This is a genomic window from Isoptericola sp. NPDC057653 (genome assembly GCF_042799955.1).
Taxonomy (GTDB): Bacteria; Actinomycetota; Actinomycetes; order Actinomycetales; family Cellulomonadaceae; genus Isoptericola.
In genome coordinates, this window is record NZ_JBHVHP010000001.1 from 150,253 (window position 1) to 260,923 (window position 110,671).

Genomic DNA, 110,671 nt, shown 5'->3' on the forward strand with positions numbered 1-110,671 from the left:
ATCGCGAACGCCGCGCCCGCCGCCACGGGGTGGGCCAGGTACTCCAGCCAGCCCATGAGCGTCTGCGACCAGCGACGGGACCGGTCGGCCGTGGGCCTCGTGGGCCCGGTGGGCCTCGTGGGCCTCGTGGGCCTCGTGGGCGCGGCCGGCCGGGCGGCGGGGGCCGTCGTCATCGGCCGGTCCCGGCGGGCAGGACTGCGGTGACCTCGTCGTCGTCGAGGACGGCGGAGCCGAGCGCGGTGTGGTCGAACAGCGTGCGGCCGTCCCGCTCGACCCGCGTGGCCCCGACGACGGCGACCCGCTCGCCGGCCACCAGCACCGCTCGCGCCCGGGCGCGCACGCCGCCCGAGTCGATCACGCCGTCCGGCCCGGCGAGGTGGACCCGCTCGCCCCCGCCCAGGTCCACCCCCACCCCCGTGGTGGACGGGAGGAGGCGGGCGGCGGGGGGCGTGGGGCGGAAGGCGTCGAACGGCTCCACGACGGTCACGGCGAGCAGGTCGCGCGACGCGGGCGGCGTGACGCGCAGCGTGTGCAGCCGCCGGGTCACGACCAGCGACGGCGTGCTCGACGTCGGGTTCGCCTCCACGTCCGTGACGACCTGCTCCGCGCGCACGCCGCCCGCCTCGGTGGTGAACGCGTGGGTGGTCAGCCACGCGCCCGCGCGGCCGTTGCGCAGCACGCGGCGCACGGCCCCGTCGGGGGGGACGTCGAGGCCGACCGGCTCCGACGGCTGGTCGGCGTGCAGCAGCACGGTCCACTCGCGCGGCTCGGCGGCGCGGCCACGGTCGACGACGACGGTGCGCCCGGACGGCATGACGACCAGCGTGCGCTCCAGCGCCTGGACGCCCAGCTCGGCCGGGTACATCCGCCCGGTGCGGGCGCGGCCGTGCAGGAAGCCGCCGTCGGCGAGCACGTCGACCATGTCGGCGGTGCGGTCCGGCGGGGCCTCGGCGTAGACGTGGTACCGGCCCTCCCCCGCGAAGCCGTGCCCGTCCACGAGGACGAGGTTGTGGTGTCCGGCGCGCTTCTTGTTCGAGTACCCCTCGTCGACCAGCAGCCAGGCCCCGCGCGACGCGAGCACGAACGACCCGGCATCCGGGTGGTGGTGGCCCGCGCTGAGGGTGTCCCAGCCGCGCTCGGCGTCGATCCGGCGCGACGTGTCCCACGCGGTGTGGCCGCCGCCGGGCGAGGACTTGAACGACACGAGCGTGGCGTCGTCGTCCCACGACGTGCGGTGCACCAGCAGGCCGAGGTCCTCGAACGCCGCCTGCGGGGCGACCGTGCCGGCCGGGTCGACCGGCGTCACGGACGCGTCGTACCAGAGCAGCTCGGCCCACGCCTCGGGCAGCACGCCCGGCTTCACGCCGCTCTCGTACGCCTCGCGCCAGAAGAACCGGTCCGCGACGGTGTCGGCCAGCCACTGCGCCTCGCCGAGCCGGTAGCGCGCGGCGAGGATCCGGTACAGCGCCACGCTGTGCCCGCTGCGCCGGTCGTGGCAGTCCCCGTGGTCGACGATCTCCTCGTAGCCGGGCGCCGCCTGGTGCAGCCGGTAGAAGAAGGTGCGCGCCAGGAAGCGGCACCGGTCCCACCAGTCGACGCCCTCGGCGTCCTGCAGCAGGTCGAGGTACGTCGCGAGCCACGGCACGCCGTAGCGCCAGTAGACGACGCCCTCCATGTCGGAGCCGTCGGCGGGCAGCACGTCGACGACGGTGCCCATCGCCTCCTTGGCCCGCTCCGTCCACGCCCGGACGCCGAGCGCGTAGCCGACGGCGGCGAGGCCGGTGTGGCAGATCCAGTGGTGGTTCTGCCAGTACGAGCTGGACCACCAGCCGCCCTCGCTCGCGACGGCGAAGTCGTACAGCCGCTCGCCCTGCAGCTCGAGCTTGGCGCGCAGGGCCTCGCGCCGCGCCGGCTCGAGGTCGTCGCCGAGCCACGAGTACGCCAGGGACAGGCCGTGCAGGATCCAGCCGGCGTCGAGGTCGTGGTCGGGCAGGTGGGCGCGGCCCCAGTGGTCGAAGGAGACGGCCGCGGAGATCCAGCGCCACGCCTCCTCGAGGTAGTGGCGCTGGCCCGTGAGCCGGTACGCCAGGGCGAGGTTCGCGGCCGCCGGGCCCAGGTAGGTGATGCTCGCGAGCGGGTGCTCGGCCGGCGGCGCCGTGCGGCGGTACAGGTCGCACTGCTCCGCGAGCCGGCGCCACTGCGGCGCCAGGTCGCCGTCGAGCCGGGACCGCAGGTCCGCCAGCCGGTCCTCGTCGAGCAGTAGCATCCGCGCCGGCGCGATCGTCTCCGTCATGCCGTCGCCTCCTCGTCCGTCGTCCCGTCCGTCGTCCCGTCCGTCGTCGTGCCGGCCAGCTCCGCCGGCAGCGGGTGGACGTCGGCCGCGCCGTCCGCGCGGTGCACCCGCACCTCGGCACCGGCGAGCTCGACGCCCGTCACCTCCGCGCCGCCGCCGCGCGCCTCGGCGTCCGCCTGGAACACGGACACCCAGGTCGCCGACGTCGCGGCCTCGGCCGCCCAGTCCACGTGCGCGCGCTCGCGCTGCGGGTCGTCCGCCGGGCCGGGGCCGGGCCGCACCACCGCCCGGACGGGCACGGGCCCGGCGGGCCCGGTCGCCCGCGCCGTGTGCACGCCGTCGAGCGCCTCCGCCCCGCGCCACGCGGTGCGCACGACGTCGGCGCCGTCCCCGCGGACGCCGAGGGGCACGTCGGGGCGCAGCCCCAGCGTCAGGCGGCGCGGCCGGTCGGCGCGGGCGTGCGCGACGTCGAGCAGGTAGCCGTCGCCGAGCACCACGTGCCGCACGGCGCGGGCGCCGTCGTACCAGGACGTCGCGTCGCCGCGGACCTCGACGGTCAGCGACCGCTCGGTGCGGGCCAGCAGGCGGCCGGCCGCCTCGGCGGGGTCGGCGTCGTCGACGCGGACCACGGGGTGCGCGGCCGCCGACGCGTAGTGCGCCCGCCACGCCGGGTGGCCGTAGGGCACCTGGCCCGGGTCGGGCTGCCAGGGGGTGCTCCGCCCGAACAGGGCGAGGGCGAGCTTGTCGTGGTGGCCGTGCGCCGCGCCGTGCGGGCCGTGGTCGAGGACGGCGTGGAGGCCCGAGCCGCGCAGGACGGCGATCCCCACCTCCTCGTCCAGGCTCACGGTGGGCCGCGGGGCCCGCTCGACCGTCAGCGGCGGGGCCGCGAACCAGGCCGTCGCTCGCAGCTCGTCCTCGAGGCCGTCCGCGGGCTCGTCGTCGCCGTCCCCGGCGGCGGCCTCCGTGCGGGCGTGCGCCGCCACCGCGTCCAGACCGGCGTCGGCGACGAAGCCGTCCGCCAGCGCGGCCAGCTCCGTCCACTCCAGCGCGAGGGACGGGCGCACGTACGGGCCGTCGTGCACCGACGGCAGCACGCCGCCGTCGGTCGCGAGGCCCGCGAGCACGTCGATCATCGCCACGAGCCGGTCGCGGGCCTCCGCGGGCAGCGCCGCGGGGTCGGTGCCGCGCAGCGACAGCAGGTACGCCCGCACGACGAACCCGTGGTAGTACGTGCTGGCCTCCCACTCCCAGCCCCCGCGGGTGCTGGCCGCGAGCGCGTGGGCGAGCTGCCCGTGCTCCCCCGCCAGCCACTCGTCGGCGGCGACGGCGGGCGCCGCGAGGTCCCCGCGCACGAGGGCGGCGGCACGGCTGCACACCCGGCCGGCGGCGTTCAGCCACGCCGTGTAGTTCGACGTGAAACGCCCGTCGGCCACCAGCCGCGCACGGGCGGCGCGAGCGGCCTCGGCGGTCGCGTCGAGCATCCCGAGCACGGGCTCCAGGTCCGCCGCCCGGTCGGGGTCGGCCTCCGCGAGGGACCAGACCGCGTGCCCGACGGACACCGCCCAGATGGCGTCGGTGAGCGCCTGGTGGAACAGCCGGCCGCGCAGCATCCAGTCCTGCGCCCGCTCGTGCTCGCCCCCGCCCGCGACCTCGGCGTAGACGTCGGCGTAGCCCACCAGCAGGGCCACGGCCTCCGCCCGCGCCGCCTCGTCCCCGGTGCGGGCCGCGCGGTGCGCCAGCACCCGGGCCCGCCGCGCCCACGCCTGGTGGCTGAGCACCAGCCAGGCGCCGCGCACCAGCTCCGTGTCGACGACGCAGCCGTGCGGGCAGCGCACGCCGCCCGCGGGCGGCACCGGCCCGGGCACCCCCGCGTGGGAGAGCTCCGTGCCGTGCGTCGGGCAGACGAGGTCGTGCCACCAGCCGCCCCGCTCGCGCGGGAGGCCGGCCGCGACGTCGGCGTCGTCCGAGGTGGTGTCCGAGGTGGTGTCCGAGGTGACGGGGGCGAGGGAGGTCATCGGGGCCAGGTCCCCCCGTCGATGTCGAGCGTGGTGCCGGTGATGTACGACGCCTCCCGCGAGGCCAGGTACTGCACCGCGGAAGCGACGTCCTCGACGGTGCCGGCGCGCCCGATCGGGGTGCCCGCGACCATCTTCTGCTGGGCCTCGTCCGTGCTGAACGTGCCGTGGAACGCCGTGTCGGCGATGTAGCCGGGGGCCACCGCGTTGACGGTGACGCCCTGCGGCCCGAGCTCCTTGGCCAGGCCCTTCACGAAGCCGCGCACGGCCGCCTTCGACGCCGCGTACACGACCGACCCGGGGCCGCCGCCGTTGTGCGCCGCCAGCGACGACACCGCGACGATCCGCGGCCGGTCCGACTCGACCAGGTGCGGGATCGCCGCCCGGGTCGTGCGGAACGTGGCGCCGAGGTTCACGTCGACCACCTTCGCGTAGTGGTCGTCGCTCATCTCCGCGACGGGCACGCGGCCCACGAGGTGGCCCGCGTTGCACACGACCACGTCGAGCCCGCCGAGGAAGGCCACGGCGTCCGCGACGAGCCGGTCGACGTCCTCGGTCGAGGTGACGTCGGCCTGCAGCGCGACCGCCTTGCGGCCGAGCGCCTCGATGTCCGCCACCGTCGCCGCGGCCGCGTCGGCCGAGCTGCCGTAGTGCACCACGACGTCCGCACCCGCGGCGGCCAGGCCGAGCGCGACGCCGCGCCCGATGCCGTGCCCCGCGCCCGTGACGAGCACCTTCGCGTCCGTCATGTCCATCGCCATCTGCTTGCCTCTCTGTCCGACGGGCGACCGTTCGCCGCCCGTCACTTGATGCCCGCGTTCGCGAAGCCGCGGACGAAGTACTTCTGGCCGAGGAGGAAGAGCACCACCATCGGCAGGGTCGCCAGCGTGGTGCCGGCCATGAGGAACGCCCACTGGGTGTCGTTCTCCGTGCGGAACACCGACAGGCCCACCTGGATGACGCGCATCGAGTCGGAGCGCGTCACGAGCAGCGGCCACAGGAAGTTGTTCCACGAGCTCTCGAACGTCAGCAGCGCGACGGTGATGAACGCCGGCTTGACCAGGGGCGTCATGATCCGCGCCCAGATGCCCAGCTCGCTGACGCCGTCGAGCCGCGCCGCCTCCTCCAGCTCGACCGGCAGGTCCAGGTAGAACTGCCGGAACAGGAAGACCGCGAACGGCGTCACCGCGCCCGGGATGATCAGCGCCCACCAGGTGTCGAGCCAGCCGGTGCCGCCCTGGCCGAGGATGTCGTTGCCCCCGAACAGCGGCATGAACCGCACGATGAGGAACTCGGGGATGATCTTCGTGTAGGTGGGGATCATCAGCGCCGCGACGAACCCGAGGAACACGAGCTCCGAGCCGCGGAACCGCAGCCGGGCCAGCGCGTACCCCGCCATCGACGCGATCACGAGGTTGATGGTCGTGTGGCTCACCGCGATGATCAGGCTGTTGCGCGCGTAGGTGAGGAACGGCGCCGCGGCGAGCGCGTCGGCGTAGTTGTGCCACGCCCACTCGGTCGGGAGGAACGTCGGCGGCGTCGCCGCGATGTCGGCCGGCGTCTTGAGGGACGTCAGCACCATCCACACGAACGGCACCACCATCACCACGGAGATGACGGTCAGGGTCACGTAGAGCGCGGTCTTCGACAGGCGCCGGCGCGACGCCGGGGAGCGCCCGACGACGTCGAGCGTGGTGCGCGGCGAGACCGCGCCGAGGTCAGTTGCGGCCACTGTCGCCTCCGTTGAGCCGTCGGTTCGCGAGCGTCAGCAGCAGCAGGAACACGAAGAGGATGATCGACTGGGCGCAGGCGTAGCCGAGGCGGAACTCCCGGAACGCCGACTTGTAGATCTCGTACGTCATCATCGTGGTCGTGTTCGCCGGGCCGCCGTCCGTGAGGATGTAGATGAGGTCGAACGCCTGGAAGGCGGAGATGACCGAGGTGACGAAGACGAAGAACGTGGCCGGCTTCAGCAGCGGCAGCGTGATGCTGAAGAACTGGCGCGTCTTGGAGGCGCCGTCCACCGACGCGGCCTCGTAGACGTCCTTCGGCAGCGACTGCAGCGCCGCCAGGTAGATGAGCATCTTGAGACCGACGCCCTGCCAGATGCCGACGACGATGATCGCGGGCATCGCCCACGTCGTCGACGACAGCCAGTTCTGCGCGGGGATGCCGAAGAAGGCGAGCACCGCGTTGAGCAGGCCGTTGCGCGGGTCGTAGATCCACAGCCACACGAGGGCGACGGCGATGGTCGCCGTCACCTGCGGGATGAAGACGGCGGTGCGGAACAGCGCCCGGGCCCGCAGCTGCGTGTCGAGCATGAGCGCGATGAGCAGCGCGATCCCCATCGCCACCGGCACGGTGAAGAAGGCGTAGACCAGCGTGTTCAGCATGCCCCGGCGGAACACCGGGTCGGTGAGCGCGTCGACGTAGTTCTCGATCCCGTTGAACTTCGGCGGCGTGAGCACGTCGTAGTTCGTGAACGACAGCACGAGGGCCGCGATCATCGGGATGCCGATCCAGATCAGCGCGTGCAGCACCGCCGGCGCCAGCATGAGCATGCCGGCGCGGCGGCGGGCCTTCCCCGCCCGCCCGCGCTGGGACGCGGACGGGCGGGTCGGGACGGTGGGTGGTGCGCTCACGTCGCGCGGCGCGGAGACGACGGCCACGACGACCCCCTCTTCCTCGGTGGGACGGACCCGGTCACGGGACAGGACATGGGTGCGACCGGGTCATGGGACGACCAGGTCACAGGCGCGCGATCGCGTCGTTCGCGATGCCGGCGAGCTGGTCGATGGCGGCCTGCGCGGACTGCTGTCCGACGATGGCGGTCTCGAGGGTCGGCTTGATCTTCTCCCGGATCTCCATCCAGGCCGGGGTGCCGCCCTCGGAGCGCGCCTTGCCGAGGTTGTCGAGCGCGAACGCGACCATCGGGTTGCCCTTGACGTAGTCGCTGTCCTTGAGGTCCGAGATCGCCGGCACGGAGCCGCGCTGCTCGCTCGACACCAGGACGGCGTCCGGGGAACCCATGAACTCGACGAACGCCCGCGCCGCCGCGGGGTGCTTGGAGGTGGCCGACTGGGACACCATCGTGCCGCCCTGCAGCATCGCGGGGTCGGTGTTGCCGAGCACGAACGTGCCGATCTTGTCGATCAGCTCGGGCGACTGCTGCTGCAGCTGCACGTAGAGCGAGTTGTTCGTCATCATGATCGCCGACGTGCCCTGCTGGAGGGTGGTGGGCTGCCCGGCCTCGGTCTTGAGGGCGAAGTCGGCCGAGCCGTCCGCCATCATGTCGAGGAAGAGCTGCAGCGACGCGACGCCCTCGGGGCTGTCGAACAGCACCTCGCGGCCGTCCGGGGAGAAGAGCTCGCCGGAGTTGCCGAACAGGAACGTCTCCCAGCACTGGCGCAGGTCGATGGAGAACGGGTCGAAGCCGACGCGCGTGACCTTGTTGCCGTCCTTGACGGTGAGCTGCTTCGCGACCTCGCGGAGCTCGTCCCAGTTCTTCGGCGTGTCCTTGATGCCGGCCTCGTCGAAGAAGTCCTTGCGGTAGGCCACGATGCGCGTGTCCAGCACCATCGGCAGGGCGTACAGCTTGCCGTCGTACCGCGACGGCTCGAGCACCCGCTCCTCGTACGTGTACCGGGTGGCGAGCGACTCGGGCAGGGGCGCGATCGCGTTCTTGAACGCGAAGGGCGGGATCCAGCCGACGCCGAGCGTGACCACGTCCGCCATGAGGCCGCTGGCCAGGCCCGTGGTGATCTTCTCGTTCAGCGAGCCGTAGTCCGTGTAGTCGACGGTGACGTTGACGTCCGGGTACTTCTCGTTGAACTGCTTGATGAGCTTGCCCTCGAGCGTCTCCTTGCCCGTGGCGCCCTCGAAGAGCGCGCAGAGGAAGGTGATGTCGCCCTCGACCGGGCCGTCGGGGTCTGCGGCGGACGAGCTCCCCGGGCTCGTCGTGCTGCAGCCGGCCACGACGGCCGCGGTCCCGAGCCCCATGGCCGTGAGGAAGCTACGGCGGCTGAAATCCATGACTAGCCCTTTCGATCGGCGTTGATCTCACGCAGGCGGTGGGAGTCGGCGACGACTCCGGTGTAACGATGCACCGACCATAGAGTGACGGCGCACACAGGTCAAGCGCCATTCGCCTGCGAGATCACGCCCCTCGGAGGCAGGAGCCACCGCGGGCTCATGCACTATGATCGGCACCACACAGTCCATCGATGCACTGACCGGGTGGGCTGGTCCCGGAACCGGAGGAGGCCGCACGAGCGCATGGCTGGCATCACGATCCTGGACGTCGCACGCGCGGCCGGCGTGTCCACGAGCACCGTCTCGAACCTGCTGAACGGGCGCACGGGCCGGATGCTGCCCGAGACCCGCGAGCGGGTGGAGAGCACCATCAAGGAGCTCGGCTACCGCCCCAACCGCGCGGCGCGCCAGCTGCGCACCGGCAAGCCGCAGGTGATCGGCCTGGTCGTGCCCTCCGTGGGCAACCCGTACTGGGGCGCGCTCGCCCGCTACCTCGAGGCCGCCGCCCTCACCGAGGGCTACCACGTGCTGCTGTGCAACTCCGAGCGCGACCCCGCGCGCGAGCGGCAGTACGTGGACGAGCTGATCGCCGACGGCATCCGCGGCATCGTGCTGTGCTCCTCCCTGCCGTCGCTGGAGCACGTCTCCGGGCTGATCGACGACGGGCTGCGGCTCGTCGCCTTCGACCGCACCGCCCAGGCCGACGACCCCGTCGGCCTCGTGAACGTCAGCGTCGACAACACGATCGGCGCCGAGCTCATGGGCGAGCACCTCGTGGCGCTCGGGCACCGGCGCATCGCCTTCGTCTCCGGAGCCATCCGGTCCGTCAACCGCACCGAGCGGTTCGAGGGCTTCCTCCGCGCGCTCGAGCGCGCGGGCATCGCGCGGCCCGACGTCGTCACCTGGCCGGGCAGCAGCAGCGCCGACGGCACGTTCGGCGACGTCGAGGCGGCCGAGCTGGGCCGGGTCGCCGCCACCGAGCTCCTGACGGGGCCGACGCCGCCCACCGCGATCTTCGCCGTCAACGACATGACCGCCATCGGCGTCTGCCGCGCCGTCCGCGACGCGGGCATGGAGGTCGGCACGGACGTGTCCGTCGCCGGCTTCGACGACATCGTGCTCGCGGAGCTCTACTCCCCGCGCCTCACCACCGTGCGCCAGCCGATGAAGGAGATGGCCGCCGCCGCGTTCCGCGCCCTGCACGCCCCGGACGACGAGCAGCCGGCGTCGCACGGGTCGTCGCTGCTCTTCCGCCCCGAGCTCGTGGTGCGCGACTCGACCGCCGCGCCCGTGTCCTGACTCCCGACGCCCGTCACAGCGCGGCGGAGGCGAGCGTCTCGCCCCCCGCCCGCGCGATCTCGACGCGCGCGATGCGGTCCAGCGGCAGCGAGGACGCCGCGCCCAGGCCGGTGGACTCGGTCCCCGACCCCGTCCACGTCCCCGCGACCGTGCGGCCGCCGTCCTGGTCGACGAGGACCAGCGCGTAGCCCGTCGCGTCCGCCGGGTCGTAGCGGCCCGAGCGCGGCGGGTACGTGCAGCTCCACTCCAGGCTCGTGCCCCACGGCTTCGCCGTGGCGGTGAGCGACGCCCGCACGTCGACCGCGCCCACGGGCACGAGGTCCACCGCCCTCGACTGGGCGACGGGCGCCGGCGACGAGGGTGCCGGGACCGGGCCCTCCCCCGGCCCGCCGAGCGCCAGCCCGGCGCCGACCCCGCCCACCAGCAGCACGGACGCAGCGACGGCGACCAGGGAGCGCCGACGCCGCCGCGACCGCCGCGCCGCGCCCGCCAGCGCGGCGAGCGGCACGACGTCCGCCAGGTCGCCGTCGTCGTCCCCGCCCGCCACGACGCCCCGCGGGTCCGTGGCGAGCGCGTGCTCCACGGGCACGGACGCGAGCAGCCCGGGCACGCCCGCCAGCTCCGCGACCGCCGCGCGGCAGCCGTCGCAGCCGGCCAGGTGCTCCTCGAACTCGCGGCGGTCGGCCGGGCTGAGCGCCCCCAGCACGTACGCGGCGTCCCACTCGCGGTACGGGTCGGTCGTCGCGGTCATGGCGTCACTCCCTTCTCCTGCAGCGCGAGCCGCAGAGCGCGCAGGGCGTAGTGCATGCGGGACTTCACGGTGCCCTGCGGCACGTCCAGCTCGTCCGCCAGCTCGGCCACCGACCGTCCCCGGTAGTAGGCGCCCACGACGACGGCGCGGTGCTCGGCGGACAGGTCGGCGAGCGCGTCGGCGACGAGCCACGCGTCGAGCACGGCCTGCGTGCGGTCCGGCTCCGCCGGCTCCGGCAGCCGCCCGGTGGCGCGCTCCCGGCCGTGCCGCGCGCTGCGGAGCTGGTCGACGACAAGGTGGCGCGCCACGGTGAAGAGCCACGCGCGGACGGAGTCCTCCGGCCGCTCCAGCACCTCGGGGTGGCGCCACAGCCGCAGCAGGGACTCCTGCACCACGTCCTGCGCGTCGGCGCCGTCGGGCACCAGGCGGGCCACGAACCGCTGCAGGTCGGGGGCGTGCGCGGCGTGGACGGCCTCGAGGAGCTCCTCGTCGGCGCGGGAGCGCGGCCTCACGACGAGCGCTCCAGCCGCAGCGAGAACTCGACGGCCCCGTGGTCGTCCACGGAGACGAACCCGAGCGAGGGCGGGGTCACGCCGTAGTCGGCGAAGGTCACCGGGACGCTGCCGACCACCTGCACGCCGCCGTCGCCGGCCGCGACCTGCGCCGGGACCTCGAGGTCACGGGCGACGCCGTGCACGGTCAGGCGGCCGGTCAGGTCCACCTCGGTGGTGCCCGCCGTCAGGCGTGCCGGGTCGGTGACCGTGAACTCCGCGGTCGGGAACGTGCCCACCTCCATCACGCTGCCACGGAAGTAGGCGTCCCGCGGCGGCTCGTCGGTGTGGATGCTCGCGACGTCCACCCGGACCGTGCCCGCCGTCAGGCTCCCGCCCTCGACGGTGACCTGTCCGGTGACCTGGTCCGTGCGCCCGGTGACGGTCGCGTCCTCGCCCCGCAGCACCTCGTGCACGCGGTAGCCGGCGACCGAGCCGGCCGCCACCTCCCACGTGCCGTCGAGCGACGCCGGGTCGCCGAGCGGCGCGTCCGACGACGCCAGGGTGGGGACGTCGGCCGCCGCCCGGTTGACGTGGTCGGCGTACAGCCCCGGCCCGACGAGCACGGCGGCGCCACCGAGCACGACCAGCCCGGCGCCCACCCCGACCAGCACCTTCGTCCGCCTGCGCACGACCGGCCCCTTCCGTCGTGCCACGCCCGCGGCGCGGCTCCTACCCGGCACGACGAGGCGGGCGCCGCCGAGGTTCAGCCGGATCCGGTGCCGCCGCGGATGAACCTCGCGCGCCGCGGTCTCGTCGTCCCCCATAGGTGCACCGAGCCGTGCATCGGAGCGGAGGAGACATCATGCGCACCACGAGCAGGCGACTCGCGGCCCTGGCCGCGACGGCGGCGCTCGCCGGCACCCTGGCCGCGTGCAGCGGGGGCGGCGGCAGCTACGGCGGCGGGGCGAGCACCCCGGCCGACACCACGACGGGCTCGTCCACGGGGTCGTCCACGGGCTCGACGTCGGACGGGGGCGGGTCGTCGAGCACGGCCGCGCTGAGCACGGCCAAGACCAGCCTCGGCACGATCGTCGTGGACGGGAAGGGCATGACCGTCTACTACTACGAGCCGGACGATCCCGGGTCGGGCAAGAGCGCGTGCACGGACGCGTGCCTGGCCGCGTGGCCGCCGGTGCACGCCGGCAGCGGCACCCCGAAGGTGCAGGGCGTGACGGCCGAGGTCGGCACGATCACCGGCAACGACGGGAAGCCGCAGGTGACGCTCGACGGCCACCCCGTCTACCTGTACGCGGGTGACGGCGCGCCCGGGGACGTCGCCGGCCAGGGCATCCAGGACATCTGGTGGGTGGTGGCCCCGGACGGCTCCGAGATCGAGACCATGGCGTCCGGCTCCGGGGGCGGCTACTGACGCCCGTCAGGCGACGAAGGCGCCCTGCCACACGGTGTCGAACGGGGTCCGGGCGGCGACGCGTGCCTCGATGCCGCGGGTCACCATGTCCTTGGCGACGCGGACGGCCTCGGGCACGTCGGCGCCCTTGGCCAGCTCGGCGGTGATCGCCGCCGCGAACGTGCAGCCCGCGCCGGAGACGCGCTCCTCGCCCACCTTCGGCGCGGCGAAGACGGTGACGTCCTCGCCGTCGAACAGGACGTCGACGGCGTCCTCGCCGGGCAGCTCCACACCGCCCTTGGCGACGACGTAGCGGCGGCCGGTGCCGTCGCCGAGCCGGGCGTGGATGCGGCGGGCCGCCTCGACGAGCTCCTCCACGGAGGTGATGTCGTCCATGCCCGCGAGGGTCTTCGCCTCGAACAGGTTGGGCGTCACGACGGTGGCCAGCGGCAGCACGCGCTCGCGCAGCGCGGTGTCGGTGTCGAGGGCCGCGCCCGGCTCCTGGCCCTTGCAGATGAGCACGGGGTCGAGCACGACGTGGCGCCACGGCTGCGACTCGAGCGAGCGGGCCACGACGTCGATCGTCGTCGGCGTGCCGAGCATGCCGACCTTGACCACGTCGAGCGCGTGGGTCGACGTGGCGGCCTCGAACTGGTCCGCGATGACCTGCGGGTCGACGGGCACGAACCGGTGGCCCCAGTCGTGCTTCGGGTCGAACGAGACGATGCAGGTCAGCGTGCCCACCCCGTAGGCGCCGAGCTGCTGGAAGGTCTTGAGGTCGGCCTGGATCCCGGCCCCTCCCGTGGCCTCGGAGCCTGCGATGACGTACGCGAGCGGCGGCGTGGTGCTCATGGGGGGACAGCCTACGACCGCGCCCGGACGGTGGAAGAATAGGTCGGGACGCGAGGAGGTGCGGGGGCAGGTGGACGGGTCGAAGCTGTTGGGCCTGCTGGCCGACGCGCTGGCGCGCATCGACGGGGACCTGCCGCTGGCGGCACGACTCTGCATCGCGTGCGTGGAGGTGGTCGGTGCCGAGAGCGGCGCCCTGACGGTGTCCCCCTCCCCTGACGAGCGCCTGGTGGTCACGACCTCCGACGGGGTCTCCGCGCGGATCGAGGACCTGCAGGAGGTGCTCGGCGAGGGTCCGGTCCAGCTCGCGCTCGAGCAGGACCGGATGGTGGTGACGCCGATCAACGGGGACGCGGGCAGCGCGTTCCCGGTGTTCTCCCAGATGGTGCGGTCCATCAGCGGCCCGGGGACGGCGTACGCCGTGCCGATGCGGGTCCGGGGCACGGTGATGGGGGTGCTCAGCCTGTACGCCGCCGACGACCACCTCGCCCGCACGCTCGTGGACGTGCAGTTCCTCGCCGACGCGGTCGGGACCTCGCTCCTCGACGACCTGGAGCCGCTCGACTGGTCGGTCCAGGCCCGCATCCACCAGGCTGCCGGCATGGTGACGGCACAGCTGCGGATCCCGCCCGCCGACGCCCTCGCCGTGCTCCGGGCGCACGCCTTCGCCCGGTCCTCGACACTGCAGGACGTCGTCGACGACGTCCTGGACGGTCGGCTCGACTTCACATCGGACGACGAGACAGAAGGAACCATGGAGCCATGACGCTGCGCACCCCTGCCGACTCGCTCGCCGACGTGGCGGCAGAGCTCCTCCGGGAGCACGACGTCGCCGACCTGCTCCTGCGCCTGACGCGGGACGCCACCCAGTTCGCCCGCGGTGACGCGGCGGGCATCCTCGTCCGCACCCACGACGGGCCCCTCGAGCTGCTCGCCGCCACGTCGCACCGGGCCACCTACATCGAGCTCTTCCAGACGCAGCGCGACGAGGGGCCGTGCGTCGACGTGATCAGGACCGGCCGGCCCGTGGCCGCCACGGGCCGTGACGAGATCGTCGCCCGGTGGCCCGGCGTCGGCCCGGCGATCGTCGGTGCCGGCTTCGAGGCCGTGCACGCCTTCCCGCTCGACTGGCAGGGCGGCGTGCTCGGCGGGCTCAACATCTTCGGCCGCGGGGCCGAAGCCCTCGACGACGAGTCGGCACGTGCGGCGCGGGCCCTGGCGAGCATGGTGACCCTGGTCATCGTGCAGCCGGAGCGCCTGCGCCCGGACGAGGTGGACCGGCGGTTGCGGCGCGCGCTGGGCGGGCGGGTCGTCATCGAGCAGGCCAAGGGGGCCCTCGCCTACCAGATGGGGATCGACCCGGCGAACGCCTACGAGGTGCTGCTGGAGCGGTCGGTCCGCGAGGGCATCCCCCTCACGCAGACGGCCCGCCAGGTGCTGCGGGAGGCGCAGCAGCGCTGACGCACCCGCCGCGTCCTCGTCGGACGCGCGCCCTAGGGTGGGGCGCATGAGCGTGAAGATCGGGGCCCACGTCGACCTGTCGGACGCCGTCGCGCAGGCGGCGGAGATCGGGGCCGAGGTGGTGCAGGTGTTCCTCTCGGACCCCCAGGCGTGGAAGGTGCCGCCGTTCGACGACTCCGCCCACCCGGGCGGCGCGGAGGCGTTCCGCGAGGAGACGGCGGCCGCGGGGATCGACGTCTACGTGCACGCGCCGTACGTCATCAACGTGGCGTCCACCAACAACCGCATCCGCATCCCGAGCCGCAAGCTGCTGCAGCAGATCATGACCGGCGCCGGCGAGATCGGGGCGCGGGGCGTCGTCGTGCACGGCGGTCACGTCACCGCGAAGGACGACCCGGACGTCGGCTTCGACAACTGGCGCAAGGCGATCGACGCGCTCGAGACCGACGTGCCCGTCCTCATCGAGAACACGGCGGGCGGCGACTTCTCGCTGGCGCGCCGCCTCGACCGGCTGGAGCTGCTCTGGGCCGCCGTGATGCGGGCGAACGGCGCGGAGAACGTCGGCTTCACGCTCGACACCTGCCACGCCTGGGCGGGCGGCATCGACCTCGCGACCGCCGTCGACGACATCCGCGCGATCACCGGCCGCATCGACCTGGTGCACGCCAACGACTCTCGCGACACCGCCGGGTCGGGCGCCGACCGCCACGCACACTTCAGCGACGGGAACATCCCCGCGGAGCTGCTGGTCGGCGTGGTCGCGGCGGCCGGCGCCCCCGTCGTCTGCGAGACCCACGGCGACATGGGCCCGGACATCGCCTGGCTGCGGGAGCGGCTGGGCTGACCACCGGGCGGCCGCGACCGTCGGGCGACGGCCGCGCCTGTGGACGAAGGCCCCGCCTGTGGACGAAGGCCCCGCCTGTGGACGAAGGCCCCGCCTGTGGAGGACCGGAGCGGCGGGGTACGCCGGTCCGCGAGCATGCCGGGCATGACCACCGACGCGACCACCGACCCCCTCGCCGCCGAGACCGCCGAGACCGCCGAGACCGTCGAGACGGCCGAGGACGCGACGACCCGCCTCCGCCGCGCCACCGACCCCTTCTGGGTCCCCGCCACCGACCCGGACCTCGATCCCGACGTCGACGACGCCGAAGGCGGCCCCGGGGCTCCCCGACCCCGGAGGCGCGCCCGCCGGCTGCTGCCCGACGGCCTCGCCGAGGCTGCCGCGGGCGCCATCCGGTACGAGAGCGCCAGGCGGGGCATGACCCAGCAGGACCTGTCCCTGGCGCTCGGGCGCTCACGCTCCGCGGTCTCCGCCCGCTACACCGGCCAGGTGCCGTGGTCGCTCGACGACGTCGGGCGGCTCGCCTCGCTCTACGGCTGCCACGTGACCGACCTGCTCACCGAGCCACCCCGCGTCCGCTCGCCCTGGTGAGCCCTGGGGATCGTCACTTCAGGCGCCACTGCCGGTCGCCGCAGACGGCCCCGGGCGCCTCCCGCCCGTCGGTCGGCTCGTCAGCGGGTACTCCCCGCGCGGCGTCAGCCAGCCCCGGCGTGTCGCGGCCCGGGCGCGCCGTCGCCGCCAGGACGTTGTCTTCTTTCGCTCCGTCGGCAGCCCGGGAGTTCCGCGCGCCCGACCGTCACCGATGCGGCCCCGCCCGCAACGACCGCCCCGCCGGACTCCCTCCGCCCCGACGGGCACCGTTCCCGTCCCGCGAGAGATGCGTGCTGCGCAGGATCCGCGCCCGCCTGGCGGGAGGCACTCTCGGTCTGCCGGCGGAGCGAAAGAAGACAACGTCCTCGAGCCGAGGACACGCCGGCACACGCGACACGCGACACGCGCGTGCCTCTCGAGCTCGGGCGAGGCCTGCCCGGGCCCGACGGCGCGCGGGTCGCGGGGACCTCAGGCGTCCGCGAGCCCGGCGTCGTGCACGACGATCGCCGCCTGCACGCGGTTGGCGGCGTCCAGCTTGGTGAGGATGCGCGAGACGTGCGTCTTCACGGTGGGCACGCTCATGTAGAGCTCCCCGGCGATGTCGGCGTTGGACAGCCCGCGGGCGACGGCGAGCGCGACCTCCCGCTCGCGGTCGGTCAGCGCGTCGAGCCGCGCGGCCGCGGCCCGGCGGCCGTCGGGGGCGGAGCGGTCGGTGACGGCCGCGATGAGCTGCTCGGCCACGCGTGGAGACAGGGTCGGCTCCCCGGCGGCCGCGGCCCGGACGGCCTCCACCAGGCGCGCCGGGGGCGTGTCCTTGAGCAGGAACCCGGCGGCCCCGGCGCGGAGGGCCTCGACGATCATGTCGTCGGCGTCGAACGTCGTGAGCACGATGACGCGCACGTCGCGCAGGTCGCGGAGGTCGCGCAGCCGCCGCGTCGCCTCGATGCCGTCCAGGCGCGGCATGCGGATGTCCATGAGGACGACGTCCGGCCGCTCCCGGGCGACCACGGCCAGCGCCTCCATGCCGTCGGACGCCGAGGCGACCACCTCCAGGTCCGGGTCGCCGCCCAGGATGAGGGTCAGCCCCGACCGCACCAGCGGGTCGTCGTCGACCAGCACCACGCGCGTCGTCCCGTTCATGCCGTCCCCCTCGCCCTGTCCAGCTCTGCCGCGGACCACGGTAGCCAAGCCTCCAGCCGGAACTCCGCGCCGCGCCCGTCCGGCGTCGTGCCGTGCGAGAGCCGGCCCCCGACGAGGTCGACCCGCTCCGTGAGACCCACCAGCCCGAGGCCGGACTCCGGCGCGGCGGGGCCGGCGGGCGCCGGCCCCACGGTGCGCACCGGGTTGCGGACCACGATCGTCAGCCCCTCGCCCGGCGCGCCGCTCACGGCCACCGTCACCGGCGCCCACGGGGCGTGCTTGCGCGCGTTGGTCAGCCCCTCCTGCACGATCCGGTACGCGTGCCGGCTCACGACCTCGCCCAGCCCGTCCGTCCCGCCCGTGCGCGCCGCGAGGCGCACGTCCGCGCCGTTCGCCCGCGCCTCGGCGAGGAGCTCGTCGAGGTCCACGAGCGAGGGCTGCGGCGGCTCGGGGGCGGCCGGCACCCCGGGCTCCCCGGGCTCACCGGGCGAGGTCGCGCGCAGCACGCCGAGCACCTCGCGCAGCTCGGCGAGCGCCGCGTGGGCGTTGTCCTGCACCACGGCGGCCGTCTCGGCGACCTTCTCGGGCGGGAGGTCCGTGCGATAGGCCAGCGCGCCGGCGTGCATCGCGACCAGCGAGATGCGGTGCGCGAGGACGTCGTGCATCTCGCGCGCGATCCGCGTGCGCTCCGCCGTCCGCGCCTGCGCGACGCGGCTCGCCTGCTCCCGCTCCGCCGTCTCGGCCCGCTCCCGCAGCGACACCAGGTGCTCGCGGCGCAGGCCGATGTACGCGCCGATCCAGACGAACAGGGCGTACATGACCACGCCACCGACCAGCTCGATCCACCGGTCGTACGACTCCGGGGTGACGTACGGGTGCAACGAGCTGTGCACACGCCCCGCGGCCACGAACACCACCCCGGCGACGGCGATCTTCCACCACCGCCGCCCCGTGGCCAGGGAGATCACCGCGATGGTCTCCGCGCCGACCACCAGGGACGAGACCGACGCCGCCGCGCACAGCACCAGGGCGATCGTCAGGGGCGCCCGGCGGCGCAGCAGCAGGAGCCCCAGGCCGGCCAGGCCGACGAGGAAGTCGAGCGCCCACTGGCCGTCGGTCATGACCCGCTGCCCGGTGTCCGCCTCCCAGGCGACGAGCAGCATCACCGTCAGCCCCGTGAGCAGCGCCACGAGCAGCCGCCATGCCTCTCCCCAGACGCGAAGGGCGCGGGTCGGGCGGGCGGGAGCGTCGGGCACGACGTCGAGCCTAGGCACCGGCGGGCCGCCGGGCATCCGCCGGGCGGAGGGGGCGCATCCTCCGGAAGGAGGACACGAACCATCCCCTCGCCGGACGCGCGGACGCCCACGCCCGGGCAGGCTGGAGCCCATGATCACCGTGGAGCACCTCACCAAGAGATACGGGCCGGCCGCCGCCGTGGACGACGTGTCGTTCACCGTCGAGCCCGGCCACGTCACGGGCTTCCTCGGCCCGAACGGCGCCGGCAAGTCCACGACGATGCGCATGATCTGCGGGCTCACGCCCGCGACGTCGGGCTCGGCACGCGTCCTCGGCAAGCCGTTCACCGCGCTCGCCAACCCCGGCCGGCGCGTGGGCGTGCTGCTCGACGCGGGCGCCCAGCACTCCGGCCGCACCGGCCGCGAGGTGCTCACGCTCGGCGCGCTCATGACCGGCGTCGACCGCCGCCGCATCGACACCACCCTCGAGCTGGTGGGCCTCACCGACCGGGAGGCCGCCCGCCGCGTGGGCCAGTACTCCCTCGGCATGCGGCAGCGGCTCGGCCTCGCGTCCGCCCTGCTCGGCGACCCCGAGGTGCTCATCCTGGACGAGCCCGCCAACGGCCTCGACCCGGCCGGCATCCGCTGGATGCGCGACCTGCTCGACGACTTCGCCTCCCGCGGCGGCACCGTGCTGCTCTCCTCGCACCTGCTGCGCGAGATGGAGGCCGTGGCCGACCGGATCGTCGTCATCGGCCGCGGCCGCGTCGTCGCCGAGGGCCACAAGGACGACCTGCTGCGGCAGGCCGGCACGTTCGTCCGCTCCACCGACGACGCCGCGCTGGCCCGCGCCCTGCGGCAGGGCGGCGCCGGCGTCGAGGAGCTCGTCACCGGCGGGCTCTCCGTCGAGTCGGAGCCGATCGACGTCGGCCGCGCGGCCGCCGCGGCGGGCGTCGTGCTCGCCGAGCTGCGCGCCGCCGACTCCCGCGGCCTCGAGGACCTCTTCCTCGAGCTCACCGCCGACGACGCCCGCGAGCAGACCCGGACGGAGGTGCCGGCATGACCACCGCATCGACGGTCGCGCAGGACGCGACCAGGACCCGCAGCTCCCGCGCGGACGTCCGGCCCATCTCCTTCGGCACGCTCACGCTGGTCGAGTGGCGCAAGCAGCTCGACACCCGCGCCGGGCGCTGGATGCTCGCCGTCATCGCGATCGTCACGATCGCGGTCCTCGCCGTGATGGTAGGCGTGAACGGCGGCAACCACTCGTTCAGCGCCTTCGTCATCGGTACGACGACGCCGTCCGCCATGCTGCTGCCCATCGTGGGCGTGCTCGCGGCGACCTCCGAGTGGTCGCAGCGCACCGCCCTCGTGACGTTCACCCTCGAGCCGCGCCGCACCCGCGTCGGCCTGGCGAAGGTGGTCGGCGCCATCGGCTCCGGCCTCGCGCTCCTCGTGCTGACCGTCGGCCTCGCCGCCCTCGCGCACCTGCTGGTGATCGTGTTCCGCGACGCCACCCCCGCGTGGGACCTGTCGTTCCAGTCGGTCCTCCTGCTCGCGCTCACCGTGGTGCTGTTCATGGCGCAGGGCGTGGGCTTCGGCCTGCTGCTGCGCAGCACGCCCGGCGCGATCGTGACGCTGCTCCTGGTGCCGACGCTCTTCGGCCTCCTCGCCGGGCTCGTGCCCGGCATGGCCGGCGCCATCCCGTGGATCGACCTCGGCACCGCGACCGAGCCGCTGCTCTTCGGCGGTGGGCTCGACGGCGAGGGCTGGGCGCACCTCGGCACCGCGGCCCTCATCTGGGTGGTCGCCCCGCTCGTCGGCGGCCTGTGGCGCGTGGCCCGCAGCGAGATCTCGTCGTCCTGATCATGGCGGCCTGACCGACCGACGCCGGCCGGATCAGCCGTCGAGGTGCCCCCGCATCTCGACGGCGATCTGGTCGGCGTCGAGCTGTTCCAGGGCCCTGCTCAGCAGGTCCGAGTCGTACGTCCCCACGGCCCGGGCCTCGAGCAGGGCCTTGCGCTGCGCGGCGATCGTCGCGAGGCGGAGCTCGAAGAACTGCTGGGACAGCTCCTCGGGCGTGGCTTCCTCCTCGTCCTGGTCGGCCTGCTCCCGCACGACGACCGACCGCACCCGCTCGACGACGTACGGCGCGTACGGGGTGCCGTCCTTGCGGCGCAGGTCGGGGTCGTCGAGCATCTCGCTGGCGGTGCCGTCGACGATCTCGCGCAGGCCCTCCGTACCCTCCACGAACCGGGAGGAGGTGACGCCCGACAGGCCCAGCCGGCGCACCACCCATGGCAGCGTGCCGCCCTGCACCAGCAGGGTGCCGGCGGCGACGCCGAACGCGATGAGGATGAGCAGCGAGCGCTGCGGGAAGTCGTTGGGAAGCGTCTGGGCCGCGGCCAGCGTCACGACGCCGCGCATGCCCGCCCACACGATGACCACGCCCTCCTTGGGCCCGAGCGGGGCCGCGAGCAGGTAGTCGACGTCGGCGATCCGCCGCGTGAACCGGCGCCGGAACTCCGTGACCCGGTCCATGCGGCGCTTGCGCAGCCGCTCCCGCTGGCCCTCGGACAGCGACCCCGCCGCCGCCCGCTTCGCCGCCTGGACGCTGCGGCGGCGCTGCTGCTTCTGCACCTGGCGGCGCACGTTCCCGAGCTCCCAGACCCGCTGGTCCCCCGTCGACCACGACGTCGCGAGCTCGGTGGCCGCCTGCGGCGTGATGATCCCGCGGGAGTCGCTGAGCTCGTCGAGCTTCGCGGAGACGCGCCGCTCCATCTGGTCGAGCGTCTCGCGCACCTGCTCCGCGCGCCGCCGCCGGGCCGCGAGGTAGCGCAGCAGCGGCAGCACGAACATCGCGCGCAGCGCGATCACGCACACCGCCGCGAGGGTCGCGACGCCCACCGCCAGCCAGAGGGAGCCGTGGGCCTCGCGCACGTCCTCGACGAGGCCGAAGACCTCGAGGCCCATGGCCAGGAACAGCCCGCCCTCGAGCAGGGTCTCGATGGTGCGCCAGTTCATGCGTTCCGCGACCCGGTCCTGGGGGCGCAGGTGCCGCGCGGAGAGCGTGCTGGTGACGAGGCCGGCCGCGACGGCGGCGACGATGCCGGAGGCGTCGAGCTCCTCGGCCGGCAGGTAGGCCGCGAACGGCACCACGAACGACACGGCGGTGGACAGGGCGGCATGCTTCAGGTGCTCGCGGACCCACAGGCCGAGGCGGCCCACGATCAGGCCGATGACGACGGCGAGGAGCACCGCCTTGACGAAGCTGCCGACCACGCCCCACACGCTGACGCTCACGGCCGTCGCCGCGATGGCGGAGCGCAGCAGCACCAGCGACGTGGCGTCGTTGAGCAGGCCCTCGCCCTCGAGCATGACCACGACCCGCTGCGGTGCGCCCAGCTTCTTGATGATCGACGTGGCGACGGCGTCCGTCGGGCTGACGATGGCGCCCAGGGCGATGCCGGCGGCGAGGTCGATGCCCGGGATGACCGCCGAGAAGACGAACCCGAGGAGGACGGCGGAGATGACCACGAGCAGCACGGCCATGCCGCCGATCGCGGTGAAGTCGCGGCGGAAGTCCATGGACGGGAACGACGCCGCCGAGGCGTAGAGCAGGGCCGGCAGCACCCCCACGAGGATGACCTCGGGGTTGATCGGGATGGCCGGGACGACGGGCAGGAAGCTCACGGCGACGCCGACCAGCACCAGCACCAGCGGCGCGGCGACCCCGGCGCGGGGTGCCAGGGCGGTGACGGCGATGACGACGACCGCCGCGAGCACGCTGACGAGGAGGACGTCCATGCCGAACAACGTAAGCGCCCGCCCGCGCGTTCTCCCGGGGCCGTCACCGAACCGGAATCAGAGTGACTCAGGTCACACGCTGTCAGGGGTTGCGTAACGATATATCGCGTCCTATCTTAGATACGTCGCCGCCCGAGGTAGAGGTGCCGCAGGCACTCCCCGGCCGACACGAACCCTGAATCCCACACAGTGAGGACACCGCTCATGCGTACCCCCCGAGACACGACCTTCGACCCCCGATCCTTCGATCCCCGGTCCTTCGACCGGCACCCCTTCGACCGGCAGCCCGGCCCCCGTGGCGACCGCCGCCGGCGCGGGGAGTTCCCCGGCCCCGACGGCTTCGGCCCCGGGTTCCCGCCTGTCCCTCCGGGCTTCGGCCCGGGCTTCGGCCCGCGCGGGCACCGGGGCGGCGGCCGCCGCGCCGGCCGCGGCGAGATCCGCGCCGCGCTCCTCCTGCTGCTCTCCGAGCAGCCCATGCACGGCTACCAGGTGATCACCGAGCTCGCCTCGCGCACCGACGGCCGCTGGCGTCCGAGCCCGGGCGCCGTCTACCCGGCCATCTCCCAGCTCCAGGACGAGGGCCTCGTCTCCGTGGCGGACGACGGCGGACGACGCCTCGCCTCGCTCACCGACGAGGGCCGCGCCTACGTGGAGGAGCACCGCGACGAGCTCGGCAACCCGTGGCAGAAGGTGGCCGAGGACCCGCGCCGCCAGGGCCACGAGCTGCACGTCGCGATGCGCGCCCTCGGCGGCGCCGTCGAGCAGGTCGCCCGCGCGGGCAGCCGCGCCCAGGCCGAGGCCGCGGCCGCGGTGCTCGACAGGGCCCGGCGCGAGGTCTACCTCGTGCTGGCGGACGCGACCGACGTCACCGACGCCGACGCGGACGACACCGACGACCCGTCAGCCGAGGCCGACGATCTCGGTCGGTGACCACCGCACGAGCCGCCCGGCGACGGCGAGCTGGACCCCCCAGCCGTCGCCGCCGAGCTGCAGCTGCCAGAGCTGCCGTCCCGTGGCGGCGTCGAGCGCTACCCAGTGCACGACGTCGCCACGGGCGTAGTCCGGCACCACGAACGCGGCCAGCCGCCCGTCGGTGAATGCCGCCTCCACGAACCGCGGCCCGTAGGCGCCGAGCGCGTCGACCCCCTCCACGAGGTCGGGCCGCGACCACAGCACCTCGCCCGTGCCGAGGTCCAGCCCGTACACGCGGCGGCCCTCGTCCACGACCACCGCCACCTGCGCCGTCCGGACCAGCAGGTTCGAGGCGCGCAGGTCGGTGCTCCACAGCTCGTCGCCGTCGGCGTCGGTCGCCACCGTGGCGTCCCGGCGCCGTTCCAGCACCACCCCGTCGCCGCCGCCGTCCGTGCTCAGCGGCACCAGGTAGCGGCCCCGGAGCGCACGCACCTCGCTGCCGTCCGCGCGCAGCAGCCGGTCCGGGTCGTCGCCGCCCCGCAGGACGGCGTCCGCGTCGACCCCGGCCAGGTAGCCGCCCGTCGCGAGCGGCTCCACCGAGAACCCCTCGAACGTCGGCCGGTCCCCGGGCCGGTCCAGCCGCACGCCGTCCGGCGTGAACCACGCGTCGACGCCGCAGCCGCCCAGCCACAGCACGTGGTCCGTGATCGAGGTCTGCACCCCGCCGCGCAGGTCCACCCCCGACGTCGTGCCGTCCTCCGCCCAGCGCACGCACATCGCCGGGTCCACCGTGGCGTCGAACGGCATGGTCTTCTCCCAGCGGACCTTCCCGGTGGCGCCGTCCTCCAGGCGGACCCGCAGGTCGTAGCCGTCGGGGATCGCCCCCGCGCCCGCCGCGCCCGCCGCGACCTCGTCCGCCACCTCCGGGTCGACCGGCGCGGCGTCGCCCACCCACTCCGTCGTCACGAGGCCGCCGTCGGGCCCGGGGAACGCCATCGTCGACGCGAACCCCACCTCCCGCGAGCCCGCCACCGTCCCGTCGGCGTCCACCACCGTGACGGTGCTGCGGCCGCCGCCGGCGGCCGGCCGGGCCGACACGCACACGATGCGCTCCGTCGGCGACGGCTGGAAGTCGCCGGACCAGACCTGCATGCCCGGCCCGCAGGTGGTCGACCCGTCGGGCAGGGCCACGCTCCAGCGCCGGTCCCCCGTCTCCACGTCCAGACCGAGCAGGGCGGGCCCCTGCTGGGCCACCACCAGGCCGCCGAGCACCCCCACCAGGCCGCCGGGCGCGCTGCCCTCCGTCGGGACCCGCCACACCTCGCGCGGCTCGTCGGTGAGGTCCAGCACGCCGCCCGGCGCGGCACGGAGCGCCGCGAGCCGGCCACGGTCGCCCACCGTGTCCACCACGACCGCCGTCAGCGCCGCCGCGACGACCACCACCGCCGCGACCAGCCGCCGCCCCCGCAGGAACCCGCGGACACGGTCGGCCGCCTGACGCAGGGTCAGCCCGACGGGCTCCTCGGGCGGCAGCTCGTCGAGGTCGACGTCGTCCGCCGGGTCGAGGTCGATGAGGAGCGGGCCGTCCGACACGGCGGGCCGGCGCGTGGTCCGCACCTCGGCCGCAACCTCGTCCTCCTCGTCGCCGTCGGGCTCGAGGTCGAACGTGAAGGCGTCGTCGTCGGCGCCGTGCCGTCGGGCCACACCTCGAAACTAAGCCCGGCCGGCACCCCGCAGCGACCCGGGATCGCGATGCACCGTGATCCCGTCCTCGCTGACGTACGAGGCCCCGTCGCCCTCCGTCGTCCGCAGCAGGAGGATGCCGCCGAGCGCCGCCGGGCGCTCACCGAGCCGCTCCGCGCGGGAGTCCTCCTGGAGCACCCGCCCGGTGGCCAGGTCGAGCCGCACCAGCGCGTACCCGTCGTCGTCCCCCGCGACCGTCAGCAGCGCCTCGCGGCCGTCCGTCAGCGCGCCCTGGAGCCACCGGTCGTCCTGCCAGCCCGGCACCGGCTCGCCGACCGACCAGCGCTCCGCGCCCGTCCCGGCGTCCAGGCCCACGAGCACCCCGTCGGGCTGCTGGAGCAGCACCGTGCCGGCCGTCCGCACCAGCACCTCGGAGCCGTCGTCGAGCAGGCCCGGCTCCTCCTCCGGCACGGGTCCGCCCTGACGGGGCCGCACCCACAGCGGGTCGCCGCCCAGGGCGGCGGGGTCCAGCGCCGTCAGGCCGTCGGCCGTCAGGACGAGCCGCGGGCCGGCCGAGCCGTCCGTGGCCGCCGGGTCGAGCAGGACACCGGGCAGCACGACGTCCGGCCCGTCCAGCGCGGTCAGCCGCGACCGGCCGTCCTCCTGCGGCACGGCGACCCCGCCGTCGACGGACCGCAGGACCGCCTCGCCGTTCCCGGGCGCCCCGACGACCGGCGCCGTCTCCCCCGCCCCCGGGGGCGTCCACACGAGGTGCGCGCCGCACCGGCCCAGCTCGACGAGGCCCGGCGACGAGCGCAGACCGTAGCCGGCGAAGTCCAGCTCGATCGTGTCGTTCATCCACAGGAGGCACTGGTCCGTGGCCGCCGGGTCGAACGGGACGTCCACGGTGGCGCGGACGTCGCCGCTCAGCGCGTCCTCGACCCGCACCCGCAGGCCCGGCCCGTCCAGCGTCTCGAGCGCGCGGAGCGCCGCGTCCTCGTCCGCGAACCCCCGGGCCTCGGGCAGCGGCCCGTCCGGCTCGACCACGAGGACCGTCCCGCCCGCGGCGGGGGCGACCGTCACCCCGGAGACGTCGCCCAGGCCGCGCGTGCCGACGACCGTGCCGTCCGCGGCGATCACCGAGACGGCGCGGTCCGTCAGGTCCCCGCTGAGGCACACCACCTCGTCGAGGGGCATCGTCCACTCCACCGGGTCGACCGGGCCGGGGCCGCACTCGACCTGCTCGCCGAGGGGCTCCCGCCACGCCTCGTCGCCGGTCGCCGCGTCGAGGCCGACGGCGTCGGTCCCGTCCTGCGCGACGACGACGCCGCCGGCGAGCACCGCCAGCACGCCGCTGTCGGTGTCCGCGCTCCAGCCCTCGTCGGCCACGGCCGCGGCGGCGTCGCGCACCCCGCCGGGCGCGGCGACCAGGAGGTCCAGCCGGTGCCGCTCCGCGAGGGCGTTCCCGGCGGCCGTGCCGCCGACGGTGAGGACGACCGCGCCCGCGACCGCGCCCGCGACGATCCCCCACGTGCGCGGCCGCACCCGGCGGACCGCCGCGACCAGGCGCTCCCCCGCGCCGGGCGGGACGTCCTCGGGCTCCGCGGCGTCGTCGACCGTCTCCGGTTCGTCCGGCTGGAGGTCGAAGGTGGCCATCGAGCTCCGGCGACGCGACATGGACGGAGGGTAGCGGCGCGCCCACGGACCGGCGCCCCGCGTCCCGCGGCGCGCCGGTCAGATCACCCGGCCGCGCTCCACGCTGCGGGAGACCGCCAGCTCGAGCAGCGCCGTGCGGGCCCGGCGGCGCCGGTCGTCCGGGTCCACGGTGAGCCGGTCGCCGGGGTTGGCGCGACGGGCAGGGGCCTCGCCGACGGGGTGCGCCGGGCGGGCCGGCGCCGCCGCGACCGGCCGGGGCAGGCTCGGGCGGGTCGGCATCGTGAGGGGCGTCGGGACCGGCGTGGTGGACATGGACATCAGGGCCTCCTTCCGGCGGCCCGTCCGGCCGCACGCCCCCATGCTGCGCCGCACGCGTTGCGGCCGTGTTGCCCCGGCGTGACGTCCGCGTCAGGAGTGCCGCGGGCGGGCTCGGCCGGTCAGAGGAAGACGACCGTGCGCGGCCCCAGCGGGCGCAGCAGCACCCGCCAGCTCACGGCCTGCGCCACCAGCACGGCGGCGAAGGCGCCCAGCACCGGCCACGTCAGGCCGTGCAGCACGGCGGGCGGCGCGGCGAGCGCGAGGACCGCGGGCCCCACGACGGCGGCCGTCGCCACGACGGGGACGACCGCGAGGACCGGCCCCGCGCCCCGCACCGCCCCCGTGCGGTGCACGCCGCGGTCGAGGTCGAACCGGGCCGCGAGCGCCAGCCCCGCCGTGGCGACGAGCAGCACCGCCGCGACGAGCGCGGACGCCGTGCCCAGGGCGGCCACGGCCAGCGCGGCGAGCGCCGCGAGGGTGGCCAGGGCGGCGGCCGGCACCAGGGCGCGCCGCACGCGCCGCCGGGCCTCTGCCGCGAGGGCGGCGGGCGCCCGGGCCGCGACGACGAGCCCGCCGTGCACCCGCGCCGCCGCGACGCCGAGGCCCGCGGTGACGACCGGGATGCCGACGGCGAGCGCCTGCGCGGCCCCCGAGCCGCCGTCGGCCTGCGCGCCCACCACCGACAGCTGCACCCAGGCGACCCCCGCGATCGCGCCGAACGCCGCCGGGAGCGCGAGGGACGCGACCTGCGCGACGACGTCCCACCGCTCCCGCCAGCGCGACCCCGCGAGCCGGCTGCGCAGCCACAGCGCGGCGTCGCGCACCACCCAGGCCACCAGCAGGGCCACCACGAACGGGTAGCCCGCCGACCAGAGGAGCGTCTCGGCGTGCCCGAACGCCGCGACGAGGACGCCCGCGGCGGCGACCAGCCACACCTCGCCGAGCAGCAGCAGCGGCGCGACGGTCGCGAGGACCACGCGGCGGCGCGAGTCGTCCCGGCCGCCGAGGGCGCGCACCAGCGGCACGCCGCCCTGCACCGCGCCGTCCAGCGCGGCCCAGCCCCCCAGGAGGACCGTCAGGAGCAGGCCCCAGCCGAGCGCGTTCATCGTGCACCTCCGAAGGTGAGGACGTCGGCGCGGTCCGCGGCGCCGGCTCCGGGAGCACCGGCGTCGTCCGGGCCGCCGTCGACGTCGCGCAGCACCTCCGCGGGCGGGGCGCCGAGCGCGAGCCGCGTCAGGCCGCGGCGGGCCAGGCGCGCCATGACCGTCCAGTCGACGACGGCGAGGGTGACCATCACGCCGACCAGCACCACGAGGGACGTGATGACGACCGCCGCGGACGCGCCGGACACCGCGTCCTCCGTGCGCAGGACGCCCGCGATCGCCCAGGGCTGCCGGCCGATCTCGCGCGCCGCCCAGCCCAGCAGCGCGGTGAGGAACGGGACCGGCAGCAGGGCGGTGAGGGTGGCGAACAGGCCGTTGCGCAGCGGGCCCCACAGGCGGAACAGCGCCTGGCGCGGCAGCAGGAGCAGCAGCACGCACCCGACGACGAACGTCAGCAGGCCCACGCCCTGCATCACCGCGTACGCGATGCCCACCACGGGCGGGTCGCCGCCCGGCACGGCCTGCAGGTACCCGAACTGCGCGTACCCGAAGCCGACCGCCACGAACGCCCCGACCGTCCCGGTGACCAGGCCGATGCGCAACGACCGCCGCCACACGTCGTTCTCCGGCGACAGCACGGCGCCGGGGACGCCGGCCGCGACGACCCCCGGCAGCCTCGTCGTCGCGCGGCGCAGGTGCCACGCGCTCACCCCGACCAGCAGGAAGGCGCCCGCCATGAGGCAGGCGCCCACCACGTGCAGCGCGGACAGCAGCGCCGCGGGGTTGGTGATGAGCGCCGCCACGTCGGTGACGCGGGCCTCACCGCCGGTCATGGTGAAGCCGACGGGGTTGCGGAGGAACCCGTTGGCCACCATCACCGTGAACGCCGACAGGTACCCCGTCACGACGACCGCCCAGAACGCCGCCGTGTGCGCCCACCGGGGCAGCACGTGCCACCCGAACACCCACAGCCCCAGGAACGTCGACTCCAGGAAGAACGCCGCCATCGTCTCGATGACCAGCGGGGCCCCGAACACGCCGCCGGCGACGTCGAGCAGGCCGGGGAAGTGCAGGCCGAGCTGCAGCTCCATGACGATGCCGGCGGCGATGCCGAGCGCGTAGTTGACGAGGTAGAGCTGACCCCAGAAGCGGGTCGCGCTCTCGAGCGTCGCCGCCCGGGCCGCGTCGCGGCCCAGCGCCCAGCGCGTCTGAAGGATCGCCACGACGGGGCCCAGTCCCAGCGTCACCAGGACGAAGAGGAAGTGGGTCCCGGCGAGCAGCGCGAACTGCAGGCGGGCGGCGTCGACGGCGGTCATGAGGCCGACGCTAGACAGGGCGTGCCCCCCGATCCCAGGGTTTTGCCAGGGATCGGGGGACAACCCTGAGCGATTTCGGGGGACTCCCCTACCGTCGCTCCGCCGGTCGCCGGGTCGGTCGCTCGGTCACGCACGCGCGAGCGCGCGCTTCCAGGAGACCCGGCCGCCCGTCTGCAGCAGGGCCCCGCGGTAGGCCCGCTCCCCGACGAGGACGGCGAGGACGGCGAAGGCGACGAGGATCAGCAGCGACACGACCGGCTCCCACCACGCGGCCGACCCGGACAGCACGCGCACCGGCATCGCGACGACGTTCGCCACGGGGACGTACGACAGCACGGTCTGCAGGGTGCCGCTGGCGGAGAACGTCAGGAAGTAGACGCCCATGATCCCCATCGTCATCGGGGTGGTGGTGTGCTGCAGGTCCTCCATGCGCGACGCGAGGGCACCCGCCACCGCGTACAGGGCGGCCAGGCCCAGGAAGCCGACGGCGAAGAACAGCACGAACCACACCAGCGACGTCGAGAGCGCGGGCAGGATCGACGCGGCCGGCGTGAACGACAGCGCCGCCAGGCCCACCGCCGCGAAGACCACGTTCTGTGCCAGCGCCACCACCGAGCTGCCCAGGATCTTGCCCGCCAGCAGCTGACGCAGCGGCACCGCGGTGGCCATGATCTCCACCAGGCGCGACTGCTTCTCCTCGACCACGCTGCCCGCGATCATCTGCCCCGAGCCGATGACGCCGATGAAGAACAGCAGCGCCAGGCCGAACGACGCGAAGAACAGGGCCTGCGGGTCCAGCGCCCGGCCGTCGAGCCGGTCCGTGGTCACCGTGCCGCCCGCGGTGAGCTCCGCCGTGGTGGTGCCCGCCGCCTCCGCGTTGGTCTCCAGCGTCTGCGCCGCCACGCCCGCCGTGATCAGGCGGGCGAGCGTCGAGTCGGGGCTCGCCTCGCCGGTCAGGACCCAGCCGTCGTCCCCGTCGGCGGGGTGCAGCCACGCGTCCGCGTCGCCGTCCGCGAGCGCCGCGCGCGCGGCCGCGTCGTCAGGCACGTCGAGGACCGTGAGCTCGGCGCCCCCGCCCTGCTCCTCCGGGACGGCGTCCGCCGCCTCGACCGCCGCCGTCGCCGTCGTGTCCCCCGCGCCGACCGCGACGGTGAACGTGTCCGTCTTGCCGCTCTGCCACGCGAAGAACGCCGACAGCGCCGCGATGATCACCACGGAGACGAGCAGCCCCACGAGGAACGTCTTGTTCAGGGCGCGCACCACGATCTCGCGGTTCATCACCACGAGCCACGCGCCGCGCGTGCCCTCGTCGTGCGGGCGGCCGGCGTCGGGCCGGTGCGTGTCCGGGCGGGTCGGGGTCGTGGTGGTCATGCCGTCACCTCGCGGTAGATCTGGGCCAGCGTGGGCCGGAGGGGGGTGAGCTCGCGGACGCCGCCGCGCTCGAGGGCGCCGGCGAGCAGGCGCTGCAGGGCGGCGTCGTCCGCCACCTCGAGCAGCGCGACCGGGCCGTCGACGTCCACCGCGTGCACGCCGGGCACGCCGCGCACCCAGCCGGCGTCGCCGTCGACCACGAGGCGGTGCCGCAGCGTGCCGGCCTGCTGCAGGTCGCTCGGGGCGCCGTCCGCCATGACGCGCCCCGCCTTGAGGATGACGAGCCGCTCGCACAGCCGCTCCACCAGGTCGAGCTGGTGGGAGCTGAACAGCACCGGCACCCCCCGGGAGGTGTGCTCGGCGAGCAGGTCGACCATGCCGTCGACGGCCGCCGGGTCCAGGCCGCTGAACGGCTCGTCGAGCACCAGGAGCCGCGGCGCGCCCATCAGTGCGGCCACGATCTGCACCCGCTGCTGGTTGCCGAGCGACAGCTTCTCCACGTGCTCCTTCGACCGGCCCGCCAGGCCCAGCCGGTCCAGCATGTCGAGCACCTCCGCGCGCGCCCTCGGTGCCGGGATGCCCCGCAGCCGGGCCAGGTAGACGAGCTGGTCCAGCACCGGCTGCTTCGGGTACAGCCCGCGCTCCTCCGGCATGTAGCCGAACGCCCGGCGGTCCGCGCGCGTCACCGGCGCCCCGCCGAACCGCACCTCGCCGGCCGTGGGCGCCAGGACGCCCATGATCATGCGCATCGTGGTCGTCTTGCCGGCCCCGTTGCCGCCCACGAACCCGGTCAGCTGCCCCGCCGGCGCGGCGAACGACACGTCGTCCACGGCGGTCAGGTCGCCGAACGTCCTGGTCAGTCCCCGTACCTCGAGGAAGTCGTTGTCCATGACCACGAACCTACGGAGCGCGCCCGCCCGGCGGATCCGCCCGGCGGCGGAGATCGACGCTCCCCCCGACGGCGGAGCGCCCACCCCCGACCTTCGTCGCGGCACGGTGGACGACGGTCGGTACCGGGCGGCGGCGAGCCCTGGCACCGTGCGTCGGGACGCACGAGCCACCTGCACCACGAGCCACCCGGACGAAGGAGAGCACGATGACGTTCACCTCCCCGCAGGGCACCCGCGGCGCCCGCCAGCCGCGCGGCCGCTTCCTCGCCGGCCGGAACCGCCGGATGGCGCGGCGCGCGGGCCGGGCCACCGGCGACCTCCTCGCGCTGACGACGATCGGCCGGAAGACCGGTCGGGAGCGGTCCACCCCCGTCGGCGGCTTCCCGGGCGGGAACGGCAGCTGGATCGTCGTCGCGTCCGCCGCCGGCGCCGCGGCGAACCCGTCCTGGTACCTCAACCTCGCGGCCCACCCCGACCGCGCGACGGTCACGACGGGCGGTCGGACGGTGCCCGTCGTCGCCGAGGAGCTGCACGGGGCCGAGCGCGCCGCCGCCTGGCGGGCGGTCACCACCCGCTCCCCCGGGTTCGCCCGCTACCAGTCCCGCACCGACCGCGAGCTGCCCGTCATCCGGCTGACGCCCCGCGCGTGACCTCGACGTAGTACCCGGTGACACTTCTGCGCCTGAACCGTCACCGGGTACTACGTCGACAGGACGAACGGGATGTCGGCGGGCCAGGGACGCGGCATCCAGCCCACCTGGTCAAGCAGGCGACCCACCTCTCCGGCGACGACGCCGCTGGTCACGTCGCGACCCGTGTACCGCAGCATCCTGGCGCCGCGCCCGACCAGGGCGTTCTGCCGGGTCCGGTCGGTGAACACGGCCTCCGGCGTGGAGTGGACGTCCCTGCCGTCGAGCTCCACGGGCACGATCCCGCCGTCGGGCAGGATCCACGCCAGGTCCGGGCGGGCGAGGAACCGGCCCCGCTCGTCGTGGATCACCAGCTGGAGCGCGTCCGGCGGGAAGCCCGCGTCCGACGTCACGAGCCGTGCCGCCGACTCGACGGGCGACTCCGCGCGCGGGTCGGACTCGTCCCACCATGCCGCGCAGCGGGCGGCGCCTCGTCGGCCACCGGCCGCCTCGACGGCTCGTCCGAGCTCAGTATCCGTGACCAGGCGTCGGTGCCGCGCCGAGTCCATGAGCGCGACGGCGTCGCGCCGGTCGAGCTCCGGGACGGCTTGCGCCAGGGCCAGCTCCGGCAGGACGCAGGGGATGCCGTCCACCTCCAGCCAGCGGCGCAGCGGTTCCCGGCGGATCCGGACGGGCTTGCGGCTCCGCCGCGGCGACCCGTCGGGGAAGGTCACCTCCGGCAGCACCCGCACGGGTGCGCCCTGGGCGCCGTGCAGCACCAGCGCCGCCACCCCTGTCGCGACGGCACCCGGGAAGGCGATCGGCCCGATGATCGCAGCCCGACGACGCCGGCGGTCGAGCGGGTGGTCGTCCCGTCCTGAGGGGATCGCGGTGTCGAGCACGCCGAGCATGACGCGCCGCCATCGACCCTGCCTGACGAGCGCGCCCACCTGGCGGTCCGTCATCCTGTGCTCGCGGCACTGCGCGACGCCGACCAGGCCCTCCTGCCTCGCGGCGAGGCGGCGCAGGGACGGGGGGACGACGATCGCGCGGGGCATCCCCTCAGCCAACCGGAACGCGCTCGCGGCCCGCTCCCCTCGTCCACAGGGCACCGACGTAGCACCGGGTGACACCTCCGAGGACCGGTAGGTCGACAGGTGCTACGTCAGGGTGCGGTGGTAGAAGACGACCGCCTGGACGCGGTCGCGCAGGTGCAGCTTGGACAGCACGTTGGAGACGTGCGTCTTGACGGTCGCCTCGCCGAGGAACAGCTCGGCCGCGATCTCGGCGTTGGACATCCCGCGACCCACCAGCACCAGGACCTCCCTCTCCCGCGGGGTGAGGTGCTCCAGCCGCGGGTCGGACGGTCGCGGGTCGGACGGTCGGGGGTCGGACGGCGCGGCCGCGGCACCCGTGGCGACCCCCACGACCGCGGCAGGGCCCTCCCCCGCGACCATCCGCTCGATGACGCGCCGGGTGACCTCGGGCGCGAGGAGCGCGTGCCCCTGCGCGACGGTGCGGACGGCGTCGACCAGCCGGTCGGCGTCGGAGTTCTTCAGCAGGAAGCCGGACGCGCCGGCGCGCAGGGCGTCGTCCACGTAGGCGTCGTCGTCGAAGGTCGTGAGCACGAGCACCCGGGCGAGGTCGTCGGCGACGATGCGCCGGGTGGCCTCGATGCCGTCCATGACGGGCATCTGCACGTCCATGAGCACGACGTCGGGGCGCAGCGCGCGCACCTGCTCCAGCGCCTGGGCGCCGTCGGCGGCCTCGCCGACCACCTCCACGTCGGGCTCGACGGACAGGATCATCGCGAAGCCGGAGCGCACCAGGCGCTGGTCGTCGACGAGGAGCACGCGCACGGGCGCGTCGGCGGGTGTCACGGGCGGTCCTCGGGCAGGGGCAGGCGTACCCGCACACGGTATCCGCCGGTGGCGCGCGGACCGACGTCGGCCAGCCCGCCGTGCGTCGCGACGCGCTCGCGCACGCCGACGAGCCCCAGCCCCGTCCCGGCGGAGCCCGGGCGGGGGCGGCCGTCGTCGAGCACCTCGACCTCGGCGAAGCCGTGCGGGAAGCGGTGGGCGTCCGGGTCGTCGCGCCGTGCGGGGCGGCGGTCGACGCGCACGACGACGCTCGCGCGCCGCGCGGTGGAGTGCTTGCGCACGTTGCTCAGCGCCTCCTGCGCGGTGCGGTAGAGGCTGAGCCCGACGGGCCCGGGCACGCCGTCGACGGCGCCCGGCTCGGCGACCACGCGCACCTCGACGTCGAGCCCGCCGGTGGTGGCGGCGAGGCCGGTGACGTCGGCCAGGCCCGGCTCCGGCGCACGGCCCGCGCCGCCGACGCCGCCGTCACGCACGCCGTCGCGCCCGCCGTCCTCGATGCCGCGCAGGGTGCCCAGCAGGCCGCGCATCTGCGTCACCGCCTCCCGCGACTCCCCCTCGATGGTGGCCAGCGGCGCCGCGGCGGCGGCCGGGTCGCCCGCGAGCATCCGGCGTGCGGCCGCGGCCTGGATGCCGATGACGGACACGTGGTGCGCGACGACGTCGTGCAGCTCGCGCGCGATGCGCAGCCGCTCGGTGACGACGGCCTGCCGCTGCAGCTCCGCCGTCTGCCGCTCGATCGTCGCGGCCTGGTCCTCGAGCTGCTCGCGCCGCCGGGCGCCGTGCCACATGAGCTGACCGGCCACGACGGCCCCGTAGAAGTAGGCGAAGTTGACCAGCAGGTTGTAGGCCGTGACGGCCACGCCGGGGTCCACGAGGCCGGGCCGCTCGTCGGCCAGCCCCATCTGCTCGACGATGCCGTCGATGCCCGCGCCGACCGCGAACTGCCAGGCCAGCCAGCCGAACATGACGAACAGCGCGGCGCCGACCACCACGACCATCGCCTGCCGGTCGCGCGCCCACGCGACCGCGCTGAACAGGGCGACGAAGTACACGACCTGCAGCGGGGCGAGCATCGTCACCATCGGGACGGTGAGCCCCACCACGAGGAAGTGGGCGTACACCACGGAGAGGACCACCAGGGGGTACCGCCGGCGCCACACCAGCGGGGCGGCGCCCACGGCGGACAGCAGGTAGAGCACCCACGGCGGGGCCGGCTCGTCCTCGAAGTACCCGATGCTGCGGGCGAGCTCCGTGCCCACGACGGACACGACGACGAACGCCACCCCGAGCCAGAGGTCGTTCCGGTACGCGCGGGCCGGGTCGGCGGGGACCCGCTCCCACCCGGAGTCGATCCCCCACCAGGCGGCGAGGCGTCCGCTCCACCCCTGCTCGCCCGGTGCGGTCACGGGTGCACGGCCCGTCACGGTCTGCTGCGGCATCCGCCCAGCGTAGGGAGCGCGGCGCGGTGGGCGCCTCCGTCGCGAGGTGGAAGTCTGGGCCCATGACGACTCCCGGCTCGGACCGTTTCTGGATCTGCCGCACGTGCGCCGTCGAGCACGCCGACCGGCCCGACGTCTGCGCGATCTGCGCGGACGAGCGCCAGTGGGTGCCCGCGACCGGCCAGGCGTGGGCCACCCTCGAGGAGCTGGTGGCGGAGGGCTGCGCCGTCGAGGTGGCCGAGCTCGAGCCCGACCTCCTGGCCCTGCACACGACGCCCCACCTCGGCATCGGCCAGCAGGCCAAGGTGGTGCGCACGCCCGCCGGCGCACTGCTGTGGGACCCGCTCGGCTTCGTCGACGACGCGGGGGTGGCCGCGGTGGTGGACGCCGCCGCCGGAGGGGACGTGGTGATCGCCGCCAGCCACCCGCACATGTACGGCGTCCAGGTGGAGTGGAGCCGGCGCCTCGCCGCGGCGACCGGGCGGCCCGTCCCCGTGCTGGTCAGCGAGGCGGACGCCGGCTGGGTGGCGCGGCCGGACGCCGTCGTCGAGACCTGGTCCGGCGAGCGCGAGGTGCTGCCCGGCGTGGTGCTGAGCCAGCCGGGCGGCCACTTCCCCGGCTCGGCGGTGGTGCACTGGACCGGCGCGGACGGACGGGGCGTGCTGCTCTCGGGCGACACGATCTTCGCGAACCCCGACCGCGTCACGGTGAGCTTCATGCGCAGCTACCCCAACCGGATCCCGCTGTCGGGGGCGGTCGTGACGCGCGTCGCCGAGCACGTGGCGCGGCGCCCCTTCGAGCGGCTCTACAACAACTTCGAGGGCGTGATCCCCGCGGACGCCCGTGCCGTCGTCCTCCGCTCGGCCGACCGCCACGCGGCGTGGGTGCGCGGTGACTTCGACCACCTCACCTGATCCGCGTGCGGTCGCGCCGGCGTCCCCCGGCTAGGCTCCCGTGACCGTGGCAACCATCGTGACCGGGCGGCAGCGCGCCGCGGGCGTGGCGCTCGCGATCGTCGCGGGGTTCGCCGCCGCCCTGCAGAGCCGCGTCAACGGCACCCTCGCGGAGCGCACCGGGGACGCCTACGTCGTCGCCCTCCTGTCCTTCGGCTCGGGCCTCGTCGTGCTGCTGCTCGCGCTCGCGCTCTCCCGCCCGGGCCGCGCCGCCGTCGCGCGGCTCACGCACCGGCTGCGCGACGGCGGGCTGCGCTGGTGGGAGTGCCTCGGCGGCCTCGGCGGCGCGTTCTTCGTCTCGTCGCAGGGCCTCACCGTGGGGACGCTGGGCGTCGCCGTGTTCACCATCGCCCTGGTGGCCGGCCAGTCCATCAGCTCGCTCGTCATCGACCGGGCCGGCCTGGCCCCCGGCGGCGTACGGCTGATCACCGTGGGTCGGGCGCTGGGACCGGTGCTCACCGTGGTGGCCGTGGTGGTCGTCTCGGGGTCCGCGGCGTCGACGGCGGCGCTCGGGCTGGCGGTGCTCCCGCTGCTGGCGGGCGTGCTGCAGTCGTTCCAGCAGGCCCTCAACGGGCGGGTCCGCGCGGCCGTCCGACCCACGACGGCCGCCGAGCGCGACGGCGGCGTCATGGCCGCGACCCTCGGGAGCTTCGTCGTGGGGACGGCGGCGCTGCTGGTCGTCTACGCCGTCTCGCGGGCCGCCGTCGGGCACCCGGACGGCGCCTGGCCCACCGACCTGCCCCTCGACCTGCTGCTGTACTCCGGCGGCCTACTGGGCATCGTCTTCATCGCGCTGCAGGCCGCGGTGGTGCAGCGCATCGGCGTGCTGCTGCTGGGGCTCGGCATGATCGCCGGCCAGGTGGTGGGCGCCCTCGTCCTCGACGCCGTGTCGCCGGGCGCGACGCCGCCCGGGACCGCGACGTACGTGGGCGCCGCCCTCACCCTCGTCGCCGTCGCCGTGCCGCTCGTCGAGGGCGCGCTGCGCCGCCACCGCTGACGCCGCGGGCACGACGGCGGCCGGCCCACCCGAGGTGGACCGGCCGCCGTCGTCGTCCCCGGCCGCTCGTGCCGGCCGGCGCAGGATCGTGCTCAGGAGGTCAGAACTTCTCCTGCATCTGCGGGTTGAGGGACTTGAGGTGGGTCTTGGCCTTCCCGTCGATCGCGTCGTCGATCGCGAACGTGTCGAACCCGATCCCCAGGTCGTTCGAGTAGGCGTAGCCGTTGTACCAGTAGGTGGACCAGGTGCCACCGCTGGAGACGCCCGCGCCGCGGTCGAACCAGGCGACCTCGGTCGGGTTCGACGAGTCGGTGAAGTCCATCACCGAGACGCCGCCCTGGTACCAGGACTGGACCATGAGGTCCTTGCCCTTGACGGGGATGAGCGAGCCGTTGTGCGCCACGCAGTTCTCGCTGGCGTCGTTGATGCGCGGGATCTTGTAGTAGCTCTTGAGCACGAGCTCCGTGGCCTTCTTCCCGCCCTTCTTCTTCACCTTCTCGATGTCGTAGATGCCGTTGGCACCCAGCTCCGGCGCGTACTCGCCGGTGCAGGTCGCGAGGCCGCCGCCGCCGAGCTCGTCGGTGAAGACCACCTTGGTCGCGTCGTTGTTGAAGGTGGCCGAGTGCCAGAACGCGAAGTTCTCGGTGTCACGGACCGTGCTGATCACCTTCGGGTGGGCGCGGTCCTTGATGTCCATGAGGATCCCGTCGCCCATGCACGCACCGGCGGCGAGGTCGTACTTCACGTAGGTCGTGATGTCGTGGCAGCCGGAGGTCGCCGAGGCCCGGCGCGACGGGTCACCCTCGTAGCCGCCCTCGGGGAAGAGGTTCGGCGTCCCGACGAGCTTCGCCGCGGCCGGGTTCTTCACCGGGATCTTCACGACCGAGATGATGTCGTGCGGCGGCTGGCAGTCGGGGTAGGACGAGCTCGGGCTGTACGACGAGACGTAGACGAACAGGTCCTTGCCGTTCTTGGTCGGCGCCAGCGAGTGGGTGTGGGAGCCGCACGCCGTCTCGACCGACTGCACGTACTCGGGTGCCAGCGGGTCGGAGATGTCCCAGACCTTGATGCCCTCCCAGGCGTCCTTCTCCGTCGCGGGGCGGGTCGTCGAGGCGCACGAGTCGTCGCTGCGCGACGAGTCGGTGGAGAGCACCAGGATGTCGCCGTAGACGGAGACGTCGTTCTGCGAGCCGGGGCAGTACACCTGGAGCGCCTGGACCGGCTCCTCGGGGTCGGACAGGTCGTAGACGGTGAAACCGTCGTAGTTCCCCGCGAAGGCGTACTTGCCCTGGAACGCGATGTCCGAGCCGGTGCCCTGCAGGGCGCCGTTCTTCGGGCTGTTGCTCAGGTGCGTGATCTTCGACGACGCCACCTCTCCCGGGGGGACGTCGGGCTCGAGGGCGTCGGACGCGGAGGCCGGGGCCACGAGCCCCAGCGCACCGGCAGTCAGTGCCAGCGAGAGGGCGACGCCGGCGGCGCCCCTCGCCCGTGAACTTCTCATCCGTGATCTCAGGTTTGGACGACGCACAGGCGCCACACCTCCTTGGTAGGTCACACTGAGTGTTGCCTGGAAGCATGCTCCCAACCAGGTGGGCGGGCATCTTTTTACGCGAAGGCAACAATCCCCAGGAGAGGATCGTCAGGTGACCACAGGCCCCCTGCCCCACCGCCCCCGCTGCCGCCGCGCCGTCCTGACCGGCGCGGTCGCGCTCGCCGTCGGGCTCGCCGTCGCCGGGTGCACCGCCGACGAGCCCGAGGCGACCTCGACGCCGTCGTCGGCCGTGCTCGCGCCGGGGAAGCCGGGCGAGCCCGCCCGGACGATCGCGCCCGAGGAGTACGAGGGCATGGGCGACGCGGACGTGGTCACCGACGCCGACGTCGACTTCATGACCCGGATGATCGACCACCACGCCCAGGCCGTGGAGATGTCGCGGCTGGTCCCCGAACGGTCGACGTCGGGGCAGGTCGCGAGGCTCGCCGAGCGCGTCCTGCTGTCGCAGGAGGGCGAGATCCGGTACATGGGCCGCTGGCTCGAGGACCACGACCTCCCGGTGCCCGCGGTCGCCTCGCCGTCGTCGACGGCGGACGGGAGCGGGCCGCGCGCCCCGCAGACCCACGACCACGGCTCCATGCCCGGCATGCTCACCGACGCCGAGATGGCTGCCCTCGCGGCGGCCGACGGCGCCGCGTTCGACCGGCTGTTCCTGGAGGGCATGATCAAGCACCACGCCGGCGCCCTGACGATGGTCGAGGAGGTCAGCTCCGCCGGCCGCGACGAGGCGGTCCAGGAGTTCTCCTCGAACGTGGCGGCGGACCAGATCGCGGAGATCGACCGGATGTCCCGGCTGCTCGACGAGCTGTAGCCCCGCCCCGCCGGCCGCGCCGCGTCACGGCGCGGTGACGAAGACGTCGAACAGCTCGGGGTGGTGCCCGTGCACGAGGACGGCGAAGACGACGGCGTCGAACAGCAGGTGCACGGCCACCACGTAGGTGAGGCTCTTGTACCGGCTGAAGATCCAGCCCTGCACGAGGGCGAACGGCACGGTGAGCAGCGGCCCCCACTCGCGGTAGCCCAGCTCCCACAGGAACGACACGAAGATCGCCGCCTGCAGCACGTTCGACGTCCACAGGCCGAAGTGGCGGCGCAGCAGGGCGAACACGGTGCACACGAAGAACAGCTCGTCCCAGATGCCCACCGCGTTGACGCCGACGAACAGCCGCGCCACGTCCTGCCCACCCTCCAGCGGCGGCCAGTTGAGGTAGGCGCCGGAGCCGAGGAAGTACCAGGGCAGCACGAGGTAGCCGACGAGCACCACCACGGCCAGGTACGCGTACTGCCCCCGCGACCAGCGGCGCCCGGTCCCGACGGGGAAGCGCACCGCGCCCGCGCCGTCGTCGTCGCGGAACCAGAACCTCGACGCCGCCCAGGGCACCAGCACGGCCAGGGAGAGCACGACGGCGAAGCGCGCCATCCCGGCGTCGGACAGGTCCGCCTCGAGGGGGATCGTGGAGATGATGCCGAGCGCGACGGCGATGAGCGCGAGGTCGCGGCCGAGCCGCCGGTCGACGACCAGCCCCAGCGCGACGCCGGCCACCAGCGGCAGATAGGCCAGCGGGCGCACGTGCACCGCGAACAGCAGCACCGCCGACGCCGAGACGAGGCCCGCGGCGACGAACCGCCAGGGCGCGGCGCGGGCACGGCGGGCGACGTTCATCGTTCGCGAGGATATCCGGGAGACCGCGTGGAAGAATCCGGGACATGGTCGCGGGTCCCGGTGCGCACAACCGAGACGGGGGCGCGCACCGGTGACCCACGGACCCGCGATCGAGGCCCTCGTGGCCGCCGGCCTCGCCCGCCCCGTCGCGGACGAGTCGTTCGACCGCTTCGCGCGCCTCGTGCAGCGCCAGCTCGGCGTCCCCACCGCCCTCGTGACGCTCGTGCTGCCGGACGCCCAGGTCTATCCCGGCGCCCTCGGCCTCCCCGACCCGTACCAGGTCACCCGGCGCACCACCCTCACCCAGCCCCTGTGCGGCGAGACGGTCCGCGACGGGCTCCCCCTGGTGGTCGAGGACCTGCGCGCCGACCCGCGCTTCGCGAGCCGGGAGACCGTGACCGAGCTCGGCATGGGCTCGTACGCCGGCTTCCCCATCTTCGACCGGCACGGCGCGGCCGTCGGGACGGTGTGCGCGCTGGACGTCGAGCCGCACGCGTGGAGCGACACCGACCTCGCGACCCTGGCCGACCTGGCCGCCGCCTGCACCGCCGAGCTGCGGCTACGGCTGGAGCGGCAGCGGGCCCACCGCATCCAGCAGGTCGCGGTGCACGCCACGCGCCGCACCCGCATGCTGCTGGACCTCACCGACCGGTTCGCCTCGGCGACGACCCTCGACGAGATCGTGGACGCCCTGCGCGCGTCGGGGCCGGGGCTGGGCACCACCTGGGCGGCGCTCACCGTCGCCGACGGCAACGACACCGGGCTCACCCTCATCGAGCGCGAGGGCATGTACCCGTACCTGCCACGGCTGTGGAAGTACTCCGACCCGGGGGTCGCGGCCGTCGCCCGGGCCCGCCGGCCGGCGTTCTACCGCGACGGCTCGTCCGCGCTGCGCGACCTGCCGACCTTCGCGCCCTGGATCGACCCGTCGCTGGGCGGGCTGGCGCTGCTGCCGATGGTGGTGGACGACCGGCTGCTGGGCGTCGTCGTGCTCGAGTGGCGCGGCCCCCACGACCACGACGACGAGAGCCGCCGCACGGCCGCCACCCTCGCGTCGTGCGTGGCGCAGGCGCTGGTGCGGATCCGCGTGCTCGAGGACCGGCACCGCGTGGCCACGACCCTGCAGGCGGCGATGCTCACCGACCTGCCCCACGTGCCGTACCTCGAGCTCTCCTCCACGTACGCGTCGGCGACCCGCACCGACAAGGTGGGCGGGGACTGGTACGACGCCGTCGAGCTCGACCCGCGCTCCGCGGTGCTGATGATCGGCGACGTGACCGGCCACGACATGCAGGCCGCCGCCCGCATGGGCCAGCTGCGCGGCATGCTGCGCACCCTGGCGTGGTGCCAGGACGCGCCGCCGGCGCGGCTGCTGCGCGAGCTCGACCGCGCCAACCGCGGCCTCGGCCTCACGGCGACGGGCACGGCGACGGTGGCCCGCCTCGACCGCACGGGCCCCGGGGAGCCCGGCACCGGCGACGACGCCTGCCGCCTGTGGTGGTCCAGCGCCGGGCATCCGCGGCCGGTCGTCGTCCGCGCCGACGGGCACGTGGAGGAGCTGGCCGGCCGGCCCGACCTCATGCTCGGCGTGGACCCCTCCGCGTCGCGCCGCGACCACGCGGCCGAGCTGCGCCCCGGCGACACGCTGCTCCTGTACACCGACGGGCTCGTCGAGTCGCGCACCGTCAGCTACGCGGCCCGCGTGCAGCGCCTGGTCGGCGTGCTGGAGGAGCTGCACCACCACCCGACGACCGAGCTGCCGCAGGCCGTCGTCGACCGGATGGTGCACGGCACCCAGCGCGACGACGTCGCCGTGCTCGCCGCCCGCGTCCGCTGAACCGCCCGGGGCCGCTCGCCGAGCGCCCCCGGGGGGCGAGGGCCCGGGCTACGTCGCGGGGTCCCGGACTCCCTCGGCGGGCCTCCGACGACCCCGGCGGGAGCGCCGGAGCGGCCAGGCGACGGCGGCGGCCGCGACCAGGACGACGAGGGCGAGCAGGGACCACGGCACGGCCCAGGCGGTCGCGTCGGCGGTCGCGGTGGTCGCTCCCCCGCCGCCGACGCCGACGACGAGGCCGTCCGCGCGGACGTCGGCGGCGACGCGGAACGTCGGGCGCACGCCCTCGACCTCGACGGTGCGCCGCACGACCGCGCCGGGCAGCAGCTCCTCCTGGGGCAGGCCGCCGGCGCGCGCGCTCGCGCCGGGCCCGGTGAGCCGCACGGTCTCCGTGGGCACCACGCGCGCGTTGCCGGTGTTGGTGAGGGTGTACGTGACGGTCGCGCTCGTCGCGCCCACGGGGTTGAGGGCGGGGTGCACGACGACGGCGACGTCCGAGACGGCGAGGCCCGGGGCGAGGGCGCCGTCCACGCGGGCGTGCACGCGCAGCGCGAGGCGCCGGTCGACGCTCAGCGCGCCGTCGCCCACCCGCTGCCGCAGCGACGTGACGACGCCGCCGGCGTGGTCGCCGGGGGTCGCGTCGTCCGGCACGCGCAGCGTGAACGGCACCTCGACCGACGCCCCGGGGTCGATCGCGACGGTGCCGTCGTCGGAGCCCGCGTCGAGGGTGAGCCACGCGCCGAGGTCGGCCGGCTCCTGGCCGGCGGGCAGCAGGTCGAGGTGGCCGCTCGCGGTGGTCAGCGCGTCGGTCCCGTAGACGGCCAGCTCGAGCGGCGCGGCCGAGCGGTTGGTGACGACGAGGACGTCGCGCACCCGCTGACCGGGCTCGACGGCGTAGGCGAAGTTCGCGCGCCCGTCGCCGTGCTTCCCGTCCTTCGGGGCGAGGGACCAGGTGAGGTCGTCGGACGCGGCGGCGTGCGCCGTCGTGGCGGCGGGCAGGACGAGGGCGAGGGCGGCGAGGACGGCCGCCGCCGCGGCGCGCAGGTGGGGTGCGCGCCGCGACGACGGACGGTGGTGCGTGCTCACGGGAGGGTCAGCCCACCGCGGTGAGGGTCAGCACGCCGGTGTAGTCGCCCGCGGGCGTCGACAGCGGGATGGCCAGGTCGAGCCCGGCGTCCACGGAGACCGACCCGGCGGCGTGGCCCTCGGGCGCGGAGACGAGCGTCGCGCCGCCCTTGAGGCCCGAGCCGGAGCCCGGGGCGACCGCGGCGCCGGCCACGGCCCCGCCGGTGTTCGTGCCGACGGCCGGGGTCCAGCCCAGCGCGGAGCCGCTGAACGACCGGCTGCCGGCGAAGAAGTCCGTCACCGTGCCGGTGAGGCTCCACGCCGGGCTGCCGGTCCGGGTGTCGGTGACGGTGACCTGGCGCAGGTCGCCGGACGCGGTGAACGCGGCGTCGCCCTGGGTCGCGGTGCCGAGGCTGATCGCGCCGCCGGACGCGATGGTCCAGGTGAGCTCGCCCGGCTCGCCCGGGCCGCCGGGCTCGCCGCCGTCGTCGCCCTCGGGCACGGTGACCTCGACGTCCACGTCCCCTCCGCCGCCGCCGGCCGGGGTGAAGGCCACGGGCACGGCCAGCTCCTGCGCCGCGTTGGCGGCCGCGCCGCCCGCCGCGTAGGTGTACACGCCGTAGACGCCGTCGGCGTCGTCGGTCTTCACCTGGAGGTCGGCCGTGAACGTGCCGTCGTCCTTCAGCAGCACGAGCTGGTCGGCCACGCCCGGGTTGGACGCCTTGAGCTGCGAGTACGACGGCTCGGGCAGCGCCCACCTCTGGCTGACGACCGTGCGGGCCGTCGACGCGGCGCCGTCCGACGGACGCCAGTCCTGCCCGAACTTGCCGAAGACCACGTAGACGCCGGTGGGCTGGCCGGTGGTGATCGGCGGTCGGGTGGCCGTGTTGGCGGCCGGGTCGAAGCCCGAGCCCTCGACCCTGAGCGTGCTCGTGGTCGAGGGGTCGAAGCCGGAGCTCTTCGAGAGGGTCACGGCCGGGTTCCAGACCTGGGCCGGGGCCTCGAGGTCGGCGGTGACGGTGAGGTCGTCGAGCTCGGCCCCCTCCTGCAGGAAGTCCTGCACGGCGGACGCGCCGGCCTGGGTGAGGGTGACGCCGTCGGCGGTCACGGACACCTGGCCGCCCGAGACGTCGACCGTGGTGGTCGCGACGTCGCCCAGCACGACGTCGTCGCCGCCGTAGGTGCCGGCCTCGTACCCGAGGTCGTTCTCGGGGATCACGACGGACAGGTCGCCCACGACCTTCCCGACGCCGCCCGTCACCTCGATCCCGACGTTCTCGACCGTCACGGTGAACGCGTGCGACGGGAAGTGGAAGACGGCGCCGCCGGACGACGTGACGCTGAGGTCGTCGGCGTCCGTGACGCTGCCGCCGGAGACGGGCAGCAGGTAGGGCAGGGTCTCGTTCGGCGGCGTCGTGTCGACGGTCGCGGCGGGGGTGCCGTCGGTGTCGAGCTCGGCGGGGGCGACGAGGGTGATGCGCTCGCCGACGGGCACCGCGCCGACGGGCGGCAGCGCCGCCGTCTGGAGCCCGACGTAGCGGCGGAAGCTCTCGCGGAAGCCCCACGAGACGCTGCCGCTGTCCGCGACGACGTCGCGGGGGTCGGCGGCGTGCGCGGACGGCGCGGCGACGAGCGCCGCCCCGAGGCCGAGTGCGAGCGCCCCGGCTCCCGAGACCAGCCGGCCGTACCGGGCCGGGCTGTGGGTGATCGACATGTCAGTGGTCCGTTCAGTGTCGGAGGGATGACGAGGGGTGGGGGTCTGTGGGGGCGCGGCTACGGCCGGAAGGGCAGCACGAGCCAGCGCCGGCGGAAGCCGACGACGGCTCCCGAGGCGGTGAGGAGCAGGCCCGTCGTGGCGAGGGCCAGCCGGTCGGTGCCGGGGCCGCCGCCGGCCGCGAGGCCGGGCACCAGCGGGGCACCGTCACCACCGAGGGTGGCGGCCTGGACCGCCGGGAACGCGGTGGCCGCGAGCGGCGTCGCGGGCGGCGTGCCGCCCGCACCGGCCGGGCCGCCGAGCGCGCCGCCGGGGAAGGCACCGGCCGGTCCGCCGGTCCCGCCCGTCGCCCCGGCGCCCGCGCCGACCGTCCCGTCGCCGGTGCCCGACGGGGTCCCGGCGCCGGCCCCGGCGCCGCCCGTGCCACCGGGGTCGACGGGTCCGCCGCCGGAACCGACGCCCTGGGTGGGCGGCGTGCTGCCGATGCTCTGCGCGGCGTCGAAGCTCACGCCGACGACGGCGGGCGGCTTCGCCGCGTCGCGGTGCCCGGAGGAGTACCAGTACGAGGCCTGCCCGGTGCGCTGCTGGAAGTCGACGAGGCTCTGCGGGAACGCGCCCCAGCACGAGCCCGCCGGGTCCTGCCGCACCTGCGCGGCGCTGTCGTCCGCGTCGACCCGCACCCCGCAATAGGCGGGCTGCAGGAAGCCGCCCTTGCCGGCGAGCCGCTTCCCCGCGAACGTCGCGAGGGTGACCTTCGTCGCGGGCAGGCGCCGCCACCTCGTGACGTCGTCGCGGTCGGCCGCGTAGCCGCCGGCGGTCGCCGTGAGGGTGCCGTCGCCGTCGGCGTCGAGCGTGAGCACGGGGTCGCTGGCCCACCAGTACGTCATGCCGCCGTAGAAGACGACGCTGAACGAGCCGGTCCAGCGGATCGCGACGGAGCCGTCCGCCTTCCGCGTGCCGCGCCCGCCCGTGACGACCACCTCGGCGCCCGTGGTGGTGGACAGCGCCGCCTTCTCGCCCGTCGGAGTGGTGCACCGCGTCGCGAACGTGGACTGCTGCTGCCGTGCCTCCGCGCCGGTGCCGACCGTGCGCAGCACCCGGACCGCGCCGGCCCGGCCGTGGTAGAGCGCGGCGTCGGCGTCGCCCCAGATGCGGCTGCCGCCCGTGTCCCCGTCGGTGCCCGGGGTGCCGGCCATGAGGAAGTTGCAGCCCACGTAGTTGCCGGAGCCCGCCTCCGTGTTCACCGCCCAGCGCAGCTCGGCGTCCGTGAGGGTGGCGGTCCCGCCGCCGTCGCCGTCCCCGGTGCGGCCGGGCACCGTGACGGTCAGCGGGACGACGTCGTCCGGGTCGTCCGCGGCGGCGGCCGGGCCCGCGAGGGCCGGGGCCGCCAGCAGCGCCGCGGCCGCCGTGGCCGCGGCGACGAGGACGCCCGCCCGCACGCGCCGCGCCCTCACGCGCCCTCCCCCGCGGTCGCGGCGGTGGGGCTCGTCTCGGCACCCTCGACGCTCTCGGCCGGGGCCGCGCCGGCCTCCGCCCGCGCGGCCCGGCGGCGACGCGCGCCGGTGACGGCGGACGCCGCCACGAGCGCCACCAGCAGCAGGAACGCCACGCCCACGGCGAGCTCCGCGGGGCTGTAGGCGAGCCCGCCGGGTCCGGCGGGGCCCGCGCCGCCGGCGGCGCCGGCGGCCGCGACCAGGGCGTCCGAGGCCTCGGCCTCGGCGGGGTCGCGCAGCACGGTCACCTCGACCTCCGGCGTGCGCCCGGACGACGCGCCCGTCAGCTTGAGCACGTGGGTGCCGAGCCGCAGGTCCGACGGCAGCTCGAGCAGGCCCGCGACCTCGCCGTGGTTGCCCGCACCGAGGGGCCCGACGGCGAGCACGCCGCCGTCGAGCGTCGCGACCACCTGCTCCCCGGGCTCGAACCCCTGGCCCGCGAAGCTCAGCACCCGGCCGGCGACGGCGGTCGCCTTGTCGACACCCACGGTGGCCTTGCCCGGGAGCTCGGCCCTGCCCCCGCCGGCCGTGTCCTGCGCCGCGCCGTCGGTGCCGCGCTCCGCCCCGCCGGCCGTCGTGCCGGACCCGGATCCTGACCCGGATGCCGAGCCGGAGCCGGACCCGCCGGAGGAGCCGTCCCCGTCCTCGTCCGCCGCCGTGCCCGCCGCCGTGCCCGCCGTCGCGCCCGACGCCTGCCCCGAGGCCGCGGCACCCGCGCCGTCGAAGGTCACGGGCGTGAACGACTCGTTGGCGGCGTTGGCGACGCCGTGCGCGCCGATGGTGATGACGCCGCAGCGCACCTGCGTGCAGTCCACCTCCACGGTCTTGCCGGAGCGGTCGACGGTCCGGAAGCGCGCCCCGGGCACGACGAGCTTCGCCGACCACGAGCCGTCGGCCGTGATCGTGCCGCCGTTCGCCTCGGCGGCGGTGCTCGACCCGGGGAACGCCACGAACCGCTGGTAGCCCGCGTTGTCGGCGGCCTCCGAGTCGGGCACGTAGCGCAGCGTCTCGCCGGTGGCCCCGCCGGCGCTGGGCCGCCACGACCCGCCGGACGGGTCGGACACCCAGCCGAACAGCACGTAGACGCCGCCGAACGCGTTCTTCACCGACTGGAACCCGCTGCCGCGCAGGGTCAGCGTGGTCGGCTGGTCGGCGGCGGCGCGCGCGGCGCCCCCGAGGCCCGAGACGACCACGCGCGCCGCGGCCTGCGCGGCCGGGGCCGTCGCGACGAGCGCGCCCCCGGCGAGCGCCGCGGCCAGCAGCAGCACGAGCAGCGTGGCGAGCGGGCCCCCGGTCGGGCGGGCGGCGGGACGGGTCGGGTTCATGCGGGGTCCTCGGCGAGCGACGGGATTCGGGCGGTCGGGTCCTGCGCGGGCGGCTCCTGCGCGGGCGGGGCCCCGGCGCCGTGCCGGGGCAGCACCAGCAGCGCGCCGGTGACGGGGTGGGGCAGCACGTCCACGGGATGGTCGTAGACGTCGGTGAGCAGGGCGGCGGTGAGCACGTCGGCCGGGGCACCGAGCGCGGCGACGCGGCCGCCCGCGAGCACGAGGACGCGGTCGGCCCAGGCCGCGGCCAGCGCCAGGTCGTGCAGGACGACCACGACGGCGCCGCCGCCGCGGGCGTGCTCCCGGGCGCGGGCGAGCACCCGCTCCTGGTGCCGCACGTCGAGGGCGGCGGTGGGCTCGTCGAGCAGCAGCAGGCGCGGCTCCTGCGCCAGCACCCGGGCGTACGACGCGCGGGACTTCTCCCCGCCGGACAGCGTGGGGTAGCGGCGGGCGGCCAGGTGGGCGACGTCGGCCTCCTCCAGCACCGCGGCCACGACCTCCTCGTCGCGGTCCTCCGCGGCGGTGCCGCGCCAGGGCGCGCGCCCCATGCGCACGACGTCGACGACGCGGAACGGGAAGCTGACCAGGTTCTCCTGCAGCAGCACGCCGCGGTGCCGCGCGAGCTCGGCGGGCCGGACGGCGGCCACGGGCGCGCCGTCGAGCGTCACGCCGCCCTCGTCGGGCCGCCGGTCGCCGGCGAGCACCGCCAGCAGCGTGGACTTGCCGGCCCCGTTGGGCCCGACGACGACGAGCACCTCGCCGGCCCGGACGTCGAGGTCGACCCCGTCGAGCAGGACGGCGCCGTCGGCGCGGCCGTCGACGCGCACGGTGGCGGCGCGGACCTCGAGCAGCGGGCCGCTCATGCCCAGCCCCCCGCCTGCCGGCGGGTGCGCCGCACGAGCCAGAGGAAGAACGGCCCGCCGACCAGCGCGGTGAGCATGCCGATCGGGAGGTCCGCGTAGGGCACGGCGGTGCGCGCCACGAGGTCGGCGGCCAGGAGCAGGACGGCGCCGCCGAGGGCGCTGGCGGGCAGCAGGACGCGGTGCCCGGGCCCGACGGCCATGCGCACCAGGTGCGGCACCACGAGCCCGACGAACGCGATGACCCCGCAGAACGCCACGGCGGCGGCGGTGAGCAGCGCGACCACGACGATCGCCACGACACGCAGCCGCTCGACGTCCACGCCGAGGTGCCGGGCGGAGCGCTCGCCGAGGGCGAGCAGGTCGAGCCGGCGCGCCATCGCGCACGCGGCGACGAGCCCGACCAGCACCAGCGGCGCGACGATCGCGACGTAGACCCACCGGGTGCCGTTGAGCGACCCGAGCTGCCAGAACACGATCTGCTCGCGCTCCTGGGTGTCGCCGAGGAAGGTGAGCAGCGCCAGCGCCGCGCCGCACACGGCGTTGATCGCGACGCCCGTGAGGACGAGGGTCACCACTTCCGTCCGCCCGCCGGAGCGCGCGAGGGCGTAGACCGCGAACGTGGCGACGAGCCCCCCGAGGAACGCGGCGCCCGCGGTGGTCCACGGCCCCGCGACGGTGGCGCCGAGCACGATGGTCGCCGACGCGGCCACGGCCGCCCCGGAGGAGACGCCCACGACGCCGGGCTCGGCGAGCGGGTTGCCGAACACGCCCTGCATGAGGGCGCCGGCCGCGGCGAGCGCGGCGCCCACGAGGACGGCCATGACCACGCGCGGGAACCGGATGGTCCACAGGGCGGCGTACCCGTTCGGGTGCGTCGGCTCGGGCCCGAGGTCGAGGCCCAGGCCGCGCGCGAGGCCGCCGAGCACCTCGGCGGGCGGGATGTGCAGGTGCCCGGAGCCCGCGGCGACGACGGCGAGGACCAGGAGCGCCACGGTGAGGCCGCCGAACAGCACGGCCGCGCGGGCCGGGACGGACGGGGGCAGCGGCCGAGGGCCGGGAGCCGGCTCCGTGGGGCGCGCGACGGCGGGGGCCGTCACCCGACGCTCCCGGGCGCGTAGAGCGCGCGGGCGAGCGCGTCGAGCACGGCGGCGGTGTCCGGGCCGAAGGCGAGGACCTGCGAGTCGTCCATCGCGACGACGCGGCGGTGCTCGCCGGCGGGCGTCTGCGCGAGGGCCGGCAGCCGCTCCAGCAGGCCGTCGACGCCGCCGGCGGACTCGAGCCCCTTCGACATCATGAGCAGCACGTCGGGCTGCGCGGCGACGATGCCCTCGTCGTTCACGGGCCGCATGCCCTGCCACCCGATCTCGGTGGCGACGTCGACCGCCCCGAGCGACTCCACGAGCGAGTCGGCGCCCGACCCCTCGCCGAACAGGTAGTAGACGCCCGCCTGCCCGCGCACGTAGAGGAAGGCGACGCGCAGCCGGTCGCCGTCCTCCGCGGGCGCCAGGCGCGCGATCTGCGCGGTGACGTCGTCGATGGCGGCCTGGGTGCGGTCGGCGAGCGCGTCGCCCTGCGCGGGGACGCCCAGCGCGTCGGCCACGGACCGGACGAGGTCGCCCGAGGTCTCCACGCTGCGGTGCGGGTCGAGCACGACGACGGGGATGCCGGCGTCGCGCATCTGCATGAGCACGTCCCACGGCCCCAAGGTGGTGTCCGTGAGGATCACGGTGGGCGCGAGCTCGAGGACCGCCTCGCCCGTGAGCTCGTGGCCGTTCGCCGTGACGAGCGGCAGGTCGGCGATCTCGGGGAAGGTCGACGAGGTGTCGCGCCCCACGACGCGGTCGCCCAGGCCGAGCTCGAAGACGGTGCGCGAGAGCGAGCCGTAGAGGTCGAGGGCGAGGATCCGGCTCGTGTCGGTGACGGTCACCTCGGTGCCCTGCGCGTCGGTGACGGTAACGGGCAGCTGCGGCTGCGGGTCCTCCGCGACGGGGTCGACCGGCGTCGCCGCGGCGCGCGCGGTGGTCTCGCCGGTCCAGGCCCTCGGGTCGTCCAGCACGTCGAGCTCGCCCAGCGGGGTCGTGTCGACGGCGGCGGCGCCCGGCGCCGCGGCTCCCCCGTGCGCGACGGCGGTGCACCCGGTCAGCGCGAGGGCGACCAGCAGGGCGAGCGGGGCGACGACGGCGCGGCGGGCGGCGCGGGCCGGCGGGCTCGAGGGCATCGGGCGTCCTCTTCCTGGGGAGTGTCCGGCGGTCGCCGGTCGGGGTGCGGCCGCGCCGCACCGGGGTCGTGCGTCGGGCGTCAGGGCCGTCCAGCAGTAAGGCTAGGCGGGCCTAACTTAGGCCAGCCTCGCCTTATTTGTCATCCTCCGCGCAGAGGTCGGCCCGGGTGATCCGCGTCACCCGGGCCAGGGGCGCCGCCGACGACGGGCCAGGTCAGCGGCGGGCGGCGCCCAGCTCGACGAACACGGCGCGGTTGAGACGAAAGGCTTCCTGCGCCTCCGACACGGCGAGGTCCACCTCGGTGTCGTCGAGCCGGAGTCCGTCGAGGCGCTCCCGGTACAGGTCCTTGAACGGCTTCGCCTTGGGGATCTCGGGGAAGTCGTAGAACTCGAGCCCCGCCGCGGTCATGCCGTAGTGCCGCTGCATCATCCGCTGGATGACCTGGCCGCCGGAGAGGTCGCCGAGGTAGCGCGTGTAGGCGTGCGCGGCGTAGCAGGCGACGTCGCCGCCGACGGCGTCGAGGCGCGCCGCGTACCGGAGCGTCGCGGGCAGGACGCGGACGGCGTCGCGCCAGCCGGGGCCGTACAGGTGCTCGAGGTCGCGCTCGATGGCGGGCACGCGAGTGAGCTCGTCGAAGACGAGCTCACGGCCCCGCGCGTCGGCCCGCATCCGCTCGCTCGCGCGCTCCAGCGCCGTGTAGACCGCGTGCTGCTGCGCGGCGAGGTCGGCGTAGGCGGCGACGTCGAGGCGGCCCGCGAGGAGGAGCTCGACGAAGCCCTCCGACTCCGCCGCCGTGTGCTCGGCGCGCGTGCCCTCGCGCAGCCGGGTCGAGAGCGGGGCAACCTCCGCGAGCACGGTCATGGACGGACCTCCGGTCCTTCTGGCCGGGCATCCGGCAGCGTCGTCGTGACGGGTTGTCACGACCTGGCGTCACCATAACAGCATAGGTAAGGCTTGCCTACCCTCGTCCGCGGACGGGCCCCCCGCGCGCGATGTCGGAGCCCGTGGGCAGGCTGGGCCCATGACGACGACGCCCCCGGCCGATGCCAAGTCCGTGCTGCACCGCTATCTCCGCTCCACCCGGGAGGCCCTGGTCTGGAAGGTCGAGGGCCTGACCGAGCGCGAGGCGCGGCTGCCGCGCACGCCCACCGGCACCAACCTGCTCGGCCTGGTCAAGCACGCGGCGAGCGTCGAGCTCGGCTACTTCGGCGAGACGTTCGGGCGCTCCTGGCCCACGCCGCAGGAGGTGCCGTGGATGGCGCCGTGGACCGACGACTCGCTGCCCGACGACCCGCAGGCCGACTTCTACGCCACGGCCGACGAAAGCCTGGAGCAGGTGGTGGACCTCTACCGGCGGGTGTGGGCGTTCGCCGACGAGACCATCGAGAGCCTGCCGCTCGACGCGCCCGGCAGGGTGGCCTGGTGGGGCGACCGCGGCGCCACCGACCTCCGCACGATCCTGCTGCACGTCACCGTCGACCTCGCCCGGCACGCCGGCCACGCCGACATCCTGCGCGAGGGGATCGACGGGGCGGTCGGCATGCGCGGCGGCAACACCAACATCCCCGACGAGGTCGACTACCCCACCTACACGGCGATGCTGCAGGGCATCGCCGAGCAGTTCCCCGAGGAGGACCGATGACCGGCACCACCGAAGACCACGCCGTCCCCACGATCAGCCAGGTGGTGCTCGACGCCACCGACGCGCGCGGGCTGGCGGAGTTCTACCGGGCGCTGTTCGGGCTCGGCTACCGGCCTGGCGACGAACCGCCGGCGCCAGGCGAGCCGGACCCGCAGGGCGAGGACTGGCTGGTGCTGCGCAACCCGGGCGGCGTGCAGCTCGCCTTCCAGCCGGTGCCCGTGCTGCCGCCCGCCACGTGGCCGGAGGGCTCCGTGCCGCAGCAGCTGCACCTCGACGCGACCGTGCCCGACGTCGCCGCGCTGGACCGCCAGCACGCGCGCGCCCTCGAGCTCGGGGCGCGGCTGCTGAGGGACCGGTCCGACGACCCGGAGGAGCCGCTGCGGGTGTACGCCGACCCGGCGGGCCACCCGTTCTGCCTGTTCGTCGGCTGACGACGGCGGCTCTCGGCGGCCGGCGGCGCGGTGGGGGGACAATGGTCCCGTGCAGTGCCCCCACTTCGACGCCGGCCGCTGCCACTCGTGCACCCTCCTCGCGACGCCGTACCCCACGCAGGTCGCGGAGAAGGAGGCCCACGTGCGGGCCCTGCTCGCCGACGACGGCGTGGTGTGGCTGCCCGCCGTGACCGGCCCCGAGTCCGGGTTCCGCAACAAGGCCAAGATGGTGGTCAGCGGCACGGTGGAGGAGCCGGTGCTCGGCATCCTCGGCTCTGCTGCCGGGCCGTTCGCCGGGCAGGGCGTCGACCTCACGGACTGCGGGCTGTACCCGCCGGCGCTGCAGGCCGCGTTCCCCGCGCTCGCCGGGCTGGTCACGCGGGCGCGGCTGCAGCCCTACGACGCGACGTCGCCCTCCCGCGGCGCCCGCCGCCGCGAGAGCCCGCGCGAGTCGGCGTGGCGCGGCGAGCTCAAGCACGTGCTCGTCACGCTGTCCGCCGACGGCGAGCTCATGGTGCGGTTCGTGCTGCGCAGCCAGGAGCCGGTGTCGCGCCTGCGCAAACACCTGCCGTGGCTGCTCGCCGAGCTGCCCCAGGTCGCCGTGGTGAGCGTCAACGTGCAGCCGGCGCACGCGGCCGTCCTCGAGGGCGAGCAGGAGATCGTGCTCACCGAGCGGCAGGCGCTGCCGATGCGGCTCGACGGGATCACGCTGCACCTGCGCCCGCAGAGCTTCTTCCAGACCAACACCGCCGTCGCCACCGCGCTCTACGCGCAGGCCCGCGCCTGGGTCGACGAGGTCGCGCCCGCCTCGCTCTGGGACCTGTACTGCGGCGTCGGCGGGTTCGCGCTGCACTGCGCGGCGCCCGGCCGGGCCGTCACCGGCATCGAGATCTCCGCGGAGGCGATCGCCAGCGCCGCCACCACGCGCGACGAGCTCGCCCACCTGCCCGCGGACGCCGTCGTCGGAGCCCGGGACGCCGCGTGGTGGGCCGACGCCGTCCGCGACGTGTCGTTCGCCGCCGGGGACGCCACCGCGTTCGCCCGCGACGGCGGGGCGCCCGCCCCCGAGCTGGTCGTGGTCAACCCGCCGCGGCGCGGCATCGGCGCCGACCTGTCGCGATGGCTGGAGGAGTCCGCCGCCACGCACGTGCTCTACTCCAGCTGCAACGCCGTGACCCTCGCCGAGGACCTGGCCCGCATGCCGTCCCTGCGACCGCGGCGCGCGCGGTTGCTCGACATGTTCCCGCAGACCGGGCACTACGAGGTGCTCGTCCTGCTCGAGCGGGCGGCCACGCCCGCCTGACCCCGCCGGGCGGGGTCAGCAGGTCTGCAGCCAGCCCGGCCAGATTCCGGTGCGCACCAGGGAGACCGAGGGCGCGACGTCGGCCGGGGCGTCCACCGTCACGTCCACCGTGGCGGCCTTGTAGTGCCGCGACGAGACGTACCAGCTGCCGTCGCGGCACTCGCGCGCCCGGAGCCAGCCCTTCGACGTGGAGACGGAGACGACGTCCACGTCGTCCTGGCCCGGCGTCACCCGGAAGACGCCTCGCAGCCCCGGCAGGTCCGCCGCGACGGTGGACCGCACCGGGTCCGGGTCGGGCGTCGGGGTGGGCTTCGGCGTGGGGGTGGGGGTCGGCTTCGGCGTGGGGGTCGGCGTCGGCTTCGCCGTCGGCCTCGGCGTGGGCGACGGCGACGGGCGCGGCGGCGTCGGGTCGGCCGTCGGCGTGGAGGTGGGCGGCACCGTCGGCGAGGTGGTCGACGGCGCGGTGGGCGTCGTGCTGGGCGTCGTCGGCGTCGATGTGGTCGGGGTGGTCGGGGTGCTCGGCGCGGTCGGCGCGGTCGGCGTCGCCGGGGCCGGGCCGGTGGGCGTCCCGGTCGGTCCGGCGCCTCCCGGGTGCGCGGTCCCGTCGGCCGGCGGCGGGTCCTCCGGCACGGTCGTGGCGTCGGGCCCCGGCTCGGCCGGGGCCGCGGGCGACGTCCCCTCGTCGGGCGCGGGCGCCGCGACGGACGCGGTGGGAGCCGGCGCGACCGGACCCGCCACGGGGCCGCCGCCACCGCCACCCAGCGCCACGGCGACGACGGTCGCCACGACCACCCCCGCGACGGTGCCGGCGGCGATCAGGCCGCCCTTGCCGAGGTGCGCGAGGTCGAGGACGAGCGCCCGGGCCCACCCGGCCGTCGCGGCGAGGGCAGCGCCCACCGGGCCGGACCACGCGAGCACCCCGGCGCCCGTCGTACCGGCGCCGAGCGCGCCCACGACCACCGGCGCCGCACCGCCCGCGGCCACGCTCGCGGCCGTGCCCGCCAGGAGCAGCGGGCCCGCGTCGCGCACGGCCCAGCCGGCCTCGCGGACGTCGATGAAGGCCCGCATGCAGCCCTGGCAGCCGAACAGGTGCGCCTCCAGCACGGTGCGCCGCACCGGCGAGAGGCGGTGGCGCACGTAGGAGTGCAGCGACTGGCGCGTGTCGAGGCAGCCGGGCGGGCAGGCGCGGGCGTGCGCGGCCGCGAACGCCGCGGCCAGCCGTTCCTCCGCCCGGCGCAGCCGGTGCAGCACCGCACGGGCGTGCATGCCCAGCTCGGCGGCGATCGCGGCGGCCTCGTGCCCCAGCACGTGCCGGTCCCACAGCAGCCGCTGGTCGTCGACGGGCAGGGTGGCGAGCACGGTGCGCAGCACGGACGGGTCGACGCTCCCGGCCGCACCCGGCCCGTCGGCGCGGCCGGCGGCCGCCGCGGCGGCGCGCATCCGCAGGATGACGTCCTCGACGGCGCCCTGGCGCGCGGGCGCGTCGCCGTCGTGCGTCGTGGTCACGCGACGCCCCCGTCCCTGCCGTTCCGTGTGCGTTCCCGGCGCGGTCCGAGCCCGTCGCCGGGGGACATGATCGCAGCGTCGTGCGGGGCGATGGCAAATCCCCTGGCCGATGGCGGTGCCCGGCGGCGGCCTACGCCGGCGGGTCGGTGGTGGACGTCGGGTCGTCGGTGGGCGTCGGCTCGGGCGTCGTGGGCTCCGTCGTCGGCTCCGTGGTCGGCTCGGTCGCGGTCGGGTCGGGCGACGGCTCCGTGGTCGGCTCCGTGGTGCGGTCCGGCGTCGGCGTGGCCGTGCTCGGGGTCGTGCGCGTGGGCCGCGGCGTGGACGCCGGCGACGTGGGCGTGGACGTCGTCGGCTCCGGCGCCTTCGTCGTGGCGTCGTCGGTCGGGTCGGCGGACGTCTCCGCGGGGTCGGGCTCGGCGGCGTCGTCCGTCGGGGTCGGCAGGGCCGAGGGGTCGTCGGTCGAGACCTCCTGGGTCGCACCGGACGACGGCCCCGGCTCCGTCGCCCCGGGCCCGGAGGGCCCTCCGGGGGACGTCGGGAGCTCCGTCCTGGCCACGCCGGTCGTCGCGGGCGGGACGGGGGCCGGCCCCGGCTCGTCGCCCCCGCCGAGGGCGACCGCGACGGCCGCGACGGTGCCTGCGGCCAGCGTGCCGGCGGCGATGAGCCAGGCCCGGCGGCCGTGCGCCGACCGCGCACCCGCCCGCTGCACCCCGGGCCCTGCCGGCTCGGCCGGCACGGCCGGGGCGACCGGGCCCCAGCCGCTCGCGACCAGCACCGGCCCGGCGTCCCGCAGCGCCCAGGCGGGGTCGCGCACGTCCACGACGGCGCGCAGGCAGCCGGTGCACCCGACGAGGTGGTCCTCCAGGGCCGTCGCGCGGGCCGGGGCGAGCCGGCGGTGCGCGTAGTCCTCGAGGGCGAGCCGGGTGTCGCGGCAGCCCGGCGGGCACCCGTCGGCGTGGGCGGCGGCGAGCGCCGTGCCCAGGCGCTCCTCGGCCTGCGCGAGGCGGCGGGGCACGGCCCGCTGCGGGATCCCGTGCGCTCCGGCGAGGACGGCGGCCGCGTGGCGACGCAGGTACCGGTCGCGCAGCAGGCGCAGGTCGTCGGGCGCCAGGGTCGTCAGGGCCACGCGCAGCACGTCGGGGTCCGCGGACCCCGCGGCGCCGGGCCCGCCCCCACGGCCGGACGCCGCGTCGACGAGACGGATCCGGCGGATCGCGTCGTCGGCGACCCCGTGGTGCACGGGCGCGTCGTCACCGTGGCTCGCGCTCACGAGGCGCCCCCGTCCTTGGTGTCTGAGCTGCCGGCACGCCCCGGAGGACGCGCTCGCGGGTCATGATGGCAGCGAACCGCAGGCGGAAGGCAAATCCGTCCGTGACGGACGCACGGGGCCGCCCCCGGAGGGACGGGGGCGGCCCCGTGCGTGGTCGGGGACGTGCTGGGTGCGGGCGGGTCAGCCGTGGGCGTGCGCGAGCGCCTCCACGTGGCCGCGACCGGCCAGCCCCATGAGGCGGTCCAGCGCGTGCAGCTCGTCGGCGCGGTCGTCCTCCTGCGCGGCGAGGACCAGGGAGTACAGGTCCTTCGGGTCCTCGGGCTCGGCCACCAGGTCCAGGTGCTGCAGCAGGCCGGCGGGGACGTCGTCGCGCACGAACCGCAGGGCGGCCCAGTCCTCGACGGCGAAGCCGACGGAGTCGAAGACGGTGACGGTCCGGTCGTCGGGGGCGCTGCGGTCGCCCGCGTGCCGGGTGAACGCCCCGCCCGGCCCCGCCGTGGCGGGGGCGCCCCGGCGGCCGTCCCGGCGGCCGGCCACGACCTCCCACAGCTCGGTGACGGCGAGGTCCGGCGTCTGCTGGATCTCGCCCTCGACCCGCGTCTGCGGCTCGTACTCGACGTACACGTCGGCGTGCCGCAGGATCGCGGGGTCCAGCTCCGTCTTGCCGGGGCAGTCGCCGCCGATCGCGTTGACGTGCACGCCGGGCCGCGCGAGGCCGACCATCTCCTGCGTCAGCACGGTCGCGTTCGTCTTGTCCGCGGTGCAGGTGGTGATCACGTCGGCGCCGGTCACGGCGTCGGACCCGTCGGACGCCTCGTGCACGACGAAGCCCAGGGCGCGCGCGTGCCGGGCGAGCTTGGCCTGCGCGCCCGGGTCGGTGTCCCAGACGCGCAGGTGCGTGACGCCGAGCGCGGCCCGCATGCCCAGCGCCTGGAACTCCGACTGCGAGCCGGCGCCGATCAGGGCGAGGGTCCGCGAGCCGGCACGGGCCAGGTAGCGCGCCGCGAGCGCCGACGTCGCCGCCGTCCGCAGGGCCGTCAGCAGCGTCATCTCGGCGAGGAAGGTGGGGTAGCCGTTGTGCACGTCGGCGAGGACGCCGAACGCGGTGACGGTCTGGAAGCCGCGGGCAGGGTTGCGGGGGTGGCCGTTGACGAACTTGAAGCCGTAGGTGTCGTCGTCGGCGGCCGGCATCAGCTCGATGACGCCGTCGCGCGAGTGGGACGCGACGCGGGGGCGCTTGTCGAGCTCGGGCCAGCGGGCGAAGTCGACGGCGAGCGCGTCGACGAGGCGCCCGATGACGGCCTCGGGGCCGCGGTGGGCCACCCAGCGCGCCGTGGACGCGACGTCGAGGAACGGGACGGTGGTCATGCGCGGGCCTCCTGGTTCGTCGTGGTGGTCGGGGCGGGGGTGGCCGGCGCGGGCCGGAGCTCGAGCGTGCAGCACTTCACGGAGCCGCCGCCCTTGAGCAGCTCGGACAAGTCGACGCCCACGGGCTCGAAGCCGCGCTCGCGCAGCCGGGCGTGCATCCCGGTGGCGCGGTCGGTGAGGAACACGTGGCGGCCGTCGGACACGGCGTTGAGGCCGAGCACCGCGGCGTCCTCGGGCGTCGCGAGGATCGCGTCCGGGTAGCGCTCCGCGAGCACCGCCCGCGACGCGGGGGTGAACGCCTCCGGGAGGTAGGCGATCGTGGCGGGGGCGGCGCCGGCGTCGAGCACGGCCAGCGCGGTGTCGAGGTGGTAGTAGCGAGGGTCGACGAGCTCCAGGGTCACGACCTCGACGCCGAGCAGCGCGGCCACCTCGGCGTGCGCCGTCCGGGAGGTACGGAAGCCGGTGCCGGCCAGCATGACGTCGCCGGCGAGCAGGAGGTCGCCCTCGCCCTCGTTCTGCTCGGCCGCCTGCCCGAGGCTGGTGACGCCGTCGCCCGCGCCCGCGAACCACTTCTCGTACGCCACGCCCTCGGGCCGCCGCTCCGGGTAGGTGAACCGCGCCGCCAGCGCGCGGCCGCCCACCATGACGCCACCGTTGGCGGCGTACACCATGTCGGGGAGGCCGGGCACGGCCTCGATCACGTCCACCCGGTGCCCGTAGGCCTCGTAGGTGGCCCGCAGGTGCTCCCACTGGGCGAGGGCGCGGCCGGTGTCGACGGGCACGCTGAGGTCCATCCAGGGGTTGATCTCGTAGACCACGTCGAAGTAGGTGGGCGGGCACATGAGGAACTGGCGCGGCGTGGCCGTGCGCTCCGGGGTCCGCGCAGTCTGGGGCGCCGACGTCGTCGTCGGTGTGAGGGCCGTCATAGCCGGGACGCTAGGGCCGCGGACGTTGCGCCGGGCGGGCGATCCGTTGCGCGTCCCGGGCCCCGACCTGGCGAATCCTGCGCGCAGGTTGAAGAATTCGGGGCATGGAGCCGGCATGGACGCCCTGAACCGACGCATCGTCGGGCACCTGCTGCGCGACGGGCGCGCGACCTACGCCGACATCGGCGCCGAGGTGGGCCTCTCGGCGCCCGCCGTGAAGCGGCGCGTGGACGTCATGCTGGCGCGCGGCGAGATCACCGGGTTCACGGTGCGGGTGGCGCCCGAGGAGCTCGGCTGGGGCGTCGAGGCGTACGTCGAGCTGTTCTGCCGCGGCAACGTCTCCCCCGCCACGCTGCGCCGTGACCTCGCCACGATCCCGGAGATCGTGCGCGTCGACACCGTCACGGGCGAGGCCGACGCGATGGTGCAGATCATGGCGGGCGGCATGGCCGACGTGGAGCGCACCGTGGAGGCCATCCGCGCCAGCGCCCGGGTGGACAAGACGCGCACGTCGCTGGTCATGACCCGCGTCATCGACCGGCCCGCGCGGGCCGGGTCCCCGGCCGCCGAGCCCGGCTCCCCGGCGCCTGCCGCGACGACGCCCACGAGCGAGGCGTGACGTGCGGGCGGGCCGCCGCGCCGCCGGCCTGCTGGCCGCTGCCGCCGTGGCGCTCGCGACCGGCGCGGCGTGCACCGCCCCCGACGACGCCGACCGCCTGCCCGACGACGTCGCCGGGCACCTGAGCGCCGAGCTGCGCCAGGAGCGCACCCAGTACGCCGACCGCCGCGCCGTGGTGCACGTGACGAACGGGTCGGGCAGCACGGTGACGCTGGTCGGCGGCACCCTCGACGCCCCCGGCTACGGGCCGAGCAGCCCCGACGGCCACCACCGCCCCCGCACGCTCGCGCCCGGCGCGGGCCGCGACGTGCGCATCCGGCTGGGCGACGTCGACTGCGACGCCGCCGCCCCGGAGACGCTGAGCGGCGCGGACGCCCAGACGACGCCCGTCGCGACGGCGACCGTGCGGCTCGTGCCGGGCGAGGCGAGCGCCGCCCCGGGCGCCGACGGCGGCTCGGGCGACACCGGCACCGCCGTCCGGGTCGACGTCACCGACCCGCTCGCCCGCCTCGCCGCCGTGCACGCGGAGACGTGCGCCGAGCGGCTCGTCGCCTCCGGGCTCGCGGTCCGCGTCACCGACGTCCGCGCCGCGCGGGTACGCACCCCCGACGGCGTCGTCGACGGCGGGCGCGTCACCCTCGCGGTCGAGCCCGTCCCGGGCGGCCCCGACGTGCGGCTGCTGCAGGTCGCGGGCACCACCCTGCTCTCCCCCGCCGCCGGGCACGCCTGGTCGGGCGACGACCTGACCCCCGGCGCCGACGGCCGCGTGGTGCTCGACCTCGTGCCCGCCCGCTGCGACCCGCACGTGGTCGCCGAGGACAAGCGCGGCACCTTCCTGCCCGTGCACGCCGAGGTGAACGGCGCCCGGCAGCCCGAGATCTACGTGCCCATGTCCGACGAGCAGCGCGCCGCGACCTACGACCTCGTGCACGACGCCTGCGGCTGGGACTGAGCCCCGAGCACATCACGCGCCGCCGCGAGCGGGTGAAATCTGCGCGCCCGCTCCCTCTTATTGAGGCCGCATCAGTAGTCTCCCTCCAGACCCGTCGACGGCGACGGGCCACGGCGCGCACCGTGCCGTGACCGCCCGGCGTCGACGACGACGCGGACCGGAGTGAGGCCCCGATGAACCCGAATCCCCCCGTGCCGCGCCGCGCGCACGCGCCCGCCCTCTCGGCAGCCGCCGCCGTCGCAGCGCTCGCGATCGCGGCGCTCGTCGCGCTCGTGGTGCTCGTCCTGCTCGACGGCAAGGTGGCCGACGGCACCACGCGCCTCGACGCCGGCGCCGCCCAGGTCGACGACGGCGCGACGCGACTGTCGGACGGCAGCGCGCAGGTCGCCGACGGCTCCCTCGAGCTGTCCGACGGCGCCGGCACCCTGTCCGCAGGTGCCGCCCGCCTCGTCGCCGGCACCGGCGACCTCACCGCGGGCACCGCCCGCCTCGCCGACGGCACCGCCGACCTGCGCGACGGCCTCGTGGACCGGCTCCAGCCCGGCACCGTCGAGGCGCTCGCCGGGATCCAGAAGCTCCACGACGGCACCGTGAAGCTGCACGACGGCGGCACTGCGCTGAGCGACGGCGCGGCCCAGGTCGCCGGGGGCGCCGTCCGAGCGCAGGATGGGGCCGACCGTCTCGCGGCCGGCGGCGCGAAGCTCAAGGACGGCGCGGCCGTCCTCGCCGGCGGGTCCGCGACGGCAGCAGGCGGCGCCGGTGCGGTGGCGAACGGCAACGAGGCCCTCGCAGACGGCGCGACCACGCTCGCCGACGGCGCCGGCGACCTGGCTGACGGCACCGGGCAGGTCGCCGCCGGAGCGAGCTCGCTCTCGGACGGGACCGACCAGGTCGCAGGAGGCACCGAGGCCGTCGCTGAAGGGAACCGGCAGCTGGCCGACGGGATCGACCGGCTGGTCGGTTCCGGTGGCGAGCTCGCCGACGGGACGAAGAGCGTGGCGTCGGGTGCTGCCACGGTGGCGGAAGGTACGTCTGCACTCGTCGACGGGACCGGAACGCTGAAGAGCGGGAGCCGTGCGGCCGCCGACGGAGCCTCCGGCGTGGCGGCGGGCGCCGCGGGGCTGGCCCAGGGCATCACGCAGGCCGCAGGCGCGGGCCGCTCGCTCGCCGACGGGCTGGAGTCCGTCGACGGCGGTGCCGGCCAGGTCGCGGCGGGCACCGCCGGCCTCGCGTCCGCGCTCGCCGACCTCGCCGCCTCGACGGAGGACCCCAAGCTCGCCGCGACTCTGCAAGGCCTCACCGCCAAGGCCGAGGGCGTCTCCGCGGGCGCCACCCAGGTCGCCGTCGGGGCAGGTGCAGCGCGCGACGGCGCCACGCGGCTCGCCGGCGGGTTCGACGGCAAGGAGGGCCTCGTGGCCGGGGCGACGGCCCTGCAGTCCGGGGCGCAGTCGGTGGCGGACGGGACGGCAGCGGTCGCGTCCGGCGCCGAGAAGCTCGCCGGAGCCGCGACCCGCCTCGACGCGGGCGCGGAGCAGGTCAGCGCGGGCACCGTCCGGGTCCGGGACGGAGTCGTCGCCCTCCTCGACGGAGGTTCGAAGCTCCAGGCCGGCGCGGCCTCGACTCGCGACGGCGCGACCCGGGTGGCTGCCGGAGCGGCACGGGTCAACGTCGGTGCCGCGGAACTCGCGACCGGCGCGAGCAAGGTCGACACCGGAGCGGGTGCCGTGGCTCTGGGCAACAGCACGCTCTCCGACAACGCCTGGCTCCTCGCCGACGGCGCGAGCAAGGTGGCCGACGGCACGCGTCGGGTCGCGGGCGGCAACGCCGCCCTCGCCGACGGCAGCGCCAAGGCCGCCGACGGCGCGGCGGAGCTCGCCGGCAAGCTTCCCGAGCTGGTGGACGGGTCGGCGCGGGTGTCCGACGGCGCGGCGACCCTGACGACCCGGCTGGGCGACGCGCAGGCCGGCGCGCTCGAGCTCGAGGCGGGCCTCGACAAGCTGTCCGAGGGCGCGAGCGACGCCGCGATCGGCATCCGCAAGATCGACACCGGCGCCCAGGACCTGGACAAGGGCGCCGTCGAGCTGGCCGACGGCTCGACCGTGCTCGCGGACGGGGCGGGCCGCCTGGCCACCGGGGCCACCCAGCTGTCGGACGGCAGCCGGGACCTCGCGGACGGGGCGGCCGCGCTCGCGGCGGGGACCAACGAGCTCGCCGACGGGACCGGCACGATGAAGACCGAGGTGGAGGCCAGCCCTGCCGGCGGCGCGGCGCTGGGCGGCGGGATCCTCCTCGCCCTCGGGCTGCTCGCGGCGGTGGCCGCCGCGGCGCTGCACATCCGTCGTCGCGCCTGACGGCGGACGCGGGGGAAAGACCGGACGGCCCGGTCCGTCGCTCAGGGGAGCGTCGGGCCGGGCCGTCCGGGCGTCAGGCAGGTTCGGCCTCAGGTCAGAGACCGCCGAAGATGACCTCCCACAGGCTCTTCACGCGGATCGTCGTGGTGGTCGTGGCCGCCTCGGTGGCGTCGTCGCCCGAGTAGTGGAGCTCCACCTCGACGGTGCCGGGCTGGAACGGGCCCGCCCACAGCCGGGCGGCGCCCTTCTTGCTCAGCGTGTCGGCGTCCACCTTCTTGCCCTTGACGGTGGCGGTGACCTTGCCGGTCGGCGTGCCGTCCGGCGTGGTCACCTTGACGTCGATCCGTGCCGGCTGGAGCCAGGCGACCACCGTCTTGGGGGCGTCCACCGTGAGCGTCGGGGTGGCCTTGGCGGGCTTCGTCACCTCGATCGGCACCGTCACCTCGGTGCCCGTCGCGGCGCCCTTCAGGGTGAGGGCGGTCGCGCCGGCCGGGGTCCCGGCGGGGAGCCGGACGGAGACCGACGCGGTGCCGATCGTGTCCTCGGGCGTGGTGCCCGCGGCGGTCGTCACGGCGGCGGTGCCGAGCACCGTGTCGCCGAGCGACACGGTGAGCTCCGGGTCGGTGACGTCGCCCGGGGCCGACATCGACCAGGAGGAGACGTCGAAGGCGACGGCGTCACCCGGCGCGTACGCCTCGGGGGCGTCGGCCGGGAACGAGACGCCGACGGCGCGCTGGCTCGGGTCGACGGCGAGGGCGCCCTCGGCCGTGTGCGACGCCATGTAGTCGACGAACGCCGCCAGGTCGGCCTTGCCGGTGTCGCGGGCGCCGGAGCCGTCGGCGAAGGCGCGGAAGTTGTCGCCGCCCGAGGCGAGGAACGAGTTCACCGTGACGGAGTACGACGCGGCCGGGTCGAGCGCCGCGCCGTCGAGCCACATGCCGGTGATGCGGTCGCCCTCGGCGCGGTTCGCGTCGAAGGTGTAGGTGAACCCGTCGGAGACGCCGAGGCGCAGGAACGGGCGCGACGGCACGTTGCCGTCCGCGTCGCGCTGCCACTGCTGCTCGAGGACCGTCTTGATCTGCTCGCCCGTGAGGCTCATGTTGACGAGCGTGTTGGCGAACGGCTGCACGGCCGCCGCCTGCTTGTACGTGAGGGTGCGGGGGAAGGCGCCGGTGCCGGTGCCGACCATGTCGGCGCGCAGGCCGCCCGGGTTCATGAACGCGATCTGCGCCGCGCCGGACTCCTGGGCCTCCGTGGCCCACCGCTGCACCTCGGCGACGAGGTTGCCGAGCGTGGACTCGCCGCCGCGGTTCTCCGCGCCCGAGGACAGCTTGGCCCGGTTGAAGGCCCCGCCGATCTGGCCCAGCGGCTCCGCGCCGAGCACGTCGGCCTCGGCGACGGCGTCCGACACGATCGACGTGACGGCCGGGTCGGCCGGGTAGTTGCCCGCCAGCGGCAGGACGGCCGTCGTGACGCCGGCGACGTCGCCGGTCGCGGCGTCCACCGAGTACACGAGCTTGTTGAGGTTGTAGCCGTACTGGCCCGCGGAGACGACGGGACGCTCCGTCACGGCCCGGCCGGCCCACTCGGCCACGGGGAACTTGCAGTCGTACGCGAGGTGCGTGTGCCCGGAGACGATCGCGTCGACCTCGGGGCTGACGTCGTTGACGATGTCGGCGAACGCGTTGTCCGCGGTGGGCATCGCGGCGCAGTCCGTGGACTCCGCGCCCTCGTGCACCAGCATGACGACGACGTCGGCGCCCTCGGCCTTGAGGTCGTCGGTCTCCTCGTTCACCGAGTCGACGATGCCGCGGACGTCGACGTCCGCGATGCCGGCCGGGCTGACGAGCGCCGGCAGCTCCTCGGTGACGGCGCCGACGAAGCCGACCTGCACGTCGCCGAAGTCCTTGATCCAAGTGGCCGGGACGGCGTCGTCGCCGGTCGCCTTGACCTTGAGGTTGGCGGCCACGTACTGCCACTGGGCGCCGCCGTACGGGTTGGTCTCGGCGTCGTAGGGCGCCATCACGCGCTGGAGCAGGTCGTCGTAGCCCTGGTCGAGCTCGTGGTTGCCGACGGCCGACACGTCGAGGCCCGCGGCGTTGAGGGCGTCGATCGTGGGCTTGTCGTGCTGGATGAAGGACTCGAACGTCGAGGCGCCGATGAGGTCGCCCGCCGCCGCGAAGACGGTGTTCGGGTTCTCGGCGCGCAGCTGCTTCACCGCGCCGGAGAGCACGGCGGCGCCGGCCTCGGTGCCGTTCGCCTGGATGCGGCCGTGGAAGTCGTTGGTGGCGAGGATCTGGACGTCGACGATCGGGTCGGCGCTGGCGGACACGGCGCCGGCTGTGGCGATCCCCGCGAAGGCGAGGGTCACGCACGCGACGCCGGCGGTCCGCCGGCGAGCGAGAGGACGAGACACAGACATAGGTGCTCCTGGGTGTGCGGAGGTATCAGGGGCACCGTAGCGGCGGCGGGTGACGCCGGCGCGGCTCGCGGGGTAACGATCAGGAAACCGTGGCCTCCGCGGGGGCCGGGGTCGCGACCTGCTCGACGACCGGCTCGCTCAGGTGGCCCGTGCGGCGCAGCCACCACTCGGCGAGCAGCGTCGTCAGGGGCGGCACCGCGGCCGCGAGCGCCACCAGCGCGCGGAACCAGCCCCAGCGCAGCTTCACCGCGGCGACGAGCGCGACCACCACGTACGCGACGAACGCCGCGCCGTGCAGCCGGCCGAACAGCCAGACGCCCGCGTCCGTCGTCTCGGTGACGTACTTGAGGAACATCCCGACGAGCAGGCCCGCCCAGGTGAACGCCTCGATCACGGCGATCACCGCGTACACGCGGCCGGTGCGGGACAGGGGCTGACGGGCGGGCGTCGCGGGCATCGCGGGCATCGCGGGCATGGCTGACCTCTCGTGGGACGGGCGGTGGCGCCAGTCTGCCCGACGTCGGCGCCGACCCGGCGCGGGGAGGTGACAGCCCGTCCTGACCCGCGCCGGACCCGTGCGGGCTCAGCCCAGCGGACCCAGGGCGTCGCGTCGGTCGGTCCCCGCGAGCGCGGCCGCGAGCGCGGGCTCGTCGAGCGCCTCGACCAGCCGCTTCTCCTCGTACCGGAAGTGCGACTCCATCACCGCGTCGATGCCGTCGAGGTGGCGCTCCAGGGTGGCGGCGTCGGCGTCGGCGTCGACCGCGCGGGCCAGCTCGCCCAGGAGGTGGTCGAGCATCGTGTGGTCGCGCCTCAGCTCGGCGACGACGCCCGCGAGGTCGGGGCGCAGGTCGAGGAGGGCGGCGAACACGCTGGTGTCCTCGCCGCGGTGGTGGCCCTCCAGCGCCTGGCAGAAGCCGTGGCAGTACAGGCCGAGCAGGCGGCGCGGGTCGGGCGACGGGGCGGCTCCGCCGTCGTCGACGGCGACGTCGGCGGCGTCGACGGCCTCGCGGGCCACCTCCAGGGCGTCGCGCAGGCGGGCGTGGACGGAGCGCAGCTCCTGCCCCCAGGCGACGAGCCGCGTGGTGTCGGACGGCGCGGGCGCGGCGGGCGCGGTCGGCGTGGTGGGAACGGTGGACGGGGTGGGGTGCTCGGGGTGGGGAAGGGTCACGGTGCGGCCGAACCTAACAGCGGCGGCGCCCGGGGGTACGGTGACGGCCGTGCCCGACGCCCTCCCCACCGCAGACCGCCCCGCCGACCGCTCCCCGGCCCCGTCCGACGTCCCGCTGATCGGGGCGCCCGAGGCCGACCTGCTGCACGTCATGAGCCTCAACGTCCGCTGCGCCATCGACGACACGGTGCCCGGCACGCCGGACCACTGGCCCGACCGCGCGCCGCTGGTCACCGCGCTGCTGGCGCGCGAGCGCCCGACGCTCCTCGGCGTCCAGGAGGCGCACTTCGCCCAGCTCGTGACGGTCACCGGCGCGCTCGGCGACGACTACCGGTCGGTGGGGCACGGCCGTGAGGGCGGCGCCGCCGGCGAGCACTCCGCGATCGTGTACGACGCGCGCCGCCTCACGCTGCTGTGGTGGGACCAGTACTGGCTGTCGGACACGCCGCGGCTCGCGGGCTCCACCTGGGACCACCAGTGCCCGCGGGTGGTCACCTGGGCGCGGTTCCGCGACGAGCGCACGGGCCGCGAGCTGCTGCACGTGAACTCCCACCTCGACCACGAGTCCGGCGACGCGCGGGAGCGCGGCGCGCGGGTGGTGCGCGCCGAGATCGAGGCGGCCGGCCTGCCGGCCGTGTTCACCGCGGACACCAACGCCCCCGCGGGCCGGTCCGCCCCGTACGACGTCCTCGTCACCGAGGGCGGCCTGCTCGACACGTGGCTGGACGCGGCCGACCGCCACGGGCCCGAGGTCGGCACGTTCCCCGACTACGGCGCGCCGCAGCCCGGCGGCGAGCGCATCGACTGGATCCTCACGACCCCGGACAGCGAGGTGCACGCCGCGGCGATCAACACGTGGACGCGCGACGGCCGCTGGCCCAGCGACCACACGCCCGTGCAGGCCCTGCTGCGGCTCGCCTGACGTCGGGCCGACGACCGGGCGACGACCGGGCGACGAGCGGGCCGATGAGTCCGCCGGGCCCGGGACGTCCACCCGTGCATGACCCGAGGAACGGCACCTGACATCGGACCCGCCGACGGCGACGCGCTCGGCCCCGAACGGTTCGCCGCCGACGGCGACCTGCGGCTCTGCTACCAGGCCGCCGGGGACCCCGCCGACCCGACCGTGCTGCTGGTCGGCGGCGTCGCGTCGTCGATGGACTGGTGGCCGGCGGACCTGTGCGCGGCGCTCGCGGCCCGAGGGCGCCACGTCGTGCGGTACGACCACCGCGACACGGGCCGGTCCACCACCTGCCCGCCCGGCGCGCCGGGCTACACGAGCCGGGACCTCGCCGAGGACGCGCTGCGGGTGCTCGACGACCTGGGCGTGGACAGGGCGCACCTGGTGGGCCTGTCGATGGGCGGCGTGATCGTGCAGGAGCTGGCGCTCGAGCACCCCGACCGGGTCGCGTCGGCCACCCTCGTCTCCACCTCCCGCGCCGTCCGCGGGCCCGACGACGCGGACCTGCCGCCCGCCGCGCCCGAGCTCGACGGGCTGTGGGACGGCCCCTCCCCCGACCCGGCGGACAGGGCCGCGCTGGTGGACGCCGCCGTCGCGGAGGAGCGCGCGCTGACCGGGCGCGGCACCTTCGACCCGGCCCGCGCCCGCGCCGTCGCCGCCCGCGCCGTCGGGCGCGCGACCGACCCCACCGCCGGGACCAACCACTTCGCCGCCGAGCCCGGCGCCCCGTTCGCCGGCACCCTCGCCGACGTCCGCGTCCCGACGCTCGTCGTGCACGGCACCGAGGATCCCCTGTTCCCCGGCCACGGGGCCGTTCTCGCGGCCGCGATCCCCGGCGCGCGGCTGCTGCTGCTCGACGGCGTGGGCCACCAGTCGCCGCCGCCGTCGTCGTGGGACGTGCTGCTGCCGGCGCTGGTCGAGCACACGAGCCGGTAGCGGGAGCAGGATGGGCGCCATGTCCTCCCTCACCCTCACCGCCTGGGGCCACGCCGCCCTCCGCCTGGAGCGCGACGGGCGCGCGCTCGTCGTCGACCCCGGCACGTTCACCGACCCGCGCGTCCTCGACGGAGCCGACGCGGTGCTCGTCACCCACGAGCACGTCGACCACGTGGACGTGCCCCGCCTCGTCTCCGTCCTCACCGCGAGCCCCGGCCCGGAGGTGTGGGGCCCGCAGGTCGTCGTCGACCTGCTCGCCGAGGCGGGTGCGCCGGCCGCCCGGCTGCACGCCGTCGCCGGCGGGGACGCCTTCGACGCGGCCGGGTTCGCCGTCCGGGCCCTCGGCGAGCGGCACGCGACCGTCCACCCGGACATCACGCCGCCCGCCAACGTCGCGTACCTCGTGGACGGCGTGGTGCTGCACCCGGGCGACTCGTTCACCCCGCCGCCCGCGGGGACGCGCGTCGAGGTGCTGGCCCTGCCGGTGGCCGCGCCGTGGCTCAAGGTCGCGGAGTCCGTGGACTACGCGCGCCAGGTGGGGCCCCGGACCGCCGTCCCCATCCACGACGCGATCCTCAACGACGCCGGCAAGGCGCTCGTCGACCGGGTGGTCGGCGGCCTCGCCGGCGACGTCGGCTACCGCCGCCTCGCGCCCGGCGACGCCCTCGAGGTCACCGTCCCCTGATCTCCGGTCAGGCCGGGCTGAGCGGCACGACGTCGGCCAGCGGGGCCTGCAGCTCCGCCGCCCCGCCGGCGGGGCGGAAGCCGAGGGCCACGTTGATGGCGAGCATCGGCGCGTTGGTCTCGTTGTTCCAGGTGGAGATCCGCCGCGTGCCGGGTCGGACCCGCGTGTGCTCGCGCAGGTTCACCGCCTTGAGCAGCATGCCGAGCCGGTGCCCGCGGTGCTCGGGCAGCACCACGGTGCTGTCCTGCTCGGTGAGCTCGGGGCGGTCGTGCGCGAAGACCAGCAGCGTCATCCCGGCGAGGGTGCCGGTGGCGACGTGCTCCGCGACGGCGACGAGGCCGCTCTTGCCGCGCTCGGCGCGCTTCGTCTCCTCGTCGCGGATCCGCCGTCCGTCCCACTGCTCGGCCTCGAGCTCGAGGCCCCCGTGGGGCTCGTCCTCCGACAGGCTCCGCTCCAGGCCGGCGAGCTGCTCGACCCACCGCTCCGGCGCCGGGTCCTGCCAGGTGTGCACGCGGTAGGCGTCGCCGGCGTGGGCCGCGGCGGCGGCGACGAACCGGTCGACGACATCGCCGGGCAGCGGCACGTCCAGGACGGAGCGGCGGGCGACGAGCTCCAGCGCGAGCCCGGCGCGCCGGGCGAATCGCATCCCCGGGAGGTCGGCGGACACGTGGCCGTCGCCCTCCTTCGGCGCGAGCGCGTCCGGGGCGCCCTGCGCCGGCTCGGCCGCGAACTCGACCTCCGCGAAGACCGTCGTGCGGCCCTCGGTGAGCGCGACGCGACGCAGCCGGTCCGCGATGGCGGAGCCGATGCCCCGGCCGCGGTGCGAGGGCAGGACGGCGATCCGCGGCACGGCGAGGTGCCGGTTGTCCGTCACGGGCAGCATGAGCACGCCGTGCCCGACGACCCGCGGGGCGCCGTCCGCGCCGTCCTCGACGGCGACCAGCCGGTGCCGGCGCACGTGCCCGGGGTGCAGGTCGCCCACCAGCATGTCGAGGGCACGGGGCGGGAGGTCGTCGTGGCCGAGGTCGGCGAGCGCGACGGCGCGCTCCAGCGCGGCGACGCCGTGGTATGCCCAGGCCTCGGGCGCGTCGAGTCTCGCGGCGGACGGCGGCTCGAGGAGGCGCCACGTCGGCGGGGCGGCAGGGGTGCTCATCCCTCCACGGTGCTCCGCCCCGCGGGCCCGGCGCCATGCCTTTTCGACCGTCTGCCGTCGCGTGCCGGGCGCCGCGGCGCGTAGGGTGCCTGACCGTGACGACCGAGACCCCCCTGCCGGTGACCACGGGCCGCCTGGTCCTGCGCGCGCACCGCGCCGAGGACCTCGGCCCGCTGCTCGCCTACTACGCCGACCCCGCCGTGGCCCGCTACCTGCTCGAGGAGCCGTGGACGCCGGAGGTCGCCGAGGCGCAGCTCGCCAAGCGTCTCGCCCGCACCGCGATCGACGAGCCCGGCTCCGCCCTCGCCCTGGTCGTGGAGCACGACGGCGCGGTCGTCGGCGACGTCGCCCTGTGGACGACGGGCGACACGGTCTCCCGCGGCGAGATCGGCTGGGTCTTCCACCCCGACCACACCGGCCAGGGGTACGCGACCGAGGCGGTGCGCGCCGTCCTCGACCTCGCGTTCGGCTTCTACCGCATGCACCGCGTGGTCGCGCAGCTCGACGCCCGCAACGAGGCGTCCGCCCGGCTCTGCGAGCGCGTCGGCATGCGGCGCGAGGGGCACCTGCGCCAGGACTGGTGGTCCAAGGGCGAGTGGACCGACACCCTCGTCTACGGCGTGCTGAAGGGCGACCGGGCCGCCTGACCCGCCCGGGGTCCGGCCTCGTCGACAACCCCGCGCCCCCCGGCGGCGTCTATGGGACGTGACACCACGACACGGGCAGCACCCATGACGAGCGAGGGCGCGATGCCGCGCCTCCACGGCACGAGCGACGAGCGGTTCGGGATCGTGACGGCGGGCGCGTCCGCGGCGGAGCGCTTCACGGCGTTCGCCGCGGCGAGCACGCCGGCCCTCTCCCGGATCGCCTACCTCCTGTGCGGCGACGAGCACCGCGCGGGCGACCTGGTCCAGCTCGCGCTGGAACGGACCTACCGCGCCTGGGCGCGGGTCGAGGACGGCGACCCCTTCGCGTACGCACGCCGCGTGCTCGCCACGGCGCGCATCGACGGGTGGCGGCGCACGCGCCGTGACGTGCTCTCCGACCCGGCGGACCTGCGCCCCCCGCCCGTGCCCGACGGCACCCGCACGGTGCTGGACCGGGACCGGCTGGTCCGGGCCCTGCGACAGCTCCCGGAGGGGCAGCGACGCGTCGTCGTCCTGCGCCACCTGCTCGACCGCTCCGAGGCGCAGACCGCCGACGAGCTGGGGATCTCGGTCGGCTCGGTGAAGTCGAGCGGGTCCCGCGGCCTGGCCCGGCTGCGGGAGCTGCTCGGGGCCGACGGCGACCACGACGCGACACCGACGAGGAAGGGGACGGTCCGATGACCCTCCAGGACGATTTCGTGGCCGAGCTCCAGCACGCGGCAGACCAGGTCGGTCCGGTCGCCGCCCTCGACGGCGCGACGATGGGCCGCCGCGCCGTCCGGCGCGTGCGGGCCCGCCGCGCGGCCCTGAGCGGCGTCGGCGCGCTCGCCGCGGTGGGAGCGGTCGCGGGGGTGTGGCAGGTGGCGTCGCCGGACCAGGGCCTCAGCCCGGCGGGCCAGGACGTGCCCGACGGGTGGACCCCCGTCGCCGTCGGCGGGGTGGCCCTCGCGGTGCCGCCGGGCCTCGAGCCGCGCGGCGCCGGCGTCTGGGAGGAGGGCCCCGCGAACGAGGGCGGGGACTTCGTGCAGGTGCAGCCGGCGGGGCCGGACCTGCCGCTCGTCCCGCCGGGCTCCGGGCTCACGCCCGTGGACGTCCGGGTCCCCGGGGCGGAGTCGGCCCGGTACGTCGTCGAGGAGCACGCCGACGACCCGACGTCCGCCCAGGACTTCGTCGGCAGGCTGCAGGTGACCCTCGGGTCGGGCGACGTGGTGCAGGTGACCCTCGTCTGGGTGGACGGCACCGAGGGCGAGGCGACGTTCGCCGACCTCGTGGCGTCCGTGTCGACGGACGAGGACTCCGCCCCCCTGCCGTCCCCCGGGGCGGAGGCGGTGCTGGAGCCGCTCGACGGGTTCGCCCCGGGGGTCCCCCAGGGCTGGGAGAGGACGTCCTTCGCCGGGCTGGAGTACGCGGTGCCGCGGGGCTGGGCCGCCGACGAGTCCGTCGCCGACGAGTTCCCCGCCGGCGAGCGGTCGCGGTCCGCGAGCGCCGACGGGTCGGCCGCCGTGACGGTGGCGCTGTCCGACGGCTCCGCGGGATGGCCGGGCTCGATCGCGTCGTCGCCGCTCGACCCGGCGTCCACGTTCCCGCTCGACGGCGCGGACGTGGTCCAGGTGGAGACCGGGTCCGAGGACGGCACCGACGTGACCACCACGCACCTGCGGCGCGAGGGCGGGCGCGGGTACGTCGTCACGATCGAGACGCCCGGTTCCGCGGACGGGCGCGCGCTGACGCGGCAGCTGCTGGGCACGCTCGGCTTCACCGCCGCGGCGGCGCAGGTCCCGGGCGCGCAGGACCTCCCGGAGCTCACGACGTCGGCCGTCCCCGACGGCTGGCGCGCGCTGTCCGCCGGCGCGACGGGCCTGCGGCTGGCCCTGCCGGGCAGCTGGGAGGAGACGTCGCCTGCCGACGGGATCGACTGGTCGGCGGGCCGCGCCGGGGAGACGGTGACGGTCACGGCCGGGACCGGCCACGCCCCCGGCACCGTCCCGCCGGCCGGGTACCGGTACGACGTCCCCGGCGCGGACGCCGTCGTGATCCGGGTGGGCGACGACACCACGGAGGACGGGGAGCCGTGCTTCCTGGGGACGGTGCAGCTCCGACGCGGCGACGACACGGTCTCGCTGGAGTACAGCGGGCCGCGCGGCGCGGCCTCGCAGGAGCGGTTCGGCAGCATCGTGCGGTCGCTCGGGCTGTCCGGGAGCTGAGCCCTCACCCGTCGGTGGGCCGGTGCGCGTCGCGCGCCGGCCCGCCGTCGCGCGGGCGGGGCGGCCGGGCGTGGCGGCCGGGCGGGGCGACGGGGCCGGACCCGGTCACGCCGGCAGGAGCAGCTCCTCGACCTCGCGCCGGGTCGGGTACGACGACTGCGCACCGGGCCGGGTCGCGGCGCGGGCGCCCGCGGCGTTCCCGAGGCGCGCGGCGTCCGCCAGGGACAGGCCCTCCGCCAGCCCGGTCGCGAGCGCGCCGGTGAACGCGTCCCCGCTCCCCGTCGTGTCGACGGCCTCGACGCGCGGCGCGTCGAGGTGCACGACACCGTCGGCGGTGGCCACGAGGGCGCCCCGGGCGCCCAGCGTGACGACGGCGCCGGGGATCCCCAGGGTCGCGAGGAACCGCCGGACGGCCTCGCCGTCCGAGGTGTCGGACGGCGCCCCGGGCAGGCACGCCAGCTCGTGCTCGTTGACCACCAGCACGGTGGTCGCGCGCAGCAGCTCCGCCGGCACCGGCCGGTACGGGGAGAGGTTGAGCACGACGGTGGCACCCGCCGCCGCCCCGGCCCCCGCCGCGCGGACCACCGTGGCGGTCGGGGTCTCGAGCGCGAGGCAGACCACCGACGCGTCGGTGAACAGGTGCCCGGGCAGGTCCTCCGGGCGCAGCCGGTCGTTCGCCCCCGGCGACACGACGATCGTGTTCTCGCCCGTGTCATCGACGACGACCAGTGCGGTGCCCGTCGTGGTGCCGGGCACCGCGACGACGCCCGCCACGTCGACGCCTGCCGCCGTCGCGGCGTCGAGCAGGAGCCGCGCGTAGGGGTCGTCCCCCACGGCCCCGACCAGCGTCACCGTGGCGCCCAGCCGTGCGGCGGCCGCCGCCTGGTTCGACGACTTCCCCCCGGGCCCGACCTCCAGCGCGGACCCGACGACCGTCTCCCCCGGGAGCGGCAGGCGCCCGGTGCGCACGCCGAGGTCGGCGTTCATCGACCCGACGACGAGGATCCGGCCCCCGGCCGGGCGACCCGTCATCGGCGGACCTCCGCGCTCGCGGGCCGCGGGATGCGGAAGGACATCAGCAGGGCCCCGACGAGCACGACCGCGCCCGTGACCAGGCCGGCGACGTACCCGGCGGCCGCGCCGCCGTCGGTCGACGCGAACGCCGTCTGCACGGCGTAGACGACCACGAAGCTCACGCCCGCCCCGAGGTTGATGCCCCCGGTGTTGAGGCCGGGCAGGGACCCCGGGCGCGCGGCCGGGGAGAGCGCGACGCCGAGGCCGTTGAGCATGATGTTGGCGATCCCGGCGTAGGTGACGCCGACGGCGACGGAGAGCAGGAGGAAGACCAGCCGGGAGTCGGTGCCGACGTTGAGGACGAACAGGACGAGGCCGACGACGGTCCCGCCGAGACCGACGCGGAGCATGGTGCGGTAGCCCACGGTCGCCGCGAGCCGGCCGCTGACCGGGCCCATCAGCAGCCCGGCGACGGCGTACGGCATGAGGATCCACCAGGAGACCTCCTCGGCGGACATGCCGAGTCCCACGGTCTCGTCCTGCGCGAGCGCCGGCACGATGCCGTTCATGACGGCGAAGATCCCGGCGAGGGTGAGCAGGGACGTGCTGACCGTCGCCCAGGTGGCCCGCTCCTTGAGCTGGGGGATCGAGACCAGCGGGTGCCGGCTCCTCGACTCCGTGCGCCAGAACGTCGCGAAGGCGACCACGGACACGACGACGAGCACGACGACGAGCACGAGGTCCGCGGCGCCCAGCTTCCCGAGCTCGTTGACGGCGACCAGCATCGCGCCGACGGACACCACGAGCAGCAGCGACCCGGCCCAGTCCATCCGCGGGCGGTCGGCGGAGGTGGACTCGGGCGCGAGCAGCCGCACGAGGAGGGCGGACGCGACCGCGACGCCTCCCATCGTCCAGAAGATCGACGCGAACCCGTGGTTCGTGGCGAGGTAGCCGCCCAGCAGGGCGTCGACGCCCGCGATGCCGCCGTTCACGGCCGTGACCACGCCCATGAGCGTGCCGTAGGTCCGCGGCTCGGCGACCACCACCCGCAGCATGACCAGGCACAGCGGGACCACGGGGCCGGACGCACCCTGGATGAGGCGTCCGACGAAGAGGACCGTGACGTTGGTCGCGAGCGCGGCGATCACGCAGCCGACCGCCATCGCCAGGAGCATCCCGACGAGGACGCGTCGGCGGCCGACGAGGTCGCCGAGGCGAGGGAGGAAGAGCGTGAAGAGGGCCGCGGCGGTGAAGAAGGCCGTCTGGGTCGCCGCGATCTGGGCGCCGGTGGCGTCGAGCTCGCGCTCCATCGTCACGAGCGCGGGGCTCAGCATGCTCGCGTTGAGCTGGAACGCGAGGCACGCCGAGAGCAGCGCGACCATCAGCGTGACGACGGTCCGGCGGTCTCCGCCTGCGGTGCCCTCGACGGGCGGCGTGGTGGGGGTGGTGCGGGTGTCCATGGTGTCCACTTCGTCGTGTTCTGCCGTGCTGGACCCGCATTCTGCGTAATCCATTGCGCAGACGTTACACTCGGGTGCGGTACCCGGCAAGGGGCTCCGACCGCTCCGTCGACCCGAGGAGAAGAGCGTGGCGCGAGACGCCGTCACCCTGCGGGACGTGGCCGACGCCGCCGGCGTCTCCATCGCCACCGCCTCCCGCGCCCTGACCGGGAAGAACCGGGTCTCCAAGGCGACCACCGCGCACGTCCGGCAGGTCGCCGAGCGGCTCGGCTACCGGGTCAACGTCTTCGGGCGCGCCCTGCGCGAGGGGACCGACGGCGCGGTGGGCGTGATCGTGCCCGTGATCAGCAACCCGTTCTACGGGCAGCTGGTGCACAGCCTCGAGGAGCAGCTCGGCGCGCACTCCCTGGAGCTGATCGTCGCGGACTCCCACGGCGAGGTCGACCGGGAGCGCGACCGCCTGCGGATGCTCGTCCGGCGCCGCGTCGAGGGGATCGTCGTCGTGCCGTCCAACGCCACCAGCTCGCTCGACGCCCTCGTCGAGGCGGCCGACGACGTCCCCGTCGTCCAGCTCGACCGGCGCGTCGAGCAGGCGCCCACCGACTTCGTGGGCGTCGACAACGACCGCGGGATCGCCCTCCTCGTCGAGCACCTCGTCTCCCGCGGCGCCGTGCACATCGCCCTGGTCGCCTCGGACGACACCACGTCGGCGGGCCGCGAGCGGCGGGCCGCCTTCGAGCGGGAGATCGCGCGGCGCGGCCTGCCCGTGCACCCGCCGGTCCTGGACAACTTCACGCTCGAGTTCGGCCTGGCGGCCGCCGGCACGGTGGCGAGCCGGAGCCCGCTCCCCGACGCGATCGTCGCGGGCGACGACCTCATCGCCGCCGGGCTGATCACCGGCCTCAAGCGCCACGGCGTGGCCGTGCCCCAGGACGTCATGGTCACGGGGTTCGACGGCACGATGCTCGCCGACGTGTGCGACCCGGCCCTGACCACCGTGGTGCAGCCGTTCGACCAGATCGCCGCCGAGGCCGTCCGCGCGCTGCTCCGCCGCACGCAGGACCGGGACGCGCCGGCCATCTACAGCCGGCTCGCCCCGGCCCTGCGGGTGTCGATGTCCACGTCGCCGGCCCCGGCGACACCCCCCGCGCCCGCCGCGGCCCGCGCTCAGTCCAGCTGAGCGACCGCGTCGGTCACGAGCTGCCAGAAGCGGTCGACGTCGAGGGTGAGGGCGACGTCGACGTTCGGCTCCCGGCCGAGCATGTCGTGCAGGTCCACGCAGGTCGCCCCCGCGGTGAACTCCCCCTGCGTCTCCACGTCCACGTGGCAGCGCTGCACGGTCGCGACCGCCCGGTCGATGGCGATCGCCACGGTGATCGGGTCGTGCAGCGGGCCCTCGGGCATGGACTCGACGGCGTCGTAGGTGCTGCAGAAGAACCGCAGCAGCTCGACGCCGAACGCGCCCGTCCGGTTGCCGACCGCGGCGATCCGCTCGACCACCGGCTCGGTGATCAGCGCCTGGTGGGAGATGTTGAGGCCGACCATCGTGACCGGCAGCCCGGACCGGACGACGAGGTCCGCGGCCTCCGGGTCGACCCAGGCGTTGAACTCCGGGTAGGCGCCGACGTTGCCGCGCCCGGTCGACCCGCCCATCCAGATGATCTCCCGGACCTTCTCGCGCAGGTGGGGCTTCTGCTCCAGGAAGGTCGCCACGTTCGTCAGGGGCCCGGTCGGGACCAGGGTGACCGGCTCGGGGGACGCCTCGAGGAGGTCGGCCATGAGCTCGACGGCGCTGCGCGGGTCGAGCGGGACCGTCGGCTCCGGCAGCTCCGGCCCGCCGAGGGCGTTGTCGCCGTGGATCCACGAGGCCGGCGTGAGCGTGCGCTTCAGCGGCCCTGAGGCACCGGCGGCGACGGGCACGTCGTGGACCCCGGCGACCGTGAGCGCGACCCGCGCGTTGTGCGTGGTGTGCTCCAGGTAGCCGTTGCCGCTCACGGTCGTGACGCCGCGCAGGTCGATCTCGGGGTTGCCGGCGGCGAGCCAGAGGGCGAAGACGTCGTCGTGGCCGGGGTCGCAGTCGAGGATGATCGGGGTGGGCATGGTGCTCCTTTGCGGGTGCCGAGAACGCGGTGCGATGCGTAAACGATTGCACTCGTGTCGCGCACCCGTCAACCCGTCCCGTGCGCCGGTTCAGCCGTCCCCGCCGGGCCCGCCGTCCGCGTGCCGGTGCACGACCTTCCACCCGTCGTCCTCGCGCCGGTAGACCTGGGTCACGCGCAGCACGTAGTCCCGCGGGCGGCCGTCGACGCGGGTGGACGTGATCTCCCGGTGGACGGTGTAGGCCAGGTCGCCGCTCACGTCGGCGGCGACCAGGTCGACCTCCGCGGACCCGACGCCGGAGAACGACTCCGCCAGGCGGGCGAACACGGCACGCGCCTCGGCGGGCCCGACGGCTTCCATCCACGCGCCGAAGAGGGTCACGGGCGCGCGCCGGGACCAGGTGCGGTCGCGGGGCCGGTCGTCCCCGTCGTGCAGCGCGTCCTCGGCCGCCCGCCACGTGGTGCCGAACCAGTCGAGGAAGTCCTCGCGGTCGCCCATGGCACCAGTGAACGCCCGCGCGGCCGCGCTCGGTACCGCCGTCGGGGGCTCGGGGCACGATGGGGCGATGACGTCCGACATCGTGGTCCGGCCGGCGAACGAGGCCTCCTGGGAGGACCTGCAGGCCGTGCTCGGCGAGCGCGGCGAGGGCGCGCGCTGCCAGTGCCGGTGGTTCCAGACGCCGTCGTCCGCCTGGCGCGAGTCCGCCCGCGAGGAGCGCGCCGCCGCGCTGCGCCGCGACGCGCACTGCGGCGAGCCCGGCTCCCCCAGCACCAGCGGGCTGGTCGCCTGGCTCGACGGCGAGCCCGTGGGCTGGTGCGCCGTCGAGCCCCGCACCGCGTACGTCCGCCTGCGCACCGCGCGCGTGCCGTGGTCGGGTCGCGACGAGGACAAGGACGACGACGGGGTGTGGGCCGTCGTCTGCTTCGTCACCCGCGCCGGCTTCCGCCGCCGCGGGGTCAGCGCCGCGCTCACCGCCGCCGCCGTCGAGCACGCCCGCTCCCGCGGGGCGCGCGCCGTCGAGGGCTACCCGATGGTCGTGGGGCCCGGGTACAGCGACTCGTGGGGCGAGCTCTTCGTGGGGGTGGCGTCCGTGTTCGAGGCCGCCGGGTTCCGCGAGGTGAGCCGCCCGACGTCGCGCCGCGCGGTGATGCGCGTCGACCTCTGAGGCGCGGGCGCGCTCAGCGGCGCGCGGCGTGCTCCGCGAGGAACTCGGCCCACGTCTGCTTGCCGACGGCGCGGTCGGGGGCCAGGTTGCCGCCCGCCGCGTACGCGCGCGACGCGGCGCCGGGGACGCGGACCGGCATCGTGGGGCGTCGTGAGCCGACGGCGTCCAGGTAGTCCCGCACCATGCCGCGGAACGTGAGCACCTCCGGGCCGGCGAGGTCGGGCACCCGGCCCTGCGGGTCGCCGAGGGCGAGCTCGACCAGCCGCGTCGCGACCTCGTCGGCCGCGATCGGCTGCGCCCTCCAACCGCTGGGCGTCGGCACCACCGGCAGCTTGGCGAGCGCCTGGGCGGCGATGAGCACCAGCTCGTGGAACTGCGTGGCGCGCAGGTTGCTCCACGCGATCCCGGACCTCTCCAGCACGCGCTCCTGGGCCAGCTTGCTCGCCATGTAGCCGAGCGCGCGCCGGTCGAAGCGCGACCGCACCGGCACCTTCTCCGCGCCCACCACCGAGACGTTCACCAGGTGCGGCTCGGTGCCCGCGTCGCGGACGGCCCGCACCAGGGCCGCCGCCATCGGCTCGTTGTGCAGCTGGTCACCGGCGAGGTGCACGACGACGTCCGCGTCGCCCACGGCCTGCGCCAGCCCCTCGCCCGTGGACCAGTCCGCGACGACGTACCGCACGCCGTCGCCCTCCGCGTGCGGGCTGCGGCTGACCACCCGCACCTCCGCGCCCGTGCGGACCAGCCGCGGCACCACCAGCCTGCCGAGGTGCCCCGTGCCGCCGGTGACCAGGATGCGTGCCATGCCGTCCTCCTCCGTCGCCGCGCCCCGTCGGCGCGTCTGCACTCCCGACGAGGCGGCGGACGAGGACGTGACCGCGGCTCAGCCGACCGGGTCCTGCAGGCGGGGCAGGGCAGCGACGAGCGTGTCGCGGATGTAGACCAGCTCCGGCGTCGGCTCCCACTCCGCATCGGCGGGCTCGTCGCCGTCGCCGGCCTCCGCCCACTCGCCGGCGGCGTCGTCCGTCGGGGTGGAGTACACCCACCACAGGTTGTTCCAGGGGTCGACGAAGCGGGAGAAGACCTCGCCGAAGAAGGCCGTGGGCTCCGTCACGACGTCCGCGCCACCGGCCCGAGCCCGATCGAGCACCGTGTCCACGTCGTCCACGTAGACCTGCAGCAAGGACGGCGTGAACGGCCAGCCGGGCTTGCGCTCGCCGAACATGACGGTGGTGCCGCCGATCTGGAGCTCGGCGTGCAGCAGCAGCCCGTCGTGGTCGACGGTGCGCGCGTCGGGGTGCTCGACGCCGTCGAACACCTCCGTGAGGAAGAGGATGAGGTTCTCGGCGTCGCTGCTGATGATGAACGGGTTGATCGTCGAGAATCCCGGCGGGACGGCCATGGTGGCTCCTTTCGTCCCCACCATCACACCCCGCCGGCGGGGGCCCGGTCTTGAACGAGAACGTCACCCCACGGGAGGCCGACGGCGGGCGGCGGCCGCGAGCACCGCCGCCGGGGTCCGCCCGCGGATGAGGCGCAGGCTGCGGGTCAGGTGCGCCTGGTCGGCGAACCCGGCCCGCGCCGCCGCCTCCGCCGGCGCGACGCCCGCCAGCAGGAGGGCATAGGCCCGCTCGGCCCGCCTGACCTGCTCCACCTGCCCGGCCGTCAGCCCCACGGAGCGCCGATAGCGGCGCTGCCAGGTGCGCGGGGACGCGCCGTCCCGATGCCCGTCCAGCGCCGCGCGCACGCCCTCGTCCACGCCCAGCGGGCCGAGGCGCACCATCTCGTCCACCCAGTCCTCGAGCTCGTCGAAGGCCGGCAGCGTGGTCCACCGCTCCCCGAGCCGGACCTGGCCGGAGCGTACCGGCAGGTCGACGGTGGCCCCGAGCACCGGCTGCTTGTCGAGGCCCGTGACCACCACGAACGGCGCCAGCTCGACGCCCCAGTAGCTCTCCCCCGCGACGCTCGTCGTGCTGCGGGCGCTCATGCTCGGCCCGTCGAGCTCGCCGCCGAGGCTCCCGTCGGCGCGGCGGATGAAGGAGATCCCCCAGAACTCCGACCCCGCCACGAGGTACTCCCCCGCCTCCTCCACCGTCGCCCGCCACACCGTGCGCACCGCCGGGGTCGAACCCGGCCGCTCGAACCACATGACGTCACGGTATCGACGGCCGCACGCCGCCCTCGGTGCCGAGCGGGAAGCGGCGCCGCAGCAGGATCCTCTGGACCAGGGTCCATGTCACGGTCACCAGGAGGTACAGCCCGGCGGCGAGCGGGACGAAGCACGCCACGACAGCGGTCGCGAACTGCAGCGCGCCCAGCACGCCCTGGATCCCCGGGTACCCCTGCGGTGCGGCGGACGGCGTGGGCACGGCGAGGGGGCCTCCGGGAAGGGTCGCTCGTCTCGTCAGCTCGCCCACGAGGGCGATCGCGAGCACCAGCACCCCCAGCACGACCGCGGTCGCGACCGGCGGCACGCCGGCGGACAGCGCGCCGACGAGGCTGGTGCCGAGCGGCACCCCGAACAGCGTGTGGCCCAGCAGGGCGTTCGCCCCGCCGGCGATCTCCGCGTGGACGAACACCGCGTAGATCACCCCGACCACCGGCGCCTGCAGCAGCATCGGCAGGCAGCCGGCGAGAGGCGTGGTGCCCTCGTCGGCGTAGAGCTGCATCGTGGCGCGCTGCAACGCCTCGGGGTCCTTGCGGTGCCGGCGCTGCAGCTCCGCGATGCGGGGGGCGAGGCGCATCCGGGTGCGCTCGGCGCGGGCCTGGGAGAGGCCGACGGGGACGAGGGCGGCCCGGACGACGAGCGTCACGGCGACGACGGCGGCCGCTGCGGCGCCGGCGCCGAGGGCCGGTTCGAGCAGGTGGGACAGGCCCATCAGGGCGTGGTACGCGCCACCGAGCACGGCGGCGACAGGGGGCAGGGCGAAGAGATCCATGGGGTGTCCTCGGTCGAACCGAAGGGGTTCACGTTCGCCGAGCACCCCGCGGGCACGCGGGGTCGCCGCGCACGGCGCGCGACGGCGAGCCGTCCCGGCGGGGACGGTCGAGGGGTGGCCCGAGGGGTGCTCAGCCGGCGAGGACGCCGGGTGCGCGCGGCCGGGGGCGGCCGGGCGCGTGGGGATCGCTCTGGGTGGCGAGCGGCGGGCCCGCCGTCGCGTCACGCCGCACGGCGGGCGCGGTCACGGGCAGCAGCCGCGGCGCGACCGCGGTCGTCCGCGCCACGAAGCTCAGTGCCATCGCGGCAAGGCCGGAGGCGCCGACCAGGAGGAGCAGGGTCGTCAGCGTCGGCGTCCCGAGGAGGACCGCGAGCGACGACGACACGTCGCGCGCGAGCACGAGCAGGGCGTCACCCATGCCGTCCTCCCTCCTGGTCCCCGGGCCGTCCCGTCACGATAGCGCGCCCCTCGGGTCTCGTCGGCGGGCCGGGCGACCGCCGCGAGGCGGTCCGTCAGGCGCCGACGTAGTCCGCCAGGTGCTCGCCGGTGACGGTGGCACGACCGGCCACGAGGTCGGCGGGCGTGCCCTCGAAGACGACGGTCCCGCCGTCGTGCCCGGCGCCCGGGCCGAGGTCGATGATCCAGTCGGCGTGCGCCATGACGGCCTGGTGGTGCTCGATGACGATGACGGACTTGCCGGCGTCCACCAGCCGGTCGAGCAGGCCGAGCAGGTTCGCGACGTCGGCCAGGTGCAGGCCGGTCGTGGGCTCGTCGAGGATGTAGACGCCGCCCTTCTCGCCCATGTGCATGGCGAGCTTGAGCCGCTGCCGCTCGCCGCCGGACAGCGTGTTGAGCGGCTGGCCGAGCTTCACGTAGCCGAGCCCCACGTCCTCCAGGTGCGCCAGGATCTTGTGCGCGGCGGGGATCTTCGCCTCCCCCTCGCGGAAGAAGGCGTGCGCCTGCGCGACGGACAGGTCGAGCACGTCGGCGATGTTCTTGCCGCCGAGGGTGTACTCGAGCACGGACGCCATGAACCGCTTGCCGCCGCAGTCCTCGCAGGGGGTCTCGACGGTCTCCATGAACCCGAGCTCGGTGTAGATGCGGCCGTTGCCCTTGCAGGTGGGGCAGGCGCCCTCGGAGTTGGCGCTGAACAGGGCCGGCTTGACGCCGTTGGCCTTCGCGAACGCCTTGCGGATCGGCTCCAGCAGCCCGGTGTACGTGGCGGGGTTGGAGCGGCGCGACCCCTTGATCGCGCCCTGGTCGACGACGACCACGCCCTCGCGCCCGGCCAGGTTGCCGTGGATGAGGGAGCTCTTGCCGGAGCCGGCGACACCCGTGATCACCGCGAGGACGCCGGTGGGCACGTCGACGTCCACGCCCTGCAGGTTGTTCTGGTCCGCCCCGCGGATCTCCAGCGCGCCCGAGGGCTCCCGGACCGACTCCTTGACGCTCACGCGGTCGTCCAGGTGGCGGCCGGTGAGCGTGTCGCTGGCCCGCAGCCCCTCGACGGTGCCCTCGAAGCAGATCGTGCCGCCGTCGGTGCCGGCGCCCGGGCCGAGGTCGACCACGTGGTCCGCGACCGCGATCGCCTCGGGCTTGTGCTCGACGACGAGCACCGTGTTGCCCTTGTCGCGCAGGTCCTGCAGCAGGGTGTTCATCCGCTCGATGTCGTGCGGGTGCAGGCCGATGGTGGGCTCGTCGAAGACGTACGTGACGTCGGTCAGCGCGGACCCGAGGTGCCGGATCATCTTGGTGCGCTGCGCCTCGCCGCCGGACAGCGTGCCCGCCGGCCGGTCCAGGGACAGGTAGCCCAGCCCGATCTCCACGAACTTGTCGAACAGGTGCAGCAGGCTGCCGATCAGCGGGGCGACGCCCGGGTCGTCGACGCCGCGCGCCCACTCCGCGGCGTCGGAGATCTGCATCCGGCACACGTCCGCGATGCTGGCGCCGTTCACCTTGGCCGACCGCGCGGACTCGTTGAGCCGGGTGCCGTCGCACTCCGGGCAGGGCACGAACACCGCCGCCCGCTCCACGAACGCGCGGATGTGCGGCTGCAGCGACTCGGGCGCCTTGCTGAACATCGACTCGCGCAGCTTGGGGATGAGGCCCTGGTAGGTCATGTTCATCCCGAGCGCCTTGACCTTGCCCTTCTCCCGGTAGAGGAAGTCGTGCCGCTCGGCCTCCGTGTAGTCGCGCACCGGCTTGTCGCCGTCGACGAAGCCGGACTCCGAGAAGCCCCGCACCATCCAGCCGTCCGCCTTGTAGCCGGGCACGAGGATCGCGCCGTCGTTGAGGGACAGCGACTCGTCGACGATGACGGACAGGTCGAGGTCCGACACGGTGCCGCGCCCCTCACACTCGGGGCACATGCCGCCCAGGTACACCTGGTTGCGCACGACCTTCTTCTCGACCTCGCCGCCCGCCTTGCCCGTGCTGAACACGCCGCTCGCCGTCGACGTCGGGATGTTGAACGAGAACGCCGTCGGCGGGCCCACGTAGGGGTCGCCGATGCGGCTGAACAGGTTGCGCAGCATCGCGTTCGCGTCCGTGACCGTGCCGACCGTGGACCGCACGTTGGCGCCCATGCGCTCCTGGTCCACCAGGATGGCGGTGGTGATGCCCTCCAGGACGTCCACGTCCGGGCGCGGCAGCGACGGCATGAACCCCTGCACGAACGTCGAGTACGTCTCGTCGATGAGGCGCCGCGACTCGGCGGCGATCGTCGCGAACACGAGCGAGCTCTTGCCCGACCCGGACACGCCCGTGAACACCGTGAGCCGCCGCTTGGGGATCTCGACGTCCACCTCGCGCAGGTTGTTCTCGCGGGCTCCGCGGACGCGGATCAGGTCGTGCGCGTCGGCGGCGTGCGACGTCGTCAGGCCGGGGGTCTGCGTGGCGGTCACCGGGGCTCTCCTTCGATCGGGGTGGCGCGGGAACGCCGGGGGCGGTCGGGTGCGGTCGACGCCGTCGGCGTCACACGCGGGTCAGGGGCAGGTGGGGAGGCGCCGGCAGCACGACGTCGACCGGGTCGCCCGGCCGGACGGACCCGCCGCGCGAGACGATCCCCATGACACCGGCCAGGCGTACCACCTCGCCGTCGTCGCCGCGGCGCAGCACCTGCTTGAGCAACCCCGGCCGGAAGTCGTTGATCTGCTGGCACGGGTTGCGCAGCCCGGTGACCGTCACGACCGCGTCGCCGACGGTCAGCCGCGTGCCCACCGGCAGCGCGAGCAGGTCGAGACCACGCGTCGTGAGGTTCTCCCCCAGGTCGCCGGGCGCCACGTCGTGGCCGGCCTCGCGCAGCAGGTCGAAGAGCTCCGCGTGGATGAGGTGCACCTGACGCACGTTCGGCTGCGACGGGTCCGCCGCGACCCGGCTGCGGTGCTGCACGGTGACCCCCGCGTGCGCGTCGCCCTCGACCCCGACGCCCTCGACCAGGACGACCTCCTCGACGGCCGGCTTGCTGAAGCCGTGCACGGCGCTCGCGTGCACCGAGACGACGCGGGGCGCCGTCCGGGGCGCCGTCCGGGAGGACGGGCTGGTGGTCGAGGGCTCCGTGACGGTCACGCGGTCTCCTTCGGTCGGGGTGTCAGCCGTGCAGCTCGGCAAGAGCCTTGTCGATGCGGCGGGCCCGCGTCGAGGCCTGCTTCGCGCCGTCGACGTCGAGCACGATCCGGCGGCGCCGCCCTTGCGGGAGGGCGTCGTAGGCCGCGCGGGCGGGCGGGTCGGCGTCGAGCGCCCGGGCGAGGTCGTCGGGCTCGACGACGACGCGGGGCTCGGTGTCGAGCGCCAGCTCGACCTCGACCTCCGCGCCGACCTCGAGGCCCGCGGCCTCCCGGTTCGCCCGGCTGAGGCCGAGCAGGTGGCGGCCGCGCATGATCGCGACGCGGCTGCGCCAGGTGTGGCCGTTGACGGTGATCCGCACCGGCGGCCTGGCGCCGCCGCCGAGGGCCTCCACGACCTGCGGCGGGACCTCGAGGCCCTGCATCTTCGCGGCGGGCTCGACGACGGACCGGAACCTCATGACCGCTCCTTCGTTCTCGGTGGTGATCCTGGTGATCCGCGGGATCCCGGGGACGCACACCTCAGGCCCCGGCCGGGACGAGCCGGACGACCGGGTACCGCCGGTCGCTCTTGCGCTGGTGCTTGTCGATGGTGGGCGCGGCCGCCGCGATCGTCGGCCAGGCCCGGGCGCGCTCGGCGTCGTCGAGCACGTGCGCCGTGACCGGGACGGCGCCGGACCCGTGCAGCTCGACGGCCACCTGGTCCGGGTGGGCGGCGAGGTTCGCGAACCAGCCGGGGTTGCGGCTGCCGCCGCCGGAGGCGACCACCAGGCGGCCGCCCGCGCCGTCGTCGAACCAGGCCAGCGGGTTCTCCCGCGCCTCGCCCGTGCGGCGCCCGACCGTGTGCAGGACCAGCAGGTCCATGCCCATCATCTGCCCGCCCTTGCGGCGGATCTTCTTCGCCGTGCTCGCGTTCGCGCGACGCTGGATCCACAGGGACAGCGCGCCGGGCGCGCCCTGGGGGCGGGGCTGCGTCTGCTGGGTCACCGCGGTCACCCGACCTGGTCGACGCGGACCATGTTGCCCGCCGGATCGCGGAAGGCGCAGTCGCGCACGCCCCACGGCTGCTCGGTGGGCTCGGACACGACCTCGGCGTCGGCGGCCTGCAGCTTGGCGAAGACGCCGTCGAGGTCCTTGGTGCCGAGGATGATCGACTGGTAGCTGCCCTTGGCCATCAGCTCGACGATGGTGCGGCGCTCGTCCTCGGTGATGCCGGGGTCGGCGGCGGGCGGCGCCAGCACGAGGCGGACGTCGGGCTGCGCCGGCGAGACGAACGTCAGCCAGCGCATGTCGCCCTGGCCCACGTCCTGGACCAGCTCGAAGCCGAGCAGGTCGCGGTAGAAGCCCAGAGAGGCCTCCGGGTCGACGTGCGGGAGGAAGGTGGTGTGGATGCTGATGTCGATGTCGCTCATGGAAATCACGCTAGGTGCGCGCCCCTGTCGCTCGCTTCTCGATTCCTGACCGGTCGCGTCACCTGCTTCGCGACGCACGACGGCAGCTCCCCCGGCCCTGCCGTGCGGGCGCGCCGGGCGTACTCGCTGGGCGACATCCCCACCAGCTCCGTGAACCGCGTGCTGAACGTGCCCAGCGACGACGACCCCACCTCGAAGCACACCTCCGTGACGCTCAGGTCGCCGCGGCGCAGCAGCGCCATCGCGCGCTCGATCCGCCGCGTCATGAGGTAGCTGTACGGCGACTCCCCGAACGCCTGCTTGAACTGCCGGCTCAGGTGCCCGGCCGACATGTGCACTCCGCGGGCCAGCGCCTCCACGTCCAGCGGCTGCGCGAACTCGCGGTCCATCCGGTCGCGCACGCGCCGCAGCCGCGCAAGGTCGCGCAGCCGGTCGGCGTCGCTGCTGGTCACGGTGCGATGCTTCCACGAGCCGCCGACGCCCGCCCGGTGGCCCCCGTCACCTGCCCGGGGCCGCCACGCGGGCGTGCAGGTGCATGTCGTGCCAGCCGTCGAGGTGGCGCACGGACTGGCGCAGCACGCCCTCGGCGGCGAAGCCGGCCTTCTCCGCCACGCGGCACGACGGCGCGTTGTCGACCGAGTGCACCAGCTCCAGCCGCCGGAAGCCGGCGTCGAACGCCCAGGCCGAGGCGACGGCGGCCGCCGCGGGGGCGACGCCGCGGCCGCGCGCGGCCGGGGCCGTCCAGTACGCGACGGCGCCCACGCCGTGCGGGTCGAACGTCTTGACGGCCATGCGGCCCAGCACCACGGAGTCGTCGGCGGCGTCCGCCACCGCCCAGCTCGACTCGCGGTCCTCGGCCCAGCCGGCCCGCCAGCCACCGATGACCTCGCGCGCCTCGTCGTCCGAGTCGAGCACCCGCACGTGCCAGCGCTGGATCGCCGCGTCGGCGTACACGGCGCGGACCGCGGGGGCGTCGTCGTCGCGCCACGGCCGCAGCCGCGCGCCCGCCGCGGGCACGTCGAGGGTGGGTTGCTCCGCGTCGGTGAAGGGCGCGAACGTCACGGGCAGGAGGGTGGGCATGCCCCGATCCTGGCAGTCCGGCGCACGCACGGCCAGGACGTTTCCGCAGGTCGTCGACGGCTCAGCCGTGGCCGTGCCCGCCGTCGTGCCCCGCCAGACGCTCCGACGGCCCGGGGCGCGCCGTCGACCCCGGCTCGACGACGAGGAGCTGGCCCATCATCCCCTCGTCCTCGTGGAGCAGCATGTGGCAGTGGTACATGTACGGCCGCACGTCGTCGGCGTAGTCGTCGAACCGCATCAGCAGCCGGTAGGTGCGGCGCGGCTCCAGGTAGACGGTGTCCTTGCGGCCGGCCAGCTCGGGCGGCGGCGCCTCGCCGTCGACGGTCAGGACCCGGAACTGCACGTCGTGCACGTGGAAGCTGTGCGGCATGGGGACGGTGTTGCGCACCTCCCACACCTCGGTGGTCCCGACGACGGCGACCTCGTCGATGCGCCCGGTGTCCATCGTCTCGCCGTTGATGGTGCGCTCGGCGAGGTCGAACGTGCGGGTCACCGTGGCGTCGCCCTCGTGCAGGGCGTCGCCGGCCGCGTGCTCCGACGGCTCCCACGCGGGCGCGGGTGACGGCGCCAACCGGTCGGCCGCCCGCAGCTCGAGCACGTCGAACGCGTCGTTGCCGCCCATCGCGAACGGCACGGCGACTCCGCCCAGGTCGGCCTCGAAGGAGCGCAGCCGGGTGGTCTCGCCGGGCTTCATCACGACCACCACCTCCGCCCGCTCCCCCGGGGCGAGGCGCACCCGGTCCAGGCGGACGGGCGCGTCGAGCAGCCCGCCGTCCGTGGCGACCAGGTCCAGGTCCCGGTCGCCGAACCCCAGGGCGTACGTGCGCGCCGTCGACCCGTTGACCAGGCGCAGCCGCACCCGCTCGGTCGTGACCCGCTGGTAGGCGCCGGCGACGCCGTTCGTCACCACCGTGCCGCCCAGCGTGCCCGGCTCGCCGCCGTCGTGGTCGAGGACGAGCTGCCCGTCGTCGTCGAGCACCTTGTCCTGCACGACCACGGGGACGTCGTCCACGCCGTACTCCCGCGGCAGGTCGGCGGCGCGCGACGCGTCGTCGTCGAGCAGGAACAGCCCCGCGAGGCCGCGGTACACCTGCGCCTCCGTCTCTCCGTGCGGGTGCGGGTGGTACCAGAGCGTCGCGGCGGGCTGGTCGATCGCCCAGGTGGGCCGCCAGGTCGCGCCCGGCTCGACCGGCTGGTGCGGGCCGCCGTCCATCGCGGCGGGCAGGTGCATGCCGTGCCAGTGCACGGTGGTGGTCTCGTCCAGCGCGTTCGTCACCTCGACGGACACCTTCTCGCCGCGCTCCGCCCGGAGGGTGGGGCCGAGGTACGCGCCGTCGTAGCCCTGGGTGCGGGTCTCGACGCCGGGCAGCAGCTCGGTCGTCCCCTCCTGGGCGGTGAGGCGGAAGGTGCGCACGCCGTCGACCACCCGCGACTCCGCGAGGGGCGGCACGGGCAGCTCGCGCGTGAACCCCGGCTCGTCGACCGACGTCACCGAGCCGGGGATCCCGCCGCACCCGGCGGCGAGCAGCGCGACGACGGCGGCGAGCGCCGCGGCCGTCGCCCGCCGGCCCGTCATCGCGCGCCGTCCTGCGGGGCGCGCACGCCCCGCGCCCGCTGGATGCCGAGGGCGGCCACGCCGGCCACCGCGCCCCAGCCGACGTCCATCGCCAGGGCGGGGAGCGCCGTCCACGCCGCGCCGGCCGTGCCGCCCGTGCCCCCGAAGAGCGTGGACACCAGCAGCGTCACGACGCCGGACGCCAGGCCCGTCAGGGTCAGCGTCGCCACGGGCCGCGGCACCCGGCCGAACCCGACCACCCCGATCCACACGACGGCGGTGAGCGCGACGATGCCCAGCGCCCTCGGCGCTCCGGTACCCCCGACGCCCGTGAGGCCGGTGAGCGGCCAGAGCAGCGCGAGCGACGCCAGCCCGGCCACCAGGGGCCAGGAGATCCCCGCGCGCCCGGGGGTCTCGGGCGGGGGGGCGGGCTGGGGCCGGGGCCGGGGACGGGGCCGAGGAGAGGGCTGGTTCGAGGTCATCCCACGACGATCCCCGCGGGCCGGGGTCGGCCACATCGGCCCTGGAGCGTCTCCCGGTGTCGCCCCGGGGCGACACCGACCCTGACCGAACCCCCACACCCGCGGCACCCTGCGGGGGTGGCACCTAGCCTGGCAGGCATGACCTCGTCCGCGACGGCGCCGCCGAGCCCGTGGGTGACCGACGTGGTCCTCGCGCTGGCCTCGACGCTCGTCGTGGCGGTCGTCATCGCGGCGGACCCGGCGGGCGACGGCGGTGCGGGCCCGGCGGCGTACGCGTTCGCGGCGGGGCTGGGCGCGCTGGTGCTGCTGCGCCGGTTCGCGCCGCGCACGATGCTTGTGCTCACGTTCCTGGGCGTGTGCGCCTACTACGCGCTCGGCCTCGCGCCGGTCGGCATGGTGCTGCCGGCGGTGGCCGCGCTGTACTCGGCGGCCGAGCGCGGGCGCGCCGGGTGGGCGGTGGGCACCGGCGGCGTGCTCGTGGTGGTCGCGACGTACTTCCGCCTCACCGACGAGGACGTCGACCCCAGCGCCGCGCTCACCGCCTACGACCTCGTCACCAATGTGGCGCTCACGGCGGCGGCCGTCGCGCTCGGCGTCGCCGTCCGGCTGGCCCGCGAGGCCCGCGAGCGCACCGCGCTGGTCCGCGACCTCACCGCCGCCGAGGAGGCGCACGCCGCGCAGGAGCGGCTCCAGGCGGAGCGGCTGCGGATCGCCCGCGACCTGCACGACGCCGTCGGGCACAACCTCTCGGTCGTGGCGCTGCACGCGGGCGTCGCGGACGAGGCGGTCGGGCGCGACGACGACGCGGCGCGCGGCGCGCTCGCCCGGGTGCGGGAGGCGGCGTCGGGCACGCTCGACGACCTGCGCGCCACGGTGCGGGTGCTGCGCGCCCCGCTCCCCGGGACGGCGCCCCGCGGCGCGGTCGGCCTCGCCGGGCTCGACGCCCTGCTCGCGCCGGTGCGGGAGGCCGGCCTCGAGGTCACGGTCGACGACGCCGTCCCGCCGGGCGCGCTGGCCGGCGCGATCGACGCGGCGGCCTACCGCATCGTGCAGGAGGCGCTGACCAACGTGGTGCGGCACGCGGGCGCGCGGCACGTGCGCGTCGAGGCTGCCGTGGCGGACGGGCGCCTCCGGCTGGCCGTCACCGACGACGGTCGCGGCGCCGGCGGGGCCGCGGGCTCCGGCGCGGGGCTCGCGGGGATGCGCGAGCGCGCGGGCCTGCTGGGCGGCGCCCTCAGCGCGGCCGACGCGCCGGGCGGCGGGTTCGCCGTCGTCGCCGACCTCCCGGCGAGGCTGGAGCCATGATCCGGGTGGTGCTGGTCGACGACCAGGAGCTGGTGCGCGCCGGGCTGCGCCCGCTGGCGGAGCTCGACGGCGACGTCTCCGTCGTCGGCGAGGCGGCCGACGGCCGCACCGGGCTGGCCCGGGTGCGGGAGCTGACGCCCGACGTCGTGCTCATGGACGTGCGGATGCCCGGCCTGGACGGCATCGAGGCCACGCGCGCGATCGCCGCGGACCCGGCGCTCCGGGACGTGCGCGTGCTGGTGCTCACGACGTTCGACGAGGACGAGCACGTGGTCGAGGCCGTCCGCGCCGGCGCCGCGGGCTACCTGCTCAAGGACGTCTCCCCCGGCGACCTGCGCGCCGCGATCCGCACCGTCGCCGCCGGCGGGTCGCTCCTGTCCCCCGCCGTCACCGCGACCGTGCTGCGGGCGGTCGCGGCGGCGCCACGGCGGCTCGACGACGGCGTCCTCGCGCGCCTCACGGACCGCGAGCGCGAGGTGCTCGAGGGCGTCGGCCGCGGGCTCACCAACGACGAGATCGCCCGCGACCTGTTCCTCAGCCCGGCGACGGCGCGCACGTACGTCAGCCGGCTGCTCGCCCGGCTCGACGCGCGCGACCGCGCCGCGCTCGTCGTCCTCGCCTACGAGACGGGCCTGGTCACGCCCGGGCGGTGACGGCGGGCGCGACCCTCAGACCAGCCCGAGCTCCCGCGCCCGCACGCCCGCCTGGAACCTCGAGTCCGCGCCGAGCGCGGCCATCAGCTCGGCCACCCGGCGGCGGTAGGTGCGCACGCCCAGCCCCATCGCGCGGGCGGCCGTCTCGTCCTTGACCCCCTGCCCCAGCAGGTCGAGCACCTGGGGCGCGATCGCGCGGATCTCGGCGATGCGCGCGTCGAAGACGTCGAGGTCGACGGCCGAGCGCCACACCGCCTCGAACAGGGAGGCGACCCCCTGGACCGCCTCCGGCTGCGTGACGATGCCGTAGCTGCGCCGCCCCGCCCGCACGTCGCCCGCCAGGATCGCGAGCCGCCGGTCGAAGAGGATCGTCTCGTTGACCTCCTCGGTCGTGATGCGGATCTGCGCGCCGTGCAGCTCCCGCGCCCTCGCGAGCCCGCGGGCCGCCACCGGGTCCAGGAGCACGCCCGGCCGGTAGACCTTGCGGAGGCGGACGTCGTCGCGGTGCGCCCGCGGCGCGTCCTCGACCTCCTGCGGCCCGTGCGTCACCACCCAGGTCCCGAGGTCGTTCGCCGCGCACGAGATCTCGGTCGCGTGCGCGAACAGGTGCGCCGTGCGGGAGAGCAGCTCCTCGTCGCCCTGGACGACGGTGACGGCCTCTCCGGTCTGCATGCCTCGATCCTGCACCCGGGGCGGGGACGCCGCCAAGGTCGGCAACAACCTGCCACCGCGGCCGCCAGGGCGCCCTGCGTGCCGATGCTGGAGCACATGACGACCACCACCGGCACCACCACGACCACCCCGACCGGCACCCCCGACGCCGGCGCCGCCGGCACCTGGCGGCTCGGCGACCTCACCGTGAACCGCCTCGGCCTGGGCGCGATGCGGCTCATGGGCTCGCTGGGCGCGCCCGCGCCGCGCCCTCGCGAGGAGTCGATCGCCGTGCTGCGCCGCGCCGTCGAGCTCGGCGTGAACCACATCGACACGGCGGCCTTCTACTTCCTGCCCACCCGGTCCGCGAACGAGCTGATCGGCGCCGCCCTCCAGCCCTACGCCGACGACCTGGTGATCACCACGAAGATCGGCGCCGCCCAGTCGCGCGACGGCCGCTTCGAGCCGTACGCCCGCCCCGACCAGCTGCGCGGCCACGTCGAGGAGAACATCCGCCAGCTGGGCCTCGACCATCTCGACGTCGTGAACCTGCGCTGGGGCACCGGCCTCGTGCGCGAGCCCGGGTCGGTCGCCGAGCACGTGGGGGCGCTCGCCGACCTGCGCGACGCCGGGCTGGTCCGCCACGTCGGCGTCTCGAACGTGCTGCCGGAGCAGCTCGACGAGGCGCTGTCGATCACGCCCGTCGTGTGCGTGCAGAACCGGTACGGCCTCACCGAGCGGGACGACGACGGCCTGCTCGCCCGGTGCGGCGAGCTCGGTATCGCGTTCGTGCCGTTCTTCTCCGTGGGCGCGTCCGTGGCCGGGGCGATCCCCGACGGCACGCACCACGACGCCGGCGAGGCGGAGGTGGCGGCGGTCGCCGCGGCGCACGGCGCGACGCCGGCCCAGGTGCGGCTGGCCTGGACCCTGCACCGCGGGCCGCACGTGCTCGCCATCCCCGGCACGGGCAGCGTCGCGCACCTGGAGCAGAACGTCGCCGCCGCGGGGCTCCGGCTGACCGACGACGACCTCGCCACGCTCGACGGGATCGCCCCGGCGGCCTGACTCCCTCCGCCGAACAGGCAGTTGACACCGTTATCGGGCGAGTTCCGCCGCGATAACGGTGTCAACTGCCTGTTCGGCACCCGGCCCTGTCGGCCCCGTGTCGTGAGTACACCGGCGGATGTACGGTCGGCCTCATGGAGACCGTGACGCTCACGCACACCGCGGCGCTGGCGCGGCTGGGGCACGCGCTGTCGGACGGCACGCGCACCCGCATCCTGCTCGCGCTGCGCGACGCGCCCGCCTACCCGTCCGACCTGGCGGCGAGGCTCGGCGTCTCCAAGCAGGTGATGTCCAACCAGCTCGCGTGCCTGCGCGGCTGCGGGCTGGTCGTGGGGCGTCCGGACGGGCGGCGCACGGAGTACCGGCTGGCCGACCCGGCGCTGTCGCACGCGCTCGGCGACCTGCTGCGGCTGACGCTCGCCGTCGACCCGGCCTGCTGCGGGCCGGACTGCACGTGCGCGACGCCGGCGGCCGGCGCGCGCGGGAGGCCCGAGCCCGCGGACGCGGCATGACGCACGACCACGACCACGCGCACGCCGCCGCGGACCACCGCGGCCGGCTGGCGGTCGCGTTCGGCATCACCGCGCTCATCCTCGTGGCGCAGGCGGTGGGCGCGCTGCTCACCGGCAGCCTCGCGCTGCTGGTGGACACCGCCCACATGCTCACCGACGCGGGCGGGCTGGCCCTCGCCCTGTTCGCCGCGCACCTGTCGTTGCGGCCGCCGTCGTCGCAGCGCACGTGGGGCTACCGGCGGGCGGAGGTGCTGGCCGCGCTGGCGCAGGCGACCGTGCTGCTCGTGGTGGGCGTGTACGTGCTGGTCGAGGCGGTGCTGCGGCTCGCGCACCCGCCGGAGATCCCGTCCGGGCAGCTCGTCGTCTTCGGCGTCATCGGGCTGGTGGGCAACCTCGCGTCGATGGGCGTGCTCGCCGGCCGCCGGGACGCCAACCTCAACCTGCGGGCGGCGTTCCTGGAGGTGGTGAACGACGCGCTGGGGTCGGTGGGCGTCATCGTCGCCGCGGTCGTCATCGCCACCACGGGCTGGCAGCGGGCCGACTCCGTCGCCGCCCTGCTCATCGGGGCGCTCATCCTGCCGCGGGCGGTGCGGCTGGCGCGGGCCGCCGGGTCCGTGCTGCTGGAGTCCGCGCCGCCGGGGCTGGACCTGGAGCAGGTGCGGGCGCACCTGTTGCGCGTCGAGCACGTGCGCGACGTGCACGACGTGCACGCCTCCCTCATCGCCACCGGACTGCCGATCCTGTCCGCGCACGTCGTGGTGGACTCCGGCTGCTTCACCGACGGGCACGCCGGCCGCATCCTCGACGAGCTGCAGGAGTGCGTGGCCACCCACTTCGACGTCGCCGTCGAGCACTCCACGTTCCAGGTGGAGCCGGACACCCACCCGGGGCACGAGCACCCCACCCACGCCTGAGCCGCCTCGGAGCCGAGGATCGGCATGATTCCGCGGTATACAAGAAGTCTTGTACTCCTCCCCGCCCGCGCCTAGCGTCGTCGGCATGGAGCAGATCGAGGCGATCACCGCCGTGCACCACCCGGTGCGACGGCGCATCTACGACTACCTGAGCCTGCACGGCACCACCCAGGTGACCACGCTGGCGCGCGAGCTCGGGCAGCAGGTGGGCAGCGTCAGCCACCACCTGCGGATGCTGAAGCGGGCCGGCGTCGTCGAGCAGGCCCCGGACCGCACCGGCGACCGGCGCACGAGCTGGTGGCGGGCGTCGCGGCAGGGTCTGAGCTGGTCGGCCGACGACTTCTCCGGCTCCCCCGCCGACGCGCTGCTCGCCCGGGAGGCGGAGCGCGCGAACGTCGAGACGCACGTCGGCCGGCTGCGTGCCTGGCACCGCCGCACCGCCCCGCTGCCGGAGTGGTCGCGCGCCGCGTTCAGCATCGACACCGTCGCCTGGGCCACCCCCGACGAGCTGGCGGCTCTCTCCGCGGCGATGCGGGAGACGTTCGCCGCCTGGCAGGCCGGCCTCGCCGCCGGCGACGGCCCGGACGACGGCCCGGATGACGACGCGGACGACGACACCAACGACGACGCCGACGACCGCCCCGGGCGCATGCCCGTCTTCGTGTTCGCCCACGGCTTCCCCACGGTGCCATGACCAGCACCACGAGCGCCGCGCAGCCCGTGCTGCTGCGCGAGCCGCCGACGTTCTCCCGCGACCGCGTCGTGCACGCGTGGATCGGCGTCAGGGCGCTGTCCGACGCCGGCGACGCCATCTGGTCCATCGCCCTCGCCTGGACGGCGGTGCAGGTGGCCTCCCCCGCCGTCGCCGGGCTGGTCGTGGCCGCCGGGACCGCGCCGCGGGCCGTGGTGCTGCTGTTCGGCGGCGTCCTCGCCGACCGGGTCGACGCGCGGCGCGTCATGATCGTCTGCAACGTGCTGCGGGTGGCCGTGCTGGTCGGCGCCGCGCTGTGGGTGCTGTCCTCGCCGCCGACGGTGCTGCTGCTCACCCTCGCGGCCGTCGCGTTCGGCGTGTGCGACGCGTTCTACGAGCCGTCGGCGAGCACGATCGCGCGGCAACTGGTCCGCGCCGAGGACCTCCCCTCGTACACGGCCGTCGCCCAGACCGCGTCCCGGCTGGCCACCATGGCCGGCTCCGCGGTGGGCGGGTTCCTGGTCGCCCGCTCCGGGCTCCTGGGGAGCGCCGGCGCGAACGCGGTCACCTTCGCCCTCGTCGTGGCGTTCATCGCCATCTGGCTCCGCCCGCGGTTCGCCCTGCCCCGCGCCGACAAGGAGTCCGCGTTCCGCGGGATCCGCCGCGGCTTCGTCCACCTGCGCGACGTACCCACCACCCGCACGCTCGTCATCGCGCTCTCGGGCCTCAACCTCGCCGTCGGGCCCGCCGTCGGCATCGGGATCGCCCTGCGCGCCCACGACGCCGGCTGGGGCGCCCGGGCCGTGGGGATCCTGGAGGCCTGCATCGGGCTGGGCGCCGCGATCGGCGCGCTGTCGGTCGCCCGCTGGCGGCCCCGGCGCGAGGCGCGCGCCGGGTTCGCGGCCCTGGCCGTGCAGGGCGCGGCCATCGTGGCGCTCGGCACCGGGCCGGTCGGCGTCGCCGGGGCGGCGTGCCTCGTCGTCGGGCTCACGGCCGGGTACGCCTCCGCGCTGCTCGGCGCCACGTTCGCCGGCACCGTCGACCCGTCGTACCTGGGGCGGATGGCGTCGATCACCCGGCTGGGCGACGACGTCTTCATGCCGCTGGCGATGGCCGCCTTCGGGGTGCTGGCCTCGGCCACCGCGCTGTGGGTGCCGTTCGCCGTCTTCGGCACGGCGATGGCCCTCCTCATGGCCGTCCCGCTGCGCAACCCGCTGTTCCGCGAGCTGTCGCTCGGCAAGCGCACGTGAGGCGCGCCACGGGGCGGGCCGCCCCGTGGCGCCCCCGGGCGGGCGGTGCTGTGCTGGGCACATGTCCACCCGCGCCGAGACCACCCCGACCGGTCACCCCGACGAGCCGCACGCCGGCGGGCTCGCACAGCGCCTCAACTGGCTGCGCGCCGGCGTCCTCGGTGCCAACGACGGCATCGTGTCGGTCGCGGCGGTCGTCGTGGGTGTCGCCGCCGCGACGCCGGAGCGCGCCCCGGTGCTCACGGCCGGCCTGGCCGCCCTCGTCGGCGGCGCGATCTCGATGGCGCTCGGCGAGTACGTGTCGGTGTCCAGCCAGTCCGACAGCGAGAAGGCCCTCATCGCCAAGGAGCGGCACGAGCTCGCGACCATGCCGGACGAGGAGTTCGACGAGCTCGTCGGCCTCTACCGGCAGCAGGGCCTCAGCGAGGGCACCGCGCGGCAGGTGGCCACCGAGCTCACCCAGCACGACGCGCTGCACGCCCACCTGGCCGCCGAGCTGAACATCGACCCGCACGACGTGGTCAGCCCCTGGCACGCGGCGTGGGCGTCCCTGCTGGCGTTCCTCGCCGGCGGCATCCTGCCGATGCTGGCGGTGCTGTTCATCCCCGAGCCGTGGAAGATCGCCGGGACGTTCGTCGTCGTGCTCGCCGCGCTGGGCGCCGCCGGCGCCATCGCGGCCTGGATCGGCGGCTCGTCGCGCACCCGCTCGGTGTCGCGCGTGGTGATCGGCGGCGCGCTGGCGCTCGGCGTCACGTTCGCCCTGGGCTCCCTGCTGGGCACCGCCGGCGTCGCCTAGGCTCGCGAGCCCCACGCCTCCCCACCCGCGAAGGAGCAGCACGTTGGCAGCACCGACGTCCCCGCACGCCGCGACCGACCTCGCCCCGCGCCTCGGGCGCACCGTCCTCTACCAGCTGTACCCGCAGAGTTTCGCGGACTCGGGCCGCGCAGGGGCCGACGGGATCGGCGACCTCGCCGGCATCACCGCGCGCCTCGACTACCTGAGGTGGCTCGGCGTGGGCGCCGTGTGGCTCGACCCGTGCTTCGTCTCGCCGTTCGCCGACGCCGGGTACGACGTCGCCGACTTCCTCACCATCGCGCCGCGGTACGGCACGAACGACGACCTGGCGGAGCTCACCGAGGAGGCGGGGAGGCGCGGCATCTCGGTCCTGCTGGACCTCGTGGCCGGGCACACCTCCGACGAGCACCCGTGGTTCGTCGCGTCGGCCGACGACCCCGACGACCACCGGTACGTGTGGAGCGAGGTCCCGGTCGACGGGTTCCAGCCCGGCCCGGGGAGCCGCGGCGGCTACTACCTGCCGAACTTCTTCCCGGTGCAGCCGGCGCTGAACTTCGGGTACGCGCGGCAGCACCCGGACGAGCCGTGGCGCCAGCCCGTCGACGCCCCGGGCCCGCGGGCCAACCGGGCCGCGCTGCGCGAGATCATGGCGCACTGGTTCGACCTCGGCGTCGCCGGCTTCCGCGTCGACATGGCCGCGTCCCTCGTCAAGGACGACCCGGGCCTCGTGGAGACCGGGCGCCTGTGGCGCGAGACGCGCGAGTGGCTGGACGCCACCTACCCGGGCCGCGTGCTCGTCAGCGAGTGGGGCGACCCGCGCGTGTCCGTGCCGTCCGGGTTCCACGCCGACTTCTTCCTCCAGTTCGGGGGCGACGACGACGGCCTGCCGCTGCGCTCCCTGTGGAACAACGGCGCCGGCACGGTCAACCCGTCGTGGGGCGAGGTGCCGAGCTGGGCCGACGCCGAGGCGCGCGGCGACGCCGCGACGTTCGTCCGCGCCTGGGAGGAGGCGACCGGCGCGATCGCCGCGGCGGGGCGCGGCGGGCTCACCGGGCTCCCGACGTCGAACCACGACTTCACGCGGCTGGTGGCCGGGGCGCGCGACGCCGAGCAGGCGCGGGCGGCGCTGGTCCTCACCTTCACCTGGCCCTCGATGCCGTCGGTGTACTACGGCGACGAGATCGGCATGCGGTTCGTGCCCGGGACGCCGACGTTCGAGGGGTCGCGGCTCAGCCCGACCTACGACCGCGCGGGTTCCCGCACCCCCATGCAGTGGGGCGACGTCCCCGCCGGGCGGCTCGGCCCCGCCGTCGCCGAGTCGCGGTACCTGCCGCAGGACCCGGACCCGGACCGCCCCACCGTGGCCGCCCAGCTCGACGACGAGGCCTCGCTGCTGCACCTCGTGCGGCGGCTGGCGCACCTGCGCACCGCCGACCCCCGCCTGGACGCGTCCGCCCCGGTCGAGGTGCTGGCCACCGGCTACCCGTTCGCCTACCTGCGCGGCACCCTCGCCGTCGTGCTCAACCCGGGCCGCGAGCCCGTGTCGATCGCGGTGCCCGGCGCCGCCGGGGCGCGCCCCGTGGAGGCGCGCGGCCACCGCACCGAGGGAGACGTCGTGCACCTCGACGGGCACGGGTACGCCGTCCTCGACCTGGCCTGACCGCGCGTGCCGCTCGCCGGGTGTCACCGGCGGGCGGCAGGCTGGGCGCATGGAGCTCGAGGTGCGCGGTGAGGTCTTCCAGTGGCGCGGCCCCGCGCCGTACTACTACGTCGCGGTGCCCGACGCCGAGGCGGAGCAGATCGCGTCGGTCGCGGCGCTGGTCACCTACGGCTGGGGCGTCATCCCGGTGACGGGCCGCCTCGGCGGCACCACGTTCACCACGTCGCTGTTCCCCCGGGACGGCGGCTACCTCGTGCCGCTGAAGGACGCCGTCCGCCGGCCCGAGGGCGTGACCGACGGCGACGAGGTCGTCGTACGGCTCACCCTGGACGGGGTGTGACCCGCCCGGGGAACCACCCCTGCAGCACGCTGCGCCACGCGTCGCGGAACGAGCGTCCGCGCCGCCACTCGTGCCACGTCAGCCACAGGACGAGGGCGTCCAGCAGGGTGAGGAGCGCGACGCCCACCCCCGGCGAGATCACCGTCTGCACGACCTGGACCACGAGGAACGCCGCCAGCGCGCCGACCGCCCACGGGTAGACGCGTCGTGACCCGGCCAGCAGCGCGCCCACGATCGCGACCTTGACCACCCCGTGCAGCAGCAGGAACAGCCCGGCCACGAGGGCGGTGCCGTGGCTGAGCGCGGACGCCTCGTGCAGCAGCAGGTGGGCCACCAGGTCGTGCGGGTCCTCCTGCAGCTCCTGCGCCACCGCCGACCGCGTGAGCGCCAGCACCTGGTCCTGGCGCAGGACCAGCAGCGCCGCGCCCGCGACCAGCTCGACCAGCCCGTCGAGCCCCTTGAGCAGGATGCCCACGACGAACGCCGTCTCGGCGACCAGCTCCCGCCGCCCGCCACGCGCCCTCGCCTCCGGGGCCTGCCGTCCGCCCGTCACCCGTCCCACTCTCGTCCCCCCGCCGCCCGGTCACCAGCAGCCCGGTCACCAGCCGCCCGGTCACCAGCAGCCCGGTCACCAGCAGCCCGCCGAGGTCGTGGACGGTCCACCACCGCGGCGGCAGAGGGACTAGCTGGGACTAGCTCGCGGAGGGGAGGCGGTCGACGAACGCGACGGCGGCGGCGGAGATCCGCGCACGGGCGTCGTCGTGGCTGATCGTCGGGGTGCCGTCGCCGGGCTGGGGGCCGTAGTCGCCGAACTGCTCGTGCACGGCGCCCTCGACGACGGTGAACGTGCTGTCCGCGGGCAGGTCGGCGCGCGACGCGTCGATCTTCGCGGGCGTCGCCAGGCCGTCGCGGCTGCCGGACACGGACTCGACGGCGGCGGTCAGGGTGCCGCGGACGTCGCCGGCGGGGTACGACGCGAACAGCAGCAGCCCGACGGCCGGCGCCTCGCCTCCGTCGTCCGCACCGGGGTCCCCCGCGTCCGCCTCCATCGCGGCGACGGTCCCGCCGAGCGAGTGCCCGCCCACCACCCAGCGCTCCTCGTCGGGGAGCGCGGCGCGCGCGCCGTCGAAGGCCCCGACGGCGAGGAACGCGATGCCGAGCGGCTGCTTCGCGACGACCACCGTGTGCCCGGCCTCGGCGAGCGGCCGCAGCACGGCGGCGTAGGCCCGCGCGTCGACCCGGGCGCCCGGCTGGAAGAAGACGGCCGTGCCGTCGCCGCCGCCCGCGGGCGCCAGCTCGTACCGCGTGGCGCTCTCGGAGACGGTCACGGCGTCGTCGGAGCGCATCGCGGCGAGCGCCGGCTCGACGGCGCCGAACGGCCGCAGCCACGCGACCAGCACGATCCCCGCCGCCCCCGCGACGAGCAGCGCCACCCCGCCGGCGCGCCGCCAGCCCCGGCGCGCGGGGCGACGGCGCAGGGCGCGCACACCGGCGACCAGGCCGAGCGCGAGCGCGAGCGTCAGCGCCAGCAGCACCGCGTACGCCGGGTGCCCGTGCACGACGGCGCCCCACGACGTGGCGCACGCCCACGCGACGACGGCGACGGCGGCGGCCGCCACGACGAGCGTCGCGATGCGGAGCCACGTCGGCGCGGTCGGCGCGGGCGGCACGGCCGGCACCGCTGTCGACGGCGATGGGGCGGGGTTCTCCTGGTCGTCCGGCACGCGACGAGTCTGGCACCACCGGGGCCGCGCGCGGGTAAGGTCTGGCCACCACCTACAACGTTGCAGGAGAGAGCCCCGTGACCGACCCGACCTCGACCATCCTCGCCCTCGACGCCGTCGTCGACCTCGACGTCCCGGGCCCCACGATCAGCCGCCACCTGTACGGGCACTTCGCCGAGCACCTCGGCCGGTGCGTCTACGAAGGGTTCTGGGTGGGCGAGGACTCCGACATCCCGAACGTCGGCGGTATCCGCACGGACGTCGTGGAGGCGCTGCGGGAGCTCGCGATCCCCAACCTCCGCTGGCCCGGCGGCTGCTTCGCCGACACGTACCACTGGCGCGACGGCGTCGGCCCGGCCGCCGACCGCCCGCGCATCGTCAACACCCACTGGGGCGACGTCGTGGAGGACAACTCCTTCGGCACGCACGAGTTCATGGCCCTGTGCGACCTGCTCGGCACCGCCCCGTACATCTCGGGGAACGTCGGCTCGGGCACGGTGCAGGAGACCGCGGACTGGGTGGAGTACCTGACCCGCGGCGACGACTCGCCGATGGCGCGCCTGCGCCGCGAGCACGGCCGCGACGAGCCGTGGGGCGTGTCGTTCTTCGGCATCGGCAACGAGCCGTGGGGCTGCGGCGGCAACCTGCGCGCCGACCAGTTCGCGTCGCTCGCGCGGCAGCACGCGACCTACGCCCGCGACCACGGCGGCAACCGCCTGGTCCGGGTGGCCGCGGGGGCGTCGGACGACGACTACGCGTGGACCGAGACCCTCATGCAGCAGGTCGCGAAGCTCGGCGACGCCGACCCCCGCGACCTGTGGCAGATGGTCTCGTTCCACTTCTACACGTTCGCCGGGACGTGGGGGGACAAGGGCGCCGCCACCGAGTTCACGCGCGACGAGTACTGGGCCACGATGCGCAAGGCGCTCGACGTGCGCCGCATCATCGCCGGCCATTCGGCGGTCATGGACGCCTACGACCCGCAGGCGCGGATCGGGCTGGCTCTCGACGAGTGGGGCACGTGGTGGAACGTGGAGCGGGGCACCAACCCCGGCTTCCTGTACCAGCAGAACGCGATGCGCGACGCGCTGGTCGCGACGGTGCACTTCGACGCCTTCCACGACCACGCCCGCCGCCTGCGCCTGGCGAACATCGCGCAGACGGTCAACGTGCTGCAGTCGATGCTGCTCACCGACGGGGCCCGGATGATCCGGACGCCCACGTTCCACGCCTTCGCCATGAGCACGGGGCACCACGACGCCGCGAGCCTCCCGGTCCGCGAGCGCGCCGCGCGGGCCACGCGCGACGTCGACGGCACGGCGGTGGGAACGGTCTCGGCGTCGGCGTCCACGAAGGACGGTGCGGTGCTCGTCTCGCTGACGAACCTCGACCCGGACGCCCCCGCGACGGTGCGCGTCGACCTGCGCGGGCACGCGGTGAGCGATCCCGTCGCGACGGTGCTCGCCGCCGACGACCCCGCCGCGCACAACACCTTCGACGCGCCCGACGCCGTCGCGCCGCGCCCGCTGGACGGCGTGCGCCTCGAGGGCGGCGTCCTCACGGTGGAGCTGCCGCCGGCGGCGTTCGCGACGGTGCGCCTCGCGCTCGCGTCGTAGGGCCCGCGCGCGAGTGACCAGCCATGATGTGAGACAGATGGTCCCAATCACTGGATGGTGGGTGTAGACCAAGGGGTGTGACCAGCCCCGCGGTCGACCACCGCTCCCCCACCGACCCCGCCGTCGCCGAGCACCCGCACTGGCGGCGCAACCTCGCCGTCGGCACGGCCGGCTCGTTCACCACCCTCGTCGCGATGACCCTGCTCGTGCCGTTCCTGCCCGAGTACGTGCGGCAGCTCGGCGTCGAGGACCCGGGCGCGGTGGTGCGCTGGTCAGGGATCGCCTACGGGGCCACGTTCCTCACGGCGGCGCTCACCGCGCCGCTGTGGGGGGCGCTGGGCGACCGGTTCGGCCGCAAGTCGATGCTCGTGCGCGCGAGCCTCGGCATGGCCGTGGCCATGACGCTGCTCGGGTTCGTGCAGAGCGTGGAGCAGCTCGTCGCCGTGCGGCTGCTGGTGGGGCTGCTCGGCGGCTACTCGTCGGGCGCCACCATCCTGGTGGCCGCGCAGACGCCGAAGGACCGCAGCGCGTGGGCGCTCGGCGTGCTGTCGTCGGGCATCCTCGCGGGCAACGTCGTCGGGCCGCTGGTGGGCGGTTTCGTGCCGGACTGGGTGGGCATCCGGCCGACGTTCGTCGTGTGCGGTGCGGTGATCTTCCTGGCGTTCCTCGCCACCACGTTCCTGCTGCGCGAGCCGCGCGCCGTCCCCGGCGCCCCGCGCACGGCCCGCCGCGCCCCCGGCGGCGTGTGGCGGCAGGTGCGGCGGCCGGGCGCCGTCGCCGTCCTGATCGCGACGTCGAGCCTGCTGCTGTTCTCGACGATGTCGATCGAGCCGATCGTCACCGTGTACGTCGAGGACCTCGGTCAGCTCTCGCGCGCGGCGGGGGTCGCGGGGATCCTCGTCGCGCTCACCGCCGTGGGCAGCGTCGTCGCGGCGCCGCGGGTCGGCCGGCTCGCCGACCGGGTCGGGCACGCCCGGGTGGTGGTGGCCTGCCTCGCCGCCGCGGGCGTGCTGGCCCTCGCCCAGGCGCTCGTGACGAACGTCTGGCAGCTCGGCGTCCTGCGGGTGCTGCTGGGGCTGAGCCTCGGCGGCCTGCTGCCGTCGATCACCGCGGCGGTGCGCCACCTCGCCCCGCCGGACGCCGTCGGCCGCGTGCTCGGCCTCGGCGTCTCGGCGCAGTACGTGGGCCAAGTGACCGGCCCGGTCCTCGGCGGGGTCGTCGCGGCCCGGCACGGCCTGCGCGCCGTCTTCGTCGCCACCGCCGTCGTGCTGCTCGCGGCGGCCGCGCTGAACCTCGTCGTCGTGCGGCGGGCCGACCGCCGAACAGGCGGTTGAGCACGGAATGCGTCCGTGTTCCGTGCTCAACCGCCTGTTCGGCGACCGGTCGGGGGGACAGGCCGGGTCGGGCTGAGCCGTTCAGCGACCCAGGACGGCCCGGGTCGCGACGTCGGGCCGCAGGTCGAGCCGCCGCAGGAGCTGCGCGTTGAGCGCCACCACCACGGTGGACAGCGACATGAGCAGCGCGCCGACGGACATCGGCAGCACGAACCCGACCGGGGCGAGCACGCCGGCCGCCAGCGGCACCGACAGCAGGTTGTAGCCCGCCGCCCACCACAGGTTCTGCTTCATCTTGCGGTAGCTGGCCCGCGACAGCTCGATCACGGACAGCACCGACCGGGGGTCGTCGCTGGCCAGGATGACGCCGGCCGAGGCGATGGCGACGTCCGTGCCCGCGCCGATGGCGATGCCGACGTCGGCCTGCGCGAGCGCCGGGGCGTCGTTGACGCCGTCCCCGACCATCGCGACCCGCTTGCCCTCCGCCTGCAGCTCCGCGACGCGCGCCGACTTGTCCTCCGGCCGCACCCCCGCGAACCAGCGGTCGACGCCCAGCTCGTCGGCCACGGACCGGGCCACGGCCTCGGCGTCGCCGGTGATCATCACGACCTGCACGCCCAGGCGGTGCAGCGCCTCGACCGCCTCCGCGGACTCCGCCCGCACCTCGTCCGCGAGCTTCAGCCCGCCGACGACGACGCCGTCGCGCAGCACGTGCAGGATGATCGCGCCGTCCCCGCGCCACCCGTCGGCCTCGGCCACCTCGCCGGCGCCCTGCTCCTCGAGGAGGCGCGGGCCGCCGACGCGGACCTCGTGCCCGCCGACCGTCGCGACCACGCCCACCGCCGGCGACGAGGTGAAGTCCGCCGCCCGCGGGACGTCGAGGCCGCGGGCCTCCGCCGCCCGGACGATCGCCCGGGCCAGCGGGTGCTCGCTGTCCGCCTCCGCGGCGGCGGCCAGCGCCAGGACGGCGTCGCCGTCGAGCGCCGCGCCGGTCGCGGCCACGGCGGCCACGGTCGGCTCGCCCTTGGTGAGGGTGCCGGTCTTGTCGAAGAGGACGGTGTCCACGGTGCGCATGCTCTCCAGCGCCAGGCGGTCCTTGACGAGCACGCCGCCGCGGGCCGCCCGCTCGGTCGCGATGGAGACCACCAGCGGGATGGCCAGGCCCAGCGCGTGGGGGCAGGCGATGACGAGGACGGTGATGGTGCGGACGACGGCGTCGTCCGGCAGCCCGAGGGCGGTCCAGGCGATCGCGGTGACGACCGCGGCGCCCAGCGCGAACCAGAACAGCCAGCCCGCCGCGCGGTCCGCGAGCCGCTGGGCCCGCGACGACGACGCCTGCGCCTCCGCGACCAGCCGCTGGATGCCCGCGAGCGCCGTGTCGTCACCGGTGGCGGTGACCTCGACCCGCAGGCCGGAGTCCGTGGCGACCGTGCCCGCCGTGACGGCGTCGCCCGTCGTGCGGGCCACCGTGCGCGACTCGCCCGTGACCATCGACTCGTCCATCTCGGCCCGGCCGTCCACCACGCGCCCGTCCGCGGGGACGGAGCCGCCCGGCCGCACCAGGACGACGTCGCCGACGCGCAGGTCCGACGGCGGCACCGTGACGACGCGCTGGTCCGCGCCGTCCCCCTCGACCCGCTCCGCCTCGTCCGGCAGCAGCGCCGCCAGCGAGTCCAGCGCGGACGTGGTCTGCGCCAGGGACCGCATCTCGATCCAGTGCCCCAGCAGCATGATCACGACCAGCAGCGCCAGCTCCCACCAGAAGTCGAGCTGGTGGTCGAGCACCCCGAGGCTGGCGCCCAGCGACGCGACGAACGCGACCGTGATCGCCAGGCCGATCAGCAGCATCATCCCGGGCTTGCGCGCCCGCAGCTCCGACACCGCCCCCGTGAGGAACGGCTTGCCGCCCCACACGTAGATCACCGTGCCCAGCACCGGGGACACCCAGTCCACCCACGCCGCGGCGGGGAGCTCGTAGCCCAGCACCATCGCGAACATCGGCGACAGCGCCACCGTGGGCACCGCCAGCGCCAGCATGATCCAGAACAGGCGGCGGAACTGGCCCACGTGGTCGCCGTGACCACCGTGGCCCCCATGGCCCGACATGTCGTGCCCCGCGTGCGCGTCGTGGCCCGCCATGTCGTGACCCGCGTGCGGGTCGTGGCCGGCACCGGCATGCTCGGCGTGGTCGTGCCCGTGCTCGTGATGGGCAGGGTGGCCCTCGTGGCCCGCGTGCTCGTCGTGACCGTGCTCCAGCACGCGCGCGGCGTCGTCGGGGCGGCGGTGCCCCGAGTGCTGGTCGGGAGTGGTGTGGTCCACGGCTCGATCCTCGTCTCGTCAGGATGGTTCGCGACTCGATTGATACCCCTAGGGGGTATCTCGTGCTCGGAACTCTATACCCCCTCCACGTATTCCGCCAGGGCTCGATGCCGACCGCCCGTCCCTCCGACCTGCGCGTTCGCCGCGGCCGCGGACGCCGAACAGGCGATCGCGCACCGTCTGAGAGCCCAGAACGTGCACAACCCCCTGTTCGGCGCCAGGCCTGCGCCGCGGGGAACAATCCCGAGGGGGCCCGCGTTGGGCGATGGCCGCCGTACGCCGTACGAAAGAAGGTCCCGTGCCCCAGCCCGCCCCGCAGACCGCCCCCACGACGCCCGCCACCGCTCCCACCGGCCCCGGCAGCACCCCGACGGTCGACCCGAGAACCGACCCTGGAGCCGCTCCAGACCCCGCGGCGCGCGCCGTCGCGGAGGAGCAGGCGACGCTCGACGCGGCGTGGGCACGACGCGCCACGGTGCTCGACGAGCTGGAGGAGACGCTCGCCGCGGCGCGACCGGAGGACGTCGCGGCGCGCGTGCGGGTCGCCCGGCTGCGGGCGCGGCGGTCGGAGCTGCGACAGGCGGACCACGGCCTGGTGTTCGGCCGGGTCGACGGCGACGACGGGTCGGTGCGCCACCTCGGCCGCGTGGGCCTGCCGGGCGCCACGGAGGACGACGACCCGCTCGTCGTCGACTGGCGCGCCCCCGTGGCCCGGCCGTTCTACACGGCCACGCCGGTGGACCCGCAGGGGCTGCGGCGGCGCCGGCACGTGCGCACGGACGGCCGCCGGGTGGTGGGCGTGGACGACGAGCCGCTCGACGGCAGCCTCGACGACTCGGGCCTGGTCGGCGAGGGCGCCCTCCTCGCCGCCCTGGACGAGCGGCGCACGGGCCGTATGGGCACCGCGGTCGCGACCCTGCAGCGGGAGCAGGACGACGTCGTGCGCGCGGACGCCCGCACCCCGCTGGTGGTGCAGGGCGGGCCGGGCACGGGCAAGACGGTGGTGGCGCTGCACCGGGTCGCGTACCTGCTGTTCGCGCACCCGCACCTGGCGGAGCGCGGGGTGCTGGTGCTGGGCCCGTCGATGCGGTTCCTCGACTACATCGCGCAGGTGCTGCCCGCGCTCGGGGAGACGGCGGTGGTCTCGGCCACGTGCGACACGCTCGTGCCGGGCGTCCGCCCGACGCGCGCGGAGGACCGCGACGTCGCCGAGCTCAAGGGCCGGGCGGCGTGGCTGCCCGCGCTGCGCCGGTTCGTCACGTCGCTCGAGCCCGCGGACGGCCCGCTCGCCCTCGTGCTCGACGGCGAGGAGTACCTGCTGCCCGCCGCGCAGCTCGCCGCGGCCCGCCGTGCGGCGGCGGGGGCCGGGTCGTACCACCGCGCCCGCGATCGCGTCGTGGACCGGGTGCACGACCTGCTCACGGACGCCGTCGCCGACCGCCAGGCCGAGCTGCTCGCCCGCGCGGAGGAGGGGTTCGAGGACGTGCTCGGCCGGCTCGACGCCGCGCTCGCGAGGTCCGACGACCGCGCGCTGCACACCGGCGCCACCGGCTCCGACGTCGACGGCGTGCTGTCCGACGCGGACCTCGACGCCCTGCGCGAGCGCGTCGCCGCCGACCGGGGCGTCGCGGCGGCGCTCGACGCCTGGTGGCCGCGCCGCGTCGCCGCCGACGAGCTGACCCGGCTGCTCGGCGACGCCGACCTGCTGCGCGCCCACGCGGGCCCGGGCACCGGGTCCGGTCTCACGGACGCGGACGTCGCGCGCGTGGCCGCCGAGCCCGCGGGCGGCGCCGCCGGCTGGGCGAGCAGCGACGTCCCGCTGCTCGACGCGCTGGCCGAGCTGCTCGGCTCGCCCGCGGACGACGGCGCCGGCCGGGACGACCCCCGGGCCAGCGTCGACGGCAGGGACGACGGCACGGACGACGAGGACGGCGTCTTCGTGGCCGGCCGTGCGGCCGCGCGGCGGGACTGGACGTACGGCCACGTCGTGGTGGACGAGGCGCAGGAGCTGTCCGGGATGCAGTGGCACATGGTGGTGCGCCGCTGCCCCACCCGGTCGGTGACGGCGGTGGGCGACATCGACCAGGCGTCGTCCGCGCACCGCCAGACGGACTGGGGCGAGGCCGTGGGCGACGCCCTCGGCGACCGCTGGCGGCGCGCCGACCTCACCATCTGCTACCGCACGCCGCGCGAGGTCATGGAGCTCACCGGCCCGGTGCTGCGCCGCGCGGGGAGCCGCAACGACCCGCCGCGCGCGGTCCGCTCCGCGCCCGTCGCGCCGTGGCGGCGCGCCACCACGGAGGACGGGCTCCCGGCCCTGGTCGCCGACGCGGTCACCGGTATGGCGGCGCGGTACGAGGGCGGCACGGTGGGGGTGGTCGCGCCCGTCGCGCGGCTCGCGGGGCTCCGCGCGGCCCTGCCGGACGGCACGCCGGCGATGTCCGCCACGGACGCGAAGGGCCTGGAGTGGGACGGCGCCGTCGTGGTCGACCCGGACGGGATCGCGGCGGAGCCGCGCGGCTGGAACGGGCTGTACGTGGCGCTGACGCGCTGCACGCAGGAGCTCGGCCAGGTGGTGGTGGGCTCCCTCTGACCTTCCTCAAATCGACTGCGCGCCCCGGGCACCGGCCAGCAAGATGACGGCGCGACATCATCTGCCGTGATCGCCGAGGTGAGGAGTCCCATGCGCGTCCTGGTGACCGGAGGCGCCGGGTACGTCGGGTCTCACACCGTGCTCCGGCTGCTCGGGGCCGGGCACGACGTCGTCGTGGTCGACGACTTCTCCCGGGGCGCCCCCGCCGCGCTGGAGCGGGTGGAGATCCTGGCGGGCCGGCCGGTCCCCGTGCACGTCTTCGACAGCGCCGACATCGACTCCCTCGAGCGGCTCTTCGACGCCGAGGGCTTCGACGCCGTCCTGCACCTCGCGGGCGTCAAGCGCCCGGGGGCGCCCGGCGTGCGGCCCCTGGACAGCTACGAGACCAACCTCGGCACCACGTTCACGCTGCTGCGCTGCATGGCCTGGTACGGCGTCGACCGGCTCGTCGTGTCGTCGTCGGCCGCGGTGTACGGGGAGGGCCGCGACCTGCCGCACCGGGAGGACGCGCCCCTCGCCCCGTCCGGCCCGGTGGGCCGCAGCCACGCGATGAACGAGCAGATCCTGCGCGACGTCGTGGCCGACGCCGGCCCGCGCCTGCGCGTCGGCGTCGTGCGCCACTTCACCACCGCCGGGGCGCACCCGTCCGCGACGCTCGGCCCGGACCGTCCGGGCATGGCGGCGGGGCTGCTCACCGCCGTCGCCGAGACCGCGGCGGGCACGCGCGACCGGCTCGACGTGCACGGCGACGACCACCCGACGCCCGACGGCACCGCGATGCGCGACTACGTGCACGTGGACGACCTGGCCGCCGGGCACGTGGCCGCCCTGGCCGGGCTC

The 110,671-nt window shown here is 75.7% G+C and carries 106 protein-coding genes (2 of these 106 running past the window's edge); 42 read left to right on the top strand and 64 right to left on the bottom strand.

Going from position 1 to position 110,671, the window contains the following annotated elements; all coding sequences use genetic code 11:
* From ACFU9A_RS00605 to ACFU9A_RS00635, 7 genes are all read right to left on the bottom strand, one after another.
* Positions 1–173: the beginning of a DUF624 domain-containing protein gene (locus ACFU9A_RS00605; protein WP_430573317.1), read on the bottom strand. It extends 511 nt beyond the left edge of the window; only the first 173 of its 684 coding nucleotides appear in the window; it begins with the start codon at positions 171–173; its stop codon lies beyond the left edge, outside the window.
* On the bottom strand, positions 170–2,293 hold the full coding sequence (locus tag ACFU9A_RS00610) for a DUF4962 domain-containing protein (RefSeq protein WP_430573318.1): 2,124 nt from the start codon (positions 2,291–2,293) through the stop codon (positions 170–172). The genes ACFU9A_RS00605 and ACFU9A_RS00610 overlap by 4 nt, the downstream gene beginning before the upstream one ends.
* Positions 2,290–4,308, bottom strand: a complete 2,019-nt coding sequence (locus ACFU9A_RS00615; protein ID WP_430573319.1) for a heparinase II/III family protein — start codon at positions 4,306–4,308, stop codon at positions 2,290–2,292. The genes ACFU9A_RS00610 and ACFU9A_RS00615 overlap by 4 nt, the downstream gene beginning before the upstream one ends.
* Entirely contained in the window at positions 4,305–5,063 is a 759-nt protein-coding gene (locus ACFU9A_RS00620) for an SDR family NAD(P)-dependent oxidoreductase (RefSeq protein ID WP_430573320.1), read from the bottom strand. Before ACFU9A_RS00620 ends, ACFU9A_RS00615 begins: the two co-directional genes overlap by 4 nt.
* 47 nt (positions 5,064–5,110) lie before the next feature.
* On the bottom strand, positions 5,111–6,040 hold the full coding sequence (locus ACFU9A_RS00625; protein ID WP_430573321.1) for a carbohydrate ABC transporter permease: 930 nt from the start codon (positions 6,038–6,040) through the stop codon (positions 5,111–5,113).
* A complete protein-coding gene (locus ACFU9A_RS00630) occupies positions 6,027–6,977 on the bottom strand; it encodes a carbohydrate ABC transporter permease (RefSeq protein WP_430573322.1) in 951 nt (316 codons plus the stop codon). Before ACFU9A_RS00630 ends, ACFU9A_RS00625 begins: the two co-directional genes overlap by 14 nt.
* Before the next feature lie 79 nt (positions 6,978–7,056).
* Positions 7,057–8,340 carry an ABC transporter substrate-binding protein gene (locus ACFU9A_RS00635; protein ID WP_430573323.1) on the bottom strand — a complete coding sequence of 428 codons (1,284 nt, stop codon included), beginning with the start codon at positions 8,338–8,340 and terminating at the stop codon, positions 7,057–7,059.
* Positions 8,341–8,583: 243 nt separating this feature from the next.
* Between ACFU9A_RS00635 and ACFU9A_RS00640 the strand changes: the two genes are divergently transcribed.
* A complete protein-coding gene (locus ACFU9A_RS00640) occupies positions 8,584–9,639 on the top strand; it encodes a LacI family DNA-binding transcriptional regulator (RefSeq protein ID WP_430573324.1) in 1,056 nt (351 codons plus the stop codon).
* Between the two features lie 13 nt (positions 9,640–9,652).
* Here the strand turns inward: ACFU9A_RS00640 and ACFU9A_RS00645 are convergent, their stop codons facing one another.
* From ACFU9A_RS00645 to ACFU9A_RS00655, 3 genes are read right to left on the bottom strand one after another with little or no spacing between them, the layout of a single operon-like run.
* Complete coding sequence (locus ACFU9A_RS00645; protein WP_430573325.1) at positions 9,653–10,390, bottom strand: anti-sigma factor family protein; 738 nt, start codon at positions 10,388–10,390, stop codon at positions 9,653–9,655.
* Positions 10,387–10,902, bottom strand: a complete 516-nt coding sequence (locus ACFU9A_RS00650; RefSeq protein ID WP_430573326.1) for a sigma-70 family RNA polymerase sigma factor — start codon at positions 10,900–10,902, stop codon at positions 10,387–10,389. Before ACFU9A_RS00650 ends, ACFU9A_RS00645 begins: the two co-directional genes overlap by 4 nt.
* Positions 10,899–11,573, bottom strand: coding sequence for a YceI family protein (locus tag ACFU9A_RS00655; protein ID WP_430573327.1), 675 nt, complete (start codon positions 11,571–11,573; stop codon positions 10,899–10,901). The genes ACFU9A_RS00650 and ACFU9A_RS00655 overlap by 4 nt, the downstream gene beginning before the upstream one ends.
* Before the next feature lie 173 nt (positions 11,574–11,746).
* On the opposite strand from ACFU9A_RS00655, the gene ACFU9A_RS00660 reads away from it, so the two are divergent.
* Positions 11,747–12,313, top strand: coding sequence for a hypothetical protein (locus ACFU9A_RS00660; RefSeq protein ID WP_430573328.1), 567 nt, complete (start codon positions 11,747–11,749; stop codon positions 12,311–12,313).
* 6 nt (positions 12,314–12,319) lie between these two features.
* Here the strand turns inward: ACFU9A_RS00660 and ACFU9A_RS00665 are convergent, their stop codons facing one another.
* Positions 12,320–13,144, bottom strand: a complete 825-nt coding sequence (locus ACFU9A_RS00665) for a hydroxymethylpyrimidine/phosphomethylpyrimidine kinase (RefSeq protein WP_430573329.1) — start codon at positions 13,142–13,144, stop codon at positions 12,320–12,322.
* A 70-nt stretch (positions 13,145–13,214) separates the two neighbouring features.
* On the opposite strand from ACFU9A_RS00665, the gene ACFU9A_RS00670 reads away from it, so the two are divergent.
* The 4 genes from ACFU9A_RS00670 to ACFU9A_RS00685 all read left to right on the top strand — a co-directional run bounded on the left by ACFU9A_RS00670 (position 13,215) and on the right by ACFU9A_RS00685 (position 16,037).
* Entirely contained in the window at positions 13,215–13,907 is a 693-nt protein-coding gene (locus ACFU9A_RS00670; RefSeq protein WP_430573330.1) for an ANTAR domain-containing protein, read from the top strand.
* Positions 13,904–14,602, top strand: a complete 699-nt coding sequence (locus ACFU9A_RS00675; RefSeq protein ID WP_430573331.1) for a GAF and ANTAR domain-containing protein — start codon at positions 13,904–13,906, stop codon at positions 14,600–14,602. The genes ACFU9A_RS00670 and ACFU9A_RS00675 overlap by 4 nt, the downstream gene beginning before the upstream one ends.
* A gap of 46 nt (positions 14,603–14,648) precedes the next feature.
* Positions 14,649–15,446 carry a deoxyribonuclease IV gene (locus ACFU9A_RS00680; protein WP_430573332.1) on the top strand — a complete coding sequence of 266 codons (798 nt, stop codon included), beginning with the start codon at positions 14,649–14,651 and terminating at the stop codon, positions 15,444–15,446.
* 144 nt (positions 15,447–15,590) lie between these two features.
* Positions 15,591–16,037 (top strand): helix-turn-helix domain-containing protein, encoded by a 447-nt coding sequence (locus tag ACFU9A_RS00685; protein WP_430573333.1) that lies wholly within the window; start codon positions 15,591–15,593, stop codon positions 16,035–16,037.
* A gap of 468 nt (positions 16,038–16,505) precedes the next feature.
* Here ACFU9A_RS00685 and ACFU9A_RS00690 read toward each other — a convergent pair whose 3' ends face one another.
* Both ACFU9A_RS00690 and ACFU9A_RS00695 read right to left on the bottom strand, forming a co-directional pair.
* A complete protein-coding gene (locus tag ACFU9A_RS00690; RefSeq protein WP_430573334.1) occupies positions 16,506–17,177 on the bottom strand; it encodes a response regulator in 672 nt (223 codons plus the stop codon).
* On the bottom strand, positions 17,174–18,433 hold the full coding sequence (locus tag ACFU9A_RS00695; protein ID WP_430573335.1) for a sensor histidine kinase: 1,260 nt from the start codon (positions 18,431–18,433) through the stop codon (positions 17,174–17,176). The genes ACFU9A_RS00690 and ACFU9A_RS00695 overlap by 4 nt, the downstream gene beginning before the upstream one ends.
* 130 nt (positions 18,434–18,563) lie before the next feature.
* Between ACFU9A_RS00695 and ACFU9A_RS00700 the strand changes: the two genes are divergently transcribed.
* Together ACFU9A_RS00700 and ACFU9A_RS00705 are read left to right on the top strand one after the other, a co-directional pair.
* A complete protein-coding gene (locus ACFU9A_RS00700; protein WP_430573336.1) occupies positions 18,564–19,475 on the top strand; it encodes an ABC transporter ATP-binding protein in 912 nt (303 codons plus the stop codon).
* On the top strand, positions 19,472–20,278 hold the full coding sequence (locus tag ACFU9A_RS00705) for an ABC transporter permease (RefSeq protein ID WP_430573337.1): 807 nt from the start codon (positions 19,472–19,474) through the stop codon (positions 20,276–20,278). Before ACFU9A_RS00700 ends, ACFU9A_RS00705 begins: the two co-directional genes overlap by 4 nt.
* Before the next feature lie 33 nt (positions 20,279–20,311).
* Here the strand turns inward: ACFU9A_RS00705 and ACFU9A_RS00710 are convergent, their stop codons facing one another.
* Positions 20,312–22,219, bottom strand: a complete 1,908-nt coding sequence (locus ACFU9A_RS00710) for a cation:proton antiporter (RefSeq protein WP_430573338.1) — start codon at positions 22,217–22,219, stop codon at positions 20,312–20,314.
* A 204-nt stretch (positions 22,220–22,423) separates the two neighbouring features.
* Here ACFU9A_RS00710 and ACFU9A_RS00715 point away from each other — a divergent pair, with 204 nt between their 5' ends.
* Positions 22,424–23,149: a PadR family transcriptional regulator gene (locus ACFU9A_RS00715; RefSeq protein ID WP_430573339.1), complete on the top strand. Its 726-nt coding sequence runs from the start codon at positions 22,424–22,426 to the stop codon at positions 23,147–23,149.
* Here ACFU9A_RS00715 and ACFU9A_RS00720 read toward each other — a convergent pair.
* From ACFU9A_RS00720 to ACFU9A_RS00750, 7 genes are all read right to left on the bottom strand, one after another.
* Positions 23,120–24,835, bottom strand: coding sequence for a PQQ-binding-like beta-propeller repeat protein (locus tag ACFU9A_RS00720; protein ID WP_430573340.1), 1,716 nt, complete (start codon positions 24,833–24,835; stop codon positions 23,120–23,122). The genes ACFU9A_RS00715 and ACFU9A_RS00720 overlap by 30 nt on opposite strands.
* 9 nt (positions 24,836–24,844) lie before the next feature.
* Positions 24,845–26,491, bottom strand: a complete 1,647-nt coding sequence (locus ACFU9A_RS00725) for a hypothetical protein (protein WP_430573341.1) — start codon at positions 26,489–26,491, stop codon at positions 24,845–24,847.
* Positions 26,492–26,548: 57 nt separating this feature from the next.
* Positions 26,549–26,788, bottom strand: coding sequence for a hypothetical protein (locus tag ACFU9A_RS00730; protein ID WP_430573342.1), 240 nt, complete (start codon positions 26,786–26,788; stop codon positions 26,549–26,551).
* A gap of 119 nt (positions 26,789–26,907) precedes the next feature.
* On the bottom strand, positions 26,908–27,894 hold the full coding sequence (locus ACFU9A_RS00735; RefSeq protein WP_430573343.1) for a cytochrome d ubiquinol oxidase subunit II: 987 nt from the start codon (positions 27,892–27,894) through the stop codon (positions 26,908–26,910).
* Positions 27,891–29,207: a cytochrome ubiquinol oxidase subunit I gene (locus ACFU9A_RS00740; RefSeq protein WP_430573344.1), complete on the bottom strand. Its 1,317-nt coding sequence runs from the start codon at positions 29,205–29,207 to the stop codon at positions 27,891–27,893. The genes ACFU9A_RS00735 and ACFU9A_RS00740 overlap by 4 nt, the downstream gene beginning before the upstream one ends.
* A 126-nt stretch (positions 29,208–29,333) precedes the next feature.
* The gene (locus ACFU9A_RS00745; protein WP_430573345.1) at positions 29,334–30,578 is read right to left on the bottom strand and encodes an ABC transporter permease; all 1,245 of its coding nucleotides are present in this window, start codon (positions 30,576–30,578) and stop codon (positions 29,334–29,336) included.
* On the bottom strand, positions 30,575–31,468 hold the full coding sequence (locus ACFU9A_RS00750; protein ID WP_430573346.1) for an ABC transporter ATP-binding protein: 894 nt from the start codon (positions 31,466–31,468) through the stop codon (positions 30,575–30,577). Before ACFU9A_RS00750 ends, ACFU9A_RS00745 begins: the two co-directional genes overlap by 4 nt.
* Before the next feature lie 206 nt (positions 31,469–31,674).
* On the opposite strand from ACFU9A_RS00750, the gene ACFU9A_RS00755 reads away from it, so the two are divergent.
* Positions 31,675–32,118 carry a nitroreductase/quinone reductase family protein gene (locus tag ACFU9A_RS00755; RefSeq protein WP_430573347.1) on the top strand — a complete coding sequence of 148 codons (444 nt, stop codon included), beginning with the start codon at positions 31,675–31,677 and terminating at the stop codon, positions 32,116–32,118.
* Between the two features lie 50 nt (positions 32,119–32,168).
* Here the strand turns inward: ACFU9A_RS00755 and ACFU9A_RS00760 are convergent, their stop codons facing one another.
* The 3 genes from ACFU9A_RS00760 to ACFU9A_RS00770 form a co-directional block, all read right to left on the bottom strand.
* Positions 32,169–33,155 (bottom strand): hypothetical protein, encoded by a 987-nt coding sequence (locus ACFU9A_RS00760; protein ID WP_430573348.1) that lies wholly within the window; start codon positions 33,153–33,155, stop codon positions 32,169–32,171.
* Between the two features lie 102 nt (positions 33,156–33,257).
* Complete coding sequence (locus tag ACFU9A_RS00765; RefSeq protein WP_430575318.1) at positions 33,258–33,905, bottom strand: response regulator; 648 nt, start codon at positions 33,903–33,905, stop codon at positions 33,258–33,260.
* Positions 33,906–33,973: 68 nt separating this feature from the next.
* Positions 33,974–35,416: a sensor histidine kinase gene (locus tag ACFU9A_RS00770; RefSeq protein WP_430573349.1), complete on the bottom strand. Its 1,443-nt coding sequence runs from the start codon at positions 35,414–35,416 to the stop codon at positions 33,974–33,976.
* Positions 35,417–35,478: 62 nt separating this feature from the next.
* On the opposite strand from ACFU9A_RS00770, the gene ACFU9A_RS00775 reads away from it, so the two are divergent.
* Together ACFU9A_RS00775 and ACFU9A_RS00780 are read left to right on the top strand one after the other, a co-directional pair.
* Positions 35,479–36,330: a hydrolase gene (locus tag ACFU9A_RS00775; protein ID WP_430573350.1), complete on the top strand. Its 852-nt coding sequence runs from the start codon at positions 35,479–35,481 to the stop codon at positions 36,328–36,330.
* 46 nt (positions 36,331–36,376) lie between these two features.
* Positions 36,377–37,366 carry a DMT family transporter gene (locus ACFU9A_RS00780; RefSeq protein ID WP_430573351.1) on the top strand — a complete coding sequence of 330 codons (990 nt, stop codon included), beginning with the start codon at positions 36,377–36,379 and terminating at the stop codon, positions 37,364–37,366.
* A gap of 100 nt (positions 37,367–37,466) precedes the next feature.
* Here the strand turns inward: ACFU9A_RS00780 and ACFU9A_RS00785 are convergent, their stop codons facing one another.
* Positions 37,467–38,867 carry an LVIVD repeat-containing protein gene (locus tag ACFU9A_RS00785; RefSeq protein WP_430573352.1) on the bottom strand — a complete coding sequence of 467 codons (1,401 nt, stop codon included), beginning with the start codon at positions 38,865–38,867 and terminating at the stop codon, positions 37,467–37,469.
* 142 nt (positions 38,868–39,009) lie between these two features.
* Here ACFU9A_RS00785 and ACFU9A_RS00790 point away from each other — a divergent pair, with 142 nt between their 5' ends.
* A complete protein-coding gene (locus ACFU9A_RS00790) occupies positions 39,010–39,729 on the top strand; it encodes a DUF305 domain-containing protein (protein WP_430573353.1) in 720 nt (239 codons plus the stop codon).
* Between the two features lie 24 nt (positions 39,730–39,753).
* Here ACFU9A_RS00790 and ACFU9A_RS00795 read toward each other — a convergent pair whose 3' ends face one another.
* Positions 39,754–40,581 carry a type II CAAX prenyl endopeptidase Rce1 family protein gene (locus tag ACFU9A_RS00795; RefSeq protein ID WP_430573354.1) on the bottom strand — a complete coding sequence of 276 codons (828 nt, stop codon included), beginning with the start codon at positions 40,579–40,581 and terminating at the stop codon, positions 39,754–39,756.
* A 91-nt stretch (positions 40,582–40,672) separates the two neighbouring features.
* Between ACFU9A_RS00795 and ACFU9A_RS00800 the strand changes: the two genes are divergently transcribed.
* Entirely contained in the window at positions 40,673–42,418 is a 1,746-nt protein-coding gene (locus ACFU9A_RS00800; protein WP_430573355.1) for a SpoIIE family protein phosphatase, read from the top strand.
* A 48-nt stretch (positions 42,419–42,466) separates the two neighbouring features.
* Here the strand turns inward: ACFU9A_RS00800 and ACFU9A_RS00805 are convergent, their stop codons facing one another.
* The 8 genes from ACFU9A_RS00805 to ACFU9A_RS00840 form a co-directional block, all read right to left on the bottom strand.
* Entirely contained in the window at positions 42,467–43,501 is a 1,035-nt protein-coding gene (locus ACFU9A_RS00805) for a WxL protein peptidoglycan domain-containing protein (RefSeq protein WP_430573356.1), read from the bottom strand.
* A 7-nt stretch (positions 43,502–43,508) separates the two neighbouring features.
* The gene (locus tag ACFU9A_RS00810) at positions 43,509–45,194 is read right to left on the bottom strand and encodes an HtaA domain-containing protein (RefSeq protein ID WP_430573357.1); all 1,686 of its coding nucleotides are present in this window, start codon (positions 45,192–45,194) and stop codon (positions 43,509–43,511) included.
* 59 nt (positions 45,195–45,253) lie between these two features.
* Positions 45,254–46,648: a hypothetical protein gene (locus ACFU9A_RS00815; RefSeq protein ID WP_430573358.1), complete on the bottom strand. Its 1,395-nt coding sequence runs from the start codon at positions 46,646–46,648 to the stop codon at positions 45,254–45,256.
* Positions 46,645–48,012 (bottom strand): hypothetical protein, encoded by a 1,368-nt coding sequence (locus ACFU9A_RS00820; RefSeq protein ID WP_430573359.1) that lies wholly within the window; start codon positions 48,010–48,012, stop codon positions 46,645–46,647. The genes ACFU9A_RS00815 and ACFU9A_RS00820 overlap by 4 nt, the downstream gene beginning before the upstream one ends.
* On the bottom strand, positions 48,009–48,875 hold the full coding sequence (locus ACFU9A_RS00825) for a heme ABC transporter ATP-binding protein (protein WP_430573360.1): 867 nt from the start codon (positions 48,873–48,875) through the stop codon (positions 48,009–48,011). Before ACFU9A_RS00825 ends, ACFU9A_RS00820 begins: the two co-directional genes overlap by 4 nt.
* Positions 48,872–49,918 (bottom strand): FecCD family ABC transporter permease, encoded by a 1,047-nt coding sequence (locus ACFU9A_RS00830; protein ID WP_430575319.1) that lies wholly within the window; start codon positions 49,916–49,918, stop codon positions 48,872–48,874. The genes ACFU9A_RS00825 and ACFU9A_RS00830 overlap by 4 nt, the downstream gene beginning before the upstream one ends.
* A gap of 50 nt (positions 49,919–49,968) precedes the next feature.
* Positions 49,969–51,093 (bottom strand): hemin ABC transporter substrate-binding protein, encoded by a 1,125-nt coding sequence (locus ACFU9A_RS00835; RefSeq protein ID WP_430573361.1) that lies wholly within the window; start codon positions 51,091–51,093, stop codon positions 49,969–49,971.
* Between the two features lie 214 nt (positions 51,094–51,307).
* Positions 51,308–51,955, bottom strand: a complete 648-nt coding sequence (locus ACFU9A_RS00840; protein ID WP_430573362.1) for a heme oxygenase (biliverdin-producing) — start codon at positions 51,953–51,955, stop codon at positions 51,308–51,310.
* A 160-nt stretch (positions 51,956–52,115) separates the two neighbouring features.
* Here ACFU9A_RS00840 and ACFU9A_RS00845 point away from each other — a divergent pair, with 160 nt between their 5' ends.
* From ACFU9A_RS00845 to rlmC, 3 genes are read left to right on the top strand one after another with little or no spacing between them, the layout of a single operon-like run.
* Positions 52,116–52,736: a DinB family protein gene (locus tag ACFU9A_RS00845; RefSeq protein ID WP_430573363.1), complete on the top strand. Its 621-nt coding sequence runs from the start codon at positions 52,116–52,118 to the stop codon at positions 52,734–52,736.
* Positions 52,733–53,167: a VOC family protein gene (locus ACFU9A_RS00850; protein WP_430573364.1), complete on the top strand. Its 435-nt coding sequence runs from the start codon at positions 52,733–52,735 to the stop codon at positions 53,165–53,167. The genes ACFU9A_RS00845 and ACFU9A_RS00850 overlap by 4 nt, the downstream gene beginning before the upstream one ends.
* A gap of 49 nt (positions 53,168–53,216) precedes the next feature.
* Positions 53,217–54,470 (top strand): 23S rRNA (uracil(747)-C(5))-methyltransferase RlmC, encoded by a 1,254-nt coding sequence (gene rlmC / locus ACFU9A_RS00855; protein ID WP_430573365.1) that lies wholly within the window; start codon positions 53,217–53,219, stop codon positions 54,468–54,470.
* Positions 54,471–54,485: 15 nt separating this feature from the next.
* Here rlmC and ACFU9A_RS00860 read toward each other — a convergent pair whose 3' ends face one another.
* From ACFU9A_RS00860 to ddaH, 4 genes are all read right to left on the bottom strand, one after another.
* Positions 54,486–55,976: a zf-HC2 domain-containing protein gene (locus ACFU9A_RS00860; RefSeq protein WP_430573366.1), complete on the bottom strand. Its 1,491-nt coding sequence runs from the start codon at positions 55,974–55,976 to the stop codon at positions 54,486–54,488.
* 130 nt (positions 55,977–56,106) lie between these two features.
* Positions 56,107–57,246 (bottom strand): hypothetical protein, encoded by a 1,140-nt coding sequence (locus tag ACFU9A_RS00865; RefSeq protein WP_430573367.1) that lies wholly within the window; start codon positions 57,244–57,246, stop codon positions 56,107–56,109.
* A 180-nt stretch (positions 57,247–57,426) separates the two neighbouring features.
* Entirely contained in the window at positions 57,427–58,614 is a 1,188-nt protein-coding gene (locus tag ACFU9A_RS00870; RefSeq protein ID WP_430573368.1) for an ornithine cyclodeaminase, read from the bottom strand.
* A complete protein-coding gene (gene ddaH / locus ACFU9A_RS00875; RefSeq protein ID WP_430573369.1) occupies positions 58,611–59,540 on the bottom strand; it encodes a dimethylargininase in 930 nt (309 codons plus the stop codon). The genes ACFU9A_RS00870 and ddaH overlap by 4 nt, the downstream gene beginning before the upstream one ends.
* Positions 59,541–59,655: 115 nt before the next feature.
* On the opposite strand from ddaH, the gene ACFU9A_RS00880 reads away from it, so the two are divergent.
* From ACFU9A_RS00880 to ACFU9A_RS00890, 3 genes are all read left to right on the top strand, one after another.
* Positions 59,656–60,159, top strand: a complete 504-nt coding sequence (locus ACFU9A_RS00880; RefSeq protein ID WP_430573370.1) for an Lrp/AsnC family transcriptional regulator — start codon at positions 59,656–59,658, stop codon at positions 60,157–60,159.
* 1 nt (position 60,160) lies between these two features.
* A complete protein-coding gene (locus ACFU9A_RS00885; RefSeq protein ID WP_430573371.1) occupies positions 60,161–61,111 on the top strand; it encodes a hypothetical protein in 951 nt (316 codons plus the stop codon).
* A gap of 173 nt (positions 61,112–61,284) precedes the next feature.
* Positions 61,285–63,462: a hypothetical protein gene (locus tag ACFU9A_RS00890; RefSeq protein ID WP_430573372.1), complete on the top strand. Its 2,178-nt coding sequence runs from the start codon at positions 61,285–61,287 to the stop codon at positions 63,460–63,462.
* Positions 63,463–63,556: 94 nt separating this feature from the next.
* Here the strand turns inward: ACFU9A_RS00890 and ACFU9A_RS00895 are convergent, their stop codons facing one another.
* The 3 genes from ACFU9A_RS00895 to ACFU9A_RS00905 form a co-directional block, all read right to left on the bottom strand.
* A complete protein-coding gene (locus tag ACFU9A_RS00895; protein ID WP_430573373.1) occupies positions 63,557–65,833 on the bottom strand; it encodes a bifunctional metallophosphatase/5'-nucleotidase in 2,277 nt (758 codons plus the stop codon).
* Positions 65,834–65,963: 130 nt separating this feature from the next.
* Positions 65,964–66,359, bottom strand: coding sequence for a DUF3817 domain-containing protein (locus tag ACFU9A_RS00900; protein WP_430573374.1), 396 nt, complete (start codon positions 66,357–66,359; stop codon positions 65,964–65,966).
* 108 nt (positions 66,360–66,467) lie between these two features.
* Positions 66,468–67,052 carry a hemerythrin domain-containing protein gene (locus tag ACFU9A_RS00905; protein WP_430573375.1) on the bottom strand — a complete coding sequence of 195 codons (585 nt, stop codon included), beginning with the start codon at positions 67,050–67,052 and terminating at the stop codon, positions 66,468–66,470.
* Positions 67,053–67,101: 49 nt separating this feature from the next.
* Here ACFU9A_RS00905 and ACFU9A_RS00910 point away from each other — a divergent pair, with 49 nt between their 5' ends.
* From ACFU9A_RS00910 to ACFU9A_RS00920, 3 genes are all read left to right on the top strand, one after another.
* On the top strand, positions 67,102–67,974 hold the full coding sequence (locus tag ACFU9A_RS00910) for an endonuclease/exonuclease/phosphatase family protein (RefSeq protein WP_430573376.1): 873 nt from the start codon (positions 67,102–67,104) through the stop codon (positions 67,972–67,974).
* A gap of 78 nt (positions 67,975–68,052) precedes the next feature.
* Complete coding sequence (locus ACFU9A_RS00915) at positions 68,053–68,949, top strand: alpha/beta fold hydrolase (RefSeq protein ID WP_430573377.1); 897 nt, start codon at positions 68,053–68,055, stop codon at positions 68,947–68,949.
* A gap of 19 nt (positions 68,950–68,968) precedes the next feature.
* Positions 68,969–69,634 carry an MBL fold metallo-hydrolase gene (locus ACFU9A_RS00920; RefSeq protein ID WP_430573378.1) on the top strand — a complete coding sequence of 222 codons (666 nt, stop codon included), beginning with the start codon at positions 68,969–68,971 and terminating at the stop codon, positions 69,632–69,634.
* Positions 69,635–69,641: 7 nt separating this feature from the next.
* Here the strand turns inward: ACFU9A_RS00920 and ACFU9A_RS00925 are convergent, their stop codons facing one another.
* Positions 69,642–70,787 (bottom strand): GNAT family N-acetyltransferase, encoded by a 1,146-nt coding sequence (locus ACFU9A_RS00925; protein WP_430573379.1) that lies wholly within the window; start codon positions 70,785–70,787, stop codon positions 69,642–69,644.
* A gap of 95 nt (positions 70,788–70,882) precedes the next feature.
* Between ACFU9A_RS00925 and ACFU9A_RS00930 the strand changes: the two genes are divergently transcribed.
* From ACFU9A_RS00930 to ACFU9A_RS00940, 3 genes are all read left to right on the top strand, one after another.
* The gene (locus tag ACFU9A_RS00930) at positions 70,883–71,434 is read left to right on the top strand and encodes a GNAT family N-acetyltransferase (protein WP_430573380.1); all 552 of its coding nucleotides are present in this window, start codon (positions 70,883–70,885) and stop codon (positions 71,432–71,434) included.
* Positions 71,435–71,518: 84 nt separating this feature from the next.
* Complete coding sequence (locus ACFU9A_RS00935; protein ID WP_430573381.1) at positions 71,519–72,115, top strand: SigE family RNA polymerase sigma factor; 597 nt, start codon at positions 71,519–71,521, stop codon at positions 72,113–72,115.
* Positions 72,112–73,638, top strand: coding sequence for a hypothetical protein (locus ACFU9A_RS00940; protein WP_430573382.1), 1,527 nt, complete (start codon positions 72,112–72,114; stop codon positions 73,636–73,638). Before ACFU9A_RS00935 ends, ACFU9A_RS00940 begins: the two co-directional genes overlap by 4 nt.
* A 105-nt stretch (positions 73,639–73,743) precedes the next feature.
* Here ACFU9A_RS00940 and ACFU9A_RS00945 read toward each other — a convergent pair whose 3' ends face one another.
* A complete protein-coding gene (locus ACFU9A_RS00945; RefSeq protein WP_430573383.1) occupies positions 73,744–74,670 on the bottom strand; it encodes a ribokinase in 927 nt (308 codons plus the stop codon).
* Positions 74,667–76,112 (bottom strand): MFS transporter, encoded by a 1,446-nt coding sequence (locus tag ACFU9A_RS00950; protein ID WP_430573384.1) that lies wholly within the window; start codon positions 76,110–76,112, stop codon positions 74,667–74,669. The genes ACFU9A_RS00945 and ACFU9A_RS00950 overlap by 4 nt, the downstream gene beginning before the upstream one ends.
* A gap of 127 nt (positions 76,113–76,239) precedes the next feature.
* Between ACFU9A_RS00950 and ACFU9A_RS00955 the strand changes: the two genes are divergently transcribed.
* On the top strand, positions 76,240–77,292 hold the full coding sequence (locus ACFU9A_RS00955) for a LacI family DNA-binding transcriptional regulator (protein ID WP_430573385.1): 1,053 nt from the start codon (positions 76,240–76,242) through the stop codon (positions 77,290–77,292).
* Here the strand turns inward: ACFU9A_RS00955 and ACFU9A_RS00960 are convergent.
* Together ACFU9A_RS00960 and ACFU9A_RS00965 are read right to left on the bottom strand one after the other, a co-directional pair.
* Positions 77,280–78,212 (bottom strand): nucleoside hydrolase, encoded by a 933-nt coding sequence (locus ACFU9A_RS00960; protein ID WP_430573386.1) that lies wholly within the window; start codon positions 78,210–78,212, stop codon positions 77,280–77,282. The genes ACFU9A_RS00955 and ACFU9A_RS00960 overlap by 13 nt on opposite strands.
* Positions 78,213–78,302: 90 nt before the next feature.
* Positions 78,303–78,710: a YybH family protein gene (locus ACFU9A_RS00965; protein WP_430573387.1), complete on the bottom strand. Its 408-nt coding sequence runs from the start codon at positions 78,708–78,710 to the stop codon at positions 78,303–78,305.
* A gap of 67 nt (positions 78,711–78,777) precedes the next feature.
* On the opposite strand from ACFU9A_RS00965, the gene ACFU9A_RS00970 reads away from it, so the two are divergent.
* Positions 78,778–79,377, top strand: a complete 600-nt coding sequence (locus tag ACFU9A_RS00970; RefSeq protein ID WP_430573388.1) for a GNAT family N-acetyltransferase — start codon at positions 78,778–78,780, stop codon at positions 79,375–79,377.
* A 13-nt stretch (positions 79,378–79,390) separates the two neighbouring features.
* Here the strand turns inward: ACFU9A_RS00970 and ACFU9A_RS00975 are convergent, their stop codons facing one another.
* From ACFU9A_RS00975 to ACFU9A_RS01040, 14 genes are all read right to left on the bottom strand, one after another.
* Positions 79,391–80,182 carry an SDR family oxidoreductase gene (locus ACFU9A_RS00975; RefSeq protein ID WP_430573389.1) on the bottom strand — a complete coding sequence of 264 codons (792 nt, stop codon included), beginning with the start codon at positions 80,180–80,182 and terminating at the stop codon, positions 79,391–79,393.
* Positions 80,183–80,260: 78 nt separating this feature from the next.
* Complete coding sequence (locus tag ACFU9A_RS00980) at positions 80,261–80,779, bottom strand: VOC family protein (protein ID WP_430573390.1); 519 nt, start codon at positions 80,777–80,779, stop codon at positions 80,261–80,263.
* Between the two features lie 63 nt (positions 80,780–80,842).
* On the bottom strand, positions 80,843–81,526 hold the full coding sequence (locus ACFU9A_RS00985) for a helix-turn-helix domain-containing protein (RefSeq protein ID WP_430573391.1): 684 nt from the start codon (positions 81,524–81,526) through the stop codon (positions 80,843–80,845).
* Between the two features lie 4 nt (positions 81,527–81,530).
* Complete coding sequence (locus ACFU9A_RS00990; RefSeq protein WP_430573392.1) at positions 81,531–82,316, bottom strand: YidC/Oxa1 family membrane protein insertase; 786 nt, start codon at positions 82,314–82,316, stop codon at positions 81,531–81,533.
* Between the two features lie 130 nt (positions 82,317–82,446).
* Complete coding sequence (locus ACFU9A_RS00995) at positions 82,447–82,734, bottom strand: hypothetical protein (RefSeq protein ID WP_430573393.1); 288 nt, start codon at positions 82,732–82,734, stop codon at positions 82,447–82,449.
* Between the two features lie 94 nt (positions 82,735–82,828).
* On the bottom strand, positions 82,829–85,219 hold the full coding sequence (locus tag ACFU9A_RS01000) for an ATP-binding cassette domain-containing protein (protein ID WP_430573394.1): 2,391 nt from the start codon (positions 85,217–85,219) through the stop codon (positions 82,829–82,831).
* 70 nt (positions 85,220–85,289) lie between these two features.
* A complete protein-coding gene (locus ACFU9A_RS01005) occupies positions 85,290–85,883 on the bottom strand; it encodes an MOSC domain-containing protein (RefSeq protein ID WP_430573395.1) in 594 nt (197 codons plus the stop codon).
* A 22-nt stretch (positions 85,884–85,905) separates the two neighbouring features.
* Positions 85,906–86,340 carry a YdeI/OmpD-associated family protein gene (locus ACFU9A_RS01010; RefSeq protein WP_430573396.1) on the bottom strand — a complete coding sequence of 145 codons (435 nt, stop codon included), beginning with the start codon at positions 86,338–86,340 and terminating at the stop codon, positions 85,906–85,908.
* Between the two features lie 61 nt (positions 86,341–86,401).
* Positions 86,402–86,866: a nitroreductase family deazaflavin-dependent oxidoreductase gene (locus tag ACFU9A_RS01015; protein WP_430573397.1), complete on the bottom strand. Its 465-nt coding sequence runs from the start codon at positions 86,864–86,866 to the stop codon at positions 86,402–86,404.
* A 5-nt stretch (positions 86,867–86,871) separates the two neighbouring features.
* On the bottom strand, positions 86,872–87,291 hold the full coding sequence (locus tag ACFU9A_RS01020; protein ID WP_430573398.1) for a VOC family protein: 420 nt from the start codon (positions 87,289–87,291) through the stop codon (positions 86,872–86,874).
* A 5-nt stretch (positions 87,292–87,296) separates the two neighbouring features.
* Positions 87,297–87,743 carry a helix-turn-helix transcriptional regulator gene (locus tag ACFU9A_RS01025; protein WP_430573399.1) on the bottom strand — a complete coding sequence of 149 codons (447 nt, stop codon included), beginning with the start codon at positions 87,741–87,743 and terminating at the stop codon, positions 87,297–87,299.
* Positions 87,744–87,789: 46 nt separating this feature from the next.
* The gene (locus tag ACFU9A_RS01030) at positions 87,790–88,371 is read right to left on the bottom strand and encodes a GNAT family N-acetyltransferase (protein ID WP_430573400.1); all 582 of its coding nucleotides are present in this window, start codon (positions 88,369–88,371) and stop codon (positions 87,790–87,792) included.
* 61 nt (positions 88,372–88,432) lie between these two features.
* A complete protein-coding gene (locus ACFU9A_RS01035; RefSeq protein WP_430573401.1) occupies positions 88,433–89,947 on the bottom strand; it encodes a multicopper oxidase family protein in 1,515 nt (504 codons plus the stop codon).
* The gene (locus ACFU9A_RS01040) at positions 89,944–90,408 is read right to left on the bottom strand and encodes a hypothetical protein (RefSeq protein WP_430573402.1); all 465 of its coding nucleotides are present in this window, start codon (positions 90,406–90,408) and stop codon (positions 89,944–89,946) included. The genes ACFU9A_RS01035 and ACFU9A_RS01040 overlap by 4 nt, the downstream gene beginning before the upstream one ends.
* Positions 90,409–90,546: 138 nt before the next feature.
* Between ACFU9A_RS01040 and ACFU9A_RS01045 the strand changes: the two genes are divergently transcribed.
* Positions 90,547–91,713 carry a sensor histidine kinase gene (locus ACFU9A_RS01045; RefSeq protein ID WP_430573403.1) on the top strand — a complete coding sequence of 389 codons (1,167 nt, stop codon included), beginning with the start codon at positions 90,547–90,549 and terminating at the stop codon, positions 91,711–91,713.
* Entirely contained in the window at positions 91,710–92,366 is a 657-nt protein-coding gene (locus ACFU9A_RS01050; RefSeq protein ID WP_430573404.1) for a response regulator, read from the top strand. Before ACFU9A_RS01045 ends, ACFU9A_RS01050 begins: the two co-directional genes overlap by 4 nt.
* Positions 92,367–92,381: 15 nt before the next feature.
* Here ACFU9A_RS01050 and ACFU9A_RS01055 read toward each other — a convergent pair whose 3' ends face one another.
* Positions 92,382–93,038: a DNA-binding response regulator gene (locus ACFU9A_RS01055; protein ID WP_430573405.1), complete on the bottom strand. Its 657-nt coding sequence runs from the start codon at positions 93,036–93,038 to the stop codon at positions 92,382–92,384.
* A 96-nt stretch (positions 93,039–93,134) separates the two neighbouring features.
* Between ACFU9A_RS01055 and ACFU9A_RS01060 the strand changes: the two genes are divergently transcribed.
* The 8 genes from ACFU9A_RS01060 to ACFU9A_RS01095 all read left to right on the top strand — a co-directional run bounded on the left by ACFU9A_RS01060 (position 93,135) and on the right by ACFU9A_RS01095 (position 100,245).
* Positions 93,135–94,082 carry an oxidoreductase gene (locus tag ACFU9A_RS01060; protein WP_430573406.1) on the top strand — a complete coding sequence of 316 codons (948 nt, stop codon included), beginning with the start codon at positions 93,135–93,137 and terminating at the stop codon, positions 94,080–94,082.
* 134 nt (positions 94,083–94,216) lie between these two features.
* Positions 94,217–94,594 carry an ArsR/SmtB family transcription factor gene (locus ACFU9A_RS01065; RefSeq protein ID WP_430573407.1) on the top strand — a complete coding sequence of 126 codons (378 nt, stop codon included), beginning with the start codon at positions 94,217–94,219 and terminating at the stop codon, positions 94,592–94,594.
* On the top strand, positions 94,591–95,508 hold the full coding sequence (locus ACFU9A_RS01070) for a cation diffusion facilitator family transporter (protein WP_430573408.1): 918 nt from the start codon (positions 94,591–94,593) through the stop codon (positions 95,506–95,508). Before ACFU9A_RS01065 ends, ACFU9A_RS01070 begins: the two co-directional genes overlap by 4 nt.
* 85 nt (positions 95,509–95,593) lie before the next feature.
* On the top strand, positions 95,594–96,202 hold the full coding sequence (locus tag ACFU9A_RS01075; RefSeq protein WP_430573409.1) for a winged helix-turn-helix domain-containing protein: 609 nt from the start codon (positions 95,594–95,596) through the stop codon (positions 96,200–96,202).
* Positions 96,199–97,449: an MFS transporter gene (locus ACFU9A_RS01080; protein WP_430573410.1), complete on the top strand. Its 1,251-nt coding sequence runs from the start codon at positions 96,199–96,201 to the stop codon at positions 97,447–97,449. The genes ACFU9A_RS01075 and ACFU9A_RS01080 overlap by 4 nt, the downstream gene beginning before the upstream one ends.
* Before the next feature lie 61 nt (positions 97,450–97,510).
* Positions 97,511–98,245: a VIT family protein gene (locus tag ACFU9A_RS01085; RefSeq protein WP_430573411.1), complete on the top strand. Its 735-nt coding sequence runs from the start codon at positions 97,511–97,513 to the stop codon at positions 98,243–98,245.
* Between the two features lie 43 nt (positions 98,246–98,288).
* Positions 98,289–99,905, top strand: coding sequence for an alpha-amylase family glycosyl hydrolase (locus ACFU9A_RS01090; protein ID WP_430573412.1), 1,617 nt, complete (start codon positions 98,289–98,291; stop codon positions 99,903–99,905).
* A gap of 49 nt (positions 99,906–99,954) precedes the next feature.
* Complete coding sequence (locus ACFU9A_RS01095) at positions 99,955–100,245, top strand: DUF1905 domain-containing protein (RefSeq protein WP_430573413.1); 291 nt, start codon at positions 99,955–99,957, stop codon at positions 100,243–100,245.
* Here ACFU9A_RS01095 and ACFU9A_RS01100 read toward each other — a convergent pair.
* Together ACFU9A_RS01100 and ACFU9A_RS01105 are read right to left on the bottom strand one after the other, a co-directional pair.
* On the bottom strand, positions 100,226–100,798 hold the full coding sequence (locus ACFU9A_RS01100) for a DUF2127 domain-containing protein (RefSeq protein WP_430573414.1): 573 nt from the start codon (positions 100,796–100,798) through the stop codon (positions 100,226–100,228). The two genes, ACFU9A_RS01095 and ACFU9A_RS01100, sit on opposite strands and share 20 nt — an antisense overlap.
* A gap of 139 nt (positions 100,799–100,937) precedes the next feature.
* Positions 100,938–101,969 carry an alpha/beta hydrolase gene (locus ACFU9A_RS01105; RefSeq protein ID WP_430573415.1) on the bottom strand — a complete coding sequence of 344 codons (1,032 nt, stop codon included), beginning with the start codon at positions 101,967–101,969 and terminating at the stop codon, positions 100,938–100,940.
* Between the two features lie 77 nt (positions 101,970–102,046).
* Between ACFU9A_RS01105 and ACFU9A_RS01110 the strand changes: the two genes are divergently transcribed.
* The gene (locus ACFU9A_RS01110; protein ID WP_430573416.1) at positions 102,047–103,585 is read left to right on the top strand and encodes an alpha-N-arabinofuranosidase; all 1,539 of its coding nucleotides are present in this window, start codon (positions 102,047–102,049) and stop codon (positions 103,583–103,585) included.
* A 77-nt stretch (positions 103,586–103,662) separates the two neighbouring features.
* Positions 103,663–104,919, top strand: coding sequence for an MFS transporter (locus ACFU9A_RS01115; RefSeq protein ID WP_430573417.1), 1,257 nt, complete (start codon positions 103,663–103,665; stop codon positions 104,917–104,919).
* Positions 104,920–105,000: 81 nt separating this feature from the next.
* Here the strand turns inward: ACFU9A_RS01115 and ACFU9A_RS01120 are convergent, their stop codons facing one another.
* Positions 105,001–107,058, bottom strand: coding sequence for a heavy metal translocating P-type ATPase (locus ACFU9A_RS01120; protein WP_430575320.1), 2,058 nt, complete (start codon positions 107,056–107,058; stop codon positions 105,001–105,003).
* 478 nt (positions 107,059–107,536) lie between these two features.
* On the opposite strand from ACFU9A_RS01120, the gene ACFU9A_RS01125 reads away from it, so the two are divergent.
* Entirely contained in the window at positions 107,537–109,831 is a 2,295-nt protein-coding gene (locus ACFU9A_RS01125; protein WP_430573418.1) for a HelD family protein, read from the top strand.
* 90 nt (positions 109,832–109,921) lie between these two features.
* Positions 109,922–110,671, top strand: partial view of a UDP-glucose 4-epimerase GalE gene (gene galE / locus ACFU9A_RS01130; protein WP_430573419.1) — the 5' portion only. It continues 354 nt past the right edge of the window; only the first 750 of its 1,104 coding nucleotides appear in the window; the start codon lies at positions 109,922–109,924; its stop codon lies off the right edge, out of view.

Bases quoted from the DNA above. Each gene is read 5' to 3' on its own strand.
- ACFU9A_RS00685 (WP_430573333.1), top strand. From the start codon at position 15,591: ATGACCACCGACGCGACCACCGACCCCCTCGCCGCCGAGACCGCCGAG.
- ACFU9A_RS01030 (WP_430573400.1), bottom strand. From the start codon at position 88,371: ATGCCCACCCTCCTGCCCGTGACGTTCGCGCCCTTCACCGACGCGGAG.
- ACFU9A_RS00995 (WP_430573393.1), bottom strand. From the start codon at position 82,734: ATGGGTGACGCCCTGCTCGTGCTCGCGCGCGACGTGTCGTCGTCGCTC.
- ACFU9A_RS00680 (WP_430573332.1), top strand. From the start codon at position 14,649: ATGAGCGTGAAGATCGGGGCCCACGTCGACCTGTCGGACGCCGTCGCG.
- ACFU9A_RS00700 (WP_430573336.1), top strand. From the start codon at position 18,564: ATGATCACCGTGGAGCACCTCACCAAGAGATACGGGCCGGCCGCCGCC.
- ACFU9A_RS00755 (WP_430573347.1), top strand. From the start codon at position 31,675: ATGACGTTCACCTCCCCGCAGGGCACCCGCGGCGCCCGCCAGCCGCGC.
- ACFU9A_RS01075 (WP_430573409.1), top strand. From the start codon at position 95,594: ATGGAGCAGATCGAGGCGATCACCGCCGTGCACCACCCGGTGCGACGG.
- ACFU9A_RS00745 (WP_430573345.1), bottom strand. From the start codon at position 30,578: ATGACCACCACGACCCCGACCCGCCCGGACACGCACCGGCCCGACGCC.
- ACFU9A_RS01045 (WP_430573403.1), top strand. From the start codon at position 90,547: ATGACCTCGTCCGCGACGGCGCCGCCGAGCCCGTGGGTGACCGACGTG.
- ACFU9A_RS01060 (WP_430573406.1), top strand. From the start codon at position 93,135: ATGACGACCACCACCGGCACCACCACGACCACCCCGACCGGCACCCCC.
- ACFU9A_RS00900 (WP_430573374.1), bottom strand. From the start codon at position 66,359: ATGCCCGCGATGCCCGCGATGCCCGCGACGCCCGCCCGTCAGCCCCTG.
- ACFU9A_RS01020 (WP_430573398.1), bottom strand. From the start codon at position 87,291: ATGAGCGACATCGACATCAGCATCCACACCACCTTCCTCCCGCACGTC.
- ACFU9A_RS00925 (WP_430573379.1), bottom strand. From the start codon at position 70,787: ATGAGCACCCCTGCCGCCCCGCCGACGTGGCGCCTCCTCGAGCCGCCG.
- ACFU9A_RS00725 (WP_430573341.1), bottom strand. From the start codon at position 26,491: ATGTCGCGTCGCCGGAGCTCGATGGCCACCTTCGACCTCCAGCCGGAC.
- ACFU9A_RS01035 (WP_430573401.1), bottom strand. From the start codon at position 89,947: ATGACGGGCCGGCGGGCGACGGCCGCGGCGCTCGCCGCCGTCGTCGCG.
- ACFU9A_RS00750 (WP_430573346.1), bottom strand. From the start codon at position 31,468: ATGGACAACGACTTCCTCGAGGTACGGGGACTGACCAGGACGTTCGGC.
- ACFU9A_RS00635 (WP_430573323.1), bottom strand. From the start codon at position 8,340: ATGGATTTCAGCCGCCGTAGCTTCCTCACGGCCATGGGGCTCGGGACC.
- ACFU9A_RS00965 (WP_430573387.1), bottom strand. From the start codon at position 78,710: ATGGGCGACCGCGAGGACTTCCTCGACTGGTTCGGCACCACGTGGCGG.
- ACFU9A_RS00840 (WP_430573362.1), bottom strand. From the start codon at position 51,955: ATGACCGTGCTCGCGGAGGTTGCCCCGCTCTCGACCCGGCTGCGCGAG.
- ACFU9A_RS01050 (WP_430573404.1), top strand. From the start codon at position 91,710: ATGATCCGGGTGGTGCTGGTCGACGACCAGGAGCTGGTGCGCGCCGGG.
- ACFU9A_RS00985 (WP_430573391.1), bottom strand. From the start codon at position 81,526: ATGTGGTTCGAGCGGCCGGGTTCGACCCCGGCGGTGCGCACGGTGTGG.
- ACFU9A_RS00660 (WP_430573328.1), top strand. From the start codon at position 11,747: ATGCGCACCACGAGCAGGCGACTCGCGGCCCTGGCCGCGACGGCGGCG.
- ACFU9A_RS01040 (WP_430573402.1), bottom strand. From the start codon at position 90,408: ATGACCTCGAACCAGCCCTCTCCTCGGCCCCGTCCCCGGCCCCGGCCC.
- ACFU9A_RS00730 (WP_430573342.1), bottom strand. From the start codon at position 26,788: ATGTCCATGTCCACCACGCCGGTCCCGACGCCCCTCACGATGCCGACC.
- ACFU9A_RS01095 (WP_430573413.1), top strand. From the start codon at position 99,955: ATGGAGCTCGAGGTGCGCGGTGAGGTCTTCCAGTGGCGCGGCCCCGCG.
- ACFU9A_RS00775 (WP_430573350.1), top strand. From the start codon at position 35,479: ATGACGACTCCCGGCTCGGACCGTTTCTGGATCTGCCGCACGTGCGCC.
- ACFU9A_RS00735 (WP_430573343.1), bottom strand. From the start codon at position 27,894: ATGAACGCGCTCGGCTGGGGCCTGCTCCTGACGGTCCTCCTGGGGGGC.
- ACFU9A_RS00915 (WP_430573377.1), top strand. From the start codon at position 68,053: ATGACCCGAGGAACGGCACCTGACATCGGACCCGCCGACGGCGACGCG.
- ACFU9A_RS00980 (WP_430573390.1), bottom strand. From the start codon at position 80,779: ATGGCCGTCCCGCCGGGATTCTCGACGATCAACCCGTTCATCATCAGC.
- ACFU9A_RS00870 (WP_430573368.1), bottom strand. From the start codon at position 58,614: ATGACCACCGTCCCGTTCCTCGACGTCGCGTCCACGGCGCGCTGGGTG.
- ACFU9A_RS00640 (WP_430573324.1), top strand. From the start codon at position 8,584: ATGGCTGGCATCACGATCCTGGACGTCGCACGCGCGGCCGGCGTGTCC.
- ACFU9A_RS01085 (WP_430573411.1), top strand. From the start codon at position 97,511: ATGTCCACCCGCGCCGAGACCACCCCGACCGGTCACCCCGACGAGCCG.
- ACFU9A_RS00610 (WP_430573318.1), bottom strand. From the start codon at position 2,293: ATGACGGAGACGATCGCGCCGGCGCGGATGCTACTGCTCGACGAGGAC.
- ACFU9A_RS00940 (WP_430573382.1), top strand. From the start codon at position 72,112: ATGACCCTCCAGGACGATTTCGTGGCCGAGCTCCAGCACGCGGCAGAC.
- ACFU9A_RS01080 (WP_430573410.1), top strand. From the start codon at position 96,199: ATGACCAGCACCACGAGCGCCGCGCAGCCCGTGCTGCTGCGCGAGCCG.
- ACFU9A_RS01065 (WP_430573407.1), top strand. From the start codon at position 94,217: ATGGAGACCGTGACGCTCACGCACACCGCGGCGCTGGCGCGGCTGGGG.
- ACFU9A_RS00945 (WP_430573383.1), bottom strand. From the start codon at position 74,670: ATGACGGGTCGCCCGGCCGGGGGCCGGATCCTCGTCGTCGGGTCGATG.
- ACFU9A_RS00845 (WP_430573363.1), top strand. From the start codon at position 52,116: ATGACGACGACGCCCCCGGCCGATGCCAAGTCCGTGCTGCACCGCTAT.
- ACFU9A_RS00690 (WP_430573334.1), bottom strand. From the start codon at position 17,177: ATGAACGGGACGACGCGCGTGGTGCTGGTCGACGACGACCCGCTGGTG.
- ACFU9A_RS00665 (WP_430573329.1), bottom strand. From the start codon at position 13,144: ATGAGCACCACGCCGCCGCTCGCGTACGTCATCGCAGGCTCCGAGGCC.
- ACFU9A_RS00890 (WP_430573372.1), top strand. From the start codon at position 61,285: ATGAACCCGAATCCCCCCGTGCCGCGCCGCGCGCACGCGCCCGCCCTC.
- ACFU9A_RS00785 (WP_430573352.1), bottom strand. From the start codon at position 38,867: ATGAGAAGTTCACGGGCGAGGGGCGCCGCCGGCGTCGCCCTCTCGCTG.
- ACFU9A_RS00880 (WP_430573370.1), top strand. From the start codon at position 59,656: ATGGACGCCCTGAACCGACGCATCGTCGGGCACCTGCTGCGCGACGGG.
- ACFU9A_RS00825 (WP_430573360.1), bottom strand. From the start codon at position 48,875: ATGAGCGGCCCGCTGCTCGAGGTCCGCGCCGCCACCGTGCGCGTCGAC.
- ACFU9A_RS00740 (WP_430573344.1), bottom strand. From the start codon at position 29,207: ATGACCGCCGTCGACGCCGCCCGCCTGCAGTTCGCGCTGCTCGCCGGG.
- ACFU9A_RS00835 (WP_430573361.1), bottom strand. From the start codon at position 51,093: ATGCCCTCGAGCCCGCCGGCCCGCGCCGCCCGCCGCGCCGTCGTCGCC.
- ACFU9A_RS00950 (WP_430573384.1), bottom strand. From the start codon at position 76,112: ATGGACACCCGCACCACCCCCACCACGCCGCCCGTCGAGGGCACCGCA.
- ACFU9A_RS00615 (WP_430573319.1), bottom strand. From the start codon at position 4,308: ATGACCTCCCTCGCCCCCGTCACCTCGGACACCACCTCGGACACCACC.
- ACFU9A_RS00795 (WP_430573354.1), bottom strand. From the start codon at position 40,581: ATGAACGTCGCCCGCCGTGCCCGCGCCGCGCCCTGGCGGTTCGTCGCC.
- ACFU9A_RS00960 (WP_430573386.1), bottom strand. From the start codon at position 78,212: ATGCCCACCCCGATCATCCTCGACTGCGACCCCGGCCACGACGACGTC.
- ACFU9A_RS00710 (WP_430573338.1), bottom strand. From the start codon at position 22,219: ATGGACGTCCTCCTCGTCAGCGTGCTCGCGGCGGTCGTCGTCATCGCC.
- ACFU9A_RS01010 (WP_430573396.1), bottom strand. From the start codon at position 86,340: ATGAGGTTCCGGTCCGTCGTCGAGCCCGCCGCGAAGATGCAGGGCCTC.
- ACFU9A_RS00850 (WP_430573364.1), top strand. From the start codon at position 52,733: ATGACCGGCACCACCGAAGACCACGCCGTCCCCACGATCAGCCAGGTG.
- ACFU9A_RS01120 (WP_430575320.1), bottom strand. From the start codon at position 107,058: ATGGCGGGCCACGACGCGCACGCGGGGCACGACATGTCGGGCCATGGG.
- ACFU9A_RS00620 (WP_430573320.1), bottom strand. From the start codon at position 5,063: ATGGACATGACGGACGCGAAGGTGCTCGTCACGGGCGCGGGGCACGGC.
- ACFU9A_RS00935 (WP_430573381.1), top strand. From the start codon at position 71,519: ATGACGAGCGAGGGCGCGATGCCGCGCCTCCACGGCACGAGCGACGAG.
- ACFU9A_RS00770 (WP_430573349.1), bottom strand. From the start codon at position 35,416: ATGCCGCAGCAGACCGTGACGGGCCGTGCACCCGTGACCGCACCGGGC.
- ACFU9A_RS00970 (WP_430573388.1), top strand. From the start codon at position 78,778: ATGACGTCCGACATCGTGGTCCGGCCGGCGAACGAGGCCTCCTGGGAG.
- ddaH (WP_430573369.1), bottom strand. From the start codon at position 59,540: ATGACGGCCCTCACACCGACGACGACGTCGGCGCCCCAGACTGCGCGG.
- ACFU9A_RS00920 (WP_430573378.1), top strand. From the start codon at position 68,969: ATGTCCTCCCTCACCCTCACCGCCTGGGGCCACGCCGCCCTCCGCCTG.
- ACFU9A_RS00810 (WP_430573357.1), bottom strand. From the start codon at position 45,194: ATGTCGATCACCCACAGCCCGGCCCGGTACGGCCGGCTGGTCTCGGGA.
- ACFU9A_RS00820 (WP_430573359.1), bottom strand. From the start codon at position 48,012: ATGAACCCGACCCGTCCCGCCGCCCGCCCGACCGGGGGCCCGCTCGCC.
- ACFU9A_RS00705 (WP_430573337.1), top strand. From the start codon at position 19,472: ATGACCACCGCATCGACGGTCGCGCAGGACGCGACCAGGACCCGCAGC.
- ACFU9A_RS01055 (WP_430573405.1), bottom strand. From the start codon at position 93,038: ATGCAGACCGGAGAGGCCGTCACCGTCGTCCAGGGCGACGAGGAGCTG.
- ACFU9A_RS00675 (WP_430573331.1), top strand. From the start codon at position 13,904: ATGACGCTGCGCACCCCTGCCGACTCGCTCGCCGACGTGGCGGCAGAG.
- ACFU9A_RS01070 (WP_430573408.1), top strand. From the start codon at position 94,591: ATGACGCACGACCACGACCACGCGCACGCCGCCGCGGACCACCGCGGC.
- ACFU9A_RS00760 (WP_430573348.1), bottom strand. From the start codon at position 33,155: ATGCCCCGCGCGATCGTCGTCCCCCCGTCCCTGCGCCGCCTCGCCGCG.
- ACFU9A_RS00645 (WP_430573325.1), bottom strand. From the start codon at position 10,390: ATGACCGCGACGACCGACCCGTACCGCGAGTGGGACGCCGCGTACGTG.
- ACFU9A_RS00990 (WP_430573392.1), bottom strand. From the start codon at position 82,316: ATGGATCTCTTCGCCCTGCCCCCTGTCGCCGCCGTGCTCGGTGGCGCG.
- ACFU9A_RS00765 (WP_430575318.1), bottom strand. From the start codon at position 33,905: ATGATCCTGTCCGTCGAGCCCGACGTGGAGGTGGTCGGCGAGGCCGCC.
- ACFU9A_RS00715 (WP_430573339.1), top strand. From the start codon at position 22,424: ATGCGTACCCCCCGAGACACGACCTTCGACCCCCGATCCTTCGATCCC.
- ACFU9A_RS00975 (WP_430573389.1), bottom strand. From the start codon at position 80,182: ATGGCACGCATCCTGGTCACCGGCGGCACGGGGCACCTCGGCAGGCTG.